We start from the raw sequence: 113302 nt of genomic DNA, 5'->3' as shown, positions 1-113302 counted from the left end.
CAGCAGCATGCCGCTGCGCTGGACGGGATCATCCTCGACCACCAGGACCAAACGCTCGGCATCGGACGGCGCCTCGCCCGCCGCGTCCTGGGCCACCGGACCGGCGGCGCCGCGCCCGAAGGCGGCGACCGGAACGCTGAGCGCGAAGACCGAACCGGCCCCGAAGCGCGACCGCACCTCGATCGCGTGCCCCAGCAGGGCGGCCTTGCGCCGCACCTTGGCCAGCCCCAGCCCCAGCCCCTGGCGCCGGTCGCGCTCCGGGTTGCCGAGCTGGACGAAGTCCTCGAAGATGTTCTCCAGATGCTCCTTGGGGATGCCGGCGCCGGTGTCCCACACCTCGATGCGCAGCCATTGTCCGCGCCGCCGACAACCCACGGTCACCCGCCCGGCCGGCGTGAAGGCCACCGCGTTGCGCACCAGATCGCGCAGCATCCGTGTCAGCATCGCCCGGTCGGTCCGCACCGTCAGCCCGCAGGGCATGGCGCGCAGTTGCAGCCCCTTTTCCAAGGCGGCGGCCCGGAATTCCTCGACCACGTCGTCCAGCACCGCCGCGACGGGAACGTCGGCCACCTCCGGCCGCACCACGCCGGCGTCGAGGGTGGCGACCTCCAGCAAGGCGTGGAGCAGCTTCTCCCCGGCGTCGAGAGCCTCCCCCATCTTCTCGGCGATGGAGCGGTCGCGCGGCTCCTTCAGACGTTCCATCAGCAGGTAGTGGAACAGGCGCAACGCCTGGAAGGGTTGGCGCAGATCGTGGTTGGCGGCGGACAGGAAGCGGCCCTTGGCCTGGTTGGCGCGCTCCTTCTCGTCCAGCGCGCGGACCAGCTTCTGGTTGACGGCCCGCAGGTCGGCGGTGCGCTCCTCCACCCGCTGCTCCAGCCGGGCCTTGGCGTCGGTCAGGTCGCGGCGTGCGGCGGCTTCGCGGCGCAGGCTGGTCATCCCGATCCAGGACAACCCCAGCAGGGCGAGGAAGCCGACCCCGGCCACCGTCAGCCCGCGTTCCAGCCGGACGTGCCACGGCGCCAGGACCACGTCGCGCGGCACGGCGACGGCGGACAGCACGGGCAGGCCGACCATGCGCTTGAGCCCGAGGATCGACATCTCCGGAGCGGACTCGCTTCCGCCGGTGCGCCACTCCGATTCGACCGTCTGGGCGCCGGGTGTCAACGCGGGCAGGTTGCCGAGCGCGGAGGTGCCGAAGCCGGCGAGCCGCGTCCCGTCCGGACGGAACAGCCCCGCCGAGCGTTGCAGCCCGTCGCCGAACGCGTTCAGCACCGGCGTCAGCGCCGTCACCGGCACCGCCATCAGCACGGCGCCGTCGAACACCGCTTTGTCGAACGCCATGCCGCCCCGGTAGAGCCGGCGGACCAGCAGGATCGCGCGCTCGCCCCCCGATGTTCCCGACGCGACCAGCACGGCGTTGCGCCGCCCCGTCTCGGTGCCGACCGACAGTCCGCCGAAGCCGTCGCCGTCGAAGGCGACCGGAGGGCCGAAGCGCATCCCCCCCTTGGCGTCGAGGATCGACAGGCTGTTCGGCCCGGTCGTCGCCAAACTCTCGTCCAGCCCGTTCTCCGCCCAGCCGGTCAGCCCGCCGCTCTCGAAGCGTCCGGCGACCTGGGTCAGCCGGACGGCGGCGTTTTCCAGGATCGCCTGTGCGTGGCCGTCGAGGAGGGCCACCGCCTGCCGGGAATCCCCCTCCGCCCGCTCGATGGTGTCGTCGTAGTCGAGCGCGGTCACCGCCCCCCACGCGACGGCGCCCAGCACGCTCAACGCGACGATCACGCTGGCCAGGACGGTCTTTGGACGGGCGACGAGACTGCGTGGCATGGGGGAAGCGGGCGCAACGGAAGCGTGGGACGGAAATCCGGCGTCGTTCACCGGACTGGATGGAGCGGGCGGCGGAAGCACCGGATCAAGACCGTCCAGCGGAAGCCTCGCCAAGCGATGGCTTGGAGAGGGCAATGGGCGGGAGGGGTGTTTCCAAAATCATATCCTCGGCAAAAGCACGGACCACAGGGTGGACACAGCGAAACGCTTGGGCGTTACCGTGACTGCCCCAGGGGCAGAGGCGACGCCTCGGACCATCCGAAATTTCGCATCGACAATCCCGACTGCGGGTGCTTACCTTCCATTATATTAGCTCTATTTGCAGCTTCGATTATAGCACGGAAGCGTTGAAGGCGCGAGTACCCTTGGCGACTATGACCATTCTCATAATGCCCGCCCTCCTTTAGGGGCAGGCCATCGGGGTCGGGTTTGGTGCGGCAATCTTGTGAGGCGTGTCTTGAAGAGTTTCACCGTTGCCCCGTCAACATTCGGCCGGTCCCGTGTTCGGGAGGGCCAACCTTACCCGTTGGGAGCCACCTGGGACGGTCTGGGCGTCAACTTCGCCTTGTTTTCCGCCAACGCCACGAAGGTGGAGTTGTGCCTGTTCGATCCGGAAGGCCGGCGGGAGCTGGAGCGGATCGTCCTGCCGGAATACACCGACGAAGTCTGGCACGGCTATCTCCCCGACGCGCGGCCCGGCACCGTCTACGGCTACCGGGTTCACGGCCCGTACGAGCCGCGGGCCGGGCACCGCTTCAACCCGCACAAGCTGCTGCTCGACCCCTACGCCAAGCATCTGATCGGCCCGCTGCGCTGGTCGGACGCGCATTTCGGCTACCGCGTCGGCGCGGCGCGCGGCGATCTTTCCTTCGACCGGCGCGACAGCGCGCCGGGGATGCCGAAATGCGTGGTGATCGATCCGGCCTTCACCTGGGGCGGCGACCGTCCACCGGCGGTCCCATGGGAGCGGACCATCGTCTACGAGGCCCATGTCCGGGGCTACACCATGCGTCACCCCGCCGTGCCGCCGCAGCATCGCGGCAGCTTCGCCGGGCTGGCGGTGCCGGAGGTGGTGGACTACATCCGCGCGCTGGGGGTGACGGCGGTGGAACTGCTCCCGGTCCACGCCTTCCTCGACGACCGCAACCTTCTGGAGAAGGGGTTGCGCAACTATTGGGGATACAACTCGATCTCCTTCTTCGCGCCCGACCCGCGCTATCTCGGGACCGGCAAGATCCACGAGTTCAAGGAGATGGTCGCCCGTTTCCACGAGGCCGGAATCGAGGTGATCCTCGACGTCGTCCACAACCACACCGCCGAAGGCAACGAGCTGGGACCGACCCTGTCCTTCAAGGGGATCGACAACGCCTCCTATTACCGGCTGGCGCCCGACCCGCGCTATTACATCAACGACACCGGCACCGGAAACACGGTCAACCTCAGCCACCCGCGTGTCCTCCAGATGGTCACCGATTCCCTGCGCTACTGGGTGACGGAGATGCACGTCGACGGCTTCCGCTTCGATCTGGCCACCATCCTGGGGCGTGAGCCGCACGGGTTCGACCAGGGCGGCGGATTCCTCGACAGTTGCCGGCAGGATCCGGTGCTCTCGCGGGTGAAGCTGATCGCCGAGCCCTGGGATTGCGGGCCCGGCGGTTATCAGGTCGGCGGCTTCCCGCCGGGCTGGGCCGAATGGAACGACAAGTTCCGCGACACCGTGCGCGCCTATTGGAAGGGCGACGAGGGCAAGCTGCCGGAACTGGCGACCCGGATGACCGCCAGCGCCGACCTGTTCAACCGGCGCGGCCGGCGCCCCTGGGCCAGCGTGAACTTCGTGACGGCGCATGACGGCTTCACCCTGGCCGATCTGGTCTCCTACAACGACAAGCACAATCTGGCCAACGGCGAGAACAACAGGGACGGCCATTCGCACAACATCTCGTGGAATCACGGGGTCGAGGGGCCGACCGACGACCCGGACGTCAAGGCGCTGCGGCAGCGCCAGATGCGCAACCTGCTGGCGACGCTGTTGCTGTCGCAGGGCACGCCGATGCTGCTGGCCGGGGACGAGTTCGCCCGCAGCCAGGACGGCAACAACAACGCCTATTGCCAGGACAACCCGACCGGCTGGATCGACTGGGAAGCGGTGGACGAGGACGGGCACGAACTGATCGCCTTCGTCCGCCGCGTCGTCGCGCTGCGTCAGAGCCATCCGCTGCTGCGCCGGGGACGTTTCCTGACCGGCACGATGAAGGCGGACCGGGAGGTCAAGGACGTCACCTGGATCACCCCCGCCGGAACGGAGAAGACCACCGAACAATGGCAGGACCCGATGGCGCGTTGCCTGGGCATGTTGCTGGACGGCCGGGCGCAGGCGACCGGGGTGCGCCGGGCGCCGTCGGACGCGACCCTGCTGCTGATCGTCAACGCCCACCACGACGTGGTCCCCTTCACCCTGCCCGAGGTGATCGGCGGCAGCCAATGGCTGCGGCTTCTCGACACGGCCGAGCCGGACCGGCTGGGCGTGGCGATGGACCGCAACGGCGACGAGATCGCGGTGACCGGCCGGTCGCTGCTGCTGTTCGAGCTGATGCCCGACCGGCGTTCGGAATCCGCGCTGAAGGCGGCCGCGAAGGCGGCGAGGGACGCCGCCGCGCCGGTCGAATAAGCGCGCGCCCTTTCCGTGCTTGGAGGCGCCGCTCTGCTGATGGTCACGGCCAGACCCGCCGCCCGGCTTGGGCGTCACCATCGTGACGGCCCCAAGCGGCAGGTCGGACTGGTTGGGCACCGGCTGGCACCGGGCGAAGGCTTTGTTCAGGGCCGAATTGTGAAGAACGATTCTCCGGTCTCGACGACCATCCGGTCCCTGGCAGAACGGCTCAAGCCCGCCCCCCCTCCTCCAGCCCCGGATTGAGCCGGAACGTGATCGCACGGCCCAATTTGGATTCCCGCAGAAGGATCTGCTTGGTCTCCAGCAGCTTGATCGCCCGGTTCACGTTCGGGCGCTGCATGCCCAGCGCATCGGCCAGTTCGGACTGGAGCACTGGAATGGGGCGGTCGAAATGGAGTCTCCGGCTTAAATAGGTGAACACACGAAGCGCCTCCAGAGTGATTTCCCGGTCGGTCGAGACGGTCCTGGAGAGGAAGTCATGATGATGCAGCATCGCGGCCTCTGAACGCAAGGTTGTGTGACGTCGGATGGACAATCAGCGGCTGTCCGATCCATCGCAGCCCGGACGGGCGGAGCGGCATGGCGGCAGGCCGGAGTCGGGCGCGTCGGTGCCACCAAAGGTTAACACCCGTCCGCTTCCCCTCTTCCCATGCCCCTGTATCGCTTGCGATTTCGGACAAAAAGAAGGTTATCGCGCGATTGTTGTCCGAGTGTGTCGGCGCTGTTTCGGCCTTGACACAAATTATGATCACGCGCGCAATCTTGGAACGGTTTTTGGTCATCTTTGTCGCACCCGCCGCCCGGCTGGGAACCCGGCCGCCCCCGTCTCCGTTGCCTGTGCCGGTACGGATTGCGGAAAGGAGAGCCGGATGCATCGCCTAATTCTGCTGCGGCACGGCCAGAGCACATGGAACGCCGAGAACCGCTTCACCGGCTGGACCGACGTCGGCCTGACCGACCGGGGCGTCGCGGAAACCCGGCAGGCCGCCGAACTGCTGAAGGCGGCCGGGGTGGACATCGACGTCGCTTTCACCTCCGTGCTGAATCGTGCCATCGAGACCCTGCACGTCGTCCTGCGCGACATGGACCGGCTGTGGCTGCCGGTCCACAAGCACTGGCGGCTGAACGAGCGGCATTACGGCGCCCTCCAGGGCCTGAACAAGGCCGAGACGGCGGAACGCCACAGCGCCGAACAGGTCTTCCTGTGGCGCCGCAGCTGGGACGTGCCGCCGCCGCCCATCGAGCCGGACGACCCACGCTCCGCCGTGTCGGACCGCCGCTACGCCGGGATCGCCATGAGCAACCTGCCGCGCGGCGAAAGCCTGAAGGACACCGTCGAGCGCGTCATCCCCTTCTGGCGCGATGGCATCAGCCCGGCGTTGCGGCTGGGCGCGCGGGTGCTGGTGTCGGCGCACGGCAACAGCCTGCGCGGGCTGGTCAAGCATCTGGACAACGTCGCCGACCAGGACATTCCGCTGTTCGAGATTCCGACCAGCCGTCCGCTGGTCTACGAGCTGGGCGAGGATCTGGTGCCGATCCGCCGCTATTTCCTGGGTGAGAACGGTACGATGGAGGACATCATCTGGCCGCGGCGGAGCGACAGCGCGGCGGCCTGACGACGGCGCGCACCGGATGGCGCGGTTCTTCCTTTGGACGCTGCTGCTCCTGCTGATCGCCGTGTCGGCCGCCGTGGTGCTGGTCCGCGGCGGGATCGTCACGGTGCCGGACCGCTACGATCCCTGGGCACCGCTCGATCTCCAGGCGGCGCCCAACCTGCTGACCCGGCTGAAGCTGGCGCGGCTGGACGGTGATCCCGGCCAATGCCTTGCCGTGCTGGGCGGCTCGCGGCTGCGCTTCACCCCGGCGCCGGACCGCGAGTCGCCCGCCGGCTGCGCGCTGCTGAACACGGTGCGGGTCACGCGGTCGGAACTGGGATTCAGCAGCGGTTTCACCGCGACCTGCACGCTGGCCGCCGCCTGGATGCTGTTCGAGATCCACGCCCTGCAACCCGCCGCCGAGCGGCATTTCGGCCAGCGGATCGCCCGAATCCGGCATCTCGGCACCTTCGCCTGCCGCAACGTCTACGGCCGGACCGAGGGGCGACGCAGCGAACACGCGACGGCCAACGCCATCGACGTCGCGGAGTTCACGCTGGAGGACGGCACCGCGATCTCCCTGACCCGCGACTGGGGCCGGGATGGCAGCAAGCCGGCGGCCTTCCTGCGCGAGGTGCGGGACGGCGCCTGCCGTTTCTTCGCCGTGGTGCTCGGCCCCGATTACAACCGGGCGCACCACGACCACTTCCATCTCGACATGGGTGGCTTCCGGACCTGCCGGTAGCCGCCCTTTCCGTTCTGGCCTCAGTGCCGGGCGAACAGGCGGTCGCCGCCGGCAGCGCCGAACAGCACGACCTCGTAGGATTGCCCCGTGCCCATGTCCATGCCCGGCGCGTCCTGCGGCATGCCGGGCGCGGCAAGCCCCTTGGCCCGCGGCCGCTCGCTCAGCAGGCGCTTCACGTCCGACGCCGGGACATGCCCCTCGACGACGTAGCCGTCCACCAGCGCGGTGTGGCAGGAGGCCAGCGCGTCGGGAACGCCGTTCGCGCGCTTCACCGGCTCCACATCGTCCACCACACGGACGGTGACGCCGAAACCGGCCTCGCGCATGTGCCGCACCCAGCCTTCGCAGCACTCGCAGCTCGCGGCCTTCCAGACCGTGACCGCCGGCCCCGCCGCCGCGCGCCCAAGGCCCGGAACGGCCACGACGGCAAGGGAGAACAGCCCCGCCGCGAGTGTCCGACGCCGTGTCATGACCATGATCGTGCCCTTCCTCAATCCAAGAAGGCCTGTCTTCACGACGGACCGTCCCCATCATTCCATGGAAACGGCCCGCACGGCACGCGTCAGTTCGACGCGCGCTTCTTCTCGATGGCGGCGAAGGCCTCGCCGACCAGGGCGTCGCCGATGTCGGCCTTGTACTTCTCGACCACCGGCTTGACCGTCTCGCGGATCTTGGCCAGTTCCTCGGGCGGCAGCTCGTTGACGGTCATGCCCTTGGCCTTGAGGGAGGCCAGCGCCTCGGCGTCCTGCTCGCGCGAGATCTTGCGCTGGAAGGCGGTGGCCTCGGCGGCGGCGCTCTGGAACAGCGACTTCTCATCGGCGTTCAGCGTGTCCCAGAACTTCTTCGACACGATCAGGGATTGCGGGTTGTAGATGTGACGGGTGACCGTCAGGTATTTCTGCACCTCGTTGAACTTGGTCAGCTCGATGGTCTTGAACGGGTTCTCCTGGCCGTCCACCGTGCCGGTCTCCAACGCGGTGAAAAGTTCCGGGAAGGGCAGCGGCACCGGGTTGGCGCCGAGCGCCTTGAACACGTCGATGTAGATCGGCGTCTGGATGACCCGGATCTTCAAGCCGGCGATGTCCTTGGCCGTCGCCACCGGGTGGCGGTTGTTGGTCAGGTTGCGGAACCCCAGATCCCAGAAGCCCAAGCCCACCAGCCCCTTCTCCGGCAGCTTGCCCATCAGCTTTTCGCCGACCGGCCCGTCGAGCAGCGCGTCGGCCTCGCCCCCGTTGTTGAACAGGAAGGGCAGATCGACCAGCGCGAACTCCTTGGCGAGGCTGACCAGGATGCCGGCGTTCATCACCGACATCTCGACGATGCCGCCCTGGAGCGCCGAGATCGTCTGCACGTCGCCGCCCAGCGTGCCGCCGGGGAACAGCTTCACCTTGATCTTGCCGCCGCTGCCCTTCTCGACCAAGTCGGAGAAGCGTTGGGCGCCCTGCCCCTGCGGGTGTTCCTTGACGTTTTGGAAGGCGAATTTGACCGAGCGGTCCTTGTACTCGGCGGCGGCAGCGGCGCCGCCGGCCAGCAGCATCAGGCCGGGAACCACCAGACCGGCCAACAGGCCCTTGAAAGTCTTCATTGTCGTTTCCTCCAGAAAGCCGCTCTTGTGGCGGCGCTGTTTCAGTGAGCGAATTTTCAGCGGGCGAACCACGAGGCCGGAACCATGACCAGCGCGGGGAAGAGGGTGAGCAGCAGCAGAACCAGAAGCTGGACCAGCATGAAGGGCCAGACGCCCTTGACGACCTCCTCCATGCTGACCTTGGACACGCCGCAGACCACGTTCAACACGGTCCCGACCGGCGGGGTGATCAGGCCGATGGCGTTGTTGATGATGAACAGCACGCCGAAATAGACCGGGTCGATGCCGGCGGCCTTGCAGACCGGGACCAGGATCGGCGTCAGGATCAGGATGGTCGGCGTCATGTCCATCGCCGTGCCGACCGCCACCACCAGCGCCATCATCGCCAGCAGCAGCAGCGTCTGGTTGCCCATCAGCGGCTCCAACAGGTCGGTGACGAGGCCCGGCAAATCGGCGACCGTGATCAGCCAGGACGACACCAGCGCCGCCGCGACCAGGAACATCACCACGCTGGTGGTCTTGGCCGCCCCGACCAGGGCCGGGTAGATGTCGGCGAGGCTCATTTCGCGGTAGACGACCACGGCGACGAACAGCGAATAGACGGCGGCCACCACGGCGGCCTCGGTCGGGGTGAAGACACCGAACTTCAGGCCGAAGATGATGATGCCCGGCAGGGCCAGCGCCCACACGCCCTCGCGCAGGATCGCCAGCACCTCGCGCAGCGACTTGCGCGGCGGCGGGACCAGGTTCTCCTTGCGGGCGACATACCACCAGGCGAAGCACAATCCCACCGCCAGCATCAGGCCGGGGAAGATGCCGGCCAGGAACAGCTTGGTGACCGACACGTTGCCGGCGACGCCGTAGATGACGAAGCCGATGCTGGGCGGGATGATCGGCGCGATGATGGCGCCCGACGCGATCAGCCCGGCGGAACGCGAACGGTCATGGCCGGCGGCGACCATCATCGGCACCAGCAGCGTGGCGAGCGCCGCCGCGTCCGCCACGGCCGACCCCGACAGGCTGGCCATCACAGTGGCGGCGAGGATGGCGACGTAGCCCAACCCGCCCTTGATGTGGCCGACCATCGCCATGGCGAGGTTGACGATGCGCTTGGCCAAGCCGCCGGTGTTCATGATCTCGCCGGCCAGCATGAAGAAGGGCACCGCCATCAGCGGAAAGCTGTCGGCACCGTTGATGACGTTCTGCGCGATGATCTGCGCGTCGAACAGGTCGAGGTGGAGCATCAGCGCCACGCCGCACAGCAGCAGCGCGTAGGCGATCGGCATGCCGATGGCCATGGCACCCAGCAGGGACCCCAGGAAGATGGTGATCGTCATGGCCGGCGTCCTAGCGGCTGGAGGCGGTGCGGATGGGAGTGGTGTTGGCGGGGGCCGGAGACAGGCCATGGCGATGGCCGCCAGGGCCGTCGTGGTGCGCGGCGGCCTCGGGCAGCTCTTCGGATTCGGTCACCATGACCAGTTCGTCCTCGGTCGCCTTGCCGGTCAGCACGCGGTACAGCTCGTGCAGCAGGATGGCCCCGGTGGACAGGCTGAAGATCACCCCGACCCCGTACAGCCACGCCATCGACAGCCCGGTCGCGGGCGCACGGACCTCCAGGTTGATGATCGTCTGCGTCCAGCTCCCTTGGAGCATCAGCACCGTGACGTAGAGCATCAGCGCGTAGCTGAGCGCGACACAGGCGGTCTTGCCGCTCCTGGGCAACCGCATGACCAGCGTGTCGACGCCCAGATGGGCGCGCTCGTGCAGCCCGACGATGGCGCCGAGGAAGGTCAGCCAGACGAAGAACAGGCGCGACAACTCCTCCGACACCGTGATGCCGCTGTTGAAGCCGTAGCGGAGCAGCACGTTGCCGAACACCAGGACCACCATGCCGGCGAGGCAGGCGGCGATCAGGGCCTTCAAGACATGGAAATAGCCATCGACCAGGGTCTTCATCCCGTCCCTCCCCGGACCGGTCGGTTGCGCCGGTCCTGTTCTTGATGCTGCCGCCTCCGGGGCCGCCTTTGCCCCACCCCTCACCCCGCGATCATCGACGCGAAATGCGCCTGGATCCGCTCGGCGTCCGGCTCCACGCCGGTGAACAGGCGGAAGGCGTCGACCGCCTGGAAGACCGCCATGCCGCCGCCGTCCAGCGTGCGGCAGCCGCGCGCCCGCGCCGTACGCAGCAGTTCGGTTTCCAGCGGGAAATAGACGATCTCGGCGACCCAGAGGCCATCGTGCAGCAGCGCCGCCGGAAGCGGAAGACCGGGAAACTTCGCCATGCCGGTCGGGGTCGCGTGGATCAGCCCGTCCGCCTCCGCCATCGCCGGGGCGAGATCGCTCAGCGCCTCCGCCCGGCCGGCGCCGAAGCGGGCGTTGAGCTGCCCGGCCAGCGCCACCGCCCGCGCCGGCTCGGCGTCGAACACGCCGAGCCGCCCGACGCCGAGCTGGAAGGCCGCATGCCCGACCGCCGCCCCCGCCCCGCCGGCGCCGAGCAGCACCACACGGTCGCGCGGCACGTCGCCCAAGCCCCGGCGAAAGCCCTCGGCAAAGCCGGAGCAGTCGGTGTTGTGCCCGACCCGACGCCCGCCCGACAGCACCACCGTGTTGACGGCGCCGATGGCGCGGGCGTCGTCCGACAATTCGTCGAGCAGCGGCATGATCGCCTGCTTGCACGGGAAGGTGACGTTCAGGCCGGTGTAGCCCATGCGCTCGGCGCTGGCGAGCAACTCCGGCAGGGCATCGATGCCGAGGCCGAGGCGGTCCAAGTCGATCAGCCGGTAGATGTAGCGCAGGCCCAGCGCGTCGGCCTCCCGCTCGTGCATCGAAGGGGTGCGCGACGCCTGGATGCCGGAGCCGATCAGCCCGACGATGACCGACGACGCCGGGCGGGCCGCCGGGCCGGCCTTATCGGCCAAGGCGCTCAGGGCGTTGCGGGCGGTCATCGCGCGTCGGTCTCCAGCAGGCGGGCCAGCCGTTGCAGGGCCAGCGGGTAGCCCTGGGTGCCGAAGCCGCAGATCACCCCGGCCGCCACCCGCGAGACGTAGGAGAAATGGCGGAATTCCTCGCGCTTGTGGATGTTCGAGATGTGGACCTCGAGGATCGGGAAGGCGCAGGCCGACAGCGCGTCCATCAGCGAGACCGAGGTGTGGCTCAGCCCGGCCGGGTTGATGACCAGACCGGCCATCGTCTCGCGCGCCTCGTGGATCCAGTCGATCAGCTGGTGTTCGGCGTTGGACTGGCGGAACGTCACGCCGAGACCAAGCGACTCGCCGGCGCGCCGGCATTCGGCCTCCACGTCGGCCAGGGTCTCGTGGCCGTAGATGTGCGGCTCGCGCTTGCCCAGCAGGTTCAGGTTGGGTCCGTTCAGGATCAGGACGGGGCGGCTCATGGTCGGGTCTCCGGATGAACGCATGGGTTCGTTCATTGTTGGTCGGGATGGCGTTGGTCGAGGTAGCGGGTGGGCCAGCGGTCCTCGCGCAGTTGCGCCTGGACGGCCATGCGGACGGGGGCGTTGACCGCGCCGAACTGGCGGTAGTCGCCCTGCCGCTCCACCACTTCGAAGAAGAAACGGTCCTCGAAGCTGTCGGTGTAGGCGTGCAGGAAGGCGCCATGGTCGTCGCGGTCGTAGAGCAGCTCGCGCCGCTTCAGCGCCGCCAGCGCGTCGTCGTCCAACGGGTGCTTGACCGCGAGGTCGTCGTAGTAGTTGGCGGGGATCGCCAGGAAGGGCGCGCCCGCCGCCAGCCGTTCCTCCACCAGCGCGCCGGCGTCCCGGCTGGCGAAGGCGATGTGGTGCACCCCCGCCCCGGCGGTGGCCCCGACGAAGCGCCCGGTCGCCGTCCGCCGGCTTTCCGAGATGTTCAGCGGCAGCCGTACGCCACGTCCCGGCTCCGCGTTCGGGCTGACCAGCGCGCGGCTGCGGATCAGGCCGTAGGGGTCGGGCAACTCCCACAGGGTTTCCGGGACGAAGCCGAACACCGCGCGGTAAAACAGCACGAAACCGTCCATCCGCCCGAAGGGCAGCGCCTGCGCCACATGGTCGATGCCGGTCAGCGCCGCCGGAGATGCCGCGCCGTCATCCGGCAGCAGGTGGAAATCGTCCTCCCAGATGCTGCGGCCGGCGGCGTCGTTCTCCACCAGATGGATCAGCGTGCCGTCGGGCGCGCGCAGGGCCGGAATGTGGCGCTCGCCCTCCCCCACCCGCTCCCGCCACAGCACGCAGCGCAGGGCCTCGGCGCGGGCGATGGCGCGGCGGGAATCGTCGACCCGGAAGGCCATGGCGCAGACCGAGGGGCCGTGCATCTGGAAATGCTCCGACGCCGCCGAATCCTCCTCGCTGTTCAGCACGAGGTTGACGCCGCCCTGCCGGTAGAGGTCCACCGCCTTGGAGCGGTGCCGCCCGGCGTGCCGGAAGCCCAGCGTGCCGAGCAGCCCGGCCAGCTTGTCATGAGCGGCGGCATCGACCGCGAATTCCAGGAACTCCACCCCGTCGCAAACCGGCGGCTCCGGCAGGCCGGGGCCGTGGCCGGCCTCCGCCTCCACATGGATCAGCGAGCGCAGCCCGTCCAGCGCGGTCAGCCGTGCCGGCGCGGAGCGGAACTCGTCGTTGAAGACCTCCAGCGAGAGAGGGCCGCGGTAACCGGAGGCGAGGACCGCCGTCAGAAACTCCGTAACCGGCAATTGCCCCTGGCCGGGGAAGTTGCGGAAATGGCGGCTCCACGACAGCACGTCCATCGACAGCTTGGGCGCGTCGGCCAACTGCGCGAAGAAGATGCGCTCGCCCGGCACATCGGCGAGGCCGGAGAAGTCGTCGCCGAGCGACAGGGTGTGGAAGCTGTCCACGATCAGCCCCAGCGCCGGGTGGTCGGCGCGGTTGACGATGTCCCAGGCTTGGCGCCAGCGGTTGACGTGGCGGCCCCAGGCCAGCGCCTCGTAGCCGACGCGCAGGCCGCGGCGGTGGGCGCGCTCGGCCATCTCGGCGAGGTCGGCGGCGGCTCTGGCCGGGTCGTCGATGGCGTGCGGCTGCACGTTGGAGCAGACCAGCACCAGATCGGTGCCGAGCGCCTGCATGACGTCGAACTTGCGCTCCGCCCGGTCGAGGTTGCGGGCGCGGATCGGGTCCGGCATCGCCTCGAAATCGCGGAAGGGCTGGAAGATGGTGATGGCGAGGCCCAGCCCTTCCGCGATGCGGCGCACATCGGCGGGCGAGCCGTCGAAGGTCAGCAGGTCGTTCTCGAAAATCTCGACTCCGTCGAAACCGACGGCGGCGGCCGCCTCCAGCTTTTCCGGCAGGGTGCCGCTCAGCGAGACGGTGGCGATCGATTTCGCGAAGGTGAAGGCAGGAGCGGAGCGGGGCATGGCGTTTCCTCGAACCGGTGCGCGCGGTCGGGCCCGCGTTCTGAAAACAAACGTACCAGTTCGTACATTTCACCGCAATTGGTTTCCCATGCCATCAATCATGAATCCTGACGATGTTGCGGCTCCCCCTTCAGCAGGCTGATGATGGCGTCCCCGATCATGCGCTTGTGGCGGGCGCGGGTGTCGGGCGCGGACAGATCCTGGTGGAAGATCAGGTTGAAGGTGTGGCGGTTCGACACGCGGAAGAAGCAGAAGGCGCTGATCATCATGTGCAGGTCGATGGGCTGGATGTCGGCCCGGAACACGCCCTCGGCCCGGCCGCGCTCCAGAATCTTCGCCAGCGTGTCGATCACCGCGACGTTCAGGTTGCGGATGACCTTGCTGTCCTTCATGTGCTGGGCGCGATGGATGTTCTCGATGCTGACCAGCCGGATGAAGTCCTCGTGCTGCTCCTGATAGTCGAAGGTGAATTCGATCAGCGAGCGGATCGCCCGCTCCGGCTCCTGGTCCTGCAGGTTGAGGTTGTTCTCGATGGCGCGGATGTCGCCATAGGCCTTTTCCAGCACGGCGAGGTACAGATCCTCCTTGCTGCCGAAATAATAGTAGATCATCCGCTTGGTCGTGCGGGTCCGCGCGGCGATGGCGTCCACCCGCCCCCCGGCGAACCCCAGCGAGGAGAACTCCTCCGTCGCGACGTCCAGGATGTCCTGCTTGGTGCCCTCGGGATCGTTCTTGCGGCCCGGCTTCTTGGTGGTGCTGGTTCCGTCCGCGCTCATGCCGTCATCCATGCTCTGCCGGCGCGTCCGCGCCCGAGGCTTGGTAATGGCCCAAGCCGGGCAAAAGCTCAATCCCGCAGAGGTCATGCGTCCATGGCGGTTGCGGGAGGTCACCTCCCCCTGATCGCCCGGGGATCGCCCAAGGCGGCGCGTGCGGTTCCGACGCGCCGCCTGGGCCCCCGATGGAAAGGGGAGCGTGTCCGCTCCCCAGCCGTCACTTGACGAGCGGGCAGCCGCTGTCCTTCGGGGCGATGTACGCTTGGTCGCCGGGAACGGTCTTGAGGATCTTGAAGTAATCCCAGCCGTGCTTCGACTCACCCGGCGTCTTCACCTGTGCCAGATACATGTCGTCGAAGACGCGGCCGTTGTCGGCGATCCTCGCGTTCTTCATCATCATGTCGGTGACCGGGGTGGCGCGCATTTTGGCGGCCACCTTGTCGGGATCGTCGGTGCCGGCCTCCTGCACGGCCTTCAGGTAATGCAGGACCGACGAATAGACGCCGGCTTGGTTCATCGATGGCTTGCGGCCGGTCCGCTCCTCGAACTTCTTCGACCAGGCGCGGGTCTCGTCGGTCATGTCCCAGTAGAAGGAGTTCGCCAGCATCAGGCCCTGCGAGGTCTCCAGGCCGAGCGCGTGGACGTCGTTGATGTTCAGCAGCAGGCCCGCCAGCGTCTGGCCCCCTTGGGGAATGCCGAACTCGGCCGCCTGCTTGACGGCGTTGATGGTGTCGCCGCCCGCGTTGGCGAAGGCGACGACCTGCGCGCCCGAGGCCTGCGCCTGAAGCAGGAAGGACGAGAAGTCCGAGGCACCCAGCGGGTGGCGCACGCTGCCCTTGATGGTGCCGCCGAGCTGCTTCACGGTGGCGGCGGCCTCGGCTTCCAACGAATGGCCGAAGGCGTAGTCGGCGGTGACGAAGAACCAGCTTTTCCGGCCCTGCTCGACCAGCGCGCGGGCGGTGGCGGAGGCGACGGCGTGGTTGTCCCAGGTCCAGTGGAAGCCGTAGGGGCTGCACTCCTTGCCGGTCAGGTCGGTCGAGCCGGGGCCGGACATCAGGAAGAGTCGCTTCTTGTCCCGCGTGATGACCTGGACGGCGAGCGCTGCGGCCGAGTTCGGCACGTCGGCGACGACGTCGACCTTTTCGGTGTCGATCCACTGGCGCGCCAGATTGGCCGCGACGTCCGCCTTGTTCTGGTGGTCGCCGACGATGATCTCGATCTTGGTGCCGCCGATGGCGTTGCCGAACTCCTCGGCGGCCATCCGCGCGGCCACCGCCGAGCCCTCGCCGTTGATGTCGGCGTAGATGCCCGAACGGTCGGACAGCATGCCGATCTTGATGACGCCGTCCGACATCTGGGCCTGGGCCGCGCCGGCGGACAGGGCGGCGATGGCGGCGCCCGCGAACAGAAGGTTGCGCATGGTTCACTCCCTAGGATGAGGTTTCTTGATGGTTGGGACCATTGCCCCTGATGCTGTCCCGCGCGTCAATGGGCGGTGTAGCCGCCGTCCACGGGGAGAGCGGTGCCGGTGATGGAGCCGGCGGCGTCGGAGCACAGGAAGGCGATGGCGGCCGCGACCTCGTCGGGCGGCACCAGCCGGCCGGTCGGCATCTTGCCCAGGAACACCGCCTTGAGCACCTGATCCTCCGGCAGGCCGGTGACCTGCGCCTGCTGGGCGATCTGCTTTTCGATGATCGGGGTCAGCACCGTGCCGGGGCACACCGCGTTGCAGGTGATGCCGTGCTCGGCGACCTCGATCGCCACCGCCTTGGTCAGGCCGATGATCCCGTGCTTGGCGGCGACGTAGGCCGGCTTGTGCGGGGCCCCCACCATGCCGAGGACCGAGGCCGTGTTGACGATGCGGCCCCATCCCCGCTCCCGCATGGCGGGAAGCGCCGCCTTGATGGTGTGGAAGGCGGCGCTCAGGTTGACCGCGAGCAGCAGATCCCACTTGTCGTCGGGGAACTCGTGCAGCGCCGCGACATGCTGCACCCCGGCGTTGTTCACCACGATGTCGATCGGACCCAGCGCTTCGGCCGCCTGCCCCATCATGGCGCGGACGGCGTCGGGCCGGCTGAGGTCGGCGTCCGAATAGACGACCGTCGTGCCGCTCCGGGCCGCGATGTCGGCGCACACCGCGTCGATCTCCGCGCGGTCGCCGAAGCCGTTGAGCATGACATGACAGCCACGGCTGGCCAGTTCGCGCGCGGTCGCCAGACCGATGCCGCTGGTGGAGCCGGTGACGACGGCATTTCTGTTCCGCATTTCTGTTTCCTTCGGATGTCTTTGGAATCCGGCGCTCGTCGCGCGGCTCAGAACGCCACTTGGTCGGCGCCCTTGAGGGCGAGCATCGCGCGCGCCTCGGCGGGGCTGGCGACCTCCAGCGACAGCTCCTCCAGGATGCGGCGGATCTTCGCCACCTGCTCCGCGCTGTTGCGGGCGAGCCGGCCCTTGGCGAGATACAGGCTGTCCTCCAGACCGACCCGGACGTTGCCGCCCATGACCGCCGCCATGGTCGTGAACGGGATCTGATGGCGGCCGGCCGCCAGCACGGACCAGGCGTAGTCGCCGCCGAACAGGCGGTCGGCGGTCTCGCGCATGAAGACGAGGTTGCGCTCCTCCGCGCCGATGCCGCCGAGGATCCCGAAGATCGTCTGGACGAAGAGCGGCGGCTTCACCAGCTTCCGGTCGAGGAAATGCGCCAGCGTGTACAGATGCCCGACGTCGTAGCATTCGAACTCGAACCGCGTGCCGCAGCCCTCGCCCAGATGTTCGAGGATGTAGGCGATGTCCCGGAAGGTGTTGCGGAAGATGAAGTCGTCGGTGCCGCGCAGATAGGGCTCCTCCCACTCGTGCTTCCAGTTCTTGTAGCGGTCGGCCAGCGGGAAGATGCCGAAGTTCATCGAGCCCATGTTGAGCGAGCACATCTCCGGGCTGGCCTGGAGGGGCGCGGCGAGGCGTTCCTGCACCGTCATGTTCAGCGAACCGCCGGTGGTGATGTTGAGCACCGCGTCGGTGGACTGCTTGAGGCGCGGCAGGAACTGCATGAAGACCGCCGGATCCGGCGTCGGCTGCCCGGTGAGGGGATCGCGGGCGTGCAGGTGCAGGATCGCCGCCCCGGCCTCGGCCGCGCCGACTCCCTGCTCGACGATCTCGTCCGGCGTCACCGGCAGCGCGTCGGACATGGTCGGGGTGTGAATGGATCCGGTCAGCGCGCAGCTGATGATGACCTTCTTCTGCGATGCTGGCTTCTGTGATGCGGCCATGCGAGGCGCTCCTGTGTGTCCGGCCCGAAAGGCCGTGAAAAAGTGAAAATCCGACGTTGTCGTGGCGCCCCCGGTCACCTGGGCCCGCTGTCGTCCAGCCGTTGCAGGTGGGCGGCGAGCCGCGCGTGGACCTCGCTCCTCTGCGCCTCGGTCCAGCTCTGGAAACCGCCGCCGGCCTTCATGCCGAGCCGCCCGGACGCGACCAGTTCACGCAGCAGGGGCAAGGGACCGGGCGTGCGGTCGAGATCGGGCAGGACATGCTCATGCACCGCGAGCGTCAGGTCCGTGCCGACGAGATCGGCGTTCTCCAGCGGCCCCAGGACGGCGAGACGCCGGCCGAAGCTGGCCTTGACCACGGTGTCGATTGTTTGGGCGTCGCAGACGCCGTTCTGGACCAGCGCGATCGCCTCGCGCCACAGCGCGTGCTGCAAGCGGTTGCCGATGAAGCCGGGAACGTCCTTGCGGACACGCACCGGCATCTTGCCGACGGACGTCAGAAGATCGGTCATCGCGGCGATTGCCGCCTCGCCGGTGTCGGGCGTCTGGATGACCTCGACGAGCGGGATCAGGTAGGGCGGGTTCCACCAATGGGTGCCCATGGCGCGGGTCCTGTCCCGCAACGGCTCCATGATCCGGGTGATCGGGATGACCGACGTGTTGCTCGCGAGCAGCGCATGGGGTGGGGCCGCCGCCTCGACCGCCGTGAAGATCCGTTGCTTGAGGTCCAGATCCTCCGGCACCGCCTCGATGACGACATCCGCCTGCCCGACGGTGTCCTCCAGCGTCCCGCGCGGGTGGATGCGGTCCGCGGCGGCGACGTCCTGCCCAAGCTCCCGGAGATTGCCGCGAACATGGTCGAGGATCCGGCTCCGGCGGTCGGGATCGGGCTCCTGGATGTCGACGCGGTGACCGGCGACCGCGAAGACCTGCGCGATCCCGTGCCCCATCAACCCGGCCCCGATGATGCCGATGTGCTGGTGTGTCATGCCCTGCGCTTTCCTCCTTGCCGAGTGAACGCCGTCGCGAAGAGCCGTCGTTGCCGTACCGCCGCGCCAGAGGTTGTTTTTGCTGAATGTCCGTTGCACGGCTTTTCCGTCACACGCACTAGCAAGCGCCGCGCCAGCTCGAGAATTTGTTGTTTTTCAACTGCTTGATGGGAAGAGCGATCGCAAACGAGGCGGCATGCGTTTCAATCCGGAACAGACTTCGGTGGCCCACACCGCAGCACCCAGTGAAATCAACGCTGGCGGCCTGTCCTGAATTTTGACAGGGTGTGTTCAGAATTTTGACAGACGGGCGAAGCGGAAGGAAGCGGACCGTGACGATGGGACCGGAGGAGCGGTTCGCCGCCGCGCGCGCCCTGATGGTGATGATCGACGAAATGATCGAGGGCGCCATCCTGGTCGACAAGGACGCGCGCATCGTCTGGTCCAACGACAAGCATGTCTGGTTCGACAGCAAACAGATGGCGTCGCTGGGGCTTCGGTCGGTGGCGGACATGGTGGGCCAGCCCGTCGAACGGGTCATTCCGCACAGCCGGATGCGCGAGGTGGTGGAGACCGGCCGCTCCCTCCCGCTCGACATCATGCGCTACGGGGAACACATCCTGCTGGTGAGCCGTCTTCCCTTGCGCGACGAAGGGGGAGAGGTCGTCGGCGCCCTCGCCTTCGCGCTCAAGAACAGCCTGACCTATCTCCGGCCGATCGCCGACCGCTTCAACAAACTGCAGTCGCGTCTCGCCCGCATGGAGCAGGAACTCGCCGCCAGCCGGGCGTCGAAGCACACCGTCGAGAACCTGATCGGTTTCAGTCCGGCGATGCTCCAGGTGAAGCGGCTGGTGCGCAAGGCGGGCCAGATCACGTCGACGGTGCTGCTGCTGGGCGAGACGGGGACCGGCAAGGAGCTGGTGGCGCACGCAATCCATGCGGCCTCGGACCGGGTCGACCGTCCGTTCGTCGGCCTCAACGTCGCGGCCATCCCCGACAACCTTCTCGAAGCGGAGTTCTTCGGCGTCGCGCCCGGCGCCTACACCGGCGCCGGCCGTCAGACGCGCCCCGGAAAATTCCAGCTGGCGGATGGCGGCACGCTGTTTCTCGACGAGATCGGCGACATGCCCCTGCCGTTGCAGGCCAAGCTGTTGCGCGCGTTGCAGGAGCGCGAGGTCGAGCCGCTCGGCTCCAACCAAGTCATCAAGGTCGATGTCCGCATCATCGCCGCGACCAGCCGGGCGCTCCCGGACATGGTCAAGAGCGGGGCCTTCCGGCCCGACCTCTACTACCGGCTGAACGTCTTCCCGATCCACCTTCCGGCGCTCCGCGACCGCAAGGAGGATCTGGACATCCTCGCGTCCTTCTTTTCGGAAAGGACGGCCGTGAGCCTCGACCAGCCGATGCGCGATCTCACGCCCTCGGCGCTCGACATGCTGCGGGGGTATGACTGGCCCGGCAACATCCGTGAACTCGCCAACATCCTCGAACAGCTCTACGTGCGCACCGAAGGGGAGCGCATCCTGGCCGAAGACCTCACGGACATCCTTCCGCGAACCGTTGCCAGCGCCTCCGTTTCACCGACCAGGACGCGCACGCTCGCCGAGGCCATGGACGAGTTGGAGCGCTCCCTCATCCTTGCCGCGCTCGACGAGGCGAAGGGCAACAAGCTCGAAGCCGCGCGGAACCTGGGCCTGTCCCGGACCAACCTCTACGCAAAATTGCGCAAGCACGGCATCACCACGGCTTCGGAAGGGTAAGCCGCACACCCGACCGATCCCCCGACCACCGCCGATCCGGCCAATCGGCACGAAACCGGTTTGCTCAAATCTCCCCCTTCGCGGCCGCCGTTCCGTTGGCGGGCTCGTCGCGCAGGAAGGGGCGCAGGGCGAGAACCATGGGAATGATGGCCGCCGCCGTCAGAGCCGCCGCGACGATGCCGATGGTTCGGCTCGAATGATCCGCAAGCGTGCCGTAGGCGATCGGCGCCAACCCTCCGGCACCGATGACGCCGGTGTAGAACAGCGCGAAGGCACGCCCGACCTCGCCTTTTTTCGCCAGTTCGGGAACGGTCCCGTACAGGACCGAGGAGGTGCCGTTGAGGACGATCCCGAGAAGCGGAAGAAGGACAAGCGTCGGCCCAAGCGGCACCCACAACGTCGCAACCATGAAAAGAACCGTCATCGCCTCCGTGGCGATCACGGTCCAGACGACGCCGAGACGCTGGCCGAGCCAGCCGCAGCACGCCTTGCCCAGCGCGCCGCCGGCAAAAAGCAACGCAAGGCCGACGCCGATTGTCACGTCCTCACCGCCTTTGGCGTGAAGCAGGAACGGCAGGAACAGGAGATACCCCATGCGCGTCGCGGTATCGAAGGCGCCAATGGCGAGAAGCAGACCGAAGCCGCGTCCATCCCGTCCCGTCGCATCCGATGCGTGTCCGGAGGGAACGGTGAAGGTCTGCTTCGGCAACAGCGCCAGCAGGGCGAAGGCGCTCGCCACCCCGGCCAGAGCCATGAAACCGACGACCGGCCGCCACGCCATGAGGGGCAGCAGCAGGGCGACGGCGGCGGGAAAGGTTGCCTTTCCAAGGTCGCCGGCGAAATTGTAAACCCCCAGCGGTCCCCGCGACGCGTTTCCGTAAGCCTGCGTGACGAGAAGCGACGCACGCGGATGCTGTATGCTCGATCCGATGCCGGCGAGCACCAGACCGGCGCAGAGGCCCGGCAGCCCGAGGGGAAGCGCCATGACGAGGAACCCCGCCGCCGCCAGGAAGGTCGCCAGCACCAGCGCCGCGCGCGGGCTCATCCTGGCGGTGAGGTTGCCGGCCGGCACCTGCAAGCCGCCCATGGTCCCGGAATAGAGCGCCCGGATGATGGCGAGACCGGCGTAGGACAGTCCGAATTCCGACTGCCAGACCGGCAGAAGCGCATAGAGTTGATCGGTGTAGCCGTCATGCAGGAGATGGGCGACGCAGGCGCCGATCAGGCTGCGCCGTTGCGGGGACCACTGCCCGGCCTGTTTCCCCTGCTCCCGCCCTATTGCCGTACTGCTCTGCATGCCGTTCCGCCTCCTCGTGGCGAAACCCTATCCCCGTGATTTTTTATCGACTAGAGTCACCTTTCTCACGGGTATCGTCGATTTTTCTCACGGATCCCATGCGCCGTCTTCCTCCCCTCAACGCCTTGCGGGTCTTCGAGGTCGCCGCCCGGACCGGTAGCTACGCCGAAGCCGGGGCGGAACTCGGGCTGACCCACGGCGCCGTCAGCCGGCAAATCACGGCGCTGGAGACATGGCTCGGCCAGCGCCTTTTCGCGCGGGTCGGCCGCCGCATGACGGCGACGCCGGCCGCGCGCGCCTTCGCCGCCGAGGTCAGCCTGTCCTTCGATCGGATGAGCATGGCCGCCGAGGCCTGCGGGCGCCCCTCCGTGCGCCATATCCTCCGCGTCAACGCCCCGACCACCTTCGCCATGCGTTGGCTGATCCCGCGCCTGGACCGGTTCCATGCCGAGCGGCCGGACGTGGAGGTCGTCGTCACCACGGCGACGACGCTCCACGACGAGTTGCGTGGCGGCTTCGACATCGCCATCCGACGCGGGGTGGCCGAGCAATCCGTTTGGCCGCAGTACCGCGCGGTGCATTTTCTGGACGAGGCCGACACGCTGGTCGCCAGTCCGGCGTTGCTGGAGCGCGCGCCGCTTCACCACCCCGCCGACATCGTGAACCATGTCCTTCTGGGCAGCGAGACGCGCCCCGGCGATTGGGCGGACTGGCTCGACCGCGCGGGGCTGCCGCAGAAGGCGGGGCAGCGGCGGCGCGTCTTCGATCATTTCTTCGTCACGCTTCAGGCCTTGGCCGATGGTCTTGGAATCGGCATCGGGCCTTTGCCGGTGCTCCAGGCCGACCTCGACTCCGGGCGTCTGGCCGCCCCGTTTCCGGCGATCCTCGTGCCGCGCACGGGCTACGTCGCGCTGATTCCCTTCGACGCGAACAAGACGTCGTCGCTGACGCGCTTCATCGATTGGCTCGTGGCCGAGGAACGGAGCGATGGCGCCGCCGACCGTTCATCCGTCTGACGCGCGCCCCGCGGCAAGTCGAAGATCAGGCCGGGCGCTTACGGGGCATACCGGCGGGCATTCACCTTCTTCATAGTACGTCCTATTTCCGATGCGTTTCGTCGCGGGCCCTCGATTTCCTCTTTTCGCGCCGGTCCCTTAGGGCGATGATTTGACGTTCTGATTTGCCGAGGCGGCGTTCCTTTTTCTGCCCTTTCCATCAGAATGACCGTGCTTTTCGGCGATAAATGCATCGTTTGGGAGGAGTACGCATGTCTCGCATCGTCAACCACGCGCCGTGGCTGGCCATCGCCGTGCTGGGGGCGTTTTCGCTCGGCACCGTCGCGCTGGCCAGAGGCGAGACCATCAACGCTCTCTGGTTGGTGGTGGCCGCCGTCTGCACCTATCTGGTGTCCTATCGCTACTACAGCCTGTTCATCGCCAAGCGCGTCATGCGCCTGGACCCGGCGCGGGCGACGCCGGCGGTCCGCCACAACGACGGGCTCGACTACGTCCCGACCAACCAATACGTCCTGTTCGGCCACCACTTCGCCGCCATCGCCGGCGCCGGTCCGCTGGTCGGCCCGGTGCTGGCGGCGCAGATGGGCTATCTGCCGGGCATGCTGTGGATCCTCGCCGGCGTCGTGGTCGCCGGGGCGGTCCAGGACTTCATGATCCTGTTCATCTCGATGCGCCGCGACGGCCGGTCGCTCGGCGAGCTGATCAAGTCGGAGCTGGGGGACATCCCCGGCGTGATCGCCCTGTTCGGCACCTTCATGATCATGGTGATCATCCTGGCGGTGCTGGCCCTGGTCGTGGTGAAGGCGCTGACCAACAGCCCCTGGGGCTTCTTCACGGTCGCCGCGACCGTGCCGATCGCGCTGTTCATGGGCGTCTACATGCGCTTCATCCGGCCCGGCCGGATCGGCGAGATCTCGGTGATCGGCTTCTTCCTGCTGATGGCCTCGATCCTGCTCGGCGGTCAGGTCGCGCAGAGCGAAACCCTGGCGCCCATCTTCACGCTGACCGGCATCCAGATCACCTGGATCCTGATCGGCTACGGCTTCGTGGCGTCGGTGCTGCCGGTGTGGCTGCTGCTGGCTCCGCGCGACTATCTGTCGACCTTCCTCAAGGTCGGCACCATCGTGGTCCTGGCGCTGTGCATCCTGCTGGTCGCGCCGCCCATGAAGATGCCGAGCATGACCCGCTTCATCGACGGCACCGGCCCGGTGTGGTCGGGCAGCCTGTTCCCGTTCCTGTTCATCACCATCGCCTGCGGTGCCGTGTCGGGCTTCCACGCCCTGATCGCCTCGGGCACCACGCCCAAGATGGTCGAGAACGAGGTCCAGGCCCGCTTCATCGGCTATGGCGGCATGCTGACCGAATCCTTCGTGGCGATCATGGCGCTGGTCGCGGCCTCCTGCATCGAGCCCGGCATCTACTTCGCCATGAACAGCCCGCCGGCCGTGCTCGGCACCACGGCGGAAGCCGCCTCCCAGGTCATCAACAACTGGGGCTTCGTCATCACGCCCGAGATGATCACCCAGACCGCCAAGGACGTCGGCGAGGTGAGCATCCTGTCGCGCGCCGGCGGCGCCCCGACCCTGGCGGTCGGCATGGCGCAGATCTTCTCCGACCTGTTCGGCGGCAAGGGCATGATGGCGTTCTGGTACCATTTCGCCATCCTGTTCGAAGCCCTGTTCATCCTGACCGCCGTCGACGCCGGCACCCGCGCCGGCCGGTTCATGCTGCAGGATCTGCTCGGCGTCTTCTTCAAGCCGTTGCAGCAGACCGCGTCCTGGGCCGGGAACCTGATCGCGACCGGCCTGTGCGTCGCCGCCTGGGGCTACATCCTGTACCAGGGCGTGATCGATCCGCTCGGCGGCATCAACACCTTCTGGCCGCTGTTCGGCATTTCCAACCAGATGCTGGCCGGCATCGCCCTGATCCTGGCCACGGTGGTGCTGTTCAAGATGAAGCGCGAGCGCTACGCCTGGGTGACCATGGTGCCGGCCGCGTGGCTGCTGATCTGCACGCTGACCGCCGGCGTGCAGAAGGTCTTCCACAGCAACCCGGCGATCGGCTTCCTCGCCCATGCCGACCGCTTCCGCACCGCCGCCGACGAGGGCAGGCTTCTCGCTCCGGCGACGTCGATGGAGCAGATGCGTCAGGTGATCTTCAACGACTACCTCGACGCCGCGCTGGCCTCGCTGTTCGTCCTGGTGGTGCTGGCGGTGCTCGGCTTCGCCATCAAGACCTGTCTGCAGGCGCTGCGCAGCGACCGCCCGACCACGCGGGAGATCCCGGCGAGCGGCGTCACCGCCGGGGCCGGGGATTGACCGCATCGGTCGTGATGGGCGCCGGCAAGCCCTTCGTCCCGCAAGGGGCGAGGGGCTTCAAGTCGGCGCCCATGCGCTTGCATGGAAATGGCGACGCTGGGAAAACCATGACGCCCAAAGTATTCATCCGGGAGACCGCCCCATGGGCAGCATGAAAAGCAATCTCAGCCGGTTTCGCGGTTATTTCGAGCAAACCGCCAAGCTGATGGTCGGGGTGCCCGATTACGACACCTATATCGAGCACATGCAGGGCCGGCACCCCGACCAGCCGGTGATGACCTACCGCGAGTTCCTCGACAACCGGCTGGAAGCGCGTTACGGCGCCGGAAAGGCCGGCTGCTGCTGAGCCGGAGCCGTTCGCCGCGATACGAATGCCCCCCACCCCACCGCCGCCGCCCCCTCCGTAAAGCAAAGCTGACGGACGCTGCAAACGCTTGCAATTTTTGCCTTATCGATCACAACTACACCAGCCCAAGCCCCAAAAGGCACATTCTTCGGGAGGATATTGTATGTTTCGGTCGTTCCTGGTCACCGGCGCGGTCGCCGTCGCGGCGGTCGCGGTCACCCCGGCTTTCGCTCAGCAGACCGTCACGGTCGGCGCCATCGAGATCCTGTCGGGGCCGAGCGCCGCGTACGGCACCGCCATCAAGGCCGGGCTGGAACTGGCGCTGGACGAGATCAACGCGGCCGGGGGTGTCCTCGGCGGCAAGAAGGTCGCCCTGATCGTCGAGGATTCGGCCGGCAACAAGGACCAGGCGGTCAACGCCGCCCGCAAGCTGGTCGGCCGCGACAAGGTGCCGGTGATCATCGGCCCGACGCTGTCCAACGAGATGTTCGCCGTCGGCCCGGTCACCAACGAGCGCAAGGTCGTCACGGTCGGCACCTCGACCACGGCGGTCGGCATCACCGCGATGGGCCCGTACATCTTCCGCACCTCGCTGCCGGAAGCCGACGTGGTGCCGGTCACGCTGAAGACCGCCCAGGAGAAGTTCGGCGTCAAGACCATCGCGATGATGTACGCCAACGACGACGCCTTCAGCAAATCCGGCTTCGATTCGATGAAGGCGGCGGCCGAGAAGCTCGGCCTGAAAATCGCCACCATCGAGGCCTTCGGCAGCAAGGATTCGGATTTCTCGGCCCAGCTCACCAAGATCAAGGGGCTGAACGTCGATGCCATCACCGTCTCCGCGCTGGTCGAGCCGATCTCCGGCGTCGTCCTCCAGGCCCGCCAGCTCGGCATTCCGGCCAGCGTGCGCTTCATCGGCGGCAACGGCGCGAACTCCCCCAAGCTGGGTGAGATCGCCGGCGAGGCGGCCGAGGGTCTGCTGGTCGGCAGCCCGTGGTTCGTCGACAAGAAGGACGCGATCAACGACAAGTTCGTCGCCGACTTCCGCAAGAAGTACTCCAAGGATCCCGACCAGTTCGCCGCCCAGGCCTACGACACGATGCACATCGTCGCCAAGGCCATCGACACGGCGGGCGCCGCTGAAAGCGACAAGATCCGCGAGACGCTGCTGAAGACCAACCACACCGGCGTCATGGGCCCCTTCACCTTCACCGAGGGCCGCGACCCGGCCTCGACCGAGGGCGTGGTGGTGCTGGGCATGAAGGGCGGCAAGTTCCAGATTCTCCAGTAACCCTGCGTCTATCCCCGCGCCGGTCCCCTTGGAGTCCGGCGCGGTCCTTCATCAAATCAGGCGGTGCAGCCGGTCAATGCTTTCCCAACAGCTGGTCAACGGTCTCGTCCTCGGATCAACCTACGCGCTGTTCGCGCTGGGCTTCACCCTGATCTTCGGCGTGCTCCGGGTCATCAACCTGACCTACGGATTCTATTTCTCGGTCGGCGCCTTCGTGGCGCTGTGGCTTGCCCGTTCGTTCGGGGCGTCGATCTGGATCGCGCTTCCGTTGGGTTCCCTGGCGGCCGGGCTGGTGGCCGTCGTCGTCGACGGCGTGCTGTTGACCCGGCTGCGGCGGACCAAGGCCGGCGAGCTGCCGTCCCTGATGGTGACGCTGGGCGCGGTGCTGGCGCTGTATTCGCTGATGGCGGCGCTGATCGGCACCGACATCCAGCGCTTCCCCTTCGGCTTCGTCGGCAGCACGGCGCTGGAGTTCGCCGGAATCCGCGTCTCGCTGGTGCAGATGCTGATCGTCGGCACCGCCTTCGTGCTGGTCGCCGTGCTCTTCCTGCTTCTCCAGCACACGCGCCTCGGCCTGATGATCCGCGCGCTGGCGGAGAACGAGGACGCCGCCCGGCTGATGGGCATCAACGTGGACGCCACGGTGGTGGCGGTGTCGTTCCTGTCCGGCCTGCTGGGCGGGGCGGCCGGCGTGCTGATCGGGCTCAACTTCAACGCCATCCAGCCCTTCATGGGCGAGGCGATGATGCTGCGCGGCTTCGCGGTCATCATCATCGGCGGCTTGGGCGACATCCGCGGCGCGCTTGTCGCCGGCATCCTGCTGGGCGTGCTGGAAGTGCTGACGGCCGGCTATCTTTCCTCGAACGCCAAGGAAGCGGTGGGCTTCACGATCCTAGTGTTGACCCTGTGGTTCCGTCCGGTCGGTCTGTTCGGGCGCGCACAGGTGAAAAGGGCATAACGATCATGGCCGAATGGCTGGATGATTTTCTCTTCACCTACGAGACGCTGATTCACGCGCTGGGCATTCACGGGCTGCTGGCCCTGTCGATGTACTGCGTGATGGCGTTGGGACAGCTTTCCCTCGGGCAGGCGGCCTTCATGGGGCTTGGCGCCTACACCGGCGCGCTGCTGACGCTCAAGCTGGGCCTGCCCTTCTGGCTGGTCCTTCCCATCTCCGCGCTGGTGCCGGCGCTGGTGGCGCTGATCATCGGCGGGCCGACGCTGCGCCTCAGCGGCGTCTATCTCGCGATCGCGACCATCGCGCTGGGCGAGGTGCTGCGCGTCCTCTACATCAACGCGGAAAGCCTCACGGGCGGCGCGCTCGGGCTGTCGGGCATCCCGCAGAAGGCCAGCCTCGGTCTGGTCTACGGGCTGTTGGCGCTCTGCATCGCCGGCTTCTGGGCCATCGGCCGCTCCAAGATCGGCCGCGCCATGGAGGCGATGCGCGAGGACGAGATGGCCGCCGGAGTCATGGGCGTCAACCTGCCGCTCTACAAGCTGGGCGCGCTGGTCGCCTCGGCCATGCTGGCCGGGCTGGCGGGATCGCTGGCGGCGCATTCCAACAGCTTCATCGGCCCCAACGAATATGGATTTGAGACGGCGGTGACCATTCTCAGCTTCGCGTTGCTCGGCGGCATCGGCACGCCCATCGCCCCGGTGGTCGGGGCGGTGGTTCTGACGGCGCTGCCCGAGGTGCTGCGCCCCCTGGCGGATTTCCGTCTGGTCATCAACGGGTTGATCATCGTGCTGGCGGTTCTGTTCCTGCCGCGTGGCATCGTCCCCTTCCGCCTGCGGCGGGCGCCATGAGCGCGCTGCTCTCCGCCCGCGGCCTGACGATGCAGTTCCGCGGGCTGCTGGCCGTCAACGCGGTGGACGTGGAGGTCGCGGCCGGTTCGGTCCACGGCATCATCGGCCCCAACGGGGCCGGCAAGACGACGTTCTTCAACCTGATCTCCGGCTTGCTGCGGCCGACGTCGGGCACACTGACGCTGGACGGGCGCGACGTCACCGCGCTGCCGCCCTACGCCCGCACCCGCATGGGCCTGGCGCGGACCTTCCAGAACATCCGCATGTTCGCCGACATGTCGGTCCTGGAAAACGTCATGACCGGCATGCACACCCGGCTGAAGGCCCCCGGCTGGAGCGCCGTGCTGCGCCTGCCCGGCTTCCGCGCCGAGGAGCACGCGGCCAAGGCGGACGCCATGGAACTGCTCGAGTTCGTCGGGCTGGCCGACAAGGCGAACGGCCGCTCCGGCAGCCTCGCCTATGGCGAGCAGCGGCGGTTGGAGATCGCCCGCGCTCTCGCCAGCCGGCCGCGCCTGCTGCTGCTCGACGAGCCGGCCGCCGGCATGAACCCGGCGGAGACGCGCGAACTGGCCGTCCTCCTCAAGCAACTCGGTCAGCGCGACGTCTCGCTGCTGCTGGTCGAGCACGACATGGGATTCGTGATGGATCTGTGCGACCGCATCACGGTGCTGAACTTCGGCCGCAAGATCGCCGAGGGTGGACCGCGCGAGATCCGCAACGATCCCGCCGTGATCGAGGCCTATCTCGGCTCGAAGGTCGCGGAACGACTGGCAAAGGCCCACGGCGCATGACGAACCTTCTGGATGTGTCCGGCCTGCGCCTGGACTACGGCCGCACGATGGCGGTCAAGGGGATCGACCTCGCGGTGCCGCCGGGGTCGGTGGTGTGCCTGATCGGCGCCAACGGCGCCGGCAAGACGACCACCATGCGCGGCCTGTCGGGGCTTCTCAGGGCGGCGGGCGGAACCGTCCGCTTCGAGGGAACGGACATCACCAACGCCCCGGCCCACCGCATCGCGCGGCTCGGCATCCGGCAGGTCCCCGAGGGGCGTCAGGTGTTCGCCGAGATGACGGTGGACGAAAATCTGCGGCTGGGCGGCCTTCAGGTGCCCAACCCCCAGGAGTTCCGGAACCGGCGCGAGCGGGTGCTGGCCCGTTTCCCCCGGCTCCAGGAACGGCTGACGCAGCAGGCCGGTCTGCTGTCGGGCGGCGAGCAGCAGATGCTGGCGCTCGGCCGGGCGCTGATGGGCGCTCCGCGCCTCCTCCTTCTCGACGAGCCGAGCATGGGGTTGGCGCCGCTGTTCGTCGAGGAGATCTTCCGGATCATCGCCGACCTGAAGCGCGAGGGAACGACGATCCTGCTCGTGGAGCAGAACGCGCAGGCGGCGCTGGAGATCGCCGACTACGCCTATGTGCTGGAAAGCGGCCGAATCACGCTGCACGGGCCGGGGGCACAGATCGCCGACGATCCGAAGGTGGTCGCCGCCTATCTCGGCGGCCATTGACCCACGGCGGCGGGGTGAGGCGGTTTTCCTCCCAGCCTCTCCCCGCGACCGGACGGTGAGCGCCCGGCCCGGCGGCGCACAGTCCAGAACAATCCACCGGCACGAGGATTTCGCCCCCAAGTGGGCGCCTCGGGAACATTCGATGGTCAAGGGCGTGGCTACGCGCCCTCGGCCTCACCGGTTGCCTGCCGGTACCACTCCGCGTAGGGCGTCGTCTGCGCCATGTGCCGGTTGAGGTCGGGCGCTCCGTCGGTCCACCAGACCGGCCCACGCTCACCGAGCGCGTGCTTGGCCTTGTCGACCGCCGCATGCGCGACGACTTCCGCCTCACGATCGGATGCCCTGCGCGCCGCCGCGACCGCCCGCCGCGCATCCATCAGTTCGGTTACCAGCAGCTTGCGCTCCGGTTCGGTCAGGGTCGGGTTGGCCGCCCGCCAGAGCCGACCCCGGACCACGATGTAGCGGCCATCCGGAGTGGTGAGGGTCGGTGTCTTGGCGGTCACGGATCGGCACGATCTGGCCGTGGGCACGAGTCCAGGTTCGGGCCGTCAGCCCGTCGCCGGCCCGGATCGGGTTGGTCAGGCATGATGAGCACCCCTTTCGAGAGAATAGCCAAGGCTCAGGTTTGGGTGGACGATGGAGGCTGATCGCTGATCGAACCGGAGACTTGGGCGGTTCCGCCTCACGGAGCCGCCCACCCCTTTTCGACCAGAAGACACAGGAAAGGCCGCTCACGGTGGCCTCGGTGCGCTTGTCTCGGCCGTTCCGCCCCCAAGAGATGCCACCTCCACGTCGATGACGCCCAGAGGCGTGAGCCGGTCAACCCCACAAGGTGCCCAATTTCAGCCGTCCCATGGCTCGAACGACGACTTATTCCGAAAGGTGCCGTCCGATGACCGGAGCCTCCGAGGGCGCATGGCCATCGGCTGCCCGAAGAAGCCTCGATGCCTGAAGCAAGGCCGACTCCCGCTCCTGCAACATCAGCACAGGTTCATGCACCGCCCTCGCCCAAGCCCAGGTGCTCTCGGCCCAGAGCCGAAGGTCGCGCATGAACTCTTCGATGTCGTCGGTGTTTTCATTCATCATGGCTTCTATGTAAGGCCGGCTTGCCCGGCTCGTAATTTGGCTCTTGCGCCATAAATGGCGGCTTTAGCGAATAGCCGACCCTCTATGCGAAGCCGCCAGTGCAACGGCTTGCTATGAAGATTCTCAGTCTTGCCATTTCCGCTGTTCCATCACCAAGGTAGGAACGTCCTATGCCCCCTGTACAGAGGCAAGCCGTCCACTGTGCGGGAGCGCGGCCAAGCAAACGCGGCCAAGCAAAAGCGGCCAAGCAAAAGCGGCATGGCAAAAGCGGCATGAGAGAGCCCACCGCGACCGGCCTGCAAGCCGCTGCACGCGCTGCGCCGGGCGGATGAGCATCGTCCGGTTGCCGGTGCGGTGAGGCAATGGCGTACATTGGGATGCAGGTTCCGGTCCGCTACCCGACCAAAGGTGGCAACACGAGGGTTCATGGGGAATCCTCGCGCTGTTCGGCACCTCGCGGTTCGTCCACCTCCTCCTGCCTCACCGGCGGCAACGACGGCCAAGGGGTGAGGAAAAGGGGAAAACCGGACTGGGTCTGCCACGCCTGCCCGTTGAACCCGTCCGCTTGAAGAACATGTCAGGCCCGAGCATGGTTGGGTACGTCGCAGCATCGGAGGAACGGGCGGGCATGCCCAGGAAAGGTGGGATTGGACAGGACGAGAGGGCGGCGATCCTCAAGGAAGCCCGCCGGATCATCGTGGACCGGGACGAGAGCGCGCTGGCGCCGACAGCGTCGTTGACGGGCCTTGCGGAGGTTCTGGCCGACACCTTCGACGAGACCTACACGGTCGAGCGCGTCGTCGACATGCTCGACCCGGCACGCCGACGCTCGCTGAAGAGCCGTTTCGCCGCGCACCGGCCGACCGCCGCAGCGAACGGAACGGACGGCGTCGAGGTTTGGTTGCCGATGGACGTCGTCGACCGGCTGAAGGCGATTGCCGAACAGCCCGAGGAGGCGATCCGTGCCCTGCTGGACAGCGGTCGGCACGACCTGCCGGAACCGGGCAGCGAGGAGCACTGCCGCCGCCGGCGCTGCTCGCCCCAGGTTCTTCTGTCGGATCCCGCTCATTGGACGTGCCAGACCTGCGGTCTGGGCGGGCGTGTCGACCAGCCGCTCAACCCGATCATCAAGGAACGGTTGGCCGATCAACAGGGGCGCATCGGCGACCTGCACGCACTCGCCGCCGGAATCTACGAAACCTGGGGCGCGGGCGACCGGTTCACCATGGCGGATTGCGCGGCGCACCGCCTTCTTGACGTCCGGGGCGAGCGCGACCGGCTCAAGCATCGTCTTCCCGATCTGGTGCAGGCCGGGCTGATCGAGGACGCCCCCGGGCCACGCGGCGGTGCCGGTTACCGGGTTCTCGACGAGCCTCCCGACTGGATCGCCGAGGTTCTCACCGAACGTCGTGAGCAACGCGAGACCGAGGCGCGCGTGCGGGACGAACGGGCCGCCATGCTCCAGCGTGCCTTGGAAGAGGGGCTGACGCACGTCACGCCCACGGGAGAGACCGTCGAGATCGCCCAGAATGGGCGCGGGCTGGAGCTCCGGTTTCCGTCGATTCCCTCCTGGGAGCTTCGGGAGGAGATGAAGAGGCAGGGGCATTGCCGATGGGACGGACGCCGCCGCCGGTGGTGCCGGATGTCGCCGGTTGCGACCGTCGAACCTTGGCTGGCCGCCGCGCTCGACGCCGGGGCGACGGTCGCCCCTCTCGGAACGGCGGATCCCGATGCCGAGGATTGGGGGCCGTCGGAGTGGCCCGATTGAAACGAGCATCGGAGGGCTGAAAGGGAACCTCAGCTTGGGGCGTCAGCTTGGGGCGTCCATGTTCGCTGCCCGCCAACCAGCCTCCCGCAAGCCCGCCTGCTCACCGGTTTGCCGCCATCCCACAACCGTCAGGCAACCGCAACGCCACCGTCACGATCGGCGCGTAAGGTCTACTCTCCGTTGGCCCCCTTCCTTGCCCACCAGGAGCGTCATGCGCCTCACCGTCGAAGTCCTGGACCAGAAGACCCTGTGCTGGACCCTGCTCGCCCGCCATGACGGTGTCGGTATCGACGCCGCCCCGGCCATCGTCGGCCTGCTGCGGGACGGCCTGTCCCCGTTGACCAGCATCCGCTGGAACTGGTCCCGACAAGGGGCGGCAGCCGACCAGATCCCGCCGGCCTCCGGCCGCCGCCCGTCCCGGAAGACGATCGGCCGGCGCTGACCGCCGGATTTCCAACAACGCGAGGGACACGAGATGCTCGGACTGTACCGCCGCAGCCTGATGGTCAGGGTCATCGTTCCCATTGCCACCCTGCTCATCGCCATCGCCGTGGGGGCCATGGTCAGCGTGGCCTACATGAACATGGCGGCGGCCCGGACGGCGCTGTCCGAACGCGCCGAGGTGACCACCACGGTGCTGGCCGGCGGCGCCGCCGAGGCGCTGTGGAACATGGACACCACCGCGGCCGGGGCCCTCCTCGCGGCGCTGGCGGCCGATCCCGATTATCTCGGCAGCGCCGTCAAGAACAAGGACGGCACCATCTTCGTGGCCCATGGCAGGACCGATGCGAAGGACGGGGCCGTCATCCTGCGCACCGCCCCGATCCAGCGCGGCGAGGGCGCGAAGGCGGCGACCATAGGCTCCATCGAGATCAACCTGACCACACAGCGCCTGTACGATGGCATCCGCGCCACCACCACGGCCATCGCCCTGGTCTGCGCGCTGGCTCTGCTGGCCGTGTGCGGGGTGCTGGTGGCGATCGTGCGCGGCGTGACCCGCCCCATCACGCGGATGACCGCCGCGATGACCGATCTGGCCGCCGGCCGCACCGGGGTCGAGGTTCCTGCGGTCGGCCGCCTCGACGAGGTGGGCCGCATGGCCGGAGCGGTCGAGACCTTCCGCGAGAACGCCCTGGCCAAGCGCCGGTTGGAATCCGAACAGGTCCGCCTGCGCGAGGATGCCGAACGCGAGCGCCGACAGGGTCTGGCGACGGTCGCCGAAGCCTTCGACGCCGATGTCGGCCAACTGCTGGCCAGCGTCAACCGGACCGCCCAGGCGATGAGCGGCTCCGTCGGCGTTGTCGCCAACAGCGCCGGCGACAACGCGGCGTTGAGCCACGAGGTGGCCGGGGCGGCGGAGGAGGTCAGCGCCAGCGTCCAGACCGTCGCGGCGGCGGTGGAGCAGCTCGCCGCCTCGATCCGCGAAATCTCGGTGCAGGCGCAGAATTCGCATTCCGTCTCGGACGGGGCCAGCCGCAGTGTCGGCGACACGGTCGGCATGATGAACAAACTGGTCGACGACTCCGCCCGCATCGGTGACGTGCTGACACTGATCTCCTCGATCGCCGGCCAGACCAACCTGCTGGCGCTGAACGCGACCATCGAGGCGGCCCGCGCGGGCGACGCCGGCAAGGGTTTCGCCGTGGTGGCGACCGAGGTCAAGAATCTCGCCGGGCAGACCGCGAAAGCGACCGAGGAGATTTCCACCCTGGTCAGCGCCATCCAGGCCTCGACCGGCAACGCGGCGGGGCAGATCGGCGGCATCGCCAAGGTGATCGTCACGCTGAGCAAGGCCAACGCCTCCATCGCGGCGGCGGTGGAGCAGCAGAACTCCGCAACCACCGAGATCAGCCGCGCCGTCCAACAGGCGGCGCGCGGCACCGAGCGGCTGCGCGAGAACGTCCACGGCGTCGCCGGCTCGGCCCGCCGGAACGGCGACGCCGCAACCAACCTGCATGAGGGCATCCGCAACCTGGAGGGTGATCTCCAGGCCGTGCAGACGCAGGTCGACCGCTTCGTCGGCAAGCTGGCCGCAGGTTGACCATCTCGGGCTGACCGTCTCCCAGGCCCCGTCGCGCCTTCCCATGACCGCAAGACGTCGATTTCTCCAGTTCAAAGGAGTGACCATGCATCGGAACGCTTCGCTTGCTGCCGCCATATGCGCGCTGGTGCTTTCATCCGGAACGGCCGTCCGGGCGGAGGAGGTGAAATTGACCACCCTCGACTGGCTGCCCTATTCAGGCTCCGTGCCCGACAACGGCTTTTGCGCGGTCGTGATCCGCGAAGCCTTCAAGGCCATGGGCCACACCGTCAGCATCGAGGTGCTGCCTTGGCAGCGCGCGGTGAAGAGCGCCAAGGACGAACCGGAGGTCGCCGGCTACTTCCCCGAATACCCGGCCGAGCTGGAGGGCTTCACCCTGTCGGGGTCGATCGGCGAAAGTCCGCTGGGCCTGATCGTTCCCACCGGAAAGCCGGTCGCCGACACCTCGCCGGCGGGTCTGTCGCGGCTCAAACTCGGCGTGGTGAACGGTTACGTGAACGCCAAGCCGGTCGCCGACGCCACCGCCGCCGGCACCCTCAAGACGGAGGGCGTGGTCGACGACGAGACCAACATCAAGAAAGTGGCCGCCGGCCGCATCGACGCGGCTGAAATCGACGGCTACGTCTTTTCCTACCTGATGAGGAACGCCCCGGCGCTGGCGCCGCTTCAGGGGAAGGTCGAATTCGGGCCGGTCCTCGAAGCCAAAACGCTGCATGTGGCGTTCAACACCAAGCCGGCCGGCCAGAAATGGGCCGCGGTCTTTGCCGAAGGGCTCAAGAAGATCGACATCGGCCTGCTGCAGAAGCAGCATCTTTCCGCGCTGGCCCGCTGACACGGAATCGGACCGGTGATGCTGACCCGGAAGTCCTGAGGCTCCGCTCATGATGGCCCAATCGTCTCAAGAAATGGGGCCTCCAGGTAATCCTGGGCGGTTGATGACGATCGTCATGCCACCGCCGCCGCCATCGCTCCGGCCATCGCCAGCAGGCGGGCGTCGGCGAAGCGCGGCGCCACGAGCTGCACCCCGACCGGCAGACCTTGCGGGCCATGGGTGCAGGGCATGGCCAGACAGGGCGCGTGCAGCACCGTCCAGATGCCGTTGAAGATGTGGTCGCCGGTGGTGTGCAGCCCCTTGGGCGCTTCGCCGGGGGCCGAAGGGGTCAGGATCACGTCGATGCGCTCGAACAACCCGGCGAAGCGCGCGCGGCACTGGCCGGCGACGTCGTAGGCCTCGGTCAGGCTGCGGGCGGTGATGCCCCGGTTGTGCTCGCAATGATCGGCCAATTCCTCGTGCAGCCGGTGGCGGTCGCCGAGGTAGAGGTCGAGAAAGGCGGCGCGCCCCTCGCCACGGCGGATGACGTCCTGCACCTCGGCCAGGGTCGAGAAATCGGCGGGCAGTTCGAAGGGCTCGACGCTGGCGCCCGCCGCCTCCAGCCGCAGGGCCGCCAGATGGAGCGCCGCCTCGCCGGCCGGCTCGATGCTCGACCAGACCGGGGAGCGGCAGACCCCGACTCGCAGCCCGGCCAGCGGCACCGGCGCGGTTTCGCCCATCCCCTCCAGCCGGAAGGCCTCGGCCATCAGGGCGAGGTCGGCGACCGAGCGGCCGTACCAACCGATGGTGTCGAGCGACACCGCGTAATGCTTGACGCCCTCGCGGCTGACCGCGCCCCAGGTCGGCTTGAAGCCGTAGATGCCGTTGAAGGAGGCGGGGCGGATGTGGGAGCCGCCGGTCTGGGTGCCGAAGGCCAACGGCACGTGGCGGTCGCCCACCGCCGCCCCCGACCCCGACGAGGAGCCGCCCGGCGTGTGGTCGGTGTTGACCGGGTTGCGGGTCGCCGCCTTGCGGCCGCCGGACGCGAACTCCACCGTGTCGGTCTTGCCGAGCAGGATGCCGCCGGCGCTGCGCGCGATGGCGACGCAGGCGGCGTCGCGGCTCGGCCGGTGGCCCTGGAAGATCGGCGAGTTGTGGGTGGTCGGCAGGTCGGCGGTGTCGATCACGTCCTTGACGCCGAAGGGCACGCCGTGCAGCGGCCCGACGGCCGAGGGGTTGCCGGCCAGGCGCTTGTCGGCGTCACGGGCGGCGGCGAGCGCCAAAGCGGGATCGACGTGGATCCAGGCGCGGATCTCGGGATCGCGCGCCTCGATCCGCTCCAGGCAGGAGCGCACCAGCGCCTCGCTGGTCAGCCGGCCGTCGCGGATGGATCGGGCGGCTTCGCTGGCCGTGAGTTCATAGGGTTCCATGACGTGCTTCCTTCGAAAGGTCAGCCGAGGCGCGGGCGCTGGCGGTGGTGGTCGGTCGCGGCCTGGAAAGCGGCACCGGCGCGCAGCACCAGCGGCTCGTCGAACCAGCGGCCGACGATCTGCATGCCGACCGGCAGGCCATGCGCGCCGAAGCCGCAAGGGACGGTCATCGCCGGCAGGCCGAGCGCGCCGAAGCCGTAGGTGAAGCGGCTGACCGCCTTCGTCGCCTCGATCATGTCGGCGGCGTCGGCGATGGCCGGGGCGACGATGGGGGTGGTCGGCGTCAGGATCAGGTCGACCCGCTCGAACAGCGCCCGGAACCGCAGCTTCCAGCCGGCCAGCCAGCGCCGGGATTCGGCGTAGGCGACGCCGCTGACCGGCAGGCCGAGCTTCAGGCGGCGCAGCACCTCCGGGCCGATGGCCTCGGGCGCCGCCTCGATCTTGTCGAGGTGGTACTGGGCCATGTCGGCGACCAGCAGCGAGAATCCGGTGCGCGCCTGCGCCACCTCGGCGTCCTCGACGGTGACGTCCACCAGCGTGGCGCCCACGCGCTCCAGCACCGCCGCCGCCTCGCGCAGCCGCTCGGCCACCGCCGGCTGGAGCCCGTCGAAATAGAAATTGCGCGGCAGGCCGATGCGGACACCGGCGATCCCGTCCCGCAGCGCCGGCAGGAAGTTGCCGAGCGGCGCGTCGACCGAGTTGGGGTCCTCCGGGTCGTAGCCGGCGATGGCCGCGAAGGCGCGGGCGACGTCGGACACCGAACAGGCCAGCGGGCCGACGGTGTCGAAATCGACGCTGCACGCGATCACGCCGGTGTTCGGCACCCGGCCGACGCTGGGCCGCAGCCCGACCACGCCGCACAGCGCGGCGGGGATGCGGATCGACCCGCCGGTGTCGGTGCCGATGGAGACGCGGCACAGGCCGGCGGCCACGGCGGAGGCCGAACCGCCGCTCGACCCGCCCGGCACATGGGTGGTGTTCCACGGGTTGCGGCAGGATCCGTGGTGTTCGTTCTGGTTGGTCGAGCCCAGGCAGAATTCGCTGAGGTTGTTGCGCCCGACGAGGACGGCGCCCGACGCCTTCAGCCGCCGGACCACGGCGGCGTCGTGCCGCCCCTCGGCGGCGAAGCGGACCGACCCGTAGCTGGTCGTCTCGCCGGCCAGTTCGAAGCAGTCCTTGATGGTGACCGGCACGCCGTCGAGCAGCCCCGGCCACTCGCCCGCCGCCCGTTCGCGGTCGAGCGCGCGGGCGCGGTCGAGCGCCGCCTCCCCGGTGACGGTCAGGATGGCGTTGAGCGCGGGGTTGAGCCGGTCGATGGCGTCCAGGCAGCCCAGGGTCTCGCTTTCGCAGGCTCCGGGCAAGGCGGGGGCGTCGTCGGCCGGGCCGGCGGCCCCGACCGAAATGGTCGCGGTGGACATGCGCTGCTGCTTTCGGTTGGCGTGGACCGGCCGGGACCGGCGGAAGTGGGGGTTGCGGGAGGTCCGGCCGGGCGCCGGACCTCCCGCCAAATCAGGCGGCCTGGGCCACGCCGATCCGGTCGATGACGGCCTGAAGCGGCAGCACGTCGGCGTATTTCTGCCGCATGTCGAACAGGTTGGCGCGGTGCGGCTCCTCGGCGCGGTCGCCGACGCACTCCTCGACGATGATCGGCCGCAGCCCGTGGGCGGAGGCGTCGATCACGCTGGCCCGCACGCAGCCCGAGGTGGTGCAGCCGGTCACCAGCAGCGTGTCCACGCCGTTGGCGCGCAGCCAGCTCGACAGGCCGGTCCCGAAGAAGGCCGAGGCGTGCTGCTTGCGGGCGATGTATTCGCCGTCCCGCGGCGTCACCGCCGGGGCGAAGGCGGTGTCCGGGGCGTCGGCGGTCAGCTTCAGCAGATTGGGGATTTTCTCGCCGAAGGGACCGATGCCGCCGACCGCGTCCGGCGCGATGAAGCAGGCGTGAGCGATCGGCATCCCGGCGGCGCGGGCGTGCCCCAGAAGTTCGGCGGTCGCCGTGATGGCGTCGTTGATGTTGAAGCCGCCGAACGCGTCCTCGCGGGTGAAGCCGAGTTGGAAGTCGATGACCAGCAAAGCCGTCTTGCGGCCGAAGCCGAGCGGTTTGCCGAGTCCCTGGCGTTCGTAGATGGAGAGGTCGCTCATGTCGGGAGATGTCCTTTTCCGGTTAGGGCGCCGGATGACAAGCGCGGAAAAAGCATACATTCGTTCATAAGTGCATTCAAAGCCCATAGTTTCGCCATTTCATTCGTGCACATGCTTCCAAAACGCGCAATTTTCCATACCGTAGTTCGTACGAACATTTCTTAGCCGAACAAACTAAGTCATTGAAAAATATTCAAAGACGAAATCACCGAGCGCCGAAGTGAGAGATGGTACGGTTTCTGCTAACCTTCCTGTCACACCGGCGCGGCAAAGATTGTGTGCATTTTATGCAAGCCACGGAGCGCCGCCGCCGAACGCATTCCGGACGACAGAAGGAGCAGGCCATGGTCGGGACCCATCGACAGCAGCGGAACGGGGTGACGCGCCGTCAATTCGGCGGCCTGCTGGCGGCCGGGGCGCTGGTGGCGGGCAGCGGCTGGCCGCTCGGCGTCGCCGCCGCCCCGCCGGTGCTGCGCGTGCGCATCGGCAGCGACATCGGCAACCTCGACCCGGCCCGCATCTTCCAGATCGAGAACCAGACGGTGGCCACCCAGATCTACAACGGGCTGGTCAAGTACGACGAGGCGAGCAACGCGCTGGTCCCCGACCTCGCGACCTCCTGGGAGATCTCGGGCGACGGCACCGTCTACAGCTTCGCGCTGCGCAGCGGCGTCGTCTGGCACAAGAACTACGGTCCCTTCACGTCGGACGACGTGAAGTTCTCGTTCGAGCGGGTGCTCGACCCGCAGACCGGGAGCAGCTACGCCGGGCAGCTCGCCTCGATCAAGTCGGTCGAGACGCCGGCGCCGGACCGGGTGGTCATCACCCTCAAGGAGCCGAACTCCGGCTTCCTGCACAAGGTCTCCGCCTTCAACCAAGGCTGGATTCTGAGCCGCAAGGCGCTGGGCGAGATCGGCGAGAAGGCCTACGCGCTGAACCCGGTCGGCACCGGCCCCTTCGTGTTCCAGGTCTGGACCCCCGGCCGCGAGGTCAGGCTCTCCGCCAACAAGGACTATTTCGACGGCGCGCCCAAGGTGGAGGAACTGCTGTTCCGCGTCATCAAGGACGAGACGGCGGCGGCCATCGCGCTGGAGAACGGCGAGGTCGACATCTTCTTCGGCCTGCAACAGCCCGAGGTCATCCAGCGCCTGAAGGGCGGCGGTCAGGTGACGGTGCTCGACCGCGACGCCAACCACACCATCAACCTCATCCTCAACACCAGCATCAAGCCGCTGGGCGATGTCCGCGTCCGCCAGGCGATCAGCCACGCCATCAACCGCAAGGCGCTGATCGACGGCTTCTTCAAGGGCACCAAGACCGAGGCGAGCGGCTTCCTCACCTCCTCCTTCCAGGAATTCACCAACGATGTGGCGGCCTATCCCTACGACCCGCAGAAGGCCAAGGCGCTTCTGAAGGAGGCGGGGGTCGGCCCCTTCACCCTCGATCTGGTGGCGCCGGGCGCCAACCCCTACGACAAGATCGTCGTGCCCATCGCCAGCGACCTCGCCGCCGTCGGCATCGACGCCAAGATCAAGGTGCTGGAGCGCGGCGCCTACCTCCAGGCCCGCAACAAGGGGACCGTGCCGACCTGCGTCACCGGCGTGGTCGGCGCCCCCGACCCCGACAGCCCGATCCTGTCGATGTTCGCCAAGTCCTCCTTCCCGCCCGGCCTCAACACCTCCCATTACGAGGGCGTCGAGGATCTGATCGCCGCCGCGCGGCAGGCCCAGGGCGACGCCGCCCGCAAGGAGGTCTACGGGAAGATCCAGGCCAAGGTGATGGGCGACGCCCCCATCGTGCCGCTCTACGCCGACCGCCTCTACATCGCCCACACCAAGGGCGTCTCGGGCTTCGTCCAGAACTCGCTCTTCACCATGAGCGCCTATCCCGTCGTGCTGGCGGGCTGACGCCATGGACCGCCTGACCCGCCAGCTCACGCAGCTCGCGATCACGGTGTTCGGCATCGTGACCGTGACCTTCTTCCTCGTCCGCATGATTCCGGGCGACCCCGCCCAGTACATGCTGGGCGACTACGCGACCGAGGAGGCGCTGGCGACGCTGCGCGCCCAGCTCGGCCTCGACCGCCCGGTGATCGTGCAGTACGGGCTCTACGCCTTGCGCGCGCTGACCGGCGATTTCGGCGCCTCGGTCGTCACCGGCCGCCCGGCGCTGGAGGAGATCCTCTCCAGCCTGCCCGACTCCGCCCTTCTGGCCTTCGCCGGTCTGGCCATCGCGGTGGTCATCGGCATCCCGCTCGGAATCGTCACGGCGGAGCGCCAGGGCTCGTGGAGCGATCTGCTGATCATGGTCGTCGCCCTGTTCGGCATCTCCTTCCCGGTCTTCTGGCTCGGCCTCGCCTCGGTCCTGCTGTTCTCGCAGGAGCTGAAATGGTTCCCGGCGCTGGGCGCCAGCTCGGGCGGCGGGTTCCTCGACCAGATCCACCATCTGGTGCTGCCGGCGGGGGTGCTCGGCGTCTCGGTCGCCGCCTACATCACCCGGCTGACCCGTTCGGCGATGCTGGAGGTGCTGAACCAGGACTACATCCGGGTGGCCCGCGCGATGGGCGTGCCGCAGCGCCGCGTCGTCTGGCGGCTGGCGCTGAAGAACGCGCTGGTGCCGATCCTCGCCATCGTCGGCGTCACCTTCGCCTGGTCGCTGGGCAGCGCCATCCTGATCGAGGTGGTGTTCAGCCGGCCCGGCATCGGCTCGATGATCCTCAAGGCGGTCTCGGCCCGCGACTACCAGCTCGTCCAGGCCGGCGTGCTGGTGCTGGCCGTCGCCGTCGTCCTCGTCAACAGCCTGCTCGACCTCGCCTACGGGCTGGTCGATCCGCGCCTGTCCGCAAGGTGAGCCCGCCCATGTCCGCAACCGTTACCGCTTCCGCCCCGCCCCGGCGGTCGTCCCTGATGCGCTATTTCCGCCATCCGGGATTCCTGATCGGGACGATCCTGCTGACGGCGATGCTGGCCATCGCCGTGGCGGCGCCCTGGATCGCGCCGTGGTCGCCGCTGGACACCGACCTCGGCAACACGCTGGCCCCGCCCTCGGCCCAGCATCTTCTGGGCACCGACCAGTTCGGCCGCGACGTGCTGTCCCGGCTGATCTGGGGCACCCGCACCTCGTTGCAGGTCGCCGTCGCCGTGATGGTGTTGTCGCTGTCGCTGGGCATGGTGGTCGGTGCCGTCGCCGGTTTCTTCGGCGGCTGGGTCGAGCGGGTCACCGTCTCGGTCATCGACATCCTGCTGGCCTTCCCCGGCTTCCTGCTGGCGCTGGCGCTGGTGGCGGTGCGCGGCTCGTCGCTGGAATCGGTGATCGTCGCCGTGGCGCTCGCCTACACCCCGCGCGTCGCCGCCGTGATGCGGGCGGTGGTGCTGACCATCAAGCCGCGCCCCTACGTCGAGGCGTCGCGCGCCATCGGCATGGGCAACCTGCGGCTGCTGTTCCTGCACGTCGTGCCCAACAGCCTGCCGCCGGTGATCGTCGTGGCGACCATCGGCGCCGCCACCGCGATCCTGGCCGAGGCGGGGTTGAGCTTCCTCGGCCTCGGCGTCCAGCCGCCCGCCCCGACCTGGGGCAACGTCATCGCCGACGGCCAGAGCTTCCTGGCGTCGAACCCGGTGATCTCGCTGTCGGCCGGCCTGTGCATCGCGGTGATGGTGGTCGCCCTCAACCTGCTGGGCGACGGGCTGCGCGACACGCTCGATCCCCAGATGCGCCGCTCGTCCGGCAAGATGCTGTGAGGCTTTCCATGGCGAATCCCAACCTGTCCGTCGCCCCTCCCCCGCCGGTCGCTCCGGTTCCGGCCCCCCGCCCGGTGGCGCTGGAGCTGCGCGACCTGACCACCGTCTTCCCCGGCGACGACGGCCCGATCACCGTCATCGACGGCATCTCGCTGGCCGTGCGGGACGGCGGCACGCTGGCGGTGGTCGGCGAATCCGGCTCGGGCAAGTCGATGACCTTCCTGTCGGCGCTCGGCCTCGTCGCGTCCCCCGGCCGGGTCCAGCGCGGCGAGGTGCGGATCGGCGGCGCCGAGATCCTGGGCCGGACGCCCGAGCAGCTCCGCCGCCTGCGCGGTGCGGTGGTGTCGATGATCTTCCAGGACCCGCTGACCGCGCTGAACCCGGTCTTCACCATCGGCGAGCAGATCGTCGAGGTGCTGCGGGCGCACAGCGGCCTCGGCCGCGCCGCCGCCCGCGCCCGCGCGGTGGAACTGTTGGCCCGCGTGCAGATCCCCGACCCGTCCCGGCGGATCGACGACTACCCGCACCAGCTTTCCGGCGGCCAGCGCCAGCGCGTTCTGATCGCCATGGCCATCGCCCTGTCGCCCAAGGTGCTGATCGCCGACGAGCCGACCACCGCGCTCGACGTGACGGTGCAGGCCCAGATCCTCGACCTGCTGGCCGACCTCCAGGCCGAGACGGGGATGGCGCTGGTGCTGATCACCCACGACCTCGGCCTCGTCGCCCGCTACGCCGACGACGTCGCCGTGATGTACGCCGGCCGGCTGGTGGAGGTGGGATCCATCGAGGAGGTCTTCTCCGCCCCCCGCCACCCCTACACCCGCGCGCTGTTCCGCAGCATCCCGCGCCTGGACGGCCCGGTCGACGAGGAGTTGCCGGCCATCGAGGGCCAGCCGCCCAACGTCGCCCGCCTGCCGCCGGGCTGCGCCTTCGAGCCGCGCTGCACGCTGGGCCATGGCCGCGCCGACTGCTGCACCAAGCGGCCGCTGCCGCTGGCCGGCGATCGCGCCGGGCATCGCAGCGCCTGCTTCCACGCCGACCGGCTCGACCAGATGGAGGCCGCCCGATGAGCGAAGTCCGCACCGCATCCTCCGGAACCGACGCCGGGCCGCCGCCGGCCCTGGAGCTGGTCGAGACCTCCCGCGTCTTCACTCGGCGCGGCGGGCTGTTCCGCAAGGCCGGCACCCCGGTGCGGGCGGTGGACGGCGTCTCGCTGACGATCCACCCCGGCGAGACGCTGGGGCTGGTCGGCGAGAGCGGCAGCGGCAAGAGCACGCTCGGCCGCCTCGCCCTGCGGCTGGTGGAGCCCAGCGGCGGCCGGCTGCTGGTGGACGGCCGCGACGTCACCGACCTGCCCAAGGCCGAAATGCAGGCGATGCGCCGCGACATCCAGATGGTGTTCCAGGACCCCTACGGCTCGCTCGACCCCCGCGTCACCATCGGCCAGAGCATCGGCGAGCCGCTGAAGGTCCACGGGCTGTGGGACCCCACCGACAGCCCGCAGAAGGTGGCGGGGGTGATGAGCCTGGTCGGGCTCGACCCGTCGCACGCCGACCGCTACCCGCACCAGTTCTCCGGCGGCCAGCGCCAGCGCATCGGCATCGCCCGCGCCCTGACGCTCGATCCGAAGATCCTGGTGCTGGACGAGCCGGTGTCGGCGCTCGACGTGTCGATCCAGGCGCAGATCATCAACCTGCTCCAGCGCATCCAGCGCGAGCGCGGTCTGTCCTACCTGTTCATCGCCCATGATCTGGCGGTGGTCCGCCACGTCAGCCACCGCATCGCCGTGATGTATCTCGGCAAGCTGGTGGAGCTGGCGTCGCGCGACACGCTCTACCGCCGGCCGCTGCACCCCTACACCGTCTCGCTGCTGGCGGCGGTCCCCATCGCCGACCTGCGGATGCGCAAGCGCCGCCGCACCTCGGTGGCGATGGGCGAGATCGGCTCGGCCACCAGCGTGCCGCCGGGCTGCCGCTTCCACCCCCGCTGCTACCGCGCCCGGCTGGTGGCGTCCGGCGGCGGCGTGCCGACCGAGCGCAGCGGCGACGCCCTGCTGCCGCGCGCCTGCCTGATGGAAGAGCCGGCGCTGCGGGCCTGCGGCGGCGGGACCGATCAGGTCGCCTGCCATTTCCCCGAGACTCCCGAAAGCCGGTCGGAGGTGGCGGCCGCCGTCCTCCAGGACATCGGCCATCCGCCCATCCGCCCGATCCCCCTGCAATCAGCCTGAAGGCGAAGCCCCATGTTCAGCGTCACCGAAGAGCTCAAGGACAATTACTCCAACGTCTTCCAGAACCGGATCGGCTTCGGCCGCAAGGCCGCCGTGCTGTCAATCGACTTCATCGACTTCTACACCAAGCCCGGCGCGCCCTTCTTCGGGCAGGGCGTGGTCGACGCGGTGGAGGCGAGCGTCCCGCTCTACGCCGCCGCGCGCCGGGCCGGGCTGCCGGTGATCTACACCAAGGTCGTCTACGACGAGGCGGGCAGCGAGGGCGGGATGTTCGTGAAGAAGATCCCGGCGTTGCGCGCCTTCACCGCCGACAACCCGCTGGCCGGCTTCGACGCCCGCGTCACGCCGGAGCCGGGGGACATCGTGCTGGTGAAGCACCACTCCTCCGCCTTCTTCGGCACGCCGCTCAGCACCATGCTGCGCGTGCTGGAGTGCGACACGGTGATCGTCACCGGCTGCTCGACCAGCGGATGCGTCCGCGCCACGGCGGTGGACGGGGTGTCGCACGGCTTCCGCGTCATCGTCCCGGCGGAGTGCGTCGGCGACCGCCACCCGGCCCCGCACGAGGCGGCGCTGTTCGACATGAACGCCAAATACGGCGACGTGCTGCCGGTGGCCGAGGTGATGGCCCATGTCGAGGCGCAGATGGCGGAAGCGGTCTGACCCGGAAAGCGATTTAAAGCCCCTCTTCCCTTGTGGGAGAGGGGTTGGGGTGAGGGGGCGCAAATCTTCCGCCTTCGGCGGATACCCCTCATCCCAACCCCTCTCCCTCAAGGGGAGAAGGGCTCAGGCCTCCCCTACACCTCTCAAGGAGCGGTGGCGCGCCACCCGACAGACCGTCCATCATGAGTTCCCTGTCCATCCCCCTCCAGTGGTGCCTGCTGGCGGTCGCCACCCTCCTGTTCACCGCGCTGTTCACGTCGGTCGCCCTGCCGGGCGCGGTGCTGCTCGGCCCGATGTGCGCGGCCGTCATCCTGGGGGTGCGCGGCTCGACCATCGAGCTGCCCAAGCGCTCCCTGTGGCTCGCCCAGGCGCTGACCGGCGGCGTGGTGGCGCGGTCGCTCGACGCCTCGATCCTCCACGACGTCGCCCTGCACTGGTTCCCGATGTTGATGGCGCTGGCGACCATGATGGCCGGCGCCGTCCTGGTCGGCTGGCTGCTGGAGCGGTCGGGCCGGCTGCCGGTCGGCACCGCCCTATGGGGGACCATGCCGGGGGCGGCCCCGGCGATGATCGCCATGGCCGGCGACTTCGGCGGCGATCCCCGCTTCGTCGCGGTGATGCAATACCTCCGGGTCGTCGTCGTCGTCGTGCTGGCTTCCCTCGCCTGCCATTTCCTGCTGGGCACCCCGCCCGGGCTCGCCCCCGCAACCCCACTGGCCGTCCCGGCGGCAACGCCGGTCTCCACCCTGGCGCTGGTGGCCGTGGCGCTGCTCGGCGGTTGGCTCGGGACCGTGCTGCGCCTGCCGGCGGGGCCGCTGCTCGGTCCCATCCTGCTTGGCGGGACGCTCAACATGTCGGGATTCGTGGCGCTCGACGCGCCAAGCTGGCTGATCGCCGTCGCCTTCACCATCATCGGCTGGACCACCGGCCTGCGCTTCCGCCGCGAGCTGCTGCGCGACCTCGTGGCGTCGGTGCCGGTGATGCTGCTGTCCACCTTCGGCCTCGTGGCTTTGTCGGTCGGGTCGGCCTGGATGCTCAGCGCGCTCACCGGCAAGGACCCGCTGACCGCCTATCTCGCCACCAGCCCGGGCGGGCTGGATTCGGTCACGGTGGTGGCGCTGGGCAGCGCCGCCGACGTGCCCTTCATCCTGACCTTGCAGACGCTGCGCCTGTTCGGGACCATCCTGCTCAGCGTTCTGCTTGTGCGGGTCCTGCGCCGCAGCTAGAACCCAACCGCCCGGTCCGCCGGCCTTGCCGCCGCACGCTGGAGGATGCCCATGTCCGAGTTCCAAGAGACCAAGGCGGCGGAACCCTACCGCTCCGAACAGGTCGGCTCCATCATGATCGCCCTGCGCAACCAGGTTCTGGAAGGCAAGCTGCCTCCCGGCACCAAGCTGCGCGAGACGGAGCTGGCCACCCGCTTCGGCGTCTCCCGCACGCCGGTGCGCGAGGCGCTGGTGGCGGCCGAGCGCGAGGGACTGGTCACCTACGAGACCAACCGCGGCTACACCGTGCGCCAGTTCACCCTGCGCGACCTGCTGGAAAGCTACGAGATGCGCGGCCTGCTCGAAGGCCACGGCTGCCGCATCGTCGCGGAGCGCGGGCTGCCGGCGGATGTCGAGCGGACCCTGCGGGCCGGGCTGGAGCGCGCCGAGGCGCTGGTCGGCGGCGAGGGCTTGTTGGAAGGAAGCGGGCTGGACCAGTGGCGCCAGCTCAACCAGCGCTTCCACAACGGCCTCATGGCGCTGGTCCCGAACGGGCTGTTCAGCCGCATGTTCCAGCTCGTCTACCGGGTTCCCAAGATCGACGACGTTCTGGAGATGGAGCGGGACCGCGCCACCCTGCGCGCCTACAACGACGAGCACCGCCGCATCCTCGACGCCATCGTCCGCCGCCAGGGCAGCCGCGTGGAGTTCCTGGTCCGCGAGCATCTCCAGGGCCCCAGCGACCTGATCAGCCGCCGGATGGAGGAGACCGAGGTGACCGCCACGCCGTTGTCGCGGTGACCTCGGTGGGAAGGCGGTGGGCCGGCGCAGCCGGCGCCAACGCCGCGTCAGGCCCCCTTCGGCTGCTTCTTGACCCGCGCCACGATCTGCGTCGGATCGACGAAGCGCAGCGCGATGACCAGCCAGAACAGCGTCGTCAGCATGTAGAGCACCGCCATCGCGTCCACCGACTGGCCGGCGCGGACGCCCGCCGCGAAGACCGAGTAGTAGAGCGCCACCACCAGCGTCTGGCTGTCGCCGCCCGCCGTCAGGAAGGTCAGCTCGAACATCGCGATGGTGCGCACCAGCACCAGCAGGCAGGCGGCCAGGATGCCCGGCGCCAGCAGCGGCACCAGCACGTGGCGGAAGACGCTGAAGGTGCCGGCGCCGAACACGCGCGCCGCCGCTTCGAGCCGGGGATCGATCTGCTCGATGAAGGGGGTCATCGTCAGGATGACGAAGGGCACCGTCGGCACGAGGTTGGCCAGGATGACGCCGGTCAACGTGCCGCCCAGGTGGAACTGGTAGAGCGTCGTCGCCAGCGGGATGCCGTAGGTGATCGGCGGCACCAGCAACGGCAGCAGGAACAGCAGCATCACCGCCCGCTTGCCGGGAAACTCGCGCCGCGCCAGCGCGTAGGCCGCCGGCACCCCGATCAGGGCGGAGATGAGCACCACCGCCAGCACCACCTGCATGGTGACGGTCAGCACCTCGCCCAACTGGAACTCGGCCCAGGCGCTGCTGTACCAGCGGAAGGTGTAGCCGTCGGGCAGCCAGCTGCGCAGCCAGCGCGTCGCCACCGAATTGACCGCCACCGAGCCGATGATGCCGACCATGTTCAGCAGGAAGAAGCCCATGAAGCCCCAGACGACGCTGCTCCACAGCAGCCCGAGCGTCCGGTCGAGCGCGGGGTTTCCCTTCAGAGTGTCCTGCGTCATGCTTTCCCTCCAGAGGCCGGGCCCCGGTAGAACCGGCCGCGCGCCACCAGCACGGCGACGATGATGATCAGCTGGACCGCGCCCATGACCATCGCGATGGCCGAGGCCATGGAGTAATCGTAGCTCTCGAAGGCGGCCTCGTAGGCGGCGATGGAGATCACCCGCGTCGGCCCGGCCGGCGCCCCCAGCAGCACCGCCGAGGGGAAGACGGAGAAGGCCTGGACGAAGACCAGGCAGAAGGTCATGGCGAGGCCGGGGGCCAGCAGCGGCAGGTAGATGTGGCGGAACTGCGCGAAGGGCCGGGCGCCCAGCGACGCCGCGGCGTTGCCCAGCGACGGGTCGATGCCGGTGACGTGCGACAGGATCAGCAGGAAGGCGAAGGGGAAGCCGGTGATGATCAGCGACAGCATGACGCCCCAGTAGTTGTGCGTCAGCTGCAACGGCTGGGCGATCAGGTGGCCGGCCATCAGGATGCGGTTGAACCAGCCCTGGGGTCCCAGATAGGTCAGCAGCCCCTCGGCCACCAGCACGGTGCCGAGCGTGATCGGCACCACCAGCGCGGTGGTCAGCAGCCGCTGCCCGGCGAAGGGCACCCGCATCTTGAAGGCGATCGGCACCGCCAGCGCGATGTTGAGGATCGTCGAGGGCAGCGCCAGCCACAGGGTGGTGAAGATCGTCCCCCACAGCCGGCTCTGGCTGAAGAACTCGACGTAGTTCTTGAACGGCCCGCCCTCGGCCGGGGTGAAGGACAGGACGAGGCCGTAGGCGAACGGATAGACGAACAGCAGCACCACCATCAGGATGCCGGGGACCAGCAGCAGCAGGGTCCGGTCGAAGGGGGCGGGCGCATCGTCGCCGCCGCGCCGGGCGGAACCGGTCAGGCGCCCCCAGGCGTGGCCCCAAGCCGTTTGGTTGGAGGATGTCATGGCGTCACTCCGCCGCGACGGCCATGGCCGCGTCGCGGCCCTGGGGGTAGGCCAGCACGCGGTCGGCCGGCAGGACCAGCCGGATGCGCTGGCCGGGGGTGGCGGCCTGCGGAATGCGGGCGTGCAGGACGCCGATGGCGGTGTCGACGTCGACCAGCCAGTCGCGACCGCAATATTCGACCTCGATGACGCGGCCGTCCAAGCTGTTCGCCCCCTCCGGATCGTTCTCCGGATCGCCGATACGGAGGTCGTCCGGGCGGATGGCGACGGTGCAGCGGTGGCCGGCGACGTCGCCTTGCAAGGTCGCGTTCAGCGTGACGCCGTTGCGGTGAACCTGCATCCGCCGCCCGTCGAGCGGGCTGCACGCGTCGAAGGCGATGACGTTGCGGTAGCCCATGAAGCGGGCGACGTTGAGGTTGGCCGGGGCGTTGTACAGCTGCTCCGGGGTGCCGATCTGCTGGACCACCCCGTCCTGCATGACGACGATGCGGTCGGCGAGCGACAGCGCCTCGTCCTGGTCGTGGGTGACGTAGATGGTGGAGCGCTGCACCTCGTGGTGGATGCGGCGGATCTCGTGGCGCATCTCCAGCCGCAGCTTGGCGTCCAGGTTGGACAGCGGCTCGTCCATCAGGATCAGCGGCGGGTTGACGACGATGGCGCGCGCGATGGCGACGCGCTGCTGCTGCCCGCCCGAAAGCTGGCCCGGCAGCTTGTCGGCGTGGGCCTGGAGCTGGACGAGGTCGAGCGTCTCGTTGACCCGCCGCGCGGCCTCCTTCTCCGGGACGTTGCGCATCATGAGCCCGAAGCCGATGTTCTTGCGCACCGACATGTGCGGGAACAGCGCGTAGTTCTGGAACACCATGCCGAAGCCGCGGCGTTCGGGCGGCAGCGTGTCGATGCGGCGGTCGTCGAGCATGATCCGGCCGCCCGACAGCGGCATCAGCCCGGCCAGGCAGTTGAGCGCCGTCGATTTTCCGCAGCCGGACGGACCGAGCAGCGCGATGAACTCGCCGCGCCGCACCGTCAGCGACAGCTCGTTCAAGGCGACCATGTTGTGGAAGCGCCGCGTGATGCGGTCGAGGTGCAGCGCCTCGAAATTGCCGCCGGACGCGGCGGCCTTGCTCGGGTCGTGCCGGGCCATGCTCTTGGTTCCTTCTCAGGATGTCGGAATGCCCCCTCCCCATCCCTCCCCCGCCTGCGGCGGGAGAGGGGGCAGGACGCTTGTCGGCGCTCGGCGGCAGTCCCCTCTCCCGCGAAGCGGGGGAGGGTTAGGGAGGGGGCAAGCGTGGCCACACCCTCGCCGTTCGGCTCAACACACCGCCTTCACTTGGTCTTCGCGGCGCCGATCTCTTCGTCCCATTTGCGGAAGGCGGCGACGAGCTTGTCGGCGTCGAGCGGGCGTTCCAGCGGGGCGCCGGCGATCAGCGCCTCGTATTCGGGACGGCCGAAATTCTTGATCGCCTCCTGGCTTTCGGGCGGGGCCATGCTGAGCGGCACGTCCTTCACCGCCGGGCCGGGGTAGAAATAGCCCTCGTCATAGCCGTAGGCCTGCTGGTCGGGCTTCAGCAGATGGGCCATCACGTCGAGCACCACGGCCAGCTTGTCCTTCGACAACCCCTTCGGCACGACCATGTAATGGGCGTCCACCACCCAGTGGAACCCCTTCAGCGCGGTGACCTCGGCCGATTTCGGCACGATGCCCAGCACGCGCGGGTTGATGTCCCAGCCGGTGGTCGAAACCACCATGTCGCGGGTGCCCTCGCCGAACTCCTTCATCGTGGCCCCCGTGCCCGACGGGTAGTATTCGATGCAGGAGTTCAGCTCCTTCAGGTAGGCCCAGGTCTTGTCCCAGCCGTTGATCGGATCCTTGGGATCCTTGTCGCCCAGGATGTAGGGCAGACCCATGATGAAGGTGCGTCCCGGACCGGAGTTGGCCGGGCGGGCGTAGGCGAACTTGTTGGGGTTGGCCTTGCAGTAGGCCAGCAGCTCCTCAGCCGATTTGGGTGGGTTCTTCACCCGCTCCGGCGCGTATTCGATCAGCGGGCCGGAGGGGTAGTAGTTCACGACGACGCCGTAGCCGTTGAAGGCCTTCTGCATGTCGGCCGCGCCGGGCAGGTAGTTCTTCTCCAGGTTCGGGAATTTCTCGGTGTATTGCGGGATGGTCTGTTCCCAGATCTTCTGCTCGATGCCGGCGGCCAGCCCGTCGGGGCCGACCAGGATCATGTCGATGTCGAGACGGCCGGCCGCCTGCTGCGCCTTGATCTTGCCGGGCAGTTCGGGCGACGGCGCCTTGGTGAGGACGAAGCGGGAAACGACGTCGGGATGATCCTTGCGGTAGTTCTCGATCGCCTTCTGCGTCAGCGCCAGATTGCCGGCGGCGTCGACGATGGTGATGACCTGCGCCGATTTCGGCAGGGCCGGAAGTTCGGCCCGCGCTGGCGCCGACAGCGCCAATGCCGCGACGACGCCGGTCGCCGCGACCATGAAAGAGCCAGTGGAGACACGTGTCACGTCACCCTCCCGATTGGTTCGTTCGATTTTTCTGGAGGCAGGCGCATCCTGTGCCGCCCGGCCTTTGAGTCCCCATCCCGGAGAGGCGGGCGTGTTGCGCGCACCGATGCCATATCCGGACCTAAGCATACTACCATACGAGATATGTGCGATCAAACGATTATCTGCGTTCTCAGCGGTTCGAATGGCTGGCCAGCTCTTCGCTGCCGCCACGCGTCCCGGCCCTCAACGCCGCGCCGCCCCTTCGCAAGAACACAAGAACCAACCGTGCTTGCCCAAGATCTGGTATGGTAGTATTTTCCCTCAGGTCTGATAGTGCCGCCGCAACAAGCAGGCCGTTCATCCATGTTGAGTGCACGCCTTGCTTGAAGGGAGTGATCTTGTGCCGGAGTTGAGCAGGATCGACGTCGATTCGGCGGAGCCGATCACCCGCAGCGTGTTCCGCACACTGCGCACCGCCATCGTGTCGATGCATTTCCAGCCCGGCCAAGCCCTGTCGGAACAGGAGATCGCCGACCAGCTCGGTGTCAGCCGCCAGCCCGTGCGCGAGGCCTTCATCAAGCTGAGCGAGGCCGGTCTGCTGATCATCCGGCCGCAACGCGGGACCTTCGTCGTCAAGATCTCGGTCAAGCAGGTGCTCGATGCCCGCTTCGTGCGCGAGGCGGTGGAGGTCGCGGTGGTTCGGCAGGCCTGCGACCGGATCACCCCCGCCGGCATCATGGATCTGCGCGCCAACCTGAAGGCGCAATGGGCCATCGCGTCCGATTCCGATCCCAGTTCCGACCGGTTCCTGGAACTCGACGAGGCCTTCCACCGCACCATCGCGCTCGGCGCCGACTGCGAATACGCGTGGCGCATCGTCGAGGAGACGAAAGCCCAGATGGACCGGGTGCGCTACCTCAGCATGCCCTACGCCACGCCGGTCAAGCGGTTGATCGCGCAGCACGAAGCGGTGCTGGAGGCCATCGCCGCCCGCGACCCGGCCAAGGCCGAGGCCGCCATGAGCCTGCACCTGCGCGAGATCCTCACCTCCCTGCCCGAGCTGGAAGGCAAGTTCCCCGACCTGTTCAACCACGACGTGGCCGGCGGCGGCGGGCCGAAAACGGGCAAGCCCGCCCCCCGCGGGCGCTCGGCGGGCCGCAGGACGGGGTGAACCGCATCGGTTCGCCCTCGACGCCGCCGTTCGGCTCCGCAAATCGACGAACAACAAACAAACAGCATCTCCAACAGTTCATGTTGCCCGCCACGGCGTTCTTCGCCATACTGCCATACAAGAATGTGAGTCTCGTCCAACGAGGAAGCCTGCCCGCGCTTCACCGGACCGGTGACGGACGAATTCTGCCTTGAGGAGTTCAAGCCATGGAACAGACCTGGCGCTGGTTCGGCCCCGACGACGCGATCAAGCTCAACCACATCCGTCAGGCCGGGGCGACCGGCATCGTCACCGCCCTCCACCACATCCCCTACGGCGTCGTCTGGTCGGTCGAGGAGATCGAGAAGCGCAAGGCGGAGATCGCCGCCGATCCGTCGCTGGGCCTGCGCTGGAGCGTGACGGAAAGCCTGCCGATCTCCGAGGCGATCAAGATCGGCGAAGGCGATCTGACCGAACTGTTCGACAATTACCGGCAGTCGATGCGCAACCTCGCCGCCTGCGGGGTCAGGACGATCTGCTACAACTTCATGCCGGTGCTGGACTGGACCCGCACCGATCTGGCGGCGGCGCTGCCCGGCGGCGGCACCGCGCTGCGTTTCAACGCCTTCGAGCACGCCGCCTTCGACGTCTATATGCTGGAGCGCCCCGACGCCGAGGCCGACCACGATCCCGCGGTGCTGGCGCGAGCCAAGGCTTGGTTCGACCGCTCGTCGGAAAGCGAGCGCGCCAAGCTGCTCGCCAACATCATGGCCGGATTGCCGGGAGCCTTCGACCGCTACGACGTTCCGGGCCTGCGCCGGATGATCGCGCGCTACCGGGGCATGACCGCCGACGGCCTGCGCGAGACCCTGGCCCGCTTCCTGCGCGAGGTGATTCCCACCGCCGAGGAGGTCGGCATTCGCATGGCGATCCACCCCGACGACCCGCCGCGTCCCCTGTTCGGTCTGCCCCGCGTGGTCAGCACCGCCGACGATCTCGCCCACGTCATCGACGCCCAAAAATCCCCATCGAACGGTCTGACCTTCTGCACCGGCTCGCTGGGCGCCGGGCGGACCAACGACGTGCCAGAAATGGCCCGGCGCTTCGCCGCCGACATTCACTTCGTCCATTTGCGCAACGTGGCGAAGGAATCGGACGGATCGTTCCAGGAAGCCGATCATCTCGGCGGCGACGTCGACATGGTGTCGGTCGTCACCACCCTGCTGGAGGAGCAGAAGCGCCGCCAGGATTCCGGCAACGACAATTGGCGGCTTCCTTTCCGCCCCGACCACGGCCACGAGCTGTTGGACGATGTCGGCAAGCCGACCCATCCCGGTTACCCGATGATCGGCCGCCTGCGCGGGTTGGCGGAAATCCGGGGCGTCATGACGGCGGTGGCGAGCCTGCGCAAGCTGCCGGTGTGAGCGGGTCACCGCCTCCGGCAGTGGTCCATGCGGGCGTGCATGTCGGCGTACCGACCGCAATCATGCCCGCTTGGATGTGCCAGGCCACAATGCCACCGCCCAGAACGACGCCATGAAGATTGGCGCAAAGGATGCTCATCATCCGCTGCGTCAAAGCCGAATCGGCAGAGGGAAATGAAGTGTTACGATCCAACCAATTTCATGAAACAACAATTGCTCATCTCACTCTCATCAATTTGTTCAAAATATCCAAATTGCTTCAAAAGTGATTTTTATAATTACTCAAAAGAAGCGCGAATTATCGAGACGTCTCGTTGCTCATAAGGTTTCAGGGCATCAGCCAGACAACTCTTTTCCACGATGAGCGCATCGACCTCGTCCAGACCGACAACGCCGTAGGCCGAGACGGCGCCGAGCTTCTCCCGTGAGGCAAGGACGATGGTTTCGGCGGATTGACGACCGATCGCGCGCTTGATCGCCGCCTCCTCCCGGTCCCCGGTGGTCAATCCATGCTCCGGATGAATTCCGGTGACGCCCATGAAATAGATGTCGGCACGGATGTGGGAGATGGCTTCGATCGCCACCGCCCCCACGGCGACGTTCGAATGCTTGTAGATGCGGCCGCCGATGAGTTCCACCTCGACGCCCGGATGGTCGAGGAGCGCCACCGCGACGTCCGGGCTGTGGGTGGCAACCGTCACCCGAAGGTTTAGGGGCAAAGCACGGGCGAGCGCCACGGCGCTGGTGCCGCCATCGAGAAAAACGATCTGGCCATTCCTGACCATGCCGGCCGCAGCCTTGGCGATCGCCGCCTTGTCGTCGACGGAGAGCTTTCGGCGAGTCGGCAGGTCCGCGAGCGCTTTCGACGCGGGAAGCGCCCCGCCGTGGACGCGCTGAAGCAGGCCCTCGGCCGCCAGTTCGCGAAGATCGCGCCGGATCGTGTCCTCCGAGAGCCCGAGCTTCTGGCTGAAGCCCTTCGCCACCACGCGGCCCTCTTGGGCAAGGGTGGCCAGGATGAGAGCTTTCCGTTCGGTCGTCAGCATGGAGGTTCCTCGTTCCGATCTCCGCACGATATTGCATGACATGAAGATTTCATGCAAGATCGTGCACGTTTGTGGATTTGGGAGGCGGGCATGACGGTATCCCACCGGGTTCGGATCGAGGACGTGACCACTCTGTCGGACGATTGGTACGTCCTGAAGAAGACGACTTTCAGCTTTCTGAGAGGGGACGGCGCCTGGCAGCGGCAAAGCCGGGAAACCTACGACCGCGGCAACGGCGCGACCATCCTGCTGTACGACCCGGCCCGGCGCACGGTGGTCCTGACCAGACAATTCCGTTATCCGACCTTCGTCAACGGCCACGACGACCTGCTGATCGAAGCGCCCGCGGGCCTGCTGGACAACGCGAGCCCCGAGGAGCGCATCAAGGCCGAGGTCGAGGAGGAGACCGGGTACCGCGTGACCGACGTCCGTCCGATCTTCGACGCCTTCATGAGTCCGGGATCGGTGACCGAGCGCCTTCACTTCTTCATCGGCGCCTATTCGGCGACCGACAGGGTGTCCGACGGCGGCGGCAACGCCGACGAGGGCGAGGACATCGAACGGCTGGAGCCGACGATCGAGGAGGCGCTGCGGATGATCGAGGACGGCCGCATCCGCGATGGCAAGACCATTATGCTGCTGCAATACGCCGCCCTGCATGTCTTCAGGGACGGCAGGGGCGGCTGATGATCGGGATTCGCGCCGCACGCGCCGACGATCTCGCCCGCAACGCCGAGATCTGGCGCAGCGCCGTCCTGGCGACGCACCATTTCCTGACGCCGAGGCACTTCGCTGAGATCGGCGATCTGGTGAGAACCACCTATCTGCCGACCGCCGACCTTCTGGTCGCCGTGGACGAGCGCGATGTCCCACACGGTTTCCTGGGGGCTTCCGGCGACCACATCGACGCGCTCTTCGTCCACGCCGGCAGCCGGGGCGGCGGCTTCGGCCGCAGGCTCGTCGACCATCTCCGCCAAGGCCGGGACGACGTCACGGTGGACGTGAACGAGCAGAACGAATCCGGCCGGGGCTTTTACGAACGCCTCGGCTTCGCGGTGCACGGCCGCTCGGAGACCGACGACGACGGGAGGCCCTACCCGCTGCTCCGCTTGCGATGGAGACGCACCGCCGCCACACCGTAAACCGCCGCGACCTGAACACCGTCCCGCCGGTCCCGCCCAGATCTGTTGATCGTGGCGGGAAGGAATGCGATCCTGCGCCCTCATCACCGGGCGGGCAGGATGTCATCGAACACGTCACCGAATGGCGGCAAGCGCCTGACGATCGGGGTCGTCGAGGATGATCCGGCGGTCCTCGCCATGGTCGCCGACCTGCTGGCCGGCGAAGGCTACGAGACGGTCCGCTGCCCCGACGCGGCGTCGCTGATGGCGGTCCTGGCATCCGGCCGGCTTGACCTGATCGTGCTGGACCTGCGGCTGCCGGACCGCGACGGCATCTCCATCGCAGCACAAGTGCGGGGCACGATGGACGTGCCGATCATCATGCTGACCGGGCGCGGCGACGACATCGACCGCATCATGGGGCTGGAGGTCGGGGCCGACGACTACATCGTCAAGCCGTTCAACAACCGCGAGTTCATCGCGCGGGTGAAGGCGGTGCTGCGCCGCACCGCCCGCGAGAGCGTTCCCGTCCCGGCGCCCTGCCGGCGCGGCTACCGCTTCGCCGGCTTCACGCTGGACGAGGACGGGCGGCGGCTGTTCGACCCGGCCGGCAAGCCGGTGACCCTGACGGTGGCGGAGTTCGACCTGCTGCTGGCCCTGGTCCGCGCCCATGGCCGGGTGCTCAGCCGCAACCAGATCCTCGACCTGACCCACCACGACCGCGACGACGTCTTCGACCGCACCATCGACGTGCTGATCCTGCGCCTGCGCCGCAAGATCGAGCGCAACCCGCAGCAGCCCTGGCTGATCCGCACCGAGCGCGGGCTCGGCTACGTCTTCGACTGCGACATCGAGGCGTTCGGCCCCTGACCGGCGTCTGCTTGGCCCGGTTCCGTTAACAAGATTACAGCCGCTCCCTGAAAGCGTGACATCCGCCGTTCACCATGGCCGCTTACGCTGGCCGGACGAACAAACGCGCCGTCATCAAAGAACAGTTCCGAACTCCAGGGAGGAGTGCTCCGTGACATCCGCAGGCAACTGGATCAAATCCGCCGGTCTCGGCCTGGGCGCCTTGGTTGCGCTTGCCGCGCATCCGGCTTCCGCCCAGGGCACCCTCACCGTCCTCTGCGGCGTGCAGGAGGAATGGTGCAAGGCGATCGCCGTCGCCTTCGAGAAGAAGACCGGCACCGCCGTCGCCATGAGCCGCAAGAGCGCCGGCGAGGCGCTGGCCCAGATCCGCGCCGAGTCCGCCAACCCGAAGACCGACGTCTGGTGGGGCGCCCCCGGCGACCCGCATCTCCAGGCCGCCGAGGAAGGGCTGACCCTTCCCTACGAAAGCCCGCAGCAGGCCGACCTCCAGCCCTGGGCGCTGAGCCAGCACAAGCAGTCGCAGGGCCGCAGCGTCGGCATCTACGCCGGCGCGCTGGGCTTCGTCTACAACGTGGAGCTTCTGGCCAAGCGCAAGATCAACGCCCCGAAATGCTGGGCCGACCTGCTGCGTCCGGAGTTCAAGGACGAGATCCAGATGGCGAACCCCAACGCGTCCGGCACGGCCTACACCGCGCTGGCCACCCTGGTCCAGGTCCTGGGCGAGGATGGGGCGTTCGATTACCTGAAGAAGCTGAACGACAACGTCAACCAGTACACCAAGTCCGGCAGCGCGCCCTCCGCCGCCGTCGCGCGCAGCGAGACGCTGGTCGGCATCGTCTTCATGCACGACGGCATCAACCAGAAGATCAACGGCTTCCCGGTGGACGTCTCGGCCCCCTGCGAGGGCACCGGCTACGAGATCGGGTCGGTCAGCATCATCAAGGGCACGAAGAACCTCGACGCCGCCAAGGCCTTCTACGAATTCGCCCTGTCGCCGGAGGGGCAGGCCACCGGCGCCGAGACCAAGCAGTTCCAGATGCCGTCCAACCGGAAATCGGCGACCCCGCCGGAAGCCCCCAAGCTGGAGGCGATCCGGCTGATCGACTACAACTTCCAGAAATACGGCACCGCCGAGGAGCGCAAGCGCCTGCTGTCGCGCTGGGACGCCGACATCAAGGCCGTCGCCAAGTAGCCGCTTTCCGGCCCTTCTTTTCGACCTGAGGCTTCCGCCCGCCCTTCCCTTCCGGGGAGAAGGGCGGGCCGCGCCCGGTCCGCCAACACCCGCAGGTGATGTGATGCGTCCTCGTTCAGCAGTCTGGCTGGCGCTGGGGTGGGTGGGCTTCGCCCTGCTGCCCTGGTTCGCCGGCAGCGGCACCCAGCCCGCACTCGCGCCGCCGTCCCCGGGCCCGGCCGGCTCCGCCCTGATCGACGGGCTGACCAACGGGCGCTGGTGGCTCCTGCCCGTCGCCCTGCCTCTGCTTCTGGCGCTGGCCGTCACCGCCTTGCCCGGACTCCGCGCCCGGCAGCCGGCGGTGTTGCTGGCCGGCGGCGCCTTCGGGCTGGCCTGGGTCGCGGCGCAGGGCTTCGCCATCGGCCTGGACGGCTGGGCCTGGGGATGGCTCGCCGCCCTGTTCGGCCCGCTGCCGCTGGGCCAAGGCGGCTACGGCGCCGGCGCGGCGCTGACCGCGCTGTCCTTCCTGTTCCTGATGACCAACGGCTTCGCCGGGCTCGGCTTCATGAAGGGCGACCGTTTCACGGCGGGCGCCATCGGGCTGGTGCTGGCGGCCATCGCCGCCTTCGTCTTCCTGCCGGTCGGCTACGTCCTGAGCGGGGCCGGCGACACCGGCACGGGCGGCTTCTCGGCCGCGGCGCTGTGGACGCGGCTGGCGGCCCCCGACATCTGGCGCCTGTCCTGCCTGACCGAGGCGAAGTCCTGCGGCGTCGTCTGGAACAGCGTCTTCCTGGCGGTGATGACCGGCATCGCGACCACCCTGCTCGGGCTGGCCTTCGCGCTGGTGGCGGTGCGCACCGGCTTCCGCGCGAAGAAGCTGCTGCGCGTGCTGACCGTGCTGCCGATCATCACGCCGCCCTTCGTCATCAGCCTCGCCGTGATCCTTCTGTTCGGGCGGAACGGCACCGTCACCCTGGGGCTGGCGGAGTGGTTCGGCATCCCGGTCTCGCGCTGGATCTACGGGCTTCCCGGCGTGCTGCTGACCCAGACGCTGGCCTTCACGCCGATTTCCTTCCTGGTGATGATCGGCGTCGTGCAGGGCATCGGCCCGTCGCTGGAGGAGGCCGCGCAGACCCTGCGGGCCAGCCGCTGGGTCACCTTCCGCACCGTCACCTGGCCGCTGATGCGCCCCGGCGTCGCCAACGCCTTCCTCATCAGCTTCATCGAGAGCCTCGCCGACTTCGGCAACCCGCTGATCCTCGGCGGCAACTTCGAGGTGCTGTCGACCAAGATCTACTTCGCGGTCGTCGGCGCCCAGAACGACCCCGGCCGGGCGGCGGCGCTCGGCATCATCCTGCTCTGCCTGTGCCTGGGCGCCTTCTGGGTGCAGCGGCAATGGCTCGGCAAGAAATCCTACGCGACGGTCGGCGGCAAGGGCGACAACGGCATCCCGTCGCAGCTTCCGCGCGGGGTCAAGATCGCCGCCTACGCCACCGCGCTGCCCTGGGCCGCCTTCACCTTCGTGCTCTACGGCCTGATCCTGTTCGGCGGCTTCACCGAGAACTGGGGCCGCAACAACAGCCTGACCCTGCGCCATTACCTGGCGGCCTTCGACCTGAGCTGGGGGCCCAGCGGCCTGATCTGGTCGGGCCGGGCCTGGGGCTCGCTGTTCACGACGATCGAGGTCGCCGCCCTGTCGGCGCCGCTGACCGCCGCCGTCGGGCTGCTGACCGCCTATCTGCTGGTGCGCCAGCGCTTCGCCGGCCGCGGCGCCTTCGAGTTCCTGACGATGCTGAGCTTCGCCATCCCCGGCACGGTGATCGGCATCAGCTACATCCTCGCCTTCAACCAGCCGCCGATCGAGCTGACCGGCACCATCACCATCCTGATCATCTGCTTCGTCTTCCGCAACATGCCGGTCAGCATCCGGGCCGGCGTCGCCGCCATGTCGCAGATCGACCGCAGCCTCGACGAATGCTCGCTGACGCTGGGCGCCGGCAGCGTGCAGACGATCCGCCGGGTGATCCTGCCGCTGCTGCGCCCGGCCATCGTCGCCTCGCTGGTCTACAGCTTCGTGCGGGCCATCACCTCGATCAGCGCGGTGATCTTCCTGGTCAGCCCGAAATACGAGCTGGCCACCGCCTACATCGTCGGCCGCGTCGAGCAGGGCGATTTCGGCCTCGCCATCGCCTACAGCTCGGCGCTGATCGTGCTGATGTCGGTCGTCATCGCCCTCATCCAGTTCGCCGTCGGCGAGCGCCGCATCGGCCGCCGCACCGCCACCCCCGTCACGCTTCAGGAGAAGCCGGTATGAGCATCGCCAGCAAGGCCGCGGGCGTCGAGTTCCGCAACGTCAGCCGCCGCTACGGCAACACGGCCGCCGTCGACGACGTCAGCTTCACCATCGAGGCGGGAACGCTGGTCACCCTGCTCGGCCCGTCGGGCTGCGGCAAGACCACCACGCTCCGCATGATCGCCGGGCTGGAGATGGCGAGCGGCGGGACGATCCTGATCGGCGGCAAGGACGTCACCCGGCTGCCGGCCACCGACCGCAACGTCACCATGGTGTTCCAGTCCTACGCCCTGTTCCCGCACATGACGGTGGCCGACAACGTCGCCTACGGGCTGGTCGTCAGCGGCGTGCGCAAGCGCGACGCCGCCGCCCGCGCGGCCGAGGGGCTGGAGCTGGTCGGGCTTGGCGGCTACGGCCAGCGCCTGCCGAGCGAGCTGTCGGGCGGCCAGCAGCAGCGCGTCGCCGTCGCCCGCGCCCTGGTGCTGGAGCCCGAGGTGCTGCTGTTCGACGAGCCGCTGTCCAACCTCGACGCCAAGCTGCGCCGCAAGATGCGCGACGACATCCGCGAGCTTCAGCAGAAGCTCGGCCTGACCTCCGTCTATGTCACCCACGACCAGGAGGAGGCGCTGGCCGTCTCCGACCGCATCATCGTGATGAACAAGTCGGTGATCGCCCAGACCGGCACCCCGGACGAGCTGTACCGCCGGCCGAAGAACCGCTTCGTCGCCGACTTCATCGGCGGCGCCAACCTGCTCGACGGCGAGCTGGTCGCGCGCGGCGGCGGGACGGCCACGGTGGCGCTCGGCCGGCTGACCCTGTCGGTGCCCGACACCGGCCTGCCGGCCGGCGAGGTCCTGCTCGCCATCCGGCCGAACGCGATCCGCCTGCGGCCCGGCACGGTCGGCGACGGCAGCGGCGACGGCATCCCGGTCACCGTCCGCAAGGCGACCTATCTCGGCTCGCACATGGAATACGGGCTGGTCAGCGAGTTCGGCGACCTGTTCGTCGTCGATCCCAACGTCGCCAACCCGGTGCCGGCGGGCGCGGCCGCGCTGGCGACCTTCACCGGCGACGGCATCGCCGCCGTCGCGCGCTGAACGGCGCGTGTCGACCGGCCGCGTGCTGACCCGTCGCGCGCTGGCCGGCGCGTTTCCCGCTGGCGCCGGCGGGGCGGCCGGCGGTAGCCTCCAACCCGATGGTCAGACGCATGCTGTCCCCCGTTAGCGTTCGCGGCCGGCTGCTCGCCGCCTTCGGAGCCATGGTGGTCCTGACGACGGCGGTCGGCGGGGTCGGCTGGTTCGGGCTGGGCGAAACGGAACGCGCCCTGCTGTCCCTGCAACGCGAGGGGCTGGGCAACATCGCGCTGGCGATGCGGATGGCGGAGCTGAACACCGGGCTGGCCGCCCGCGCCCCCTTCATCGCCGCCATCGAGGCGACGCCCAGCCTCGACGAGGAGCGCAGCCAGCTCGAACTCAAGCTCACCGACCTGACGGGGCTGGTCCAGCGGCTGCCGGGCCTGGAGCGCGCCTCCCTGCACGTCCCGTCCGACGTGCCGTCGCTGGTCCGGCTCGCCGGCCGGCTCGACGGCACGCTGCGCAATCTGATGGACGTCACCGGCGAATCCATCGCCGTGCGGGCGGAGGCGGCGGCGATCCGCCTCGGGCTGGAGCGCCAGCGCATCCTCGGCGAGACGCTAGCCGGCGCGGCGGCGCGGACCTTCGAGCATCCCGGCTTCGAGGCGACGGGAACGCCGCCCCTGCCCTTCTCGGTCCTGCGGCTGGCCGACCGCACGCGCGACGCCGTCTCGGCCGCCCTGACGACGACCAGCCCGGCCGACCTCGCCCGCTGGCGCGCCGGCTTCGACGCCGACCGGCAGGGGCTGCGGGCGATCGACACCGCAACCCCGGCGCTGGCGATCATGGCCCCCTCGCTCGACCAGCTCCTGGCCGTGCTCGACGCGCAAGGGGCGGTCTTCGACATCCGCGGCCGCCAGCTCGGGATCGAACAGCGCAGCCGCTTCCTGGTCGCCGCCGCCAACACCCTGTCGGTGCAGTTGAACCGCGAGGTCGAGAGCGTCGCCACCGCGATGCAGACGGCGGCGCGCAGCCGGGGCGACGCCACCTTCTCCGCCCTGTCGTCGGGCAAGGCCGGGATCTTGGCGCTCGGTGCGCTCTGCGCGCTGGCGGCCATCGCGGCGGCGGTCTACGTCATGCGCGACGTCGCCGGCAACCTGCGGGCGGTGACGCGGGCGATGTCGGCGCTGGCCGGCGGCGACCGGCTGGTCAGCGTCCCGGCCACCGGCCGGCCGGACGAGATCGGCGACCTCGCCCGCGCCTTCAGCGTCTTCAAGGAGAACGTCGCCGAACGCGACGCGCTGGCCCGCAAGCTGGGCGAGAATTCGCGCATGCTGGAGGCCGTGTTCGACAACATGAACGACGGGCTGTCGGTGTTCGACGAGAACGGCCGGCTGGTCACCTGGAATCCCCGCTTTCTCGACCTCAACGGCTTCACCCCCGCCGACGTCGCCGGGCGCGACCTGGCGGAGCTGCAACGCAACCTGCTGCGGCGCGGGGTCGGCATCCGTCTGCTCGACGGCAGCAGCATCGACCTGGAGGCGCTGACCCGGCGGCGCGCCGAGCAGGCGGTCCGCTGCGAGCATCATTTCCCCGACGGCCGGGTGGTCGAGCTGCACAGCAGCCCGATGCCGTCCGGCGGCTTCATCACCACCTATTCCGACCTGACCGAGCGCAAGGACATCGAGAAGCAGCTCCGCCACGCCCAGAAGATGGAGGCGGTCGGCCAACTCACCGGCGGCATCGCCCACGACTTCAACAATCTGCTCGCCGCGATCATGGGCAACCTCCAGATGATCCACGACGAGACCGCCGAGCAGGATCCCGTGCGTGGCAAGGCGCTGCGCGCGCTCGACGCCGCCGAGCGGGGCGCCACGACGATCCAGCGCCTGCTCGCCTTCTCGCGGCAGCAGGCGTTGCAGCCGCAGGCGGTCGACCTCAACGAGCTGGTCGAGGGGATGCTCGACCTGCTGGCCTACGGGCTGGGCGGCGGCATCGTCCTGAAGACGGCGCTGACGCCGGGGCTGGCCCCCGCCCTGGTCGATCCGGGCCAGTTGGAGAACGCCCTGCTCAACCTCGTCGTCAACGCCCGCGACGCGCTGGCGGACGGCGGCACCATCGTCATCGCCACCGAAGCCGCCGCGCAGGACGGGGGCGACGCCATCGTCCTCTCGGTGCGCGACGACGGCAGCGGCATGCCGCCCGCCGTGCTGTCCCGCGTCTTCGAGCCCTTCTTCACCACCAAGCGCTTCGGCCGGGGCAGCGGGCTCGGGCTGTCGATGGTCTACGGCTTCGTCCGCCAGTCCGGCGGCAAGGTCGACATCCAGAGCGAGCCCGGCGTCGGCACCCTGGTGGCGATGGCCTTCCCGCGCGCCCGCATGCTGCCGGAGACGCTGGCCCTGCCGCGCGATCCCGGCACGGTCGAGGGCGGTCCGGAACGCGTCCTGGTGGTGGAGGACGACCCCGCCGTCCGCCTGACGACGGTCGACATGCTGACGGCGCTGGGTTACCGGGCGGTGCCGGCGGCCTCGGCGGAGGAGGCGCTGGTCCTGCTGGACGGGACGGCGTTCGATCTGCTGTTCACCGACATCATCCTGACGGGCGGCATGAACGGCCCTGCCCTGGCCGCCGTCGCCAAGGCCCGGCAGCCGGCGTTGCAGGTCCTGTTCTGTTCGGGCTACGCGCGCGATTTCCTGGTGGAGAGCGCCAGCCTGCCGCTCGACATCCGCTTCATCCAGAAGCCTTACCAGAAGCCGTTGCTCGCCGCGCAGATCCGCAACGTCCTCGGCGGCGTCGTTCAGCCCGGCCCGGTGCGCAGCCGGTCGGAGCCGTCGGTCCTGCCGGGACGCGGCTGAAACGGCATCCAACGCCCAAGCGGACGGCAAGAGACGTCGCGGGGATGGCAGCCAAAGGTCAAAGCCTCTGCTGCAAGGCGGCCCTCCCGAAAACCGCTTTTTCCCGAAAGCCCTCCATGAAAGGAAAATTTACCTATAAATTGGCGCTCCTGTTCCCACCGCCCCCGGAGCCCCGCCATGCCCCTCGACGCGCCCGCCACCCCCGCCGCCGCCCTCCCCCGCTGGGCCGAGGACCCTCCGGTGCCGCCGGACGGCTCCCTGGTTCCGGGATCCCGCTTCGCCGAGGAGCAATGGGTGATGGCCGCTGGCATGCTGGCACGCGGGGCGTCCTTCCTGCACGTCGCGCGCGCCCTGGGGTGCAGCCGCACCACGCTGTGGCGGGCCTATTACGGCTCGCAGGCGCTCCGCGTCCGCGTCTGGTGGGAGCGTCAGGCGCTGAACCGCGAGGCGGAGCTGCGGCTGTCGTCGCTGCGCGATCTGGTGGCGCAGCAGGTGGAGCGGCTGGTGGCGATGGGCGATCCGGCGACGGTGCGCTGGGCGGCCGACCGGCTCGGCCTGTTCGGCGCGCCAAGTGGGGCGTTCCAGAGCCAACCCGCAACCGATCCCCCGCAACCGCCAAAGCCCTCTCCCGCCCCGGAAGCTGGCGGATTCGCCGATCTCAAGCCGGACCGAGATCCCCCTCTCCCCGGGGGGAGAGGGGATCCGGACCCGCTCGACGGGATGTACGAATGCCGCAGCGTCCCAGGAGAGGAAGCCGAATGCGCGCGTCCTGCCCTCAGCGAAAGGGGGCCGATTGAGGACGCAAACGTCCCCTCCAATCCCCCGCCCTCCGCCCTCGACGACGCGGTTCCCGGCGCCTTCCGCGAACAGACCCAGCCCGATCCCTCCCTCATCGCCGCCATCCTGGCCCGGCCGGAGGCGGACGGCCCCAAGGGCGTCTATCCCTGGACCCTCAACCCCGACGACGCCTACCCCAGCCTCGGCTCGGCGGAGGAGCGGCGCGGCCAGGGGCCCTGCGGGCGGCGCGGCGGCGGACGCGACGGATGAGCCGCCGGGCGCCGGAACGAAACACGGAACAGGACGGGAAAAGCGTTCCACGGTGTTTCAAACGTTCCAAACCGCCCACCGTCCCCGGCGCAGCCCGTGCGGGTGCGGGGCCGTCGCCCCCGTGCGCACGCCTGTGCGCACGCCTGTGCGCACGCCGCAGCGCGAAGGCGGGGATGACGATGGACAGGCCGCCGCTTCAAGGCCGCCCGTCCGTTGGCGACTCAGTTGGCGACGGACTTGATCTCCGCATCCCAGCGGCCCAGCAGACGCTTGCGCTCCTCGACCATGCCGTATTTCTGGAAATTGTAGTCGATCAGCCGGACGTCCTCGAACTTCGGCGCGTCGGGCGGCGACACCGACTGCTTGTTGGACGGCGTCATCTGCATGTTGAGGGCGCCGTAGTTCTGCGCTTCCGGCGTCAGGGCGAAGTCGTAGAACGCCTTGGCCGACTCAAGGTTCTTGGCGCCCTTGAGGATGCTCATCGAACCGATCTCGTAGCCGGTCCCCTCGCAGGGGGTCGAGATGTCGACCGGGAACTTGTTCACCTTCTGGATGACGCTGTCGTTGACCCAGGAGATGCCGACCAGCGTCTCACCGCGCGCCACCGCCGCCGCCGGCGCCGCGCCGGACTTGGTGTACTGGTTGACACTCTCGTTCAGCTTCTTCAGATAGTCGAAGCCGGCGTCCTCGCCGAAGATCTGCACGAGGGTCGCCAGCGCCGTGTAGGCCGCCCCGGACGAATTGGGGTTGGGCATCTGGACCTCGCCCTTGAACTCCGGACGCAGCAGGTCGGCCCAGCATTTCGGCGGCTGGATGCCCCGCTTGGCGAGCATCTCGGTGTTGTAGACGAAGCCCAGCGCCCCGGCGTAGATGCCGACGCTGCGCCCCTGCGACTGCTTGTACTGGCTCTGCGCCCAGGACTGCAGATCCTTGAGCTGCGCGCTCTCGTAGGAGACGCTCAAGCCTTCCTCGGCCGCCTGGAGATGCGGATCGCCCGAGCTGCCCCACCAGATGTCGATCTTCGGGTTGGCCGCCTCGGCGCGGATCTGGGCCAGCGCCTCGCCGGCGCTCTTGCGGGTCATGGCGACGCCGATGCCGGTCTTCTTCTCGAAGGCGACGGCCATGGCCTTGCACCATTCCTCCTGCACGCCGCACATGACGGTGACGCTTCCCTGCGCATAGGTCGGGCTCGCGGCAAGCACGAACAGAGCACCGATGCCGACACCGGCAAACTTCATCTTGGTAACCGCACAAAGCATGGGAAGAATCCTCCGGTACAATTTCCGTTGTTATTTTCCATGTCGACACCAATTCATCCAAAAAGCTTTACGCTTCAGAAAAAAATCGGTATCAATGATGAAGGGAGCGCAAGAAAGACTTCCATTCCCCTTCCCTCCCCCTTCGTTCATCCGCGTGACACCATCTCCCGGCGTCTTTCTTTCCGATTGTTCATACAAGGGAGGAATGAATGGCGGATGTCATGATTATGGGAAACCAACGAAACACTGTTAACGGAAGCCGTGCCACGCCGTCCGGCGCGCAGCCAAAGGCCGCCGGTCGTGGTTGAGGCTCTCGTCGGCGCCGCCAACCGGGCGCGCGAACGCGCCGGCTTCCTGTCCGTCGAGGCGGTGGCGGCGCTCGCCGATGGTGGGGTCCTCATCCTCGACCCGTTCTCGACGCTGGTTTCGCCGGACGTCGCCTTGGCGGCCGGCGTCACGCTGTGGCCCGGCACCATCGTCCAGGCGACCGAAGGGGGGCGGGTGGCCGTCGGACGCGGCACCCAGCTCTTTCCCGGCACGCGCGTCGTCGCCGATGGCGGGCGGATCAGCATCGGCGCGGCGACCGAGATCGGCGAGGAAGGCGGCTTCACCATCAAGACCGGCCATTCCACCGGCGTGATCGAGATCGGCAGTCACGCGCGGCTGCTCGGCGGCGGTTCGCTCGCCCTCGACAACAGCGTCGGCGACGGTGCGCAGGTGCTCGGCCCGATCCGGATGCAGAACTGCCGGCTCCAGGCCGGCGGCAGCCACCGCGACCCCGACCCGGACCGCCGGGGCGGCGTGCTCAAGGGCAGCGGCGTCGCCCGTGGCCTCACCGTGCCGACCGGCATGGTGATCCAGGCCTTCGGTCTGTTCAGCGAGGCCCCTCTGCGGCCTCAATCCTTCTTCCACCCGAAACCACAGGGGTGACGCTATGACGAGTGTCGAAAAACGGCTGGAGCTGGGTCTCGGCCTGCTGTCCATCGGCCGGAGCTGGGGCGTGCGCCCGACCGAGGTGCCGGGCGAGGAGGAGGCGCATGCCCTGCTCCGGCGCGCGCTCGACCTCGGTGTCCACACCCTCGACACCGCCCCGGCCTATGGAAGCAGCGAGGCCGTGCTGGGCCGCTTCCTCGCCGGGCTTCCCGGCCCGCAGCGCTCCGCCCTGACGGTGATGACCAAGGCCGGCGAGCATTGGGATGCGGACGGCGCCACGACCTTCGTCGATCATGGCCGGGACGCCCTGCGGCGCAGCATCGACCGCAGCCTGACGCTCCTGCAAGGCATCGACGTGCTGCAGATCCACAAGGCGACGGCCGATCTGGTGGACAGCCCCGGCGTCGTCGCCGCGCTCGAGCACGCCCGGGCGGCGGGCGTGACGCGCTTCGGCGCCAGCGTCGCCACGGTCGAGGCTGGACAGCGGGCGATCGGGACGGGGCTCTACGGGTTCCTGCAATTCCCGCTCAACAGCGCCGACGACAAGATGCTTCCGCTCCTGCCCCTGATGGCGCAGGCGGGCCTGCGGGCGATCGTCAACCGTCCCTTCGCCATGGGCTCGCTGGTCGGATCGGCCACCGGCGGGGACGCCGCCCGTGCGGCCTTCGCCTTCATCGGCCGGCATCTCGCCGATGGCGTCGTTCTCACCGGCACAAGCAAGCTCGCCCATCTTGAGGCGAACGTCGCCAGCTTCGCCGCCGCGCTGCCTAAGCCCCCGGCCACCGCCTTAGGATCGGTCTGATCACCCGATCTCGTCGCGTCACCCGGTGACCGCCGTCTCCCGCGTCAGGATGACCGCGGATGCGTTGGGCGGCCTCCACGCCCATCCAGCGGCAGAGCACCGGCCAAGTTCCGGCATGCGCGACGATCAACGGCGCCGTCTGTCCAGAGTCTATGGACAGACGGCGGCTCGCAACGCACGACTCCACCCATGGCACCGACACGCTCCCTTGATGTGGAGCAAGGACGGAGACGGGCTGCGTGATAGCGTCCACCATGATCCGCGACGGCTCCGCCGATGCAATCCTCCAGCCCCTTGCTTCGCCGGAACACACCCCGCACGGGTCCCGCCGAACGGCAGGCTGGAGACACCCTTCCTCCCCGTCCGCATCGGCGGGGCCATCCAACACAAGGGGGACGAGCCGTCGTCTTGCCTTTACAGATCTGGCCCGATGACCTTATCTGCGGGGCATGGACCGCCGCCGGCTTCAGTTTTTCGTCGCGCTCTGCGAGGAGCTGCATTTCCACCGCGCCGCCGCGCGGTGCCACATCACGCAGCCCGCCCTCAGCCAGCAATTGCGGCAGTTGGAGGAGGAGCTTCAGGTCCAGCTCGTCCACCGCAACAAGCGGCGCGTCTCGCTGACGCGGGCCGGGGAGACCTTTCTGGGCGAGGCGCGGAAGATCCTGCGCCAGATGGAACGCGCCGCGCAACTCGCCCGCCAGACCGACCGGGGCGAGATCGGGCAGTTGTCGGTCGGCATGACCGCGCCCGCCCTCTACATCGTCTTTCCCGAGATCATGCACCGGTTCCGGACGGTGCTGCCCAACTTCGGCGTCAACGTCCACGTCATGACCACGGCCGAGCAGGAGGAGGCCCTGCGGCTGGGCGCCATCGACGTGGGCATCTTCCATCCGCCGCTCGACGACCAGTCGCTGTCCTCCCACCCCATCGCGCGCATGCGGTTCAGCGTCGTGCTGTCCGACCGCAACCCGCTGGCGGAACGCCCCAGCCTGCGGCTGGAGGATCTGTCCAGGCAGCGCTTCATCATCTTCCCACGCGTCATCGGCCCACGTCTCTACGACGAGATCATCAGCCTGTGCCAGCAGGCCGGCTTCAGCCCGGAACTGATCCTCGAAGCCTCCCCGGCGCAATCGATCATCGCGCTGGCCGCCGCCGATTTCGGCATCGGCCTGATCGCCTCCACCCTCCAGCAGTTCGGGCGGCCTGGGGTGATCTACCGCGCCCTGGAGGGTCCCGCCCCCTACCTGACGCTCGGCGTCGCCTATCAGAGCGACGACACGTCGCCGGCCATCCAGACCTTCCTGAACGTGGCGACCGCCGTCGGCGAACAGGTGTCGTAGCCAATCGCCGGAAAAGGTCCGGTGAAAACTTTTCCTTATCAAACGATCATTTTAAATCGTTGGACCTACTCAATTGGATGGGCCTATCGTTCGTGTAACGGAGGAACCCGCCAATGAAAGTTTTCATGATCGGCGAGGCTGCCAATTACAAGGACAAGCTCGCCGCTTTTCTGACGACACCCTGCGACATCGTTCCCCTACCGCGCGAAGCCGCCCATTCGCCGAATTTCGATTCCGCGATCGGCCCTGACGACGTGGTGATTTCCTTGCGATTCTCGCGCAAGGACATGACAGTCCCGAATTTTCGCCTTCTGCACGTGCCCGGCGCCGGGCTGGACGGCATCGACATGGCCTCCCTGCCCGCCGGCTGCCACGTCTGCAACGTCTTCGAACACGAGATTCCCATCGCCGAATTCGTTCTGGCGGCGATGCTGAACTGGGAAATCCGGCTGGACGCGCTGCGCGCCTCCTTCGCCACCGACACGTGGTCCGACACCTACCGGGCGCGCGTGCCGCACGGGGAGGTCCACGGCAAGACGCTGGGTCTGATCGGCTTCGGGCGCATCGGCCGGACCATCGCCCAGCGCGCCCGCGCCTTCGGCATGCGGATCCTCGCCGTCGATCAATTCGCTGGCAACGCCGACGGTCTGGCCGACGCGGTGCTGCCGCCTGACCGGCTTCCGGAAGCGCTCACCCAGGCGGATTTCCTGGTCATCGCCTGCCCGCTCACCGAGCAGACCCAGGGCCTGATCGGTGCCGCCGAACTGGCCGCGATGAAGCCGACCGGCGTGCTGGTCAACGTGTCCCGCGCGCCCATCGTGGACGAGGCGGCGCTGTACGACGCGCTGTCACGCCAAGCGATCGGCGGGGCCGTGCTCGATGTCTGGTACGGCTACCCGGCCGGCGCCGAGGACCGGGTGCGCCCCTCGCGCTTCCGGTTCGAGGATCTGCCCAACGCGGTCTGCACGCCGCATTCGTCGGCCTGGACGACCCAGCTTCCCGAACGCCGCTACGCCTTCATCGCGCGGAACATCGACCGGCTGGCCGCCGGAGAACCGCTGCTGAACGTGGTGCGCACGCCCAGCCCGGAGCCCCGCCCCGGCCTCCAAGAAATGAGCCTTCCATGATCCGAGAGACCGAGGACCTCGCCCGCCGCACCGCCGGCGTGCCGATCAAGATCACCGGCGTGAAGACCTTCGTCGTCAACGCCGAGATGCGCAACTGGATCTTCGTGAAGGTCCTGACCGACCAGCCCGGCCTGTACGGCTGGGGCGAGGCCAGCCTGAACTGGAAGACCCGCGCGGTCACCGGCGCGGTCGAGGATCTGGAGCCGACCGTGCTGGGCCGGGACCCGCGCGACATCGAGCAATGCCTGCGCGCGATGAACAAGTTCAGCTACTACAAGCTGGGCATGGTCGGCGTGACCGCGATCAGCGGCATCGAGCACGCGCTGTGGGACATCTTCGGCAAGAGCGTCGGCCTGCCGGTCTGGCGCCTGCTCGGGGGCAAGGTGCGCGACCGGGTGCGCGTCTACACCCATCTGGGCTTGGGCGAGATGCGCTCGGTTTACGAGACCTTCGACATCGGCTCCCTCAAGGAGCGGGCGGCGGCGGTGGTGGAGAAGGGCTACGACGCGCTCAAGGTCGTCTTCATCCCCTACGGCGCCTACACGTCCCCGGTTCCGGCCCAGCGCCACGTCGGCCGCATGATGCAGGCGCTGCGCGACACGGTCGGCGAGGGCGTCGACATCATGATCGACTTCCACGGCCGCCCCGCCTCGGTCGCCGCCGCCATGGGCTTCATCCGCGAACTGGAACCCTACCGCCCGATGTTCTGCGAGGAGCCGGTGCAGCCGGGCGACACCGACGCGCTGCGCCGCATCGCCGAGCAGGCCGACTGCCCCATCGCGTCGGGCGAGCGGCTGGTCGGGCTGAAGGAATTCCTGCCGGTCTTCACGTCCAAGGCCCTGCACGTCGCGCAGCCCGACCTGAACCACACCGGCGGTCTGCTGGAAGGCAAGCGCATCGCCGCCTTGGCCGAGGCCGAGATGATCGGCATCGCGCCGCACAACCCCAACGGCCCGCTGGCCGGCGTGGCGGCCCTGCATTTCGACGTCGCCACCCCGAACTTCGTGATCCAGGAGGAGATGACCGGCGCCGTGCCCTGGTACGACGACGTGGTCCAGACCCCCATCCGCCGCACGGGCAGCCATTGGGAGGTCCCGGACGTCGTCGGCTTCGGCATCGAGGTGAACGAGACCGAGGCGGCCAAGCATCCCTTCAAGCCCGAGGTCATGCACTCGGCGTCGGCGTTGCTGGAGGACGGGACCATCGTCGACTGGTGAGGCGCCGCGGAGAACGGCAAGCCCAACCGAGAGACGAACGAAACCAAGGACTTATCATGCGGACTTTCAGCACTCCCGGTGATGTGTACAACGCCGTGCCGTCGCGCGTGGTCTTCGGCGCCGGTGCCGCCGACCGGATCGACGAGGAGGTCGAGCGCCTCGGCGCGCGGCGCGCGCTGGTCGTCTCGACCCCCGGACGCGGCGCCATGGCCCGGCGCGTCGTCGAGCGTCTCGGCGAGCGCTGCGTCGGCCTGCTGCCCGAAGCCATCTCGCAGGTTCCCATCGAGCTGGCCCGCAAGGGCCAGGCGCGGGCGGCGGAGATGGGCGCGGACTGCCTGGTGAGCGTCGGCGGCGGCGCCTCCATCGGCCTGGGCAAGGCCATCGCGCTGGAGCTGGCCCTGCCGGTCATCGCGGTGCCCACCACCTATTCCGGCTCGGAGATGACCGGCTTCTGCGGCATCACCATCGACGGCGTGAAGCGGATGCACCAGAGCCTGCGCATGCTGGCCGGCACGGTGGTCTACGACCCCGCCCTGTCGGTCGGACTGCCGCTGGACGTCAGCGCGGCCAGCGCCATGAACGCGCTCGCCCATTGCGTCGACGTGGTCTACGTGCCGACCGTCAGCCCGGTCATCGTCCAGGCGGCAATGGAGGGCGCGCGGGCGATCCTCGACGCCCTGCCCCGCGTGGCGCGCCGACCCGACGACCTGGAGGCGCGCGGCGACCTGCTCTACGGCGCGCATCTGGCGGGGGCGGCCCTGTCGGGCGGCTTCGCCCTGCAACACGGCGTCGCCCATGTGCTGGGCGGCACCTACGGCGTGTCGCACGGCCTGTCCCACGCGCTGGTGCTGCCCCACGTCGCCGCCTACAACGCGCGCTTCGCTCCGGAGGCCATGGGCCGGCTCGCCGCCGCAATGAACGTCACCGACGTCGGCGGCGCGATCTTCGACCTGATGGAGACCGTCGGGCTGCCGACGCGCCTCGCCGATGTCGGATTCTCGCGCGACTCCATCGAGGAGGCGGCGCGGATCACGGTGGAGACCGACAACGGCAACAATCCGGGACCCGTCACGATGGAAGCCGTGCGCGGCATCCTCGACGCGGCGCTGGAGGGTCGGCGGCCGGCCGCCTGAGCCGGACCGATCCATCGGACCAAAGACACAAGCTGGCCAAAAACACAAACGGGAGGGAACGAACATGCTCATCAAACGGAGACATTTTCTGGCGGCGGGGACGGCGGCCGTGGCCATGGGTCCCTTCGTGTCGCGCGCCAAGGCGGCGGAGTTCAGCTGGAAATTCGGCCACGGCTTTCCGGCCAGCCACCCGCTCCACATCCGCGCGCTGGAAGCCGCCGAGCGGATCAAGCGGGACACCGGCGGCAAGGTCGACATCGCCGTCTTCCCCAACAGCCAGCTCGGCGGCGACAGCGACCTGCTGGCCCAGGTGCGGTCGGGCGGGATCGAGTTCTTCAGCACCGGCGGGCTGATCCTGTCCACCCTGGTGCCGGTCGCCTCGATCAACGGCATGGGCTTCGCCTTCAAGGACTACGACGCCGTCTGGAAGGCGATGGACGGCGATCTCGGCGGCTACATCCGCAAGGGGTTCGAGAAGGTCGGGCTCTACGCCTTCGACCGCATCTGGGACAACGGCTTCCGCCAGATCACCACCCGCACCAAGGCCATCACCGGGCCGCAGGATCTGGCCAACTTCAAAATCCGGGTGCCGGTCAGCCCGGTCTACGTCTCGCTGTTCAAGGCGCTGGGCGGCGCCCCCACCAGCATCAACCTGGGCGAGGTCTACACCGCTTTGCAGACCGGCGTGGTCGACGGGCAGGAAAACCCGCTGGTCGTCGCCGACACCGCCAAGTTCTACGAGGTGCAGAAGTTCTGCTCGGTGACCAACCATGTCTGGGACGGGTCGTGGATCGTCACCAACGGCCGGGCGTGGCGCTCGCTGCCCGAGGATCTGCGCCAGATCGTCAGCCGGGGCTTCAACGAGGCCGGGCTGACCCAGCGCCAGGACATCGCCGCCCTCAACGCGGCGCTGCGTGACTCGCTGTCCCAGAAGGGCCTCGCTTTCAACCAGACCGATCCCGAGCCGTTCCGGGCCGCCCTGCGAAAGGCCGGCTTCTACGCGGAGTGGAAGGCCAAATACGGCGAGGAGGCCTGGAGCGTCTTCGAGAAGTCCGTGGGCGCCCTGACATGACGGCGCTCGCCGATCACAAGACCGGCGGAGCGGTTGGGTCCTCGTCCCCAGGGCTGGCGCGCGTCGACGCCATCCTGGGGCGGATCGTCGAGATCCCGGTGGCGCTGCTGGTCGCCGCCGAGATCGTCCTGCTGTTCTCGGGCATCGTGGCGCGCTACGTCCTGCACACCCCGATCACCTGGTCCGACGAGCTCGCCTCGATCCTGTTCCTGTGGCTCGCCATGCTGGGATCGGTCGTGGCGTTCCGCCGGGGCGAGCACATGCGGATGACCGCCTTCGTCAGCTGGGCGTCGCCGCCGCTGCGCGCCTTCCTGGACGTGTTCGCGGTGGCGGCGGCGCTGGCCTTCCTCCTGCTCGTCATCGGCCCGGCCGCCGAGTTCGCGCATGAGGAGGACGCCATCGTCACCCCGGCCTTGGAAATCTCCAACATGTGGCGGGCGGCGGCCCTGCCGGTCGGGCTGGGGCTGATGATCGTCGTCGCGCTGGTCCGTCTGGCCAGCGTGGGGAATCTCCGTCTGGTCGGCGGCGCCCTGCTGGCCGTCGCCGGGGTCGCCCTGCTGTTCGCGCTGCTCCAGCCGGCCTTCGCCGGTTTGGGCAAGCTCAACCTGCTGATCTTCTTCGTCGGCATCGTCGCCGGCGCCGTCTTCGCCGGGGTGCCCATCGCCTTCGCCTTCGGCCTCGCCAGCTTCGGCTACCTCGCGCTGACAACCAGCGTGCCGCTGCTGGTGGTGATCGGCCGCATGGACGAGGGCATGTCGCACCTGATCCTGCTGTCGGTGCCGCTCTTCGTGTTCCTAGGCCTGCTGATCGAGATGACCGGCATGGCGCGCGCGATGGTCGCGGTGCTCGCCAACCTGCTGGGCCATGTGCGCGGCGGGCTGTCCTACGTGCTGGTCGGCGCCATGTACCTCGTCTCGGGCATTTCCGGCGCCAAGGCGGCGGACATGGCGGCCGTCGCCCCGGTGCTGTTCCCCGAGATGAAGGCGCGCGGCGCCAAGCCGGGCGATCTGGTGGCGTTGCTGGCGGCGACCGGCGCGCAGACCGAAACGATCCCGCCCAGCATCGTGCTCATCACCATCGGTTCGGTGACCGGCGTCTCCATCGCGGCGCTGTTCACCGGCGGCCTGCTGCCCGGCCTCGTCCTGGCCTTCACGCTGTGCGTCGTCGTGTGGTTCCGCTACCGCCACGAAGATCTGTCGCGAGTGCGTCGCCCGACCCGGCGCGAGCTCGGCCGCAGCTTGTTCGTGGCGGTCCCGGCGCTGGCCCTGCCCTTCGTCATCCGCGCGGCGGTGGTCGAGGGCATCGCCACGGCGACCGAGGTCTCGACCATCGGCATCGTCTACTCGATGGTGGTCGGGCTGTTGGTCTACCGGCGCTTCGACTGGAGGCGGCTGGTGCCGATGCTGGTGGAGACGGCGGCCCTGTCCGGGGCGATCTTGCTGATCATCGGCACCGCCACCGGCATGGCGTGGTGCCTCACCCGGTCGGGCTTCTCGACCGACCTCGCGCAATTGATGGCCAGCCTGCCGGGGGGCTCCTTCACCTTCATCGCCGTGTCGATCGTCGCCTTCATCGTGCTGGGCAGCGTGCTGGAGGGGATTCCCGCCATCGTGCTGTTCGGACCGCTGCTGTTCCCCATCGCCCGCCAGATGGGGGTGCACGAGGTGCAGTACGCGATGATCGTCATCCTCGCCATGGGCATGGGCCTGTTCGCCCCACCCTTCGGCGTCGGCTACTACGTCGCCTGCGCCATCGGCCGCATCAACCCCGACGAGGGCATGCGGCCCATCCTGGGCTATCTGGCGGCGCTCCTGGTCGGTCTGATCCTGGTCGCCGCGATTCCGTGGCTGTCCATCGGCTTTCTTTAACGCAAATCGGCCCCGGGTGGTCAAGGCCACCCAGGGCTGGAGACGGCCCTGGGAATTCGGGCAGGGTTTATACGCTGGTCCCTTGGACGTGGAGGGACGGGTCGTCGGATCGCCCGTCTCGGCGCACGAAATTTGGCTTTCCGATCTTCAAACAGCCGACGATCCGCACCCATGTCCCGCCCACCGTATAGGGGAGTTGGGAAAATGGATAGGCAACGCACCTCGCCACAGTGCTTTCATACGAGGGGCCACCCGCCCCGGCAGGCCGCAGACATTATGGGTAGGGCTTGCCGGGCCCACCGCCGGAACGGCGTGGGAGAAAAATGAGCGGGGCGGCGCCGCGTACACAACCGCCGCTTTCCAGAAGTCTTTGATCTTGTGTTGGGAAACCCGGTTTTCGGATCCCCTGGAGCGTTCCGAAAAACCGACCGGCATCGCGACGCCAAAGGATAGCTATACCCCGAAAGGGTCCGGGGCAACCCTTATTGCTAGGGTCGCGAAGCCGACGCTTAAATCCTTTCACAAGCGCCGCAGGCTGCGGAGCATGACGAAAAATGGTGCACCAGCAAGGCCCTCCCGCGCGATGGAGGCTCCGGCCGCTGCGCATGATCGGCCGATCAACAGCCTTCTATTCAACGATGTTCATAATGGAAAGGGTTCGGTCATGATGGGATTCCAAAGCGGGTTGGAGCGGACGGCCAAGCTCGATGCGCTGGACAAGTCCCAGGCGGTCATCGAGTTCAACCTCGATGGCACCATCATCACGGCCAACCAGAACTTTCTCGACACCGTCGGCTACAGCCTGCGGGAAATCCAGGGGCGCCACCACAGCCTGTTCGTCGATCCGGCGGAACGGGAATGCCCGGCCTACCGCCGCTTCTGGGAGGCGCTGGAGCGCGGCGAATACCAGACCGCCGAATACCGGCGGATCGGCAAGGACGGCCGCGACGTCTGGATCCAGGCGACCTACAACCCGATCGTCGGGCGCAACGGCAAGCCGACCAAGGTGGTGAAGTTCGCCACCAACATCACCGACCAGAAGGTCAAGGCCGCCGACTTCCAGGGCCAGATCGACGCCATCAACAAGTCCCAGGCGGTCATCCAGTTCGCGATGGACGGCACCATCCTCGACGCGAACGGCAACTTCCTGCAAACCCTCGGCTACAGCTTGGCGGAAATCCGGGGGCGCCACCACAGCCTGTTCGTCGATCCGGCCGAACGGGAATCCCCGGCCTACCGCCGCTTCTGGGAGGCGCTGGGGCGCGGCGAATACCAGACCGCCGAATACCGGCGGATCGGCAAGAACGGCCGGGACGTCTGGATCCAGGCGACCTACAACCCGATCTTCGACCCCCACGGCCGACCGGTGAAGGTCGTGAAGTTCGCCACCGACATCACCGCCAAGGTCAGGGAGCGCCTGCAGCGCAGCGAAATCCAGACGGAGATCGACACCGACCTCGGCGCGATCACCACCGCAATCTCCACCGCCAACGGGCAGGCGGCCAACGCCGCCACCGTCTCGACCCAGATCTCCTCCAATGTCCAGGCGGCGGCGGCGGGCGCGGAGCAGCTGTCGGCGGCGATCGACGAGATCGGCCGCCGCATGAACGAGGCGGCGCAGGTCACCGTGCGGGCAGTGGATCAGGCGAACCACACCGCCGCCATCATGGCCGGCCTGACCGAGGCGGCGTCCCGCATCGGCGACGTGGTCGGCCTGATCCAGCAGATCGCCAAGCAGACCAACCTGCTGGCGCTGAACGCGACGATCGAGGCGGCCCGCGCCGGCGAGGCCGGTCGGGGCTTCGCGGTCGTCGCCTGCGAGGTGAAGACGTTGGCCGGCCAGACCGCCCGGGCCACGGAGGAGATCACCACCCAGATCGCCGGCATCCAGAAGGCGACCAGCGACGCCGCGACGTCGATCGGCGACGTGTCCGGCGTCATCGCCCACATGAACGAGATTTCCGCGGCCATTGCCTCGGCGGTGGAGGAGCAGACCATCGTCACCCGCGCGATGTCCGCCAACATGCAGGACGCCGCGATGGGCGTCGGCGGCATCCTCAACAGCATGAACGAGATCGCGATCGCGACCGGCGTGGTAAGCGACGCCACCCACAAGGTGAAGGAAATCTCCCACAGCCTGGTCGGGTGACGGACGGACGCCGCCGGTCCTGCCCCGCGACGCTCACGAGCCCGGCGCGGGGCCGCGCGCCTTGCTCGGCATCCGGCCGAACTGGGCCTTGAAGTCGCGCGAGAAATGCGCGGCGTCGGCGAACCCGCAGTCGAAGGCGATGTCGGTGATCGAACGGCGCGTGTTCTCCAGCAGCCAACGCCCGTAATCCAACCGCAACCGGCGCTGGAAGGCCGCCGGCGACACGCCGAGCGCCGCCTGGAAAGCACGCTCCAACTGCCGGGCGCTCACCCCGACGTAACGGGCGATGGCCTCGACCGACGGCGGGGAATCGAGCCTCTGCTCGATGAAATGCGACGCCTGCCGGACGCGGATGTCGGCGATGCCGTCCAGGTTGGCGTAGAAATGGGCCTGCGGCAGCGCGGCGGACCGGATGTCCTGCAGCATCATGTGGCGGACCGCCTGCCGCGCCTTCTGGCCGCCGCAATGCCGACCGATGAGATAGAGGCCGAGGTCGATGGCGGCGGTCGATCCCGCGCAGGTGATCAGGTCGCCCTCGTCGATGAACAGCTGGTCGACCGTGGCGGTGACGCTCGGGAACCGCTCGCGGAAGGCGTCCAGGACGTTCCAATGGACGCACACCCGCCGGGTGCCGACGAGGCCCGCATGGGCGATGGCGAAGGTTCCGGTGCAGACGCCGAGCAGCCGGACCCGGCCGGACGCCGCCCGCCGCAGATAGTCGGTCAGCCGCGCCGGTTGGACGTCGTTCAGGTAATCGTTCCCCCCGCAGACCGCGACATAGTCGAAGGCCAGCGGATCACGCAGATCCTCGTTCGGCGTGACCAGCACGCCGCAGCTCGACCGCCGGGCTTGCCCGCCGACGCTCATCACCGTCCAACTGGCGTCGATCTGCCGGCTGCGCCCGCCGAGATCGGCGGCCAGCCGGACCGCGTCGATCAGGCCCGAAAAGGCGGTCAGCGTGAATTGATCCAGAAGGACGAAGCCGATCCGCAGGCGGGGGAGCGTCCTGGGGTCCGCGCCGGAAAGGGTTCGGGTGCCGGGGTGTTCGCTGCTCATGTCGGAATTATTCAAGCATCCGTCCGCATTCTTCTATCGGAAAAAGCCGCCCCCTCGCTAGCATCGGCGACGTTGCAAGGGTTTCACGCCCGCAAGGGCCGACATCAAGGGAGAGCGTCATGACTTCTCTGCGTGCTGCCGCCTGTTGCGCCGCTCTCATGGCCGGTACCGCCGTCACCCACCCCGCCGCCGCGCAGACCTCCCTGACCGTCGCCTGGTACGGCGGCAACTGGGGCGACGCCTTCCGGACCTGCGTCGCGGAACCCTTCACCAAGGCGACCGGGATCAAGGTCGTCGCCGAGATCGGGACCTCGACGGTCACGCTGGCCAAGCTTCAGCAGCAGAAGGGCGCGCCGACCATCGACGTCGCCTGGATGGACGGCGGCATCAGCGAACTGGCGCAGGCCGCCGGCGTCACCGGCGCCATCGACCCGCAGGCCGTGCCGAACCTCGCCAAGGTCTCGCCCGAGGCGGTCTACAAGGCCGACGGCGCCGTCTACGCGGTGGGAACCGGCTATTACTCGCTGGGGCTGACCTACAACACCCAGAAGGTCAGGACGCCTCCGACCTCGTGGGACGATCTGTGGAAGCCGGAATTCGCGGGCGCGGTGACCATCCCGTCCCCGGCCAACTCGTCGGGGGTCCCCTTCATCCTGTTCCTCAACAAGATTTGGGGCAACCCGGCGAACGACCTGTCGAAGACCTTCGCGCGGCTGAAGACGCTCGACACCGCGCTTTATTTCGACAGCTCGGGCGCGGCCTCCAACGCCTACCAGAGCGGCGAGGCCATCGTCGGCGCCCATTTCAGCGTCGGTGCCTGGGATCTGGCGGACAAGGGCCTGCCGATCGGCTTCGCCGTTCCCAAGGAAGGCGTATGGGCCACCGACGCGCGCCTGCATCTGGTGAAGGGAACCCCTCGCCAAACCGAGGCCGCGCGCTTCATCGACACCGCCCTGACCCCGCAGGCTTCCGCCTGCCTCGCCGAGAAGCTCTATCTCGGCCCGTCCGTGCAGGGGGTTTCCGTGGCGCCGGAGGTCGAGCGCAAGCTGCCCTGGGGCGTCGGCGGGTCGGTCAAGAACCTGCAGCTCTTCAACTGGGCGGACATCAACCGCGACCGGGGCGCGATCACCGACGCCTGGAACCGCGAAATCGCGCGCCAGTAAGGGGACGAGGCATGCCCCCGGCCCTGCTGTCCATCCGTGATCTCGGCAAGCATTTCGGCGGATTCCACGCGCTCAAGGGCGTCTCGCTGGAGGTCGAGCATGGCGAGTTCATCGCCCTGCTCGGCCCCAGCGGCTGCGGCAAGACCACGTTGCTGCGCTGCATCGCCGGTTTCCTCGCCCCCGATTCCGGTGACATCCGGATCGCCGGGGACAGCGTGACGCGGCTGCCGCCCCACCGGCGGCCGCTGAACACGGTCTTCCAGAACTACGCGCTTTTCCCCCACATGAGCGTTCTCGACAACGTCGCCTACGGCCCGCGACGGCACGGCGTTCCTCGTGCGGAGGCGGCGGAACGCGCGGCGGAGGCACTGCAGTTGGTCGGGCTGGAGGCGCTGGGCGCCCGCCACCCGCGCGAGCTGTCGGGTGGGCAGCAGCAGCGCGTCGCCCTGGCGCGCGCGGTGGTCAATCGGCCCAAGCTGCTGCTTCTGGATGAACCGCTGAGCGCGCTCGACATGAAGCTGCGCAAGCGGATGCAGATCGAGCTGAAGCATCTTCAGGAGAAGCTGGGCATCGCCTTCGTGTTCGTCACCCACGACCAGGAGGAGGCGATGAGCATGGCCGACCGGATCGTCGTGATGAATCGCGGCCTGATCGAGCAGGTCGGGTCGGGAACGGCGATCTACGCGACGCCCGCCACGCGCTTCGTCGCCGAGTTCATCGGGGAGGCGAACCTGCTGCCCGGCGCGCCGGACGGCGCCGGCGGGCTGCGGCTGGCCTTCGGGACGGGGGCCGTTCCCTATCACGGCCCCCATCCCGGAGCCGACGCCCGGCAGAACCACACCGGCGTGCTGCGGCCCGAGCATCTGGAGCTTCTCGACCGGCCGGACGCGCCCGGTTTCCTCACCGAGCGCGGCGTCGTCGAGGACGTGATCAACACCGGCGGCCAGACCCTCGTGATGGTCCGGGTCGGCGACGCGCTGTTGGCGAGCCGCCGCCTGGGCATGCCGGGCGACGGGCTGAACCGGGGAGCCCCGGTCGTCGTCGGCTTCCGCCCGGAGCATCTGCACGTCGTCACGGGGGAGGCCCCGCCATGACCGCCGTCCTGACCACGACCGCCATGCCGCCTGCGGCCACGGCCCCCACCGCCCTGCGCCGCGCGCTGCCGCTGCTGGCCGCCCCCGTCGCCTTCTTCGTGGCGTTCTTCGCCGTGCCGATGGTCGTCGTGCTGTCCTCCAGCCTCGCGGCCGGCGGCGCGCCGTCCCTGGCGAACTACGCCCGCGTGCTGCTCGACCAGTATCATTGGGACGTTCTGGCGGTCACCTTCCGGATCGCCGCACTGACCACGCTCGCCGTCACGCTGCTCGGCTATCCGCTGGCCTATTATCTGGTGCGGGTGGTGTCGTCGAACGCCCTGCGGCGAAGCTGCGTCATCCTGTTGCTGCTGCCGCTGTTCACCAGCAACATCGTCCGCTCCTTCGGTTGGATGATCCTGCTCGGCCGCAACGGTCTGGTCAACGACACGCTGGTCGGAATCGGGCTGCTGGAGCGGCCGGTCCGCTTCCTCGGCACCGAGATGGGCATCGTCATCGGCCTCGTCTACATCCTGCTGCCCTTCATCGTCCTGGCAGTCGGCAACGCGCTGGCCACGGTGGATCCGACGTTGGAGGAGGCTTCGGCCGATCTCGGCGCCAGCCCCTTCACGACCTTCTGGACCGTGACCTTCCCGCTGTGCCTTCCCGGCCTGATCGCGGGGGTGATCATGGTCTTCACCCTGGCGGCGAGCGCCTACGTGACGCCGGCGTTGCTGAGCGGCGGCAAGATCACCGTCTTCCCGATGCTGATCTTCCAGCAATACAGCACGGTGTTCGACGTCCATTACGGCGGCGCCCTCAGCATCACGCTCCTGGTCTTCACGCTGGTGCTGGTGGCGCTGGCCGGGCGGATCGGCAACGGCGGAGGCGACCGGTCATGATCGCGCGTGTTGTCCTGAGGATCGTCGCCTGGGCGGTGATGGCCTATCTGATCCTGCCGCTCGTGGTCATCGTCGGCGCATCGCTGACCGCCACCAGCTATCTGGCCTTTCCGCCGCAAGGTCTGACGCTCGCCTGGTACGGGCGGATGCTGGCCGACACCTCCTACGTGGCGGCCTTCGGGACCAGCACGGCGCTGGCGCTGGCGGCCACGGCGGGGGCGGTGCTGCTCGCCCTGCCGGCGGCCCTGGCCATCGCGCGCCATGATTTCCCCGGCAAGCGGACGCTGCTGTCGCTGCTGATGTCGCCGCTGGTCCTGCCGCACGTGGTGCTGGGCGCGGCCCTGCTGCAATACTGCGCCGCCCTGGGGCTGATGCGGAGCTTCGCGGCCCTGCTGGTCGGCCATGTGGTGATCGTGACGCCCTTCGTGCTGCGCTCCGTCCTGCCGCAACTGACGCCGGAGCAGCGCGCCCTGGAGGAGGCCTCGGCCGATCTCGGCGCCGGGCCCTTCGAGACCTTCCTGCTCGTGGTGCTGCCGCAGATCCGCGGCGGGCTGACGAGCGGGGCGATCTTCGCCTTCATCTCGTCCTGGATCAACGTCGAGCTCAGCATCTTCAACACCACCGCCGAGCTGACGACGATCCCGGTCAAGCTCTTCAACTACGTCCAGTACACCATCGACCCGGTCATCGCCGCGGTCTCGTCGATCACCATCGCGGTGGCCGCGGTCACCATCGTTCTTCTCGACCTGACCGTGGGGCTCCACGTGCTGTCGAACCGGCGCTGAACCCCTCCCCTTCCCCCTTCCTTCCCGTCACACCCCGAGAGGCCCCAAGTCATGCGCAAGCAAGACGTGTTCGACGTTGTCTACACCCACACCGAGGGCGAGCCGCTCTGCATCGTCCACAGCGGCATTCCCTACCCGCCCGGCTCCAGCATCCTGGAGAAGCGGCAGTTCCTGGAAACCCATTACGACTGGCTGCGCTGCGCCCTGATGCGCGAGCCGCGAGGGCACAAGGACATGTTCGGCGTCTTCCTGACGCCGCCGTCCGGTCCGGACGCCGACGCCGGGCTGATCTACATCGACGGCACCCAGTATTCCCACATGTGCGGGCATGGCACCATCGCCGTGGCCATGGCCATGGTGGCGCTGGGGCTGGTCCGGCGCGGCGAGGGCGACCGCACCACCATCCGCTTCGAGACCACCGCCGGCCTCGTGGTCGCCGAGGTGGCGACGGACGGCGACGCCGTGCTGTGGACCCGCTTCGAGAACGTGCCGGCCTACGTCGCGGCCCAGGACGTGGCCTTCGAGCTGCCCGAGATCGGCCCCCTGAAGGCCGACATCGTGTGGGGCGGCAATTACTTCGGCATCATCGACCTGACCGGCACCGCGCTGCGCATCGGCGCGGAGAACGGCACGGCGCTGTCGCGCTACGGCGTGCTGGCACGCGAGCAATTGCGCCAGAAGGTCGCCATCCAGCACCCGGCCTCGGCCCACATCAACAACTTCAACTTCGTGACCTTCTGGCACGAGCCGACGATCGAGGGGGCCTTCTACAAGAACGTCCACGTGTTCAGCGCCGGTCAGCTGGACCGCTCGCCGGGCGGCACCGGCACCAGCGCCATGATGGCCATGTTCGAGGCGCGCGGCAAAATGACGATCGGCCAGACGATCCGCTCCGAGGGTCTGCTGGGCAGCGGCACCTTCGAAGGCTGCCTGCTCGGCGAAACCCAGTTGAACGGCGTGCGCGCGGTGCGCCCGACCGTCAAGGGCACCGCCAGCATCCTGGGAACGGCCCGCTGGGTCATCGACCGCAACGATCCGGTCGGCTCGGGCTTCCTCGTCGCCTGACGAAACCGGCGACGGGCCCGGCTCCAATGGACCGGGGCCGTCGCCGATCCCGGCGATCGCCGGAGAACACAGGCCGAATCGTGCACCAGCGTCATGCGCCGTCCCAGGCGATCGGCCAGCGGTGGACGAAGCCGGCCTCCCGCTCCAGCATCCGGCCCAGCCGGATCAGCCGCTGCTCCTCGCCCGGCCGCGCGATCAACTGGACGCCGAAGGGAAGCCCCTCCGCGTCGCCCATCGGCAGGGTCAGCACCGGGAAGCCGATCAGCGTCACGATGGCCGTCACGCCCAGATAGTCGAGGATGGTCTCGACCGGCCGGCCGTCGATCGCCGTCACCTCGCCCTCCGCGTTCGGCCAGGGCAGCACGCCGCAGGCCGGGGCCGCGAGCACGTCGATCTCCGCGAACAGCGCCACGAAGCGCCGGTAGAGCGCCGTGCGGGCCGCCTGCGCGTCCAGATAGGCGTCGGCGGTGATGCCGGCCCCGGCCTCGATGTTCCAGCGCACGGTGTCGGTCAGCCGCTCCCCGTGGCGGGCCAGCAGCGGGCCGTAGGCGTGGCGGATCTGGGCGGCGCGCAGCGTGCGGAAGGTGGCCATGGCGTCGCCGCAGTCGGGATGGCGCCGCGCCACCGGCCCCACCGCCCGCTCCAGCCGGTCCACCGCCTCGGCGAAGCGCGCGCGGACCGCCCGCGACACGGCGGCGGCGCCGAAATCGGGCGTGGCGGCGAGCCGGGACGGCGAGCCGTCATCGCGGTCGCCGAACAGCGAGGTCGGGTCGCGAAGGTCGGCGCCGGCCATGGCGCCCAGCAGCAGGGCGCAATCGGCCGTGTCGCGCGCCAGAACGCCGTGCGTGGCCAGCGTGTCCCAGCCCAGCGCGCGGCCCGGCGCGGGGATCAACCCCGGCGTCGGCCGGATTGAGGCGACGCCGCAGAAGCTGGCCGGCACCCGCACCGACCCGCCGAAATCGGTGCCGTGCGCCAGCGGCGCCATGCCCGTCGCCACCGCGACCGCCGACCCGCCGCTCGACCCGCCCGAGGTCAGCGCCGGGTCGAAGGGGTTGCGCGTCGGTCCCGCCAGACGGTTCTGGCAGATGGCGCCGAAGCCGAATTCCGGCGTGTTGGTCTTGCCGATGACGACGCCGCCCGCCGCCTCGATCCGCGCCACGGCGAGGTCGCTCGTCGCCGGCACATGGTCGGCGTGGAGCGCCGAGCCCTGGGTGGTGCGGATGCCGGCGGTGTCGGTCAGGTCCTTGATCGCCACCGGAACCCCGTGCAGCGGCCCGACCGGCCGGCCCCCGGCGTCCAATACGGCGTCCAGCGCGTCGGCGCGGGGCCGCGCCGCGTCGGCGGCGACGGTGATGAAGGCGCACAACGTCGGCTCGGCGGCGGCGATGCGCGCCAGATGCGCCTCCACCGCCTCGCGCGCCGACAGCTCCCGCCGCGCCAGCCGCGCGGCCAAGCCGGCGGCGCTGTCCCGCCACACGGCGTCGTTCCGCTCATTCATGCGTCAATCCTCCTCTGTGGCGCCAAAAGCGGCAATTGCCTGCGACCGTCGCCCAATGCCGCGTCATGCCCAAGGGTCCGCTGTGGGATACGAAGGTTCAAAACATATCTATAAGATTGATAAAAAATGGAAAGCCTGAAAACGGCATACCGTTTGCTAAGCAGGATGCGTACGAACGGTAACGCGAAACGGACGGTGCCGCCATGGTCAGTGCCTCGCCCAGCAATCCAGCAGCCCCGCGCGGGCGGACCCTCCTCCTCGACGGGATCACCCAGCGCTACGGCGGCTCGGTCGCCGTGAACGACGTGACGCTCGACATCCGGGGCGGGGAGCTGGTGGCCCTGCTCGGCCCGTCCGGCTGCGGAAAGACGACCCTGCTGCGGATCATCGCCGGTTTCCTGGCCCAGACGAAGGGCCATGTGATCGTCGGCGGCGAAACGGTGGATGGGCTGCCGCCCAACCGCCGTTCGGTCGGCATCGTCTTCCAGAACTACGCCCTGTTCCCCCACATGACGGTGGCGGAGAACGTCGCCTACGGGCTGGACGCGCGCGGCGCCGACCGCGCCACCCAGCGCAGCGAGGCACAGCGCATGCTCGACCTCGTCAAGCTCGGCCATCTCGGCGACCGCTACCCCCGCCAGCTTTCCGGCGGACAGCAGCAGCGGGTCGCGCTGGCCCGCGCGCTGGCGGTGAACCCGTCGATCCTGCTGCTCGACGAGCCCTTCGCGGCGCTCGACAAGAACCTGCGCCTCGACATGCAGATCGAGGTGAAGCGCATCCAGCGCCTGTCCGGCATCACCACCATCCTGGTCACCCACGACCAGGAGGAAGCGCTGTCGATGGCCGACCGCGTCGCGGTGCTGAGCCAGGGCCGGCTGGAGCAGTTCTCGCCGCCGACCGAGATCTACGACGCGCCCGACAGCCTGTTCGTGAACACCTTCGTCGGCTCCGCCAATTTGCTGGGCGGCGTGCTGGTCGATGCCGACCGCAGCGGCGGCAAGGTCCGGCTCGACGCCGGCGGGCTGATCGGAACCCGCGCGCCCAAGGGCGACCTGCGGCCGGGCTCCCGCGTCACCGTCTGCCTGCGGCCCGAGCATCTGCGCGTCGATCCCGGCGCCGAAGGCGTCGAGACGCTGAACGGCGTGGTCGAGATGGGGCTGCCGCTGGGCGCCACCGTCGTCCACGAGATCCGCGTCGGCGACGGCACCGCCGTGAAGGTGTCGGAGGCGCGGATCGACCGCACGCTTCTGCTGGCCCCCGGCACACCGGTCCGCCTCGCCCCCATCGCCCCCGGTCTCGCCTCGGTCTTCGCGGCGGCCTGACGCCCTTCCATTTCCCGCTTTCCTCCCATCCCTTCAGGAGTGAACGATGCTGCTGACCCGCCGCAACCTGATGCAGACGGCGCTGACGCTGGGCGCCATGCACGCCTTCCCCGGCCTGACCTGGGCGCAGGCGCGCCCGCTGGTCTTCGCGACCTTCACCGGAAGCTGGGAGGAGGCGCACAAGGCCGTCCTCGTCCCCGCCTTCCGCAAGGCGACCGGCAACGCCGACATGGTGCTCGACCCGATGCTGTCGGTCGACCAGATCGCCAAGGTGACGGCGGCGAAGAACAACCCGCCCATCGACGTGATGCTGCACGATCCGGGACCGGCGCTCCAGGCGGTCGCCCAGGGGCTGGTCGAGCCTTACCCGGTGGAAAAGAGCGCTTATTACAAGGATCTGATCCCGGCGGCGCAGGAGCCGAGCGGGCCGGCGCCCTTCTTCCAGGTGGTCGGGCTGACCTACAACCCCGAGACGGTGAAGACCCCGCCGACCAGCTGGGCCGATCTGTGGAAGCCGGAGTTCAAGGGCCGCGTCGGCATCACCAACCTGAACTCGACGCTCGGCACCGGCTTCATGGTGGAGCTGGCGAAGATGCACGGCGGGTCGGAGAGCAACATCGACCCGGCCTTCAAGGCCATCGAGGCGCTGCGCCCCAGCCTCGCCGCCGTCGCCGCCAACCCCGGCCAGCTCGCCACGCTGTTCCAGCAAGGCCAGATCGACATCTCGCCGGGCAACTTCAACGCCATCCAGATCCTCAAGGCGCGCGGCGTGCCGGTGGAGTGGGTGGCGCCCAAGGAGGGCGCCATCGCCTTCAAGACGACGATCCACATCGTCAAGAACTCCCCCAACAGGGAGCTGGCCTTCAAGCTGATCGAGGCCGCCCTGTCGCCCGAGGTGCAGGCGACGCTGATGGAGGAGCCCTACCTGATCGTGCCGACCAACACCAAGGTCGCCATGAAGGGCGAGATCGCCAAGGCGCTGGCCAAGGACCACGCCGAGATCGCGAAGAAGTTCGTGTTCCAGGACTGGGCCAAGATCAACGAGCAGCGCGCCGCCTGGATCGAACGCTTCAACCGCGAAATCCGGGTGTGAGGTTTGCCGCACCCGGCGGCCCTCCCCCTCTTCCCCCCGGGGAGAGGGCCGGGGTGAGGGGGACGCATGGCGAGATGTCGCAAGCATCCGCGATGCCCCTCTCCATGCCCGAAAATCCTCGCCGTGCATCCCCCTCACCCTAACCCTCTCCCCAGGGGGGAGAGGGGACCAGCGGGTCGGGGTGGGAAAGGGCTTTTTCGAGAAGGACAGCACCCCATGGCCGCGACGTTGCGCAACGTCACCACCTACGATCTGAGGCTCGCGGCGCCGCTGGCCTTGGGCTTCGTGGTCTTCTTCATCACCCCGCTGGTCATCCTGCTGGCGCTGAGCTTCCAGGCCGATCCGCAGGGAACCCATTACGGGCTGACCCAGTACGTCAATTTCCTGGGCGACCGCTTCAGCCTGGGCGTGCTGGGATCCACCCTGTGGCTGGGGGTGAAGGTCACGCTGCTGACGCTGCTGCTGGGCTACCCGGTGGCGTGGCTGCACCAGCGGGCTCCCTCCTGGGCCAAGGGGATCATCATGCTGCTGGTGCTGCTGCCGCTGCTGACCAGCGTGGTGGTGCGCACCTTCGCCTGGGTCGTCATCCTCGGCCGCCAGGGCATCGTCAACGCCGCGCTAGCCAGTCTGGGGCTGATCGACACGCCGCTGAAGCTGCTCTACACCGACACCGGCGTGGTGATGGCGCTGGCCCAGGTGCAGATGCCGCTGATGGTGCTGCCGCTGATCACGGCGCTCGGCCGCATCGACCCCAATCTGGCCGACGCCTCCTCGGTGCTGGGGGCCGGGCATTGGCGGACCTTCCGCAAGGTGACCCTGCCGCTGTCGCTGCCGGGCATCATCGCCGGCTGCCTGCTGACCTACGCCGCCGCCATCACCGCCTTCATCACCCAGAGCCTGATCGGCGGCGGGCAGATGCTGTTCATGCCGATGTACATCTACCAGCAGGCCTCGACCCTGCAGAACTGGCCCTTCGCGGCGGCGATCTCCATCGTCTTCCTGGTCGCGGTGCTGGTGGTGGTGTCGATCTTCAACGTGCTGGGCCGCCTGTCGCGCGGCTACACCAACGCCTGAGGGAGAGGGGAGCCATGACCAACCGCCGCATCGACCTCGACGCGCTCAGCTTCCGCATCGTCATGACGGGCGTGGCGCTGCTGGCGCTGGTGCTGCTGGCCGCCCCGACCGTGGTGGTGGTCTGGGTGTCCTTCACCAACGGCTATTCGCTGAAATTCCCGCCGCCCGGCTATTCGCTGCGCTGGTACGTCGAGCTGTGGAACGCCTGGCAGCTCCAGTTCGCCATGATGAACAGCCTGAAGGTGGCGCTGTGGGCAACCGGCCTGTCGATCCTGCTGGGGGTCGCCGCCTCGCTGAGCATCGCCCGCTCGGCGACGCTGACCGCCCGCGTGCTGGACAGCCTGTTCCTGTCGCCGCTGGTGCTGCCGGCGCTGGCCTTCGGGCTGTCGTCGCTGATGTTCTTCTCGCTGATCGGGGTGCCGGTGTCGCCGCTGACGCTGGTGATCGGCCACACCGTGGTGTCGGTCCCCTTCGTGGTGCGCAACACGGTGGCGTCGCTGGCGCAGATGAACCCGGCGCTGCTGGAGGCCTCGGCCAGCCTCGGCGCCACCCGCTGGCACAGCTTCCGCCGCATCACCCTGCCGCTGATCCGGCCGGGCATCCTGGCCGGCGGCTTCATCGCCTTCATGGCGTCCTTCGACAACGTGCCGGTCTCGCTGTTCCTGCGCGACGCGGCGACCGACATGCTGCCGATCCGCATGTGGCAGGATCTGGAGGGCAAGCTGGACGTCACCGTCGCGGCGCTGTCCGGCGTGCTGATCGTCGTCACCGTCGCCCTGATGCTGGTGATGGAGCGGGTCGCCGGCCTGTCCAAGCGCCTGACCTGATCCCGCCGCCCTGGAGCCGCCGGTTCATTGGAGCCGGCCAACCGGAGATGGTTGACCGCGACCGCCTTACACACCCAGAAACAGCGACACGCCATAGGGTGTGAACTTCAAGGGCAGATGCAGATGACGGTCGAGGTCGGTCACCACGAAGCGGAAAGGCAGGATGTCGAGGAAGCGGGTCTGGTCCTCCGGGTATCCGGCGTCGCGCAGCCAGTCGCCGATGTGGAACAGCGCCTCGTGCGGGCCGAGCGCGATGCCCGCGCCGCGCACCGTTGGGTGGTCGAGCTGGCCGTTGGCGCCGAGCCGCCCCGCCGCCAGCAAGCGCCGTTCGGGCGCGAGCGCGTGAAGCTCCACATACAGCCCCTCCGCCGCGACGCCGCGCGCCACGTCGACGCCGTGAATCGAGATTCCGCCCGCCATGCCCGTTCCTCCGTTTGTCCGTGCGCGCGATGCTAGCCGAGACGCTCCCCACCCCGCCAGCCCTGCCGGCGCTGCGCCCGGCGCTGGTGGCGATGACCGCGCTCCAGGCGGTGGTCGCGCTCGGGCTGTTCGCGCCCGGCGTGCTGGCGCCGCGCATGGGCATCGACCCGGTCGGGCTCGGGCTGTTCACCACGGCCGGCTTCCTGGTCGGCATGGCCGCGTCGCTCGGCGGCGGGGTGCTGGCCGGGCGGCTGGGGGCCTTCCGCGTCGCCTCGCTCTGCGCGCTGGCGGTGGTGGCGGCGATGCTGCTCGCCATGCTGGGCGGCGGACCGGCGGCGCTGCTGGCCGCCGGGGTCGCCATCGGGTTCGCCTGCGGGCCGGAGACCCCGGCCAGCGCCGCCATCCTCGGGCGGCTGGCGCGCGAGGCCGACCGGCCGCTGGTCTTCTCGCTGCGCCAGACCGGCAACCAGCTGGGCGCCATGGTCGGCTCGGTCGTCCTGCCGGCGCTGGCCGTGGCCTTCGACCCGCGCGCCGGCTACGCCGCCATCGCGCTGGTGGCGCTGTGCGGGATTCTGGTCTTCGAGCGGCTGCGTCCGGTCTACGACCCGCTGACCCGCTCGGCCGGCACCGCCTTCGGCCTGAACGCCGCGTGGCGGCTGGTGCGCGACGACAGGGCGCTGCGCCGGATGGCGCTGGCCTCGGCCCCCTACGCGGCGACGCAGATCGCGCTGAACGGCTTCTTCGTCGTCTTCGCGGTGGCGGAGCTGGGTCTCGGCCACGTCGCCGCCGGGCTGGCGCTGGCGGTCGGGCAAGCCGGCGGGCTGGTCGGGCGGCTCGGCTGGGGCGTGGTCGCGACGCGCTGGGTGGCGCCGCGCCGGCTGGTCGGGCTGCTCGGGCTCGGCATGGCCGCCGCCTCCGCCTTCATCGGGCTGGCCGGCGCCAGCCTGCCGTTTCCGCTCCTGCTTTGCGCCACCTTCCTGCTCGGCCTGACCGCCAGCGGCTGGAACGGCGTCTTCCTGGCCGAGGTCGCCCGGCTGTCCCCCCGCGACCGCATCGGCGAGGCGACCGGCGCCGTGCTGGTCGGCAGCTACGTCGGCCTGATCGCCGCGCCGGTGCTGCTGATCGGCGCCTCGGCCTTCGGCGGTCTGGCGGCCGGCTATCTGGCCATCGCCGCGCTGGCGGCGCTGGCCGGCCTCAGCCTTCTCGGAGACACCCGATGACCTCCTTCCCCCGCGCCACCGCCATCGCCGCCGCCGTGCGCGCCGGCGCCACCAGCGCCCGCGCCGCGACCGAGGCGAGCCTCGCCCGCATCGACGCCGGCAACCCGGCGCTGAACGCCCTCGTCGCCGTCCATCGCCAGGAGGCGCTGGCGCAGGCCGACGCGGTCGACCGCCGCGTCGGCGCGGGGGAAGCGTTGCCGCTGGCCGGCGTGCCGGTGGCCGTCAAGGACACCCTCTGGGTCGCCGGCCAGCGGGTGACGCAAGGCTCCCGCCTGTTCGCCGACTTCCACGCGCCGGCCGACGCCATCGCGGTGGAGCGGCTGCGCGCGGCCGGCGCGGTCGTCGTCGGCATGGCGAACAGCTCGGAATTCGCCTGCAAGGGCGTCACCACCAACCCGCTGTTCGGCCCGACACGCCACCCCATGGACCCGAGCCTGACGCCCGGCGGTTCCAGCGGCGGGCCGGCGGCGGCGGTGGCCGGCGGGCTGGTGCCGCTGGCGCTCGGCACCGACGCTGGCGGGTCGAGCCGCCGCCCGCCCGCCCATGTCGGCGCGGTCGGCTTCAAGCCCTCCTTCGGCGCCATCCCCTACGGCCCCGGCTTCGCCGAGCCCTTCGTCGGGCTGGCGGTGATGGCGCCCATCGCCGCCGACGTCGCCGATACCGCCCTGATGTTCGAGGCGCTGGCCGGTCCCGACCCGCGCGATCCGGACTCCGTGGCCGTCGCCGCCGGTGAGGACCGTCCGCCCGAAACGCTGACCGTCGCCTACAGCCCGCGCTTCGGGCTCGACGCGCCGGTGGACGACGACGTGCGCGACGCGGTCGAGCGGGCCGTCGAGGCCTTGGCCCGCGCCGGTGCCCGCATCGTCCGCCGCGATCCGGTCTGGCCGGCCGGCGTCACCGAGACCGCGCTGATGCCGTTGCAGCACGCCGGGCTGGCGGCGTTGTACGGCGACGCTTTCCGCCGCGACCCGGCCCTGTTCGACCCCGACATCGCCGCCCAGATCGAGCGCGGCTTGTCGCTGTCGGGCGCGGAGGTCGCCGCCGCGCAGATCCTCGGCGCCGAGGTCGCCCGCGCGCTGGCCGGCTTCTTTGCCGACGCCGACCTCCTCGTCGGCCCGACCACCCCGTGTGTCGCGTGGCCGCTCGACCGGCTGGGGCCGGAGCGCATCGGCGGGCAGCCGGTGCCGCCGCGCGCCCACGCGGTCTTCACCCCCTTGATCAACCACGCCAAGGCACCGGCCCTCAGCCTGCCCTGCGGCCGAGGGCGCGACCGTCTGCCGGTGGGGTTGCAGATCGCCGGCCCGCGTGGGCTGGACCGCCGGGTCCTGCGCTTCGCCGCCGTCGCGGAACGGGCCTTCGCGGAACTTTGGCCGGGAGCGGGCTCATGACCATGGACGAGGAAACCCCGGACGCCGAAGCCGGCCCTTCTCCCCGTCGCCGCCGCGCGGCGCCGCCACTCTCCTTGGCCGAGATGGCGGTGGACCGGTTGCGCGGCATGATCGTCTACGGGGATCTGGCGCCCTCGGCCCGGCTGATCGAGCCGGAGCTGAGCGAACGGCTCGGCATCTCCCGCACGCCGCTGCGCGAGGCGCTGAAGCTGCTGGCGGCGGAGGGGCTGGTGATGCTGCGCCCCAACCGCAACGCCATCGTCGCCCCGCTGGACGCGACCGAGCTGACGCATCTGTTCGAGGCGGAGGGCTGCATCGAAAGCTTCGCCGCCCGCGCCGCCGCCGAGCGGATGACCGCCGCCGACCTGCGCCGCCTGCGCGGCTTCCAGGCCAAGATCGAGGCGTTGCAGGGGGCCGGCGCGCTGGAGGAGTACTTCGACATCAACCAGAAGATTCACCGGCTGATCGTCTCCAGCGCCAAGAACCCGGCGCTGGCCGAAGCGCACGACCGGCTGCTCGGCCGGCTGGCGCGGGCGCGCTATTTCGCGCTCGGCGCGCAGGGGCGGTGGAAGGAGTCGGTGCTGGAGCACCGGGAGATCCTGACCGCGCTGGAGGCGCGCGACGGCGACACCGCCCAGCGGCTGTTCGTCCACCATGTCGGCCGCACCGGCGAGGTGGTGGCGGCGGCCTGCGCCTCGCCGCGGGCGGTGCGGGCGGGGTGATAGGGGGCGCGTGGATGCTCACGTTTGGCCCCCTCCCCATCCCTCCCCCGCCTCCGGCGGGAGAGGGGGCCGAACCCTTGCGAAAGTCCAGCGGCAGTCCCCTCTTCCGCGAAGCGGGGGAGGGTTAGGGAGGGGGCAAACGGGGCTTGGACTCCATAAAGCTCAGAACGGCAGCACCGGCGCCAACGCGCCCTTGGGCCGGGCCGGGGCCGGCAGCCCGCAAGGCAAAAAGACCCCACGTCCGGGCGCGGCCAGCAGCGCGCCGTCCCGGCACACCACCTCCCCGCGCGACAGCGTCGCCACCGGCCAGCCGGTGACCGCGATGCCCTCGTAGGGGGTGTAGTCCACGTTGTGGTGCAGAATCCCGTTGGTGATCGTCACCGTCCGCGCCGGATCCCACAGCGCGAGGTCCGCGTCGGCCCCGACGGCGATGGTGCCCTTGCGCGGGTGCAGCCCGTACATCCGCGCCGGGTTGGTGGCGGTCAGCTCGACGAATTTGGTCAGCTCCATCCTGCCCTTCATCACGCCCTCGGAGAACAGCAGCGGCAGGCGGGTCTCCACACCGGGGATGCCGTTGGGCACGCAGCCGAAGGGGGCGTTGTCGCCATGCACCTTCTTGCCCTGCGGGTCGTCGAAGCGGAAGGGTGCGTGGTCGGAGGAGAAGACCTGGAAGGTGCCGCCGACCAGACCGTCCCAGATCACCCGCTGGTTCGCCGCGTCGCGCGGCGGCGGCGAGCAGATGCACTTCGCCCCCTCGAAGCCTTCTCCGCCCAAATCGTCGGCGGTCAGGAACAGGTATTGCGGGCAGGTCTCGGCGTAGATCCGCAGGCCCCGGCCCTGCGCCCAGCGGATTTGCTCCACCGCGTCGGCCCCGGAGACGTGGACGATCAGGATCGGCACGTCGACCAGCTCGGCCAGCGAGATGGCGCGGTGGGTGGCCTCGCGCTCGGCGACGCGCGGGCGCGAGACGCCGTGGTAGAAGGGGGCGGTCTGGCCGGCGCGCTCCAGCTTCTCGGTCAGCCACGCGATGCAGTCGGCGTTCTCGGCGTGCATCATCACCATGGCGCCCTCGCTGCGGGCGATGTCGAGAACCTCCAGGATCTGGCGGTCGTTCAGCTTCAGCGCATCGTAGGTCATGTAGATCTTGAAGGAGGTGTAGCCCTCGCGGATCAGCGCCGGCAGTTCCTCCCCCAGAACCTGTTCGGTCGGGTCGGTGACGATCAGGTGGAAGGCGTAGTCGATCACCGGCTTGCCCGCCGCGCGGCGGTGGTAGTCGTCCACCGCCGCGCGCAGCGACTGCCCCTTCTGCTGGCAGGCGAAGGGCAGCACCGTCGTGGTGCCGCCGAAGGCGGCGGAGCGGGTGCCGGTCAGGAAATCGTCGGCCATCACCGAGGCGTCGCCGGTCGGCTGGTCGAAATGGACATGGCCGTCCACCCCGCCGGGCAGCACCAGCAGGCCGCCGGCATCGATCTCCTCGCGGCCGGCGGCGAGTCCCTCGCCCAGCGCCGCGATCCTGCCGTCGCGGATGCCGACATCGGCCTTGAACACGTCCGACGCGGTGGCGACCGTGCCGTTGCGGATGACCAGATCGAAGTCCATGAACGTCACCTCCCCTGTCTTGCCGTCAATCGTGGGCCGTCAGCCGTGGAGTTCCTGGAACAGGCTGCCCCAGCCCTGGACCCGGCGGGTGTCCACGCCGGTCATGCGCAGCGCCTTCCACACCACGGTGGACACCGTGTCGTAGACGGGAATGCCGAGCGCCTTCTCCACCCGCTCGGCCACCGGGGCGCCGCGCATGTTGGTGCAGATGATGGCGATGGCGTCCGGCTTGGACTCCGCCACCTCGGCGCACATGCGTTCGATCCGCTCCTCGCTGACCTCGGAGAAGGAGAAGTTGCCGCGGTCGTTCAGGTGCCGCTCGGCCACCACCTCGAAGCCGGCGGCGTTGTAGTTGGCGACCATCCTCTCCTGGATCTCGTCCAGATAGGGGCTGACGATGGCGAAGCGCTTGCGCCCGGTCGTCTCCAGGATCTCGTTCAGCGCCAGCATGGAGGTGCAGGCCGGAATTCCGGTCTCCGTCCCGATGGTCCGGCACAGCTTCACGTCGGCGTCGAAGCCGAGCCAGCCGGCCGAGGTGCCGTTCCAGCCGATCACGTTCAGCTGCGCGTCGGCCAGCAGGCGGGCGGCGTCGAGGAAGGGCGCGTCGGTGAACTGGTCGAGCGCCGCCGCGCGCAGCGAGATCTCCTTGACGGTGAAGCGGCCGAAATGGGCGGACACCTCCGGCAGGCCGCTCAGCATCGCCGAGGTCACCGGTTCCAGCACCGTGTTGGAGGAGGGGGTCAGCATCCCCAGAAGAACGCGCTTGGTCATGTTGGTTGGTTCTCTCTCGGAAGATTGGGTCAGGCGCGCGCCCAGAGCGCGCGGGCGGCCTTGTCGGCCTCGATGCAGATCTGTTCCAGGTCGGCGCGGACGGGCCGGCCGTCCTCGACCAGGGTTTCGCCGTCCACCAGCACCATCTCGACGTCGCGGCCTTGGCCGGTGTGGACCAGCGTGCCGAGCGGGTTGACCAGCGGGCGCAGATGCGGGCGGCGGGTGTCGAAGACGACCAGATCGGCCTTCTTGCCGACCGCCAGCGTGCCGATTTCGTCGGCCATCCCGACCGCGCGGGCGCCGCCCAGCGTCGCCATGCGGAAGACGTCGGCCGGCTGCCAGTCGGCGGTGACGCCGCCCTGCTGGATGCGCGCGGTGGCGAGCGCCCAGCGCATCGCCTCCACCATGTCGCCGTGCTGGGTGTCGGTGCAGAGCGCCAGATTGACGCCGGCCGCCTTCAGCGCCGGGGTCGGCGCCAGCCGGCCGGAAGCGGCGTTGCATTTGGGCACATGCACGGCGTGGGCGCCGGCGCGGGCGAGGCGGGCGATGTCGGCCTCGTCGACGTAGAGGCAGTGGGTGGCGAGCAGCCGGTCGTTGAGCAGCCCGGTCTCCTCCAGCAGCGCCGCCGGGCTGAGTCCGGTCGCGGCCGTGATTCGCTCCACCTCGACCCGGCTTTGCGCCAGATGGGTGTTGACGCGCATGCCGCGCGCCGACGCCTCGGCGGCGATGGTCCGCAGGAAACCGGGGGAGCAGGTGTCGGGCGCGTGCGCCGCCATCTGCACCTGGATGCGGCCGTCCCGCGCGCCGTGCCAGCGGTCGTGCAGGTCGAGCGTCCGGCGCAGCAGATCCTCGCCGATGGCGGCGTCGAAGCGCCATTCGCCCTGGGCCACGCGCGAGAAATCCACGTCGTGGACCCGCCAGCCGGCGTGCACCCTCAGCCCCAGCTCCGCGATGGCGTCGAGCGTCGCCTCGGCGTGGACGAAGTGGTCGCAGACCAGGGTGGAGCCGGACAGCAGCGCCTCCACCGCGCCCAGCCGGGCCAGCGCGCGGGCTTCCTCCGGCGTGGCGTCGGTGCCCTTGGGGACGCCCGGCGTGTAGGACGGGGCGAAGCCGAGATCGGCGGCGACGCCGCGCACCATCACCAGCACGGCGTGGAGGTGGGCGTTGACGAAGCCGGGGGTGATCAGCCGGCCGGGCAGGTGCAGGGTCCGCCGCGCCTCGGGGCACGGCTCGCAGGCCGGGGCGAGGTGGACGATCCGCCCGTCGCGGATGCCGATGGCGGCGTCGTCGATCAGGCTGTTCGCCTCGCCGGTCAGGGCGATGGCGCCGGTCAGCAGAAGGTCGAGCGGGGCGTTCATGCGGCGGCGACCGCCCGCTGCTGCAGGCCCTCCTCGCGGATCAGGTTCAGGATGTGGCGCTTGTGGTCGTTGAAGCGCGGGCTGGTGATGTCGCGCGGGCGCGGCAGGTCGAGGCCGATCAGCTCGCGGACGCGGCCGGGGCGGCTGGTCAGCACGGCGACTTGGGTACCGAGCACCAGCGCCTCGTCGACGCTGTGGGTGACGAAGACGATGGTGCAACGCTGCTTCTGCCAAATGGCGACCAGCTCCTCCTGCATGTCCATCTTGGTCTGGGCGTCGAGCGCCGCGAAGGGCTCGTCCATCAGGATGACCTGCGGGTTCAGCAGCAGGGCGCGCGCGATGCCGACGCGCTGGCTCATGCCGCCCGACAGCTCCGCCGGGAAGTGGTTCTCGAAGCCCTGGAGCCCGACCATGTCGATGTACTCCTGCGCGGCGGCGCGGCGGTCGGCCTTGCGCCAGCCCTTCAGGCGCAGGTGGAAGGCGACGTTCTCCCACACCGGCAGCCAGGGCATCAGGTTGGCCTGCTGGAACACCATGCCGCGGTCGGCGCCGGGGCCGTCCACCGGCCTGCCGCCCACCGTCACGCTGCCGCCGGTCGGCGTCTCGAAGCCGGCGATCATGTTCAGCAGGGTGGACTTGCCGCAGCCCGACGATCCCAGCAGGCAGAGGAACTCGTTTTGCGCGACCGACAGGCTGACGTCGTCGATGGCCAGCAGGTCGCGCTTGCGCTTGGCGTCGCGGTAGATCTTGGTGATGTTCGTGAGTTCGATGGAGGCCATCGGGTCAGCCCTCCCGGCTTTGCAGGGTGGAGGCGCGCTGCCAGTGCAGGGCCGCCGACATCAGCAGCTTGATGAGGCCGTCGGTGGCGAAGCCCAGCAGGCCGATGCTGGCCATGGCGGCAAGCACGAGGTCGTAGCGCAGGAAGTAGTAGCTGTCCCACAGCACATACCCCAGGCCGCTTTTCACCGCGACCATCTCGGCCGTCACCGTCAGCATCCAGGCGGCGCCGATGCCGATGCGCAGGCCGGCGAAGATGCTGGGCAGCGCCGCCGGGAACACGACGTGGCGGAGAAGCTGCTGCTCGGTGGCGCCCATCATCGAGGCGGCGCGGATCAGGTTGCGGTCGGCCGTCTTCACGCCGTGGATGGTGTTCATCAGGATCGGGAAGAAGGCGCCGAGGAAGACCAGGAAGATCGCCGGCTTGTTGGCGATGCCGAACCAGATGATCGCCAGCGGAATCCAGGACACCGGCGGCACCGGCCGCAGCATCTGGATGGTCGGCTCGATGGTCCGCTCAACCCAGCGCCACCAGCCGATGGCGATGCCGAGCAGCACCGCGCTGGCCGCCGCGATGGCGTAGCCGGCGGCCACCCGCGTGGCGCTGGACAGCGCGTCGGCCAGCCAGCGCCCGCTGTTGGCCTGCGTCGTCTCGTCGTAGCCGAACACCCAGTCGCCCCAGCTGTGCAGCACCGCCGACGGGGCCGGCAGCAGCGCCGCTGGGAAGAGGCCGGACCGGGAGACGATCTCCCAGGCCACGAGGATGAAGAGGGGAACGACGGCGCGTTCCCAGGATTTCGACAAGGCCGTCATGGACCGGTTCCCTCTAGCGTCGGAGCAAGGCGCGGAGCGCGCGGTCAGAAGCCGAGTTCGCTCTTGGGCTTCCCGGTGACGGCTTCGAGGAAGCTGTAGTTCAGGTTCTTCTCGGCGTCGGCGGCGACGTCGCGGGTGATGTATTTCAGCTCCCGCATCATCGCGGCGATGGCGAGCGTGCTGTCCTTGTGGATGGCGTAGTCGGGCGCCGCGTTCTCCAGCGACTGGGCCGCGACGGCCTTGTCCATGCCGGTGTACTTGTTGATGGTGTCGACCCAGACGGTCCGGTCGGTCTTGAGCTTCTCGACCAGCGCCACCACCGAGGCGACCGTCGCCTCGACCGCCTTCGGGTGCTCCTTGATGACGTCGGAGCGGGTGACGATCAGGTTGGTCAGATTGCCGGCCGCCTGGTCGTAGGGCAGCGCGAAGCGGGTGCCGGCGCCGCTGTTGCGGATCTGCGAGGCGAAGGGCTCGACCGTGCAGATCAGGTCGATCTCGCCGCGCTGGAGGGCGGCGGCGTGGTCGGACGGGTTCGGGATGTTGATGAACTGGACGTCCTTGTTGACGTTGATGCCGTGCTTCTGGAAGGCGCCGCGCATGTGGATGTCCTGCGCGTTGCCGCGCGAGGCGGCGACGCGCAGCGGCTCGCCCTTGTCCTTGCGGGCGGCGATGAGCGCCTTCAGCCCGTCCCAATCCTCGGCCTTCAGGTCGATGCCCTTGGCGGCCATCACCTCCGATCCGCCGTTGACCTGACCCGACACCGCGACGACGTCGAAGCCCTTGTCGAGCGCGGTGATGTAGTGGAGGTAGGTGACCTGCGCCACGTCGATGCTCTTGGACACCAGCGCGGTCAGCACGTCGTTGCCGGAGTTGAAGTTGATCGCCTCGATCGCGACGCCCTTGGCCAGACCGGGGGTCAGGGCCATCGGCAGGCAATGGGCGCATTTGGCGAAGCCCAGCGTCACCTTTTCCGCGTCGGCGGCCTGTGCGGCCCCGGCGATGAGCGCGGCGGACAGGGTGAAAGCGGCAGCAGCGGCCGCGCCAAGCGTGAGGGACCGAAACGACATGGACGGAGGCTCCAGGTGCGGTTGCGTTTCCAAACCATCCGCAAGCCTTGTGCCAGATTGTATACAAAATGATGATTTTGATATTTATCAATATATTTAGTGCATTAGCATGATAAACTAGCCAGAGTTGATACCATTCGTTTCTTGCCTCGTTTTTGAGCGTATGGCATCTTTCGCGCATCGCTGCCCAATCCTTCGGCAAAATAGGCACCCTCGGATCGATTATGGACACAGCCAACGCAACAAAGGCCGCCATCGGGCCGATCCGCCGGGAAACGCTGCAGCACTCCGCCGTGGCGGAACTGCGCGCGATGATCCTGGCCGGGGAGCTTCCGCCGGGAAGCCGCGTGCCGGAAATGCAGCTCTGCGAGCAGCTCGGCGTCTCCCGCACGCCTCTGCGCGAGGCGTTGCGCATCCTGGCGTCGGAAAATCTGGTGGAGCTGCGCCCGCACCGGGGGGCGGTGGTGACGCCCATCGACCCGAACGAGATCGCCGCGATCTTCGAGGTGATGGAGGCGTTGGAAAGCCTTGCGGCCGGTTTGGCCTGCCGGAAGGGGACGGAGGCGGAGTTCGCCGAACTTGACGCGCTGCACGACCAACTCGTCGCACATTTCCAGACCGGCAACCGGCTGGCCTATTCGACGGTCAACCGCCGGGTCCACGCCGTCATCGTCGGCATGGCGCGCAACCCGGCGCTGGAAACGACCTACGCCGGTTTTGCCGCTCAAATCCTCCGCGCCCGTTCCCTGGCCAATTACGACGCGGACCGCTGGCAGGAATCACTGACCGAGCATGAGGGCTTCATGACGGCGCTGCGGCGGCGCGACGCGGCGGCGGCCGGGGCCCTGCTCGCCGAGCACAGCCGCCAAACCGCCAAGGCCGTCCTGCGCGCGCTTCGCGGCAATGGCGCCGGCAGTGGCAGCGGCGATGCCGCGAGCGGAGCGGCCTGACGGACGAACGGACCGTCAGGCCCGCCTGTTCGCCAGGCATTGCGCCGGGTTTGGCGGAAACCCTGTTTTTGAGAGGATGGTTTGTCATGACGAAACGACTTGACGTCGAATGTCCGTGAGGGCCCCACCAAACCGTTCGTGATCACGTCCCCGAATAACTCCCGGTATGAAGACGCATCGTCCCGAAGGCTGGCGAAACGGGAGGGAGTGACGCCGAAATGGCGTCGGAACATCGCAGTGAAGGCGCTGGGGCTGTCATAGCCCAGGTTGAGCGCCACCGTCGTGACCGGGGTGCCGGTTGTCAGCATCTCCGCCACCTGGAACAGGCGAAGCCGCTGACGCCACGCCGGGAAGCTCATCCCCGTCGCATCCCGGCAGATCCGCTTGAAGGAAGATCGCCAGCACCGCTCAGACCTACAATGCCCTGGCCGACCCTGGTGAACCTGAGGCTCTGATCGATGATGCGAAGTGCTACGCGCTGGTGCGCCAGCATCGCTGGCCGGACGCGGGCGTCCACATCGGCGGCCTCCGGCAGTGGAGTTCTCTGTCAACAGCCGATGCCTCAAACCATCACCCCGTCAGCGCGGCTTTCGAAACGGGCTATGAAATCATGAACACGGAAAGCCGCCGCACCCTTTGGAATCTCCGATGGCATCCATCGAATAGTTTCTCTTTTCAATTAGCATGAATACATTAAATTTCAGCAAGTATTTGCATTTGGTCGCGCCACCGGAATTCAACAAACCCCTTAAAGAATTCGATATCTTCCCCTTGCTCTTCATGGAATGAAAGGAAATCGGGCATGACGGATCATGCGCTCGACGATACCAACGCCGCTCTTGACGAAAACACGGACACGCAGGCCCACGCCCCGGAATCGCCCTGGGTTGTCTTCCCCGGTTTGACATTGCTGCTGATCATGCCTTTCGGCATCCTCGTCCATCCGGAATGGCTGGCGTATCTTGCCGAGTTCGGCACGTTCGTCATGTTCTGCCTGATCATCCGGATGCTTCGGCCGTAACGGCGTCATTGATCGGAAAAGGACTCGATCATGGAACCACCATTTCCGGCGCTGTCGGGCGCCGACCTGGATCGTCTCGGCGCCGCGTTGCTGCGCAGCGCCGCCGACGCCATCGTCTATTCCGGCAAGGATGGCCGGATCGGTTTTTGGAACGAGGGCGCCGAACGACTCTTCGGCTTCACCGCATCCGAGGCGGTCGGCCAATCGCTCGACCTGATCATCCCCGAACGCCAGCGCGCGCGCCATTGGGAGGGCTACGACGCCGTGATGGCGACCGGCGAGAGCCGTTATGGAAAGGGCGACACGCTGTCCGTCCCGGCCCTGCACAAGGATGGCCGCCGCATCTCCGTCGAATTCACCATCGTCCCGGTCCACGACGAAAACGGCGCCATGGCCGGCATGGCTGCGGTCTTGCGCGACGTGACCGCGCGCTTCGAGGAGATGAAGGCGTTGCGTCGGCAATTGTCGGGACGCTGACGCCGACGGCCGGTTCCTCCACATCCGTCGTGTCGCAAAATGCGTGGCTTTCCTCTGTCAGTTTGCGACCAGACCGCGTCCCCTCCCTCCCAAGCCCCCGGCAATCCGCTCCTTTCTGCCTCGGCACCGTTGGTACACGGATTGCTGTGGGGAACGGGCTCACCATCGATGCGGATGGGGGTTCGTCATGCGAAACCGGTCGGGCCCTCCGCGCGGCGCGACGGATCGGGGATGGAACGGACGATGACGAGCAGTACCGGCGACAGGGGTTTCGCCATGGCGGAGCGCAAGGGGAGCTGGGGGCTAAACGGCCTGATCGTGGCCTTTGCCGCCCTCATCCTGGCCGCTCTGTGGGCCACGACGCTGAACCAGATCGCCCATGACCGGATGGTGACCAAGGCCGCCGCCCGCCAGCAGGCGGCCGATCTCGCCCGCGCCTTCGACGCCCGGCTCGCCGAGCGGATCGAACGGATCGACCATGGGCTGAAACACATCCGGCGCGAGATGGCGGGCGGCCCCGGCCTGGTGCCCGGCCGACTGGCCGAATTCGCCAAGGTGGTGACCGACAGCGCCCTGATTCAGATCGCGGTGTTCGACGCGCAGGGGCGGCTGGTCGATTCGACGCTGCCCCACGCCAAGGGCGACAATTTCAGCGACCGCGACTACTACCTCGCGCACCGCAACCCGTCGGCCGGCGGGGCGGAGGACCGGCTGCTGATCGGCAGACCGGCGCTCGGCCGGATATCCCAACGCTGGACGCTGCATTTCTCGCGGCGCATCGAAAGCGCGGAGGACGGGTTCCTCGGCGTGCTGATGATCGCCATTGATCCCTTCGCCTTTTCCCATCTCGCTGACGATCTGCCGATCGGCGAGGAAGGCGCGGTCTCGATCGTCGGCAGCGACCGCGCGATCCGCATGATCCACACCCGCCGCGACGATCCGCTGCGCCGAGGCTGGATCGGCCGGGAGCTTCCAGGCGACCGGCCGCAATTCGATCCCACCCGGCCGACCGCCGACGTGGTGCGCCTCCACAGCACCATCGACGCGCGCCCCTTCATGGTCGCCTACCGGTGGATGGACAACCAACCGCTGATCGTCCTCGTCCACCTCTCCGAAACCGAGATCTTCGGTCGGGTGAACGAGCGCGCGGAGTTCCTCCTGACCGCCGTGACCGGCATGTCGGGGATCATCCTGCTGTTCGCCGCCGGTCTGGCGGTGCTGGGCCGACGCCAGCACCGTGCCCGGCTCGATCTGGCCGCCGCGAACCACCTGCTGCGCGAGAACGAGCGCGTGCTCGAACAGCGCGTCGCCGAACGCACCGTCGCGTTGGAGCGGTCGAACCGGCATGTCCACACGCTGGCCTATCACGACACACTGACCGGGCTGCCCAACCGCACCCTCTTCGCCGACCGGGCCGCGCATGCCTTGCGCGGCGGGGCACGGGACGCGCGCAAGCTGGCGATCCTGTTCCTCGACCTCGACCAGTTCAAGACGGTCAACGACACGCTGGGCCACCCGGTCGGCGACGAGCTGCTGGTCGCGGTGGCCGGCCGCATCCGGCAGGCGGTCCGCCCCGCCGACACCGTGGCGCGGATGGGAGGCGACGAATTCGTCGTGATCGCCGAGGGGATCGCCAGCGCCAACGACGCCGCCCACGTGGCGGAGCGGATCATGGCGGCGGTCGGCACCCCGCTGTCGCTCGGCGGGCGCCCATTGAACATCAGCCTGTCGATCGGGATCGCGGTGTTTCCCGACGACGGCGGCGATGTCCCGACCCTTCTGAAGAACGCCGACACGGCGATGTACGCCGCCAAGACGGCGGGGCGCAACACCGCGCGCTTCTTCAGCGCGGCGATGTCGATGGCGGCCGAGCAGCGGCTGGGGATGGAACTTGCCCTGCGCCGCGCCCTGGAGCGGCAGGAGTTCACGCTGGTCTATCAGCCGAAGATCGCGCTCGCCAGCGGACGGCTGTGCGGGGTCGAGGCGTTGCTGCGCTGGAGGCATCCGGAGCGTGGCTGGGTCCCGCCGGCGGAGTTCATCCCCTTCGCAGAGGAGATCGGCCTGATCGAGCAGCTCGGCGCCTGGGTGCTCGACCAAGCCTGCCGGGCGATCGCCGGCTGGGACGACACACGCTTCGGTCCGCTGAGCATCGCGGTCAACGTGGCTGCCGCGCAGGTCAACCGCGGCGATCTGGCGGCGGTGGTGGACGGGTTGACCCGCCAGCACCGGATCGATCCCGGCCGGCTGGAGATCGAGGTGACCGAGACGGCGGTGATCGCCGACACCGACCGGGCGCTGGCCACCTTGAACCGGCTGCGGTCGCTGGGGGTGGCGGTGGCACTGGACGATTTCGGAACGGGTTATTCCAGCCTGATGTACCTGCGCCGGCTCGACATCGACACGATCAAGATCGACCGCTCCTTCCTCATGAACGCCCATGTCGACAGCCGCGACGGCGAGATCGTCCGGCTGATCATCCGCATGGCGCAGACTTTGCATCTGTCCGTCGTCGCCGAGGGCGTCGAAACCGAGGAGCATGTCGCGTTCCTGAAGGACGCTGGCTGCGACATGATCCAGGGCTATCTCGTCGCCCGGCCCATGCCGCTGGCCGACCTGCAGGACTGGATCGCCGCCGGCCACAGCGCCGGCTCACGCCCGCCGCCGAAGCTCACGCTCGTCAGCCGGTAGCCGCCTCTCGCTTCGCGGCTCCAGACGGGGCGGGCCAAGAGCATTGCCCCAATGACGATCTCGCCGCTCACTTCCGTGACGAACAGATCGGCATTGCGTCGGATCAGAAGCGGCCGGACAATGGAAGGGCGTTGAGCATCGGGCGTTTTCTCTCTTTGATCGAAACACAATGGAGAAGACAACGGAAACGGGCGTCAACGAGATCCGTCGAGTGCGACTTTTTGAGCTTCACCCAAGAAAAATCCACGCCCGATGCCGCTTGGATCAGCGACCGTTCGGCCATTTCCTACGGGCCAACTCCTCTTGGAAGATCTTGGTCAAAGCCTCGATCTGGTAAGGCTTGGACAACACCGGCACCCCCTCCAGCCCAATGTGGTCCTCGCTATAGCCGGTGGTCAGCACCACCGCCAGAGCGGGCAACCGGAGCCGTACCGTTCGCGCCAAGGCGATCCCATCGACCGAGCCCGGCATCACCACGTCGCTGAACAGAAGGTCCACCTCCTCCCCGCCCTCAAGGCACCGCAGCGCCTCCTCGCCGCTGGTGGCGCGGAGAACCCGGTACCCGAGATCCTCCAGCGCCGCCATGACCACCGGCGCCACCACCGGGTCGTCCTCCACCAGCAGGATCCGGGCGCCGTCTCCATCGACGACCGCCGGCCGCCGGTCGTCCTCACCGGCCGCCAGGGCCGCTTCCGCCCGCGGAAGCAGCAGCGCCACCGTGGCGCCACGGTCCAGCACACTCTCCACCGTGGCGCCGCCACCCGATTGCTGACAAAAACCGTAAACCTGGGACAGGCCGAGCCCGGTCCCCCGCCCCAACCCCTTCGTGGTGAAGAAGGGTTCGAACACCCGGTTCAGAGCCTCCGGCGCGATGCCCCGGCCATCGTCCTGGACCCACACCCGCACGAAGGCCCCGTGCAAGCCCCCCTCGCCCCTACGCTCGATGTTGCTGGCGCCGATCACCACTCGGCCGTCCGCCGGGATGGCGTCGCGGGCGTTGGTGGCAAGGTTCAGCACCGCCAGTTCGAACTGCACCGGGTCGGCCATCGCCGGCCACAGATCGGGCTCCAGGTCGAACTCCAGCCGGATGTCGGCACGCAGCGCCCGGTCCAGGAAAGAACGCATGCCGAGCAGTTGGTCGCGCACGTCGAAAGCCTCCGGCTGCAGGCTCTGACGGCGCGAAAAAGCCATCAGTTGACGGATCACGCGGGTGCCACGGTCGACCGCCTACCGGCCGGAATCGAGGATCTCCTGCACCCCGGCAACGTGGCCGGCGCGCTTTCCCACCAGTTGGAGGCAACCGGACATCGCCTGCAGCAGGTTGTTGAAGTCGTGCGCCATGCCGCCGGTCAGATGGCCCACCGCCTCCATCTTCTGGGACTGGAACAGCGCTTGGCGCGTCTCCTCCAGGGCCTCCTGCGTGCGGCGGCGCTCCGTGATGTCACGCGTCACCTTGGCGAAACCGATCAGGGTGCCGCCGTCGTCGCGGATCGGATCGATGACGACGTTTGCCCAGAACCGGGTGCCGTCCTTGCGGATTCGCCAGCCTTCGGCCTCGAACTTTCCCTCCGCCAGGGCGGTGGCAAGCGCACGTTGCGGCACCCCGGCCTTCTGATCGTCCACGCTGTAGAAAAGCGAAAAAGACTGTCCGATGATCTCGTCGGCGCGGTATCCCTTGAAACGTTCCGCGCCGGAATTCCAACTGCTGACAATCCCTTGCGGGTCGAGCAGGTAGATGGCGTAATCCCGCACGCTTTCCACAAGCATCTGGAAACGCCGCTCTCCGGAGACGATTTCAGGAATCGAGCCGGCCGGCAACACCTCAACCACGACAACACCCGCACCACGCCCCATGATGGACCGATACTCGGGCGCGGAGGAACGCCGGGTCAATCACTCAATCCGCATAATCGGGAAACGCCAGCGCCAAGCGCCTGGGCGCAGACCATGAACCGGGATCGGAACTCTGGAGGGCGTGGATTGTGAGCGTCCCGGCGGACCGCTCATCCAAGAGGCAGGGCCGCCCTCACCGCGCCGAGCGGGCGTTGCGCAGGAGATAGCCCAGGCCGCCGGCCAGGAGCAGGCCCGTCATCAACGCGACTCCGCGCACCGCCCCCGCGTCGGACGCCAGCCTCAGGCGGTGGCGCGGTTGCCCGAAACGACCGGACGTGCGATGCAGCCCCTCCACCGGCTGGAACAGATTGTCCGGCCGGCCGGGCGGTTCGCGCTCGTCCGTTTCCTGCCCTTCCACGGCGGTGCGGGCGAGGTAACGGTCCCCGATGCCCGGCAGAAGGGCGTCGCCGAGGATCGCCTCGACCGCGGTCGCACCCAGCCAATATTCGCGCTTCGGATGCTCGGCCGCGTGCAGAATGGCCTGGGCCACATCCTCGGGCTGAAAGATCTTTCCCATCGGCCGGGCACGTCGCGGCATGTGGCTCCGCGCCCATTCGAACTGGGGCGTGTTGACGGCGGGCAACTGCACCATGGTGATCCGCACTCGGCTGCCGTCCCGCAGCAGTTCGGAGCGCAAGCTGTCGACGAAACCCATGATGGCATGCTTCGCGCCGCAATAGGCCGCCTGGAGGGGGATCGAGCGGTAGGCGAGGGCGGAGCCGACCTGCACGATCGTGCCTTGGTCGCGGGCGCGCATCGAGCGCAGAGCGGTTTGAACACCGTAGGCCGAACCGAGATAGGTCACTTCGGTGACCCGCCGCAACTCCTCCGGGGTCAAGGCCGACACCGGCCCGAAGACGGTCACCATGGCGCTGTTGACCCACACGTCGATCGGACCGAACGCGTCCTCGACACGACCGGCGGCGGTGGACAGGGAATCGGCATCGGCAACGTCCAGGGGCAGCACCAGCCCTCGGCCGCCCAGCCGTTCGACTTCGTGCCGCACCTCTTCGAGCGCGTCGCGAGACCGCGCGATCAGTCCGATGGAAGCTTGACGCCGCGCCGCGAAGGCCAGGGCCGTGGCGCGGCCGACGCCCGCTGAGGCCCCCGTGATGCAGACGACCGGACCTGATCTCATGCTGTGTGGCCTTGGCGCGGGAAACAATGTGACGGTTCGATAAACCCATGCCGGCGGCTCGGGTTCCGGCGAACCGCGGCTTTTGCCCCTGATGGGTCAATGGCGGCAGCGAAGGGGGGCGAGTCCGAATCTCCCATCGACGCTCCGCGCTGCCGGTTCCGGCATGACCGCCCCGCCCGCTTCGAGCGTCGGTTTTCCGATGGGCGGGATGGAACGTTCCCGCCGATAATTTGTTCGCTATATGTTCCATTTTTCGGAGATGAGAGCCATGACGACCAAACACGGGAACGAGCGGCACGCTCCGCACGATGCCCCCCACAACGAGAACCCGAAGATCGGCGAGGACACGTCCAACCGCGACAAGGCCCCGGAGGACTGGACCACCGGTGACGAACCGATGACCGGCGCCCAAGCCTCTTATCTGAAGACCCTGAGCGAGGAAGCGGGTGAAGGCTTCGACGGCAGCCTCACCAAGGCCGAGGCCTCCAAACGCATCGACACGCTTCAGGAAAGGACCGGGCGCGGGACGTGATCGACACACCGGAGCGCAGGGGGCCGTTGATCGATGGGCGTGAGTGAACTCCGTCGACCGGAGCGAGCCGGTGACACGGGTCTGCACACCGCTTCAAAGCCCCCTTGAAAGCTGCCGCTTCAGGCAAGCTTGCGGAAACGCCAAACCCGCTCCGGTGCCGGTTCGGCCCGCCGCGCCACGCGCCCTTGCGCCGGCGGCGGGTCGAAGCGATCCGCCAGCCGGACGGACAAGCTCAACAACGCGTAGAGCAGCAGAAAGGCGCCGACGCTCATCGCCACCGTCTGGGTTGCCGCGAACTCGACCAGCGCCGGCAAGAGACCGGGAGCAAGACCGGTCGAAACCAGGATCGGATCGGACATGACGGAACCCTCCCGACGCATCAATTCGCATTTATATAAAATTTACCAGAAATCCATGTCACTGCAAGCCGCGTTCGTTGGGCCGCCCTTCCACCGGCTGTGCCAAAAACAAGCCGGCGCATGCCGCGCAAGGCCGGGCGCTCACCGCGCCCCGGCGGTCGTCGTTGCTTTCCCACCGGAATGTCTGTTAAGTCGCGGCCGGTTCCGGCTGTCCCGATCGAGTCCATGGCCCTCTCCCCGTCGCGTCACGTTTCCTCGATCGGCCTTCCCGACGCGGCGCTTGCAGCGACAGCCGGGGTCGCGGCCGGGCTGATCGGACCGCTCGCCGCCATGGCGCCGCGCGGCATGCCGGTCTGGGCCATCCTCTTCACGGTGATCGCGCTGGCCGGGCTGGTCCGGCGCGGGGTATTGGGACGGATGGCGCGCGCCCTGCCGGGCATCGCGGTGGTCGGCGCCTTCCTGCTGCTGGCCTTGGTCTCGGGCCTGTGGAGCCCCTCCGACCGCATCCTCGCCACGGTGGCCGAGATCGCCTACGTCGCGGTCGGCGCGCTGGCCGGTGGGGCGTGGGTCGCGCAGATGCCAGGGGTGGAGGCGCGGCGGCTCGCCGGGTTGTTCCTGGGCGGGCTGCTGGCCGGCATCGCCTTGTTCGGGACCGAGGCGCTGCTGGACTTCCCGCTGCACCGCTGGTGGAACGCCATCCCCGACGCCGACGTCGTCCACCTCGTCTACAGCAACGTGCCCAAACGGACCGCCGCCCTGCTCTGCCTGTTGGTCTGGCCGGCGGCGCTGGCCATCGACCGGATCGGGCGGCGCGGCCTCGCCCTGCTGCTGCCGGGCGTCTACGCGCTGGTGTGCCTGCCGCTGACCAGCCGGTCGGCGATCCTCGGCATCGCCATCGGCATCGTCCTGTTCGCGCTGACCCGCTGGTCGGCGCGGCTCGGGCGGGCGCTGCTGGGCGGGGTGGTGACGCTGGGCTTCGTCGCGGTGGTGCCGCTGGCGCTGTTCCTCGACCGCATCCTGAACCTGGAAGGGGCGGGCTGGCTGTTCGCCTCGGCCCGCCACCGGGTGGAGATCTGGAGCTTCGCCGCCAACCGCGCGCTCCAGACGCCGGTGTTCGGGCAGGGCATCGACGCGTCGCGCGCGCTGGAGCCGCAGGGCGAGGTCTCGCGCTTCGCCACGATGGGCGACAGCCTGCTGCCGCTGCACCCACACAACGCCTTTCTGCAGGTCTGGCTGGAGCTGGGGGCGGTGGGCGCCGGGCTGGCGCTGGCCGCGACGCTGATGCTGCTGGCCGGGACCAAGCGCATGGCCGAACGCGACCAGCCCTTCGCGCTGGCGCTGTTCGCCACGGCTCTGGCGATGGGCAGCACCGCCTATGGAATCTGGCAGGCGTGGTGGATGGCGGGGTTCCTCGCTGCCGCGCTGATGCTGCGGCTCGCCGCCCGTGTGCCGGCGGACGACCGATGAAACAGGGCCGATGAAACAGGGCCAATAAGACATAACGAGTGAGACACGACCGATGAGCCGCATCCTCGTCATCAAGCTGGGCGCCTTCGGCGATTTCATCCTGGCGCAGAGCGCCCTCTCGGCGATCCGCCGCCACCACGCGGGCGATCGGCTGTCGCTGCTGACCATCCCGTCGCTGGCCCCGCTGGCGCGGATGAGCGGCCTGTTCGACGAGGTGCTGGAGGACCCGCGCGAGCGCACCCTGTCGGCCTATCTGCACGTGCGGCGGCTGCTCCGGGCCGGACGGTTCGACCGTGTCTACGACCTCCAGGGGCAGCCCCGCACCGACCGCTATTTCCGCCTAATGTTCCCCGGCCCCTGGCCGGAATGGTCGGGCACGGCGCGCCGGGCCTCGCACTCCGACCGCTACGAGGGCCGCCGGACAACGTCCGTGCTGGCGCGCTACACCCGGCAGCTGGCGCCCTTCGGCATCGTGCCCGACGCGGCGCCGGACCTGTCCTGGCTGGACGCCGACATCGACCGTTTCGGCCTTGCGGCGCCCTTCGCGCTGCTGATCCCCGGCTCCTCCTCCGGACGGCCGGACAAGCGCTGGCCGATGCGCCGTTACGCCGAGGTCGCCGCCGCGCTGGCGGAGCGCGGCGTCACCCCCGTCGTCCTCGGCACCGCCATCGAGGTGGAACTGGCCCAATCCATCGTCGGGCTCTGTCCAAGGGCCCTCGATCTCACCGGCAAGACCGACGTTCCGGAACTGGCCGGGTTGGCGCGTCGGGCCTGGGCGGCGATCGGCAACGACACCGGGCCGACCCACTTGATCGCCGCCGTCGGTTGCCCCACGGTCGCCGTCTTCTCCGACGCGTCGAACCCGATCCACAGCATCGGCCCGCGCGTGGTGGTGCACCACCGGCCGGCGTTCGACACCATGGACACCGCCGGCGTCCTCGCCGCCCTTGAGCGCGCGCGCCAGCTGAACAAGCGGACGCAAGCCAGTTGAAAAGGCGGGCGCGGGTCTCCTGAAAGCGCCTCAGCGGCAGAAGGGGAACGGCCCGACCCGCGGCATGTAGACCGGGATCCAGTCGCAATGGGTTGCCGGGTTGGGCAGCCGCCGGGTCTCGACGACCGGCCAGGCGTGCGCGGCCACCACCACCAGAACCACCCCGCCGAGGATCGCCCGGCGCGGCTTCGCCCGGTCGAGCAGCTCCGGCATGCGGGCCAGCACCCAGGCGGCCGACAGCACCGCCAGCGGGTCGGTGTAGGCCGCGTAGGCGCGCTGGAACCCGCGCAGCGAGAACAGCGCCTCCAGCCCCCAGGCCACCAGCAGCAGGAACAGCGCCTGGACCGCGGCCAACCGCTCGCCCCGCCGCCACAGCACCGCCGCGCCGGCCAGCGCGAACCACTCCACGACGATCGTCTGGGGGATGTTGTCGGGGTGGAGGACGATGGTGCGAATCGCCA

At 68.7% G+C, this 113302-nt stretch carries 101 protein-coding genes and 1 pseudogene (2 of these 102 only partly in view); 62 read left to right on the top strand and 40 right to left on the bottom strand.

What is annotated here, in order from left to right:
- Window positions 1-1824, bottom strand: partial view of an ATP-binding response regulator gene (locus EJ913_RS05865; protein ID WP_126995735.1) — the 5' portion only. 348 nt of this gene lie to the left of the window's left edge; 1824 of the gene's 2172 nt are visible here — the first part of the coding sequence; it begins with the start codon at window positions 1822-1824; the stop codon falls past the left edge of the window.
- A gap of 445 nt (window positions 1825-2269) precedes the next feature.
- Between EJ913_RS05865 and glgX the strand changes: the two genes are divergently transcribed.
- On the top strand, window positions 2270-4492 hold the full coding sequence (gene glgX / locus EJ913_RS05860; protein WP_126995733.1) for a glycogen debranching protein GlgX: 2223 nt from the start codon (window positions 2270-2272) through the stop codon (window positions 4490-4492).
- Between the two features lie 211 nt (window positions 4493-4703).
- Here the strand turns inward: glgX and EJ913_RS05855 are convergent, their stop codons facing one another.
- Window positions 4704-4988 carry a MarR family transcriptional regulator gene (locus EJ913_RS05855; RefSeq protein WP_238519057.1) on the bottom strand — a complete coding sequence of 95 codons (285 nt, stop codon included), beginning with the start codon at window positions 4986-4988 and terminating at the stop codon, window positions 4704-4706.
- A 376-nt stretch (window positions 4989-5364) separates the two neighbouring features.
- On the opposite strand from EJ913_RS05855, the gene gpmA reads away from it, so the two are divergent.
- On the top strand, window positions 5365-6111 hold the full coding sequence (gpmA, locus tag EJ913_RS05850; protein ID WP_126995731.1) for a 2,3-diphosphoglycerate-dependent phosphoglycerate mutase: 747 nt from the start codon (window positions 5365-5367) through the stop codon (window positions 6109-6111).
- A gap of 16 nt (window positions 6112-6127) precedes the next feature.
- Window positions 6128-6835, top strand: coding sequence for an extensin-like domain-containing protein (locus EJ913_RS05845; RefSeq protein ID WP_126995729.1), 708 nt, complete (start codon window positions 6128-6130; stop codon window positions 6833-6835).
- Window positions 6836-6855: 20 nt separating this feature from the next.
- On the opposite strand, the gene EJ913_RS05840 is transcribed toward EJ913_RS05845, so the two are convergent.
- From EJ913_RS05840 to EJ913_RS05785, 12 genes are all read right to left on the bottom strand, one after another.
- The gene (locus EJ913_RS05840) at window positions 6856-7311 is read right to left on the bottom strand and encodes a DUF411 domain-containing protein (protein ID WP_126995727.1); all 456 of its coding nucleotides are present in this window, start codon (window positions 7309-7311) and stop codon (window positions 6856-6858) included.
- A gap of 86 nt (window positions 7312-7397) precedes the next feature.
- Window positions 7398-8420, bottom strand: a complete 1023-nt coding sequence (locus EJ913_RS05835) for a TRAP transporter substrate-binding protein (protein WP_126995725.1) — start codon at window positions 8418-8420, stop codon at window positions 7398-7400.
- Between the two features lie 56 nt (window positions 8421-8476).
- Entirely contained in the window at window positions 8477-9757 is a 1281-nt protein-coding gene (locus EJ913_RS05830; RefSeq protein WP_126995723.1) for a TRAP transporter large permease subunit, read from the bottom strand.
- 10 nt (window positions 9758-9767) lie between these two features.
- Complete coding sequence (locus EJ913_RS05825) at window positions 9768-10376, bottom strand: TRAP transporter small permease (protein ID WP_126995721.1); 609 nt, start codon at window positions 10374-10376, stop codon at window positions 9768-9770.
- Window positions 10377-10456: 80 nt separating this feature from the next.
- Window positions 10457-11365 (bottom strand): shikimate dehydrogenase, encoded by a 909-nt coding sequence (locus tag EJ913_RS05820; protein WP_126995719.1) that lies wholly within the window; start codon window positions 11363-11365, stop codon window positions 10457-10459.
- Entirely contained in the window at window positions 11362-11811 is a 450-nt protein-coding gene (gene aroQ / locus EJ913_RS05815) for a type II 3-dehydroquinate dehydratase (protein WP_126995717.1), read from the bottom strand. The genes EJ913_RS05820 and aroQ overlap by 4 nt, the downstream gene beginning before the upstream one ends.
- 32 nt (window positions 11812-11843) lie before the next feature.
- Complete coding sequence (locus EJ913_RS05810; protein WP_126995715.1) at window positions 11844-13778, bottom strand: bifunctional sugar phosphate isomerase/epimerase/4-hydroxyphenylpyruvate dioxygenase family protein; 1935 nt, start codon at window positions 13776-13778, stop codon at window positions 11844-11846.
- Window positions 13779-13876: 98 nt separating this feature from the next.
- On the bottom strand, window positions 13877-14554 hold the full coding sequence (locus tag EJ913_RS05805) for a TetR/AcrR family transcriptional regulator (RefSeq protein WP_185909694.1): 678 nt from the start codon (window positions 14552-14554) through the stop codon (window positions 13877-13879).
- 214 nt (window positions 14555-14768) lie between these two features.
- Complete coding sequence (locus EJ913_RS05800; protein WP_126995711.1) at window positions 14769-15971, bottom strand: ABC transporter substrate-binding protein; 1203 nt, start codon at window positions 15969-15971, stop codon at window positions 14769-14771.
- 65 nt (window positions 15972-16036) lie between these two features.
- Window positions 16037-16816 carry a 3-hydroxybutyrate dehydrogenase gene (locus EJ913_RS05795; RefSeq protein WP_126995709.1) on the bottom strand — a complete coding sequence of 260 codons (780 nt, stop codon included), beginning with the start codon at window positions 16814-16816 and terminating at the stop codon, window positions 16037-16039.
- A 47-nt stretch (window positions 16817-16863) separates the two neighbouring features.
- Complete coding sequence (kce, locus tag EJ913_RS05790) at window positions 16864-17817, bottom strand: 3,5-dioxohexanoate:acetyl-CoA acetone transferase (protein WP_126995707.1); 954 nt, start codon at window positions 17815-17817, stop codon at window positions 16864-16866.
- 74 nt (window positions 17818-17891) lie between these two features.
- A complete protein-coding gene (locus tag EJ913_RS05785) occupies window positions 17892-18803 on the bottom strand; it encodes a 3-hydroxyacyl-CoA dehydrogenase family protein (RefSeq protein ID WP_126995705.1) in 912 nt (303 codons plus the stop codon).
- Window positions 18804-19141: 338 nt separating this feature from the next.
- Here EJ913_RS05785 and EJ913_RS05780 point away from each other — a divergent pair, with 338 nt between their 5' ends.
- Window positions 19142-20563: a sigma-54 interaction domain-containing protein gene (locus EJ913_RS05780; RefSeq protein WP_238519144.1), complete on the top strand. Its 1422-nt coding sequence runs from the start codon at window positions 19142-19144 to the stop codon at window positions 20561-20563.
- A 64-nt stretch (window positions 20564-20627) separates the two neighbouring features.
- Here EJ913_RS05780 and EJ913_RS05775 read toward each other — a convergent pair whose 3' ends face one another.
- Window positions 20628-21860, bottom strand: a complete 1233-nt coding sequence (locus tag EJ913_RS05775) for an MFS transporter (RefSeq protein WP_126995701.1) — start codon at window positions 21858-21860, stop codon at window positions 20628-20630.
- Between the two features lie 98 nt (window positions 21861-21958).
- On the opposite strand from EJ913_RS05775, the gene EJ913_RS05770 reads away from it, so the two are divergent.
- The 8 genes from EJ913_RS05770 (at window position 21959) to EJ913_RS05735 (ending at window position 30141) form a co-directional block, all read left to right on the top strand.
- Complete coding sequence (locus EJ913_RS05770; protein ID WP_126995699.1) at window positions 21959-22876, top strand: LysR substrate-binding domain-containing protein; 918 nt, start codon at window positions 21959-21961, stop codon at window positions 22874-22876.
- Window positions 22877-23127: 251 nt separating this feature from the next.
- Window positions 23128-25194 carry a carbon starvation CstA family protein gene (locus tag EJ913_RS05765; protein WP_126995697.1) on the top strand — a complete coding sequence of 689 codons (2067 nt, stop codon included), beginning with the start codon at window positions 23128-23130 and terminating at the stop codon, window positions 25192-25194.
- Between the two features lie 142 nt (window positions 25195-25336).
- Window positions 25337-25540 carry a YbdD/YjiX family protein gene (locus EJ913_RS05760; RefSeq protein WP_425321106.1) on the top strand — a complete coding sequence of 68 codons (204 nt, stop codon included), beginning with the start codon at window positions 25337-25339 and terminating at the stop codon, window positions 25538-25540.
- A gap of 163 nt (window positions 25541-25703) precedes the next feature.
- Complete coding sequence (locus EJ913_RS05755) at window positions 25704-26831, top strand: ABC transporter substrate-binding protein (protein ID WP_126995695.1); 1128 nt, start codon at window positions 25704-25706, stop codon at window positions 26829-26831.
- A 76-nt stretch (window positions 26832-26907) separates the two neighbouring features.
- Entirely contained in the window at window positions 26908-27789 is an 882-nt protein-coding gene (locus tag EJ913_RS05750; RefSeq protein ID WP_126995693.1) for a branched-chain amino acid ABC transporter permease, read from the top strand.
- A 5-nt stretch (window positions 27790-27794) separates the two neighbouring features.
- Window positions 27795-28637, top strand: coding sequence for a branched-chain amino acid ABC transporter permease (locus tag EJ913_RS05745; protein ID WP_126995691.1), 843 nt, complete (start codon window positions 27795-27797; stop codon window positions 28635-28637).
- Complete coding sequence (locus EJ913_RS05740) at window positions 28634-29428, top strand: ABC transporter ATP-binding protein (protein ID WP_126995689.1); 795 nt, start codon at window positions 28634-28636, stop codon at window positions 29426-29428. The genes EJ913_RS05745 and EJ913_RS05740 overlap by 4 nt, the downstream gene beginning before the upstream one ends.
- Entirely contained in the window at window positions 29425-30141 is a 717-nt protein-coding gene (locus EJ913_RS05735; RefSeq protein WP_126995687.1) for an ABC transporter ATP-binding protein, read from the top strand. The genes EJ913_RS05740 and EJ913_RS05735 overlap by 4 nt, the downstream gene beginning before the upstream one ends.
- A gap of 158 nt (window positions 30142-30299) precedes the next feature.
- Here EJ913_RS05735 and EJ913_RS05730 read toward each other — a convergent pair whose 3' ends face one another.
- Window positions 30300-30644: a hypothetical protein gene (locus EJ913_RS05730; RefSeq protein ID WP_126995685.1), complete on the bottom strand. Its 345-nt coding sequence runs from the start codon at window positions 30642-30644 to the stop codon at window positions 30300-30302.
- 1211 nt (window positions 30645-31855) lie between these two features.
- Between EJ913_RS05730 and EJ913_RS05725 the strand changes: the two genes are divergently transcribed.
- From EJ913_RS05725 to EJ913_RS05710, 4 genes are all read left to right on the top strand, one after another.
- Complete coding sequence (locus EJ913_RS05725; protein WP_126995683.1) at window positions 31856-32995, top strand: hypothetical protein; 1140 nt, start codon at window positions 31856-31858, stop codon at window positions 32993-32995.
- A 211-nt stretch (window positions 32996-33206) separates the two neighbouring features.
- Window positions 33207-33437 (top strand): hypothetical protein, encoded by a 231-nt coding sequence (locus EJ913_RS05720; protein WP_126995681.1) that lies wholly within the window; start codon window positions 33207-33209, stop codon window positions 33435-33437.
- Between the two features lie 33 nt (window positions 33438-33470).
- Window positions 33471-35036, top strand: a complete 1566-nt coding sequence (locus EJ913_RS05715; protein ID WP_126995679.1) for a methyl-accepting chemotaxis protein — start codon at window positions 33471-33473, stop codon at window positions 35034-35036.
- Window positions 35037-35079: 43 nt separating this feature from the next.
- Entirely contained in the window at window positions 35080-35868 is a 789-nt protein-coding gene (locus tag EJ913_RS05710; RefSeq protein ID WP_238519042.1) for a substrate-binding periplasmic protein, read from the top strand.
- Window positions 35869-35981: 113 nt separating this feature from the next.
- On the opposite strand, the gene EJ913_RS05705 is transcribed toward EJ913_RS05710, so the two are convergent.
- The 3 genes from EJ913_RS05705 to EJ913_RS05695 form a co-directional block, all read right to left on the bottom strand.
- On the bottom strand, window positions 35982-37277 hold the full coding sequence (locus EJ913_RS05705) for an amidase (RefSeq protein ID WP_126995677.1): 1296 nt from the start codon (window positions 37275-37277) through the stop codon (window positions 35982-35984).
- 20 nt (window positions 37278-37297) lie between these two features.
- On the bottom strand, window positions 37298-38695 hold the full coding sequence (locus EJ913_RS05700) for an amidase (protein WP_244939257.1): 1398 nt from the start codon (window positions 38693-38695) through the stop codon (window positions 37298-37300).
- A 91-nt stretch (window positions 38696-38786) separates the two neighbouring features.
- Complete coding sequence (locus tag EJ913_RS05695) at window positions 38787-39416, bottom strand: isochorismatase family protein (protein WP_126995675.1); 630 nt, start codon at window positions 39414-39416, stop codon at window positions 38787-38789.
- A 344-nt stretch (window positions 39417-39760) separates the two neighbouring features.
- Between EJ913_RS05695 and EJ913_RS05690 the strand changes: the two genes are divergently transcribed.
- The 8 genes from EJ913_RS05690 to EJ913_RS05655 all read left to right on the top strand — a co-directional run bounded on the left by EJ913_RS05690 (window position 39761) and on the right by EJ913_RS05655 (window position 48052).
- Window positions 39761-41323 carry an ABC transporter substrate-binding protein gene (locus tag EJ913_RS05690; protein WP_126995673.1) on the top strand — a complete coding sequence of 521 codons (1563 nt, stop codon included), beginning with the start codon at window positions 39761-39763 and terminating at the stop codon, window positions 41321-41323.
- A gap of 4 nt (window positions 41324-41327) precedes the next feature.
- On the top strand, window positions 41328-42266 hold the full coding sequence (locus EJ913_RS05685; RefSeq protein WP_126995671.1) for an ABC transporter permease: 939 nt from the start codon (window positions 41328-41330) through the stop codon (window positions 42264-42266).
- Window positions 42267-42274: 8 nt separating this feature from the next.
- Window positions 42275-43156 carry an ABC transporter permease gene (locus tag EJ913_RS05680; protein WP_126995669.1) on the top strand — a complete coding sequence of 294 codons (882 nt, stop codon included), beginning with the start codon at window positions 42275-42277 and terminating at the stop codon, window positions 43154-43156.
- A gap of 8 nt (window positions 43157-43164) precedes the next feature.
- Window positions 43165-44226 (top strand): ABC transporter ATP-binding protein, encoded by a 1062-nt coding sequence (locus tag EJ913_RS05675; protein ID WP_185909693.1) that lies wholly within the window; start codon window positions 43165-43167, stop codon window positions 44224-44226.
- On the top strand, window positions 44223-45383 hold the full coding sequence (locus tag EJ913_RS05670) for an ABC transporter ATP-binding protein (protein WP_126995667.1): 1161 nt from the start codon (window positions 44223-44225) through the stop codon (window positions 45381-45383). Before EJ913_RS05675 ends, EJ913_RS05670 begins: the two co-directional genes overlap by 4 nt.
- A gap of 12 nt (window positions 45384-45395) precedes the next feature.
- A complete protein-coding gene (locus EJ913_RS05665; RefSeq protein WP_126995665.1) occupies window positions 45396-46046 on the top strand; it encodes an isochorismatase family protein in 651 nt (216 codons plus the stop codon).
- Window positions 46047-46228: 182 nt separating this feature from the next.
- Entirely contained in the window at window positions 46229-47272 is a 1044-nt protein-coding gene (locus EJ913_RS05660) for an AbrB family transcriptional regulator (RefSeq protein WP_126995663.1), read from the top strand.
- Window positions 47273-47323: 51 nt separating this feature from the next.
- Window positions 47324-48052 carry a GntR family transcriptional regulator gene (locus EJ913_RS05655; protein ID WP_238519035.1) on the top strand — a complete coding sequence of 243 codons (729 nt, stop codon included), beginning with the start codon at window positions 47324-47326 and terminating at the stop codon, window positions 48050-48052.
- Between the two features lie 47 nt (window positions 48053-48099).
- On the opposite strand, the gene EJ913_RS05650 is transcribed toward EJ913_RS05655, so the two are convergent.
- The 4 genes from EJ913_RS05650 to EJ913_RS05635 all read right to left on the bottom strand — a co-directional run bounded on the left by EJ913_RS05650 (window position 48100) and on the right by EJ913_RS05635 (window position 52406).
- Window positions 48100-48969: an ABC transporter permease gene (locus tag EJ913_RS05650; RefSeq protein ID WP_126995662.1), complete on the bottom strand. Its 870-nt coding sequence runs from the start codon at window positions 48967-48969 to the stop codon at window positions 48100-48102.
- Window positions 48966-49895, bottom strand: a complete 930-nt coding sequence (locus tag EJ913_RS05645) for an ABC transporter permease (protein ID WP_238519034.1) — start codon at window positions 49893-49895, stop codon at window positions 48966-48968. The genes EJ913_RS05650 and EJ913_RS05645 overlap by 4 nt, the downstream gene beginning before the upstream one ends.
- Window positions 49896-49899: 4 nt before the next feature.
- The gene (locus EJ913_RS05640; RefSeq protein ID WP_126995660.1) at window positions 49900-51036 is read right to left on the bottom strand and encodes an ABC transporter ATP-binding protein; all 1137 of its coding nucleotides are present in this window, start codon (window positions 51034-51036) and stop codon (window positions 49900-49902) included.
- A 182-nt stretch (window positions 51037-51218) separates the two neighbouring features.
- A complete protein-coding gene (locus EJ913_RS05635; RefSeq protein ID WP_244939256.1) occupies window positions 51219-52406 on the bottom strand; it encodes an extracellular solute-binding protein in 1188 nt (395 codons plus the stop codon).
- Window positions 52407-52788: 382 nt separating this feature from the next.
- Between EJ913_RS05635 and EJ913_RS05630 the strand changes: the two genes are divergently transcribed.
- Together EJ913_RS05630 and uxuA are read left to right on the top strand one after the other, a co-directional pair.
- Window positions 52789-53559: a GntR family transcriptional regulator gene (locus EJ913_RS05630; RefSeq protein WP_244939255.1), complete on the top strand. Its 771-nt coding sequence runs from the start codon at window positions 52789-52791 to the stop codon at window positions 53557-53559.
- Window positions 53560-53765: 206 nt separating this feature from the next.
- On the top strand, window positions 53766-54962 hold the full coding sequence (uxuA, locus tag EJ913_RS05625; RefSeq protein WP_126995658.1) for a mannonate dehydratase: 1197 nt from the start codon (window positions 53766-53768) through the stop codon (window positions 54960-54962).
- Between the two features lie 278 nt (window positions 54963-55240).
- Here uxuA and EJ913_RS05620 read toward each other — a convergent pair whose 3' ends face one another.
- On the bottom strand, window positions 55241-56005 hold the full coding sequence (locus EJ913_RS05620) for a DeoR/GlpR family DNA-binding transcription regulator (RefSeq protein WP_126995656.1): 765 nt from the start codon (window positions 56003-56005) through the stop codon (window positions 55241-55243).
- Between the two features lie 90 nt (window positions 56006-56095).
- Between EJ913_RS05620 and EJ913_RS05615 the strand changes: the two genes are divergently transcribed.
- The 8 genes from EJ913_RS05615 to EJ913_RS05580 all read left to right on the top strand — a co-directional run bounded on the left by EJ913_RS05615 (window position 56096) and on the right by EJ913_RS05580 (window position 66435).
- The gene (locus EJ913_RS05615) at window positions 56096-56692 is read left to right on the top strand and encodes an NUDIX domain-containing protein (RefSeq protein WP_126995654.1); all 597 of its coding nucleotides are present in this window, start codon (window positions 56096-56098) and stop codon (window positions 56690-56692) included.
- Window positions 56692-57147 (top strand): acetyltransferase, encoded by a 456-nt coding sequence (locus EJ913_RS05610; protein ID WP_126995652.1) that lies wholly within the window; start codon window positions 56692-56694, stop codon window positions 57145-57147. The genes EJ913_RS05615 and EJ913_RS05610 overlap by 1 nt, the downstream gene beginning before the upstream one ends.
- A gap of 99 nt (window positions 57148-57246) precedes the next feature.
- A complete protein-coding gene (locus tag EJ913_RS05605; RefSeq protein WP_126995650.1) occupies window positions 57247-57996 on the top strand; it encodes a response regulator in 750 nt (249 codons plus the stop codon).
- A 151-nt stretch (window positions 57997-58147) separates the two neighbouring features.
- The gene (locus EJ913_RS05600; RefSeq protein ID WP_126995649.1) at window positions 58148-59188 is read left to right on the top strand and encodes an ABC transporter substrate-binding protein; all 1041 of its coding nucleotides are present in this window, start codon (window positions 58148-58150) and stop codon (window positions 59186-59188) included.
- 103 nt (window positions 59189-59291) lie between these two features.
- Window positions 59292-61481, top strand: coding sequence for an ABC transporter permease (locus tag EJ913_RS05595; RefSeq protein WP_126995647.1), 2190 nt, complete (start codon window positions 59292-59294; stop codon window positions 61479-61481).
- Entirely contained in the window at window positions 61478-62557 is a 1080-nt protein-coding gene (locus EJ913_RS05590) for an ABC transporter ATP-binding protein (protein ID WP_126995645.1), read from the top strand. Before EJ913_RS05595 ends, EJ913_RS05590 begins: the two co-directional genes overlap by 4 nt.
- 110 nt (window positions 62558-62667) lie before the next feature.
- Window positions 62668-65388 (top strand): ATP-binding protein, encoded by a 2721-nt coding sequence (locus EJ913_RS05585; RefSeq protein ID WP_185909692.1) that lies wholly within the window; start codon window positions 62668-62670, stop codon window positions 65386-65388.
- 177 nt (window positions 65389-65565) lie between these two features.
- Complete coding sequence (locus tag EJ913_RS05580) at window positions 65566-66435, top strand: helix-turn-helix domain-containing protein (protein ID WP_126995641.1); 870 nt, start codon at window positions 65566-65568, stop codon at window positions 66433-66435.
- A gap of 221 nt (window positions 66436-66656) precedes the next feature.
- Here EJ913_RS05580 and EJ913_RS05575 read toward each other — a convergent pair whose 3' ends face one another.
- The gene (locus EJ913_RS05575; protein WP_211098882.1) at window positions 66657-67694 is read right to left on the bottom strand and encodes an ABC transporter substrate-binding protein; all 1038 of its coding nucleotides are present in this window, start codon (window positions 67692-67694) and stop codon (window positions 66657-66659) included.
- A 300-nt stretch (window positions 67695-67994) separates the two neighbouring features.
- Here EJ913_RS05575 and EJ913_RS05570 point away from each other — a divergent pair, with 300 nt between their 5' ends.
- The 9 genes from EJ913_RS05570 (at window position 67995) to EJ913_RS05530 (ending at window position 79335) form a co-directional block, all read left to right on the top strand.
- Window positions 67995-68624, top strand: coding sequence for a hypothetical protein (locus EJ913_RS05570; protein ID WP_126995639.1), 630 nt, complete (start codon window positions 67995-67997; stop codon window positions 68622-68624).
- A gap of 4 nt (window positions 68625-68628) precedes the next feature.
- Window positions 68629-69429, top strand: coding sequence for an aldo/keto reductase (locus EJ913_RS05565; protein WP_126995637.1), 801 nt, complete (start codon window positions 68629-68631; stop codon window positions 69427-69429).
- Window positions 69430-69878: 449 nt separating this feature from the next.
- The gene (locus tag EJ913_RS05560) at window positions 69879-70769 is read left to right on the top strand and encodes a LysR family transcriptional regulator (protein ID WP_126995635.1); all 891 of its coding nucleotides are present in this window, start codon (window positions 69879-69881) and stop codon (window positions 70767-70769) included.
- 113 nt (window positions 70770-70882) lie between these two features.
- Window positions 70883-71896, top strand: coding sequence for a 2-hydroxyacid dehydrogenase (locus EJ913_RS05555; protein WP_126995633.1), 1014 nt, complete (start codon window positions 70883-70885; stop codon window positions 71894-71896).
- On the top strand, window positions 71893-73113 hold the full coding sequence (locus EJ913_RS05550; RefSeq protein WP_211098881.1) for an enolase C-terminal domain-like protein: 1221 nt from the start codon (window positions 71893-71895) through the stop codon (window positions 73111-73113). Before EJ913_RS05555 ends, EJ913_RS05550 begins: the two co-directional genes overlap by 4 nt.
- Window positions 73114-73169: 56 nt before the next feature.
- Entirely contained in the window at window positions 73170-74246 is a 1077-nt protein-coding gene (locus tag EJ913_RS05545) for a maleylacetate reductase (RefSeq protein WP_126995631.1), read from the top strand.
- Window positions 74247-74310: 64 nt separating this feature from the next.
- Window positions 74311-75318 carry a TRAP transporter substrate-binding protein gene (locus EJ913_RS05540; RefSeq protein WP_126995629.1) on the top strand — a complete coding sequence of 336 codons (1008 nt, stop codon included), beginning with the start codon at window positions 74311-74313 and terminating at the stop codon, window positions 75316-75318.
- On the top strand, window positions 75315-77186 hold the full coding sequence (locus tag EJ913_RS05535; RefSeq protein ID WP_126995627.1) for a TRAP transporter large permease: 1872 nt from the start codon (window positions 75315-75317) through the stop codon (window positions 77184-77186). Before EJ913_RS05540 ends, EJ913_RS05535 begins: the two co-directional genes overlap by 4 nt.
- 664 nt (window positions 77187-77850) lie before the next feature.
- Window positions 77851-79335, top strand: coding sequence for a methyl-accepting chemotaxis protein (locus EJ913_RS05530; RefSeq protein WP_126995625.1), 1485 nt, complete (start codon window positions 77851-77853; stop codon window positions 79333-79335).
- Window positions 79336-79368: 33 nt separating this feature from the next.
- Here the strand turns inward: EJ913_RS05530 and EJ913_RS05525 are convergent, their stop codons facing one another.
- Entirely contained in the window at window positions 79369-80391 is a 1023-nt protein-coding gene (locus EJ913_RS05525; protein WP_126995623.1) for a GlxA family transcriptional regulator, read from the bottom strand.
- A 119-nt stretch (window positions 80392-80510) separates the two neighbouring features.
- Here EJ913_RS05525 and EJ913_RS05520 point away from each other — a divergent pair, with 119 nt between their 5' ends.
- Genes EJ913_RS05520 through EJ913_RS05500 form a run of 5 tightly spaced genes read left to right on the top strand, consistent with a single transcriptional unit; the run spans window position 80511 to window position 85376 of the window.
- Entirely contained in the window at window positions 80511-81554 is a 1044-nt protein-coding gene (locus tag EJ913_RS05520) for an ABC transporter substrate-binding protein (RefSeq protein ID WP_126995621.1), read from the top strand.
- An 11-nt stretch (window positions 81555-81565) separates the two neighbouring features.
- The gene (locus tag EJ913_RS05515) at window positions 81566-82648 is read left to right on the top strand and encodes an ABC transporter ATP-binding protein (protein WP_126995619.1); all 1083 of its coding nucleotides are present in this window, start codon (window positions 81566-81568) and stop codon (window positions 82646-82648) included.
- Window positions 82645-83526: an ABC transporter permease gene (locus EJ913_RS05510; RefSeq protein WP_244939254.1), complete on the top strand. Its 882-nt coding sequence runs from the start codon at window positions 82645-82647 to the stop codon at window positions 83524-83526. Before EJ913_RS05515 ends, EJ913_RS05510 begins: the two co-directional genes overlap by 4 nt.
- A complete protein-coding gene (locus EJ913_RS05505; RefSeq protein WP_126995617.1) occupies window positions 83523-84311 on the top strand; it encodes an ABC transporter permease in 789 nt (262 codons plus the stop codon). The genes EJ913_RS05510 and EJ913_RS05505 overlap by 4 nt, the downstream gene beginning before the upstream one ends.
- 51 nt (window positions 84312-84362) lie before the next feature.
- Window positions 84363-85376 carry a proline racemase family protein gene (locus EJ913_RS05500; RefSeq protein ID WP_126995615.1) on the top strand — a complete coding sequence of 338 codons (1014 nt, stop codon included), beginning with the start codon at window positions 84363-84365 and terminating at the stop codon, window positions 85374-85376.
- A gap of 91 nt (window positions 85377-85467) precedes the next feature.
- Here the strand turns inward: EJ913_RS05500 and EJ913_RS05495 are convergent, their stop codons facing one another.
- Window positions 85468-86874 carry an amidase gene (locus EJ913_RS05495; RefSeq protein ID WP_126995613.1) on the bottom strand — a complete coding sequence of 469 codons (1407 nt, stop codon included), beginning with the start codon at window positions 86872-86874 and terminating at the stop codon, window positions 85468-85470.
- A gap of 203 nt (window positions 86875-87077) precedes the next feature.
- Here EJ913_RS05495 and EJ913_RS05490 point away from each other — a divergent pair, with 203 nt between their 5' ends.
- From EJ913_RS05490 to EJ913_RS05470, 4 genes are all read left to right on the top strand, one after another.
- Window positions 87078-88196, top strand: coding sequence for an ABC transporter ATP-binding protein (locus tag EJ913_RS05490; RefSeq protein ID WP_126995611.1), 1119 nt, complete (start codon window positions 87078-87080; stop codon window positions 88194-88196).
- 46 nt (window positions 88197-88242) lie between these two features.
- A complete protein-coding gene (locus EJ913_RS05485; protein WP_126995609.1) occupies window positions 88243-89289 on the top strand; it encodes an ABC transporter substrate-binding protein in 1047 nt (348 codons plus the stop codon).
- 216 nt (window positions 89290-89505) lie between these two features.
- On the top strand, window positions 89506-90363 hold the full coding sequence (locus EJ913_RS05475) for an ABC transporter permease (RefSeq protein WP_126995607.1): 858 nt from the start codon (window positions 89506-89508) through the stop codon (window positions 90361-90363).
- Window positions 90364-90377: 14 nt separating this feature from the next.
- A complete protein-coding gene (locus EJ913_RS05470) occupies window positions 90378-91190 on the top strand; it encodes an ABC transporter permease (protein ID WP_126995605.1) in 813 nt (270 codons plus the stop codon).
- 66 nt (window positions 91191-91256) lie between these two features.
- On the opposite strand, the gene EJ913_RS05465 is transcribed toward EJ913_RS05470, so the two are convergent.
- A complete protein-coding gene (locus tag EJ913_RS05465; protein WP_126995603.1) occupies window positions 91257-91610 on the bottom strand; it encodes a hydroxyisourate hydrolase in 354 nt (117 codons plus the stop codon).
- A gap of 29 nt (window positions 91611-91639) precedes the next feature.
- Here EJ913_RS05465 and EJ913_RS05460 point away from each other — a divergent pair, with 29 nt between their 5' ends.
- From EJ913_RS05460 to EJ913_RS05450, 3 genes are read left to right on the top strand one after another with little or no spacing between them, the layout of a single operon-like run.
- Window positions 91640-92830 carry an MFS transporter gene (locus EJ913_RS05460; RefSeq protein ID WP_126995601.1) on the top strand — a complete coding sequence of 397 codons (1191 nt, stop codon included), beginning with the start codon at window positions 91640-91642 and terminating at the stop codon, window positions 92828-92830.
- Window positions 92827-94218 carry an amidase gene (locus tag EJ913_RS05455; RefSeq protein ID WP_126995599.1) on the top strand — a complete coding sequence of 464 codons (1392 nt, stop codon included), beginning with the start codon at window positions 92827-92829 and terminating at the stop codon, window positions 94216-94218. Before EJ913_RS05460 ends, EJ913_RS05455 begins: the two co-directional genes overlap by 4 nt.
- The gene (locus tag EJ913_RS05450) at window positions 94215-94940 is read left to right on the top strand and encodes a GntR family transcriptional regulator (RefSeq protein WP_244939253.1); all 726 of its coding nucleotides are present in this window, start codon (window positions 94215-94217) and stop codon (window positions 94938-94940) included. Before EJ913_RS05455 ends, EJ913_RS05450 begins: the two co-directional genes overlap by 4 nt.
- A gap of 162 nt (window positions 94941-95102) precedes the next feature.
- Here the strand turns inward: EJ913_RS05450 and hydA are convergent, their stop codons facing one another.
- The 6 genes from hydA to EJ913_RS05420 are packed head-to-tail and all read right to left on the bottom strand — an operon-like array spanning window position 95103 to window position 101325.
- On the bottom strand, window positions 95103-96539 hold the full coding sequence (hydA, locus tag EJ913_RS05445; protein WP_126995597.1) for a dihydropyrimidinase: 1437 nt from the start codon (window positions 96537-96539) through the stop codon (window positions 95103-95105).
- A gap of 39 nt (window positions 96540-96578) precedes the next feature.
- Window positions 96579-97310, bottom strand: a complete 732-nt coding sequence (locus EJ913_RS05440) for a maleate cis-trans isomerase family protein (RefSeq protein WP_126995595.1) — start codon at window positions 97308-97310, stop codon at window positions 96579-96581.
- Window positions 97311-97339: 29 nt separating this feature from the next.
- Complete coding sequence (locus tag EJ913_RS05435) at window positions 97340-98668, bottom strand: amidohydrolase family protein (RefSeq protein ID WP_126995593.1); 1329 nt, start codon at window positions 98666-98668, stop codon at window positions 97340-97342.
- Window positions 98665-99447, bottom strand: a complete 783-nt coding sequence (locus EJ913_RS05430) for an ABC transporter ATP-binding protein (RefSeq protein ID WP_126995591.1) — start codon at window positions 99445-99447, stop codon at window positions 98665-98667. The genes EJ913_RS05435 and EJ913_RS05430 overlap by 4 nt, the downstream gene beginning before the upstream one ends.
- A gap of 4 nt (window positions 99448-99451) precedes the next feature.
- A complete protein-coding gene (locus tag EJ913_RS05425) occupies window positions 99452-100258 on the bottom strand; it encodes an ABC transporter permease (protein ID WP_126995589.1) in 807 nt (268 codons plus the stop codon).
- A gap of 44 nt (window positions 100259-100302) precedes the next feature.
- Complete coding sequence (locus EJ913_RS05420) at window positions 100303-101325, bottom strand: ABC transporter substrate-binding protein (RefSeq protein WP_126995587.1); 1023 nt, start codon at window positions 101323-101325, stop codon at window positions 100303-100305.
- Window positions 101326-101549: 224 nt separating this feature from the next.
- Here EJ913_RS05420 and EJ913_RS05415 point away from each other — a divergent pair, with 224 nt between their 5' ends.
- The gene (locus EJ913_RS05415) at window positions 101550-102275 is read left to right on the top strand and encodes a GntR family transcriptional regulator (RefSeq protein WP_126995585.1); all 726 of its coding nucleotides are present in this window, start codon (window positions 101550-101552) and stop codon (window positions 102273-102275) included.
- A gap of 206 nt (window positions 102276-102481) precedes the next feature.
- Here EJ913_RS05415 and EJ913_RS32940 read toward each other — a convergent pair.
- Window positions 102482-102826 (bottom strand): annotated as a pseudogene (locus tag EJ913_RS32940) (helix-turn-helix transcriptional regulator); the annotation flags it as partial.
- A gap of 251 nt (window positions 102827-103077) precedes the next feature.
- On the opposite strand from EJ913_RS32940, the gene EJ913_RS05405 reads away from it, so the two are divergent.
- From EJ913_RS05405 to EJ913_RS05395, 3 genes are all read left to right on the top strand, one after another.
- Window positions 103078-103296 (top strand): hypothetical protein, encoded by a 219-nt coding sequence (locus EJ913_RS05405; protein ID WP_126995583.1) that lies wholly within the window; start codon window positions 103078-103080, stop codon window positions 103294-103296.
- 30 nt (window positions 103297-103326) lie between these two features.
- Complete coding sequence (locus EJ913_RS05400) at window positions 103327-103773, top strand: PAS domain-containing protein (RefSeq protein WP_126995581.1); 447 nt, start codon at window positions 103327-103329, stop codon at window positions 103771-103773.
- 243 nt (window positions 103774-104016) lie between these two features.
- Complete coding sequence (locus tag EJ913_RS05395; RefSeq protein ID WP_126995579.1) at window positions 104017-106461, top strand: bifunctional diguanylate cyclase/phosphodiesterase; 2445 nt, start codon at window positions 104017-104019, stop codon at window positions 106459-106461.
- Between the two features lie 264 nt (window positions 106462-106725).
- Here EJ913_RS05395 and EJ913_RS05390 read toward each other — a convergent pair whose 3' ends face one another.
- The 3 genes from EJ913_RS05390 to EJ913_RS05380 form a co-directional block, all read right to left on the bottom strand.
- Window positions 106726-107652 carry an ATP-binding protein gene (locus EJ913_RS05390; RefSeq protein WP_126995577.1) on the bottom strand — a complete coding sequence of 309 codons (927 nt, stop codon included), beginning with the start codon at window positions 107650-107652 and terminating at the stop codon, window positions 106726-106728.
- Window positions 107653-107688: 36 nt separating this feature from the next.
- Window positions 107689-108354, bottom strand: a complete 666-nt coding sequence (locus tag EJ913_RS05385; RefSeq protein WP_126995575.1) for a PAS domain S-box protein — start codon at window positions 108352-108354, stop codon at window positions 107689-107691.
- A gap of 133 nt (window positions 108355-108487) precedes the next feature.
- Window positions 108488-109492, bottom strand: a complete 1005-nt coding sequence (locus tag EJ913_RS05380; protein ID WP_126995573.1) for an SDR family oxidoreductase — start codon at window positions 109490-109492, stop codon at window positions 108488-108490.
- Between the two features lie 268 nt (window positions 109493-109760).
- Here EJ913_RS05380 and EJ913_RS05375 point away from each other — a divergent pair, with 268 nt between their 5' ends.
- Window positions 109761-110024 (top strand): DUF3072 domain-containing protein, encoded by a 264-nt coding sequence (locus EJ913_RS05375; RefSeq protein ID WP_126995571.1) that lies wholly within the window; start codon window positions 109761-109763, stop codon window positions 110022-110024.
- A gap of 119 nt (window positions 110025-110143) precedes the next feature.
- On the opposite strand, the gene EJ913_RS05370 is transcribed toward EJ913_RS05375, so the two are convergent.
- Complete coding sequence (locus EJ913_RS05370; protein WP_126995569.1) at window positions 110144-110383, bottom strand: hypothetical protein; 240 nt, start codon at window positions 110381-110383, stop codon at window positions 110144-110146.
- A 225-nt stretch (window positions 110384-110608) separates the two neighbouring features.
- Here EJ913_RS05370 and EJ913_RS05365 point away from each other — a divergent pair, with 225 nt between their 5' ends.
- The gene (locus tag EJ913_RS05365) at window positions 110609-111850 is read left to right on the top strand and encodes an O-antigen ligase family protein (RefSeq protein ID WP_126995567.1); all 1242 of its coding nucleotides are present in this window, start codon (window positions 110609-110611) and stop codon (window positions 111848-111850) included.
- A 52-nt stretch (window positions 111851-111902) separates the two neighbouring features.
- Entirely contained in the window at window positions 111903-112841 is a 939-nt protein-coding gene (locus tag EJ913_RS05360; protein ID WP_126995565.1) for a glycosyltransferase family 9 protein, read from the top strand.
- Between the two features lie 30 nt (window positions 112842-112871).
- Here the strand turns inward: EJ913_RS05360 and EJ913_RS05355 are convergent, their stop codons facing one another.
- Window positions 112872-113302, bottom strand: partial view of a glycosyltransferase family 39 protein gene (locus EJ913_RS05355; protein ID WP_126995563.1) — the 3' portion only. Its footprint extends 1189 nt past the window's final position; 431 of the gene's 1620 nt are visible here — the last part of the coding sequence; its start codon lies off the right edge, out of view; the stop codon is at window positions 112872-112874.

This window comes from Azospirillum doebereinerae (assembly GCF_003989665.1).
In the GTDB taxonomy this organism is placed as follows: Bacteria; Pseudomonadota; Alphaproteobacteria; order Azospirillales; family Azospirillaceae; genus Azospirillum; species Azospirillum doebereinerae.
This window is presented reverse-complemented; position numbering and strand designations above follow the sequence as displayed.

Excerpts from the sequence above, each read along its gene's own strand:
- EJ913_RS05795 (WP_126995709.1), bottom strand. The coding sequence starts at position 16,816 with ATGCGGAACAGAAATGCCGTCGTCACCGGCTCCACCAGCGGCATCGGT.
- EJ913_RS05535 (WP_126995627.1), top strand. The coding sequence starts at position 75,315 with ATGACGGCGCTCGCCGATCACAAGACCGGCGGAGCGGTTGGGTCCTCG.
- EJ913_RS05725 (WP_126995683.1), top strand. The coding sequence starts at position 31,856 with ATGCCCAGGAAAGGTGGGATTGGACAGGACGAGAGGGCGGCGATCCTC.
- EJ913_RS05640 (WP_126995660.1), bottom strand. The coding sequence starts at position 51,036 with ATGGCCCGGCACGACCCGAGCAAGGCCGCCGCGTCCGGCGGCAATTTC.
- EJ913_RS05495 (WP_126995613.1), bottom strand. The coding sequence starts at position 86,874 with ATGAATGAGCGGAACGACGCCGTGTGGCGGGACAGCGCCGCCGGCTTG.
- aroQ (WP_126995717.1), bottom strand. The coding sequence starts at position 11,811 with ATGAGCCGCCCCGTCCTGATCCTGAACGGACCCAACCTGAACCTGCTG.
- EJ913_RS05685 (WP_126995671.1), top strand. The coding sequence starts at position 41,328 with ATGGACCGCCTGACCCGCCAGCTCACGCAGCTCGCGATCACGGTGTTC.
- EJ913_RS05700 (WP_244939257.1), bottom strand. The coding sequence starts at position 38,695 with ATGTCCACCGCGACCATTTCGGTCGGGGCCGCCGGCCCGGCCGACGAC.
- EJ913_RS05380 (WP_126995573.1), bottom strand. The coding sequence starts at position 109,492 with ATGAGATCAGGTCCGGTCGTCTGCATCACGGGGGCCTCAGCGGGCGTC.
- EJ913_RS05450 (WP_244939253.1), top strand. The coding sequence starts at position 94,215 with ATGACCATGGACGAGGAAACCCCGGACGCCGAAGCCGGCCCTTCTCCC.
- hydA (WP_126995597.1), bottom strand. The coding sequence starts at position 96,539 with ATGGACTTCGATCTGGTCATCCGCAACGGCACGGTCGCCACCGCGTCG.
- EJ913_RS05660 (WP_126995663.1), top strand. The coding sequence starts at position 46,229 with ATGAGTTCCCTGTCCATCCCCCTCCAGTGGTGCCTGCTGGCGGTCGCC.
- gpmA (WP_126995731.1), top strand. The coding sequence starts at position 5,365 with ATGCATCGCCTAATTCTGCTGCGGCACGGCCAGAGCACATGGAACGCC.
- EJ913_RS05420 (WP_126995587.1), bottom strand. The coding sequence starts at position 101,325 with ATGTCGTTTCGGTCCCTCACGCTTGGCGCGGCCGCTGCTGCCGCTTTC.
- EJ913_RS05500 (WP_126995615.1), top strand. The coding sequence starts at position 84,363 with ATGCGCAAGCAAGACGTGTTCGACGTTGTCTACACCCACACCGAGGGC.
- EJ913_RS05560 (WP_126995635.1), top strand. The coding sequence starts at position 69,879 with ATGGACCGCCGCCGGCTTCAGTTTTTCGTCGCGCTCTGCGAGGAGCTG.
- kce (WP_126995707.1), bottom strand. The coding sequence starts at position 17,817 with ATGGCCGCATCACAGAAGCCAGCATCGCAGAAGAAGGTCATCATCAGC.
- EJ913_RS05530 (WP_126995625.1), top strand. The coding sequence starts at position 77,851 with ATGATGGGATTCCAAAGCGGGTTGGAGCGGACGGCCAAGCTCGATGCG.
- EJ913_RS05525 (WP_126995623.1), bottom strand. The coding sequence starts at position 80,391 with ATGAGCAGCGAACACCCCGGCACCCGAACCCTTTCCGGCGCGGACCCC.
- EJ913_RS05830 (WP_126995723.1), bottom strand. The coding sequence starts at position 9,757 with ATGACGATCACCATCTTCCTGGGGTCCCTGCTGGGTGCCATGGCCATC.
- EJ913_RS05780 (WP_238519144.1), top strand. The coding sequence starts at position 19,142 with ATGGGACCGGAGGAGCGGTTCGCCGCCGCGCGCGCCCTGATGGTGATG.
- EJ913_RS05415 (WP_126995585.1), top strand. The coding sequence starts at position 101,550 with ATGGACACAGCCAACGCAACAAAGGCCGCCATCGGGCCGATCCGCCGG.
- EJ913_RS05550 (WP_211098881.1), top strand. The coding sequence starts at position 71,893 with ATGATCCGAGAGACCGAGGACCTCGCCCGCCGCACCGCCGGCGTGCCG.
- EJ913_RS05365 (WP_126995567.1), top strand. The coding sequence starts at position 110,609 with ATGGCCCTCTCCCCGTCGCGTCACGTTTCCTCGATCGGCCTTCCCGAC.
- EJ913_RS05845 (WP_126995729.1), top strand. The coding sequence starts at position 6,128 with ATGGCGCGGTTCTTCCTTTGGACGCTGCTGCTCCTGCTGATCGCCGTG.
- EJ913_RS05710 (WP_238519042.1), top strand. The coding sequence starts at position 35,080 with ATGACCGCAAGACGTCGATTTCTCCAGTTCAAAGGAGTGACCATGCAT.
- EJ913_RS05645 (WP_238519034.1), bottom strand. The coding sequence starts at position 49,895 with ATGACATCCTCCAACCAAACGGCTTGGGGCCACGCCTGGGGGCGCCTG.
- EJ913_RS05665 (WP_126995665.1), top strand. The coding sequence starts at position 45,396 with ATGTTCAGCGTCACCGAAGAGCTCAAGGACAATTACTCCAACGTCTTC.
- EJ913_RS05765 (WP_126995697.1), top strand. The coding sequence starts at position 23,128 with ATGTCTCGCATCGTCAACCACGCGCCGTGGCTGGCCATCGCCGTGCTG.
- EJ913_RS05510 (WP_244939254.1), top strand. The coding sequence starts at position 82,645 with ATGACCGCCGTCCTGACCACGACCGCCATGCCGCCTGCGGCCACGGCC.
- EJ913_RS05760 (WP_425321106.1), top strand. The coding sequence starts at position 25,337 with ATGGGCAGCATGAAAAGCAATCTCAGCCGGTTTCGCGGTTATTTCGAG.
- EJ913_RS05540 (WP_126995629.1), top strand. The coding sequence starts at position 74,311 with ATGCTCATCAAACGGAGACATTTTCTGGCGGCGGGGACGGCGGCCGTG.
- EJ913_RS05395 (WP_126995579.1), top strand. The coding sequence starts at position 104,017 with ATGACGAGCAGTACCGGCGACAGGGGTTTCGCCATGGCGGAGCGCAAG.
- EJ913_RS05615 (WP_126995654.1), top strand. The coding sequence starts at position 56,096 with ATGACGGTATCCCACCGGGTTCGGATCGAGGACGTGACCACTCTGTCG.
- EJ913_RS05695 (WP_126995675.1), bottom strand. The coding sequence starts at position 39,416 with ATGAGCGACCTCTCCATCTACGAACGCCAGGGACTCGGCAAACCGCTC.
- EJ913_RS05400 (WP_126995581.1), top strand. The coding sequence starts at position 103,327 with ATGGAACCACCATTTCCGGCGCTGTCGGGCGCCGACCTGGATCGTCTC.
- EJ913_RS05390 (WP_126995577.1), bottom strand. The coding sequence starts at position 107,652 with ATGGCTTTTTCGCGCCGTCAGAGCCTGCAGCCGGAGGCTTTCGACGTG.
- EJ913_RS05740 (WP_126995689.1), top strand. The coding sequence starts at position 28,634 with ATGAGCGCGCTGCTCTCCGCCCGCGGCCTGACGATGCAGTTCCGCGGG.
- EJ913_RS05690 (WP_126995673.1), top strand. The coding sequence starts at position 39,761 with ATGGTCGGGACCCATCGACAGCAGCGGAACGGGGTGACGCGCCGTCAA.
- EJ913_RS05545 (WP_126995631.1), top strand. The coding sequence starts at position 73,170 with ATGCGGACTTTCAGCACTCCCGGTGATGTGTACAACGCCGTGCCGTCG.
- EJ913_RS05655 (WP_238519035.1), top strand. The coding sequence starts at position 47,324 with ATGTCCGAGTTCCAAGAGACCAAGGCGGCGGAACCCTACCGCTCCGAA.
- EJ913_RS05720 (WP_126995681.1), top strand. The coding sequence starts at position 33,207 with ATGCGCCTCACCGTCGAAGTCCTGGACCAGAAGACCCTGTGCTGGACC.
- EJ913_RS05610 (WP_126995652.1), top strand. The coding sequence starts at position 56,692 with ATGATCGGGATTCGCGCCGCACGCGCCGACGATCTCGCCCGCAACGCC.
- EJ913_RS05835 (WP_126995725.1), bottom strand. The coding sequence starts at position 8,420 with ATGAAGACTTTCAAGGGCCTGTTGGCCGGTCTGGTGGTTCCCGGCCTG.
- EJ913_RS05505 (WP_126995617.1), top strand. The coding sequence starts at position 83,523 with ATGATCGCGCGTGTTGTCCTGAGGATCGTCGCCTGGGCGGTGATGGCC.
- EJ913_RS05485 (WP_126995609.1), top strand. The coding sequence starts at position 88,243 with ATGCTGCTGACCCGCCGCAACCTGATGCAGACGGCGCTGACGCTGGGC.
- EJ913_RS05620 (WP_126995656.1), bottom strand. The coding sequence starts at position 56,005 with ATGCTGACGACCGAACGGAAAGCTCTCATCCTGGCCACCCTTGCCCAA.
- EJ913_RS05855 (WP_238519057.1), bottom strand. The coding sequence starts at position 4,988 with ATGCTGCATCATCATGACTTCCTCTCCAGGACCGTCTCGACCGACCGG.
- EJ913_RS05735 (WP_126995687.1), top strand. The coding sequence starts at position 29,425 with ATGACGAACCTTCTGGATGTGTCCGGCCTGCGCCTGGACTACGGCCGC.
- EJ913_RS05775 (WP_126995701.1), bottom strand. The coding sequence starts at position 21,860 with ATGCAGAGCAGTACGGCAATAGGGCGGGAGCAGGGGAAACAGGCCGGG.
- EJ913_RS05805 (WP_185909694.1), bottom strand. The coding sequence starts at position 14,554 with ATGAGCGCGGACGGAACCAGCACCACCAAGAAGCCGGGCCGCAAGAAC.
- EJ913_RS05475 (WP_126995607.1), top strand. The coding sequence starts at position 89,506 with ATGGCCGCGACGTTGCGCAACGTCACCACCTACGATCTGAGGCTCGCG.
- EJ913_RS05455 (WP_126995599.1), top strand. The coding sequence starts at position 92,827 with ATGACCTCCTTCCCCCGCGCCACCGCCATCGCCGCCGCCGTGCGCGCC.
- EJ913_RS05405 (WP_126995583.1), top strand. The coding sequence starts at position 103,078 with ATGACGGATCATGCGCTCGACGATACCAACGCCGCTCTTGACGAAAAC.
- EJ913_RS05770 (WP_126995699.1), top strand. The coding sequence starts at position 21,959 with ATGCGCCGTCTTCCTCCCCTCAACGCCTTGCGGGTCTTCGAGGTCGCC.
- EJ913_RS05580 (WP_126995641.1), top strand. The coding sequence starts at position 65,566 with ATGCCCCTCGACGCGCCCGCCACCCCCGCCGCCGCCCTCCCCCGCTGG.
- EJ913_RS05515 (WP_126995619.1), top strand. The coding sequence starts at position 81,566 with ATGCCCCCGGCCCTGCTGTCCATCCGTGATCTCGGCAAGCATTTCGGC.
- EJ913_RS05430 (WP_126995591.1), bottom strand. The coding sequence starts at position 99,447 with ATGGCCTCCATCGAACTCACGAACATCACCAAGATCTACCGCGACGCC.
- EJ913_RS05520 (WP_126995621.1), top strand. The coding sequence starts at position 80,511 with ATGACTTCTCTGCGTGCTGCCGCCTGTTGCGCCGCTCTCATGGCCGGT.
- EJ913_RS05425 (WP_126995589.1), bottom strand. The coding sequence starts at position 100,258 with ATGACGGCCTTGTCGAAATCCTGGGAACGCGCCGTCGTTCCCCTCTTC.
- EJ913_RS05555 (WP_126995633.1), top strand. The coding sequence starts at position 70,883 with ATGAAAGTTTTCATGATCGGCGAGGCTGCCAATTACAAGGACAAGCTC.
- uxuA (WP_126995658.1), top strand. The coding sequence starts at position 53,766 with ATGGAACAGACCTGGCGCTGGTTCGGCCCCGACGACGCGATCAAGCTC.
- EJ913_RS05465 (WP_126995603.1), bottom strand. The coding sequence starts at position 91,610 with ATGGCGGGCGGAATCTCGATTCACGGCGTCGACGTGGCGCGCGGCGTC.
- EJ913_RS05575 (WP_211098882.1), bottom strand. The coding sequence starts at position 67,694 with ATGCTTTGTGCGGTTACCAAGATGAAGTTTGCCGGTGTCGGCATCGGT.
- EJ913_RS05670 (WP_126995667.1), top strand. The coding sequence starts at position 44,223 with ATGAGCGAAGTCCGCACCGCATCCTCCGGAACCGACGCCGGGCCGCCG.
- EJ913_RS05810 (WP_126995715.1), bottom strand. The coding sequence starts at position 13,778 with ATGCCCCGCTCCGCTCCTGCCTTCACCTTCGCGAAATCGATCGCCACC.
- EJ913_RS05755 (WP_126995695.1), top strand. The coding sequence starts at position 25,704 with ATGTTTCGGTCGTTCCTGGTCACCGGCGCGGTCGCCGTCGCGGCGGTC.
- EJ913_RS05360 (WP_126995565.1), top strand. The coding sequence starts at position 111,903 with ATGAGCCGCATCCTCGTCATCAAGCTGGGCGCCTTCGGCGATTTCATC.
- EJ913_RS05825 (WP_126995721.1), bottom strand. The coding sequence starts at position 10,376 with ATGAAGACCCTGGTCGATGGCTATTTCCATGTCTTGAAGGCCCTGATC.
- EJ913_RS05715 (WP_126995679.1), top strand. The coding sequence starts at position 33,471 with ATGCTCGGACTGTACCGCCGCAGCCTGATGGTCAGGGTCATCGTTCCC.
- EJ913_RS05675 (WP_185909693.1), top strand. The coding sequence starts at position 43,165 with ATGGCGAATCCCAACCTGTCCGTCGCCCCTCCCCCGCCGGTCGCTCCG.
- EJ913_RS05650 (WP_126995662.1), bottom strand. The coding sequence starts at position 48,969 with ATGACGCAGGACACTCTGAAGGGAAACCCCGCGCTCGACCGGACGCTC.
- EJ913_RS05585 (WP_185909692.1), top strand. The coding sequence starts at position 62,668 with ATGCTGTCCCCCGTTAGCGTTCGCGGCCGGCTGCTCGCCGCCTTCGGA.
- EJ913_RS05800 (WP_126995711.1), bottom strand. The coding sequence starts at position 15,971 with ATGCGCAACCTTCTGTTCGCGGGCGCCGCCATCGCCGCCCTGTCCGCC.
- EJ913_RS05435 (WP_126995593.1), bottom strand. The coding sequence starts at position 98,668 with ATGAACGCCCCGCTCGACCTTCTGCTGACCGGCGCCATCGCCCTGACC.
- EJ913_RS05370 (WP_126995569.1), bottom strand. The coding sequence starts at position 110,383 with ATGTCCGATCCGATCCTGGTTTCGACCGGTCTTGCTCCCGGTCTCTTG.
- EJ913_RS05750 (WP_126995693.1), top strand. The coding sequence starts at position 26,908 with ATGCTTTCCCAACAGCTGGTCAACGGTCTCGTCCTCGGATCAACCTAC.
- EJ913_RS05440 (WP_126995595.1), bottom strand. The coding sequence starts at position 97,310 with ATGACCAAGCGCGTTCTTCTGGGGATGCTGACCCCCTCCTCCAACACG.
- EJ913_RS05680 (WP_126995669.1), top strand. The coding sequence starts at position 42,275 with ATGTCCGCAACCGTTACCGCTTCCGCCCCGCCCCGGCGGTCGTCCCTG.
- EJ913_RS05840 (WP_126995727.1), bottom strand. The coding sequence starts at position 7,311 with ATGGTCATGACACGGCGTCGGACACTCGCGGCGGGGCTGTTCTCCCTT.
- EJ913_RS05705 (WP_126995677.1), bottom strand. The coding sequence starts at position 37,277 with ATGGAACCCTATGAACTCACGGCCAGCGAAGCCGCCCGATCCATCCGC.
- EJ913_RS05745 (WP_126995691.1), top strand. The coding sequence starts at position 27,795 with ATGGCCGAATGGCTGGATGATTTTCTCTTCACCTACGAGACGCTGATT.
- EJ913_RS05785 (WP_126995705.1), bottom strand. The coding sequence starts at position 18,803 with ATGACACACCAGCACATCGGCATCATCGGGGCCGGGTTGATGGGGCAC.
- EJ913_RS05470 (WP_126995605.1), top strand. The coding sequence starts at position 90,378 with ATGACCAACCGCCGCATCGACCTCGACGCGCTCAGCTTCCGCATCGTC.
- EJ913_RS05490 (WP_126995611.1), top strand. The coding sequence starts at position 87,078 with ATGGTCAGTGCCTCGCCCAGCAATCCAGCAGCCCCGCGCGGGCGGACC.
- EJ913_RS05590 (WP_126995645.1), top strand. The coding sequence starts at position 61,478 with ATGAGCATCGCCAGCAAGGCCGCGGGCGTCGAGTTCCGCAACGTCAGC.
- EJ913_RS05820 (WP_126995719.1), bottom strand. The coding sequence starts at position 11,365 with ATGACCGCCCGCAACGCCCTGAGCGCCTTGGCCGATAAGGCCGGCCCG.
- EJ913_RS05460 (WP_126995601.1), top strand. The coding sequence starts at position 91,640 with ATGCTAGCCGAGACGCTCCCCACCCCGCCAGCCCTGCCGGCGCTGCGC.
- EJ913_RS05605 (WP_126995650.1), top strand. The coding sequence starts at position 57,247 with ATGTCATCGAACACGTCACCGAATGGCGGCAAGCGCCTGACGATCGGG.
- EJ913_RS05595 (WP_126995647.1), top strand. The coding sequence starts at position 59,292 with ATGCGTCCTCGTTCAGCAGTCTGGCTGGCGCTGGGGTGGGTGGGCTTC.
- EJ913_RS05375 (WP_126995571.1), top strand. The coding sequence starts at position 109,761 with ATGACGACCAAACACGGGAACGAGCGGCACGCTCCGCACGATGCCCCC.
- EJ913_RS05565 (WP_126995637.1), top strand. The coding sequence starts at position 68,629 with ATGACGAGTGTCGAAAAACGGCTGGAGCTGGGTCTCGGCCTGCTGTCC.